The sequence below is a fragment of the Snodgrassella sp. M0351 genome, from assembly GCF_016100575.1.
Lineage (GTDB): Bacteria > Pseudomonadota > Gammaproteobacteria > Burkholderiales > Neisseriaceae > Snodgrassella > Snodgrassella alvi.
Genome location: NZ_JACFSG010000002.1, coordinates 1 through 115343, shown reverse-complemented (window position 1 = coordinate 115343; position 115343 = coordinate 1). Strand labels below are relative to the sequence as shown.

Genomic DNA, 115343 nt, shown 5'->3' with positions numbered 1-115343 from the left:
GCACCCAAACAAACTATGGACATTTTCCGTGAAGAAATACTGAATAAACCGGAAGTGTTTTTAAAAGTTATGAGGTGCGTGAAGAAACCGTTTGAGCTTGTTGGTGATAGTTATAAACGTCCTTTAGTTAAAGAGCAGGATAAAAAGATTGCAACATGGTACAACCGGAAAAATATTGCTGTAATGGCAACCAATCATCATATCGAGGATATACTTGACAGGGATTTACCAAATAAACTGACCCAAGGCTTTAAACAGTTATTACCACTTTATGATTTTTTAATGGATGTAGAGTTCATTAAGAATATTTCCAAGTTATAAATATTCTCATCAATATAAAATGATTTTTATTATTTCCCGTTATAGCTTTTAATTTCTGAGACAATGTAGCTATAGGGCTTCTTATAATTATTAGTTTTGAATTCTATATTTTCGGCAGGAATACTTTGTAGATATCTGCTCAGAACATCACGCACTAACATTCGGGTTACCCAATATTGGTGTTTATACTTGTTAAAGTATAATTTTTGCCACTGCTCCAATTCCTGATGATTCAAAAATTAGACATAGTTGGTCAAAGCAAATTCGGGATTTATTTCTTCATTATAGGTAAACCAGATGTGTATTTCATTTTCTGCTATCTTTATAAAGTTTTCTACTTAACAGAGGTCTCAATAAAAATCAAAGTGGTTTATACATATGGTAATTTATCAGTACCTGATTTTCTCTGGATATTTTGTTAGCCCGCTTTATTATAAAACCCCATTTTTTGAAAATTGGCATGGCCACTTTTGAAGCATCTACACTTAATTGTGAAAGCTTTTTCTGGTAGGCCAAGTTAAGCACATGGTCATAGAGTTTTCTGGCTACGCCACGTTTTTGAAAGTCAGGATGCACGTAAAAACAGTCTATGTAACCATCATCTTTAAGTTCTATAAACCCCGCAAGGCGTGAGCCAAAGATAGCCATCCAAGGCTGAGTGTTATCTAAACGTTTTAACCACATCTGATAATCTGGTGGTGTTGGGCACCATGCTTCTTGCTCTGCTTTGTTATAAATATCGGTATCAATAGCATGAATAGTCGAATGAAACAAATCGCATATTTCAGTGGCATAGAGTGGAGAGTATGGTTTTACTTCGATTTCAGATGCAGCATTACCCAACTTGTTTTCTATTTTCATTATGATTTGCTCCAGCAAGACTTTGCACTTCATTATCATCAACATTGATATGTTATCGCATATTTGCTGAGAAATTCATTATCACTGCAAAATACCGGGTATTGCTGCCGGTAACTGCCAGCTAAGAATCAGAAAAACTTTTTATCTTAATACGATGCCACATGATAAATAGCATAAAATTTACAAACTAAGCTTAATCAGACTAGTTTTCGCTACTTTTTTGCACATCCGGATAAACCCAAAGCTTATTATCATGCACTTCTGCCAGAAAAACATCATCCAGTTTTTCTCCTAACCGGTTCAGCTCATTTTCCAGCCATTTTTCGTCATGCCCCAGAGATTTTAAACTTGGGTAATTCACTACTCCATTTTCTACTACAACAACGGCCATGGAGGGATCACCTTTTTTTACTACGGTCATCTGACCATTATATTCAAACCAGACATCACTGAGTGCTTCCAGACTGTTATAGCCACGCTGATGGAGTAACATAATAAAATCACGGATAGACAGTTTTGCTTTACGAAAATTCTGTGAAAGCACGATTCCATTTTCCATTAAGCGTATAGAGGTACCGTCAACAAAATCTTTAGCAATATTGCGCTTAAATGTGGTGTAACGTACCAGTAACAGTAATCCTGCCCAAAAAATGGAAGCACTCATAAGTAGGGTAATACTTATGGACGGATTATATAGCGGACCGCCAATAATTGCCCCTAAAACCACGTTACCTACCTGATCAATAGCAGAAATGGGCGCCAGAGACCCTTTACCGGATAAGTTGATGTACACTAACAGAATACAAAATGCGACCAGCATTTTGAAAATGATATTGAGATAGATGGGATTCATTAACGGTTCCTTTTAAACAATAATAACCGCAGCTTCAGATAAATAAACATAAATTATTGATTTTAATAAATAAATGTATCATGAAATCAATAAAAGATATTATTCTGAATATCGCTCAATATCCTAAAGTAATTAATATTTATAATATTAGAAACACAATAATAAAATATATATTTATTATCAGTAGTTTATATTGTAATTTTAAGGTAAATTTCAATGTTTAATTTGTTTAAAATTATGTAATTAATTAATAATGCTTTTGGTTGAAATTTGGTCTTGATAAGGCAATATTGTTTTTGGCTGTGCCAGATATTTTCAGACGAAGGTTTTAAAAATTTGAATTCTGATGCGGAGAAAACCAGATTTAGTTACCCGCATCAGGTTATATAACGGCACTGATAAGATTACCAATAGCTATCATCGCATTAAAGCAGCTAAGAATTTACGGAAAAGTTTTCATTATCTGTTAATGTAACAAATGCTATCTAAATACAACTAATTTTTTATATCTCTGACTTATTGAAGTAATTAATGTTTTTATTTGCTCATCTATATCAGTAAAAAGATAGAAATTATGTAAACGCGGATAGTGTTTGATAAATATATTGCCTTTTTGGGTTCCGGCCGGGCATAAATTAAACGCTAATGTATTCGACGTTAAAATAATACTCATAAAATCATCCCAATAAAAAATACCTTCCATGTCAACAGATTTGATTAAGATTCCTTCTTCAAAAAACACATAATGATATTCAGCAGGCCAGTTAATTTCTTGGTATAATTTTTTTAATCTTCTGATTTCACGAATTATTCCGACAATTTGTGCTATAGATATCAGTAAAAATATAATCACGAGTATCTGAATAGATTCTATAACTGTTCTAGGTATTGCATTTTCCTCTAAAAAAAATTTTTGCAAATAAAAACATGCAATATCGATGATATAAATAATTACGCCGCAAAAAAAAATTTTTTTAGGAAAATATATTTTAAATATCTCCCGGGATATTTGAGGCGCCGGTGATTGATTTTCTTCTAATTTAATATTCTTGGTAAATAAATATGTTGCCGTATCAGGATCGAAAGCAACATAAGGCTCTAATATATATTTTTTCATTATGACATTTAATTAATTATGTAAATTAATTTATTTTATCAAAAACCAGATTTATTTATATGATATATGTCAATATTCACTTTTTTTGTAAATTTATTCTAAACGGATACTCGGTAGATTAATGTTGAAAATAAAACAGGCAACTATGAAGATATCTGGTTGCCTGCTTACCACTACAAAGCTTTGAAATCCATGCCGGTAAATATTCGTACCGGATTGCCACGGACTATCTGATGATGGTGTTTATGATGAACCGCCTTATTGCTTGCCTGCAATTGCTGTTCCTGCTGTAACAGCTTATGCTGGAGCAACAGTACAGCTAGTTTTTTATTAGCATGCTGGCTGCGCTCTGATTGCACTTTAACACTAATACCGCTGGCTGTATGTGTTGCTCTGACAGCTGATTCTGTTTTATTAACGTGCTGTCCGCCTGCTCCGGATGAACGCATGGTTTCAAATACAATTTCATCAGAGTACTGCTGAACAACTGGATTAAAACAACTTGCTCCGATAAACCAGTTTTTTCGTTTGTGCTGCGGACGATAAGGGCTGGTACAAATCCATTGAATAGTACCCTGCCACATATCAGCCAGTGCGCTGGCCTGAGTACCCTCTAAACTCACCAGTACCGAATGCAGTCCGTGTTTAGCCGGTTCCTGTTCCAGAACTTGTACTTCAACCTGTTTCTGTTTTGCTTCATATTGTAAACGTGCTAATGCTTTGACAACGGCAAGACAACATTCAGCCGGTCCGTAAGCAGCAGATAATTGCAAAAGTTGCATTATTTCTTCTCCGTCTGAACTTTATAAGTAATTACTGGTTTAAGGCGTGCTACCGGTCTGATTAGTTGAGCCTGAACCATGGCTGCGATTACACTTTCAATTGATTTATATGCCTGAGGGGCTTCTTCATATAACAGTTCACGATCACAGCAGATTACTCTGCTGCCATGTGCTGTACGGGTTAACTGTTCTGCTGTATAGCGTTCTACCAGCCTGCCCTTACAGGCAGAGCGCTGCCATTTACGCCCTGCACCGTGTGCCAGTGAATATAGTGAGGAAACGGTATCCAGTGGTTGTACCAGATAGCTGAAATCACCACGTGAACCAGGAATAATCACTAATCCCCTGTTGGCAGGTGCAGCTCCTTTTCGGTGCAACCAGCCATACTCCTTATTAATTGTTACCGGTTCTATAAAGTTATGGCTGATATCCAGCAGTTTTTGCCCCTGCTCACGCAGGTTAGCCAGAATACGTCTGCCAATCAGCTCGCGGTTCTGCTGTGCATAATCCAGAGCCAGATTGTGTTGCATCAGATATTCTTTACCGGCAGGACTATCGGCGATTAATCCCTGATGTCCGTACTGGCGGGTATGTTTATCCAGAATCATGCCGCCCAGCCCGCGTGAACCGCTATGTACCATCAGTTGCAGGTAATGTTTATCCAGTCCGGTCTGCCGGATAATTTCCGGTGCATAAACTGTCTCCAGCATTTGCAGTTCTGCAAAATGGTTACCGCTGCCAATGGTTCCTGAAGCATAGGTATGATTATTTAATGGCAGAATTTCCGGCCATAAAGCTGTACATTCTGTGATTGATAGCGGCTGATCAATATTACCCAGACGCTTAATCAGCTTCGCCTGATTCATTGCCCGGATTTTGACTGTGGTTTGCCATAATGCCATTCCGCAGCCAATATCCCCGCCAATCAGTGCCGGATAAAGATATTGGGTAGTAAAAAAAGCTGCACCCACCGGATAACCACGGCCGGGATGTAAATCCGGCATACCGGCAACGTATTTAATATCGGGAAGTTTTGCAGTTGTCTCTAGCTGCCGGATGGCTTCGCCCTCTAACCAGAGTTCTGGTGATGTTATCAGGGTAATATTGTCCGCCAGCTGCTGAATAGAATTGCCCATTCTGATCCATTCCAATTATTTTATTTGGTAATAAGCAAGCAATAGTCAGCCATGTTCATCATAAATGAACAGGATTTGCATGCTGAGTAATAAATTGGCAGGCCGTAGCCAAGGATCAGGATGTAATCAGCCCTGGATTGACCTGCAAGGGATAGGTAGTACAAACATAATTATTCCTTTCCGTTGCAATGTTGATAATTTGACAGAGTGGCGTACTGTAAATCAGGTTTTACAGGTAGTCAAAAATAATCAGTGATTTTTATGTCAATGAGCTGATTATAATTAGTGTTTTGTAGTTATTTCACCACTAATACATTAATCCGATACTGTTGACACTATTATTTTCAATTAAAAATAATAAAAATTAATCATTATTGATAATTTATACTCTGATATTAATCGGTAACCACGTTTCCTGCATTAATTTAAAAATCTGCGCCGAATTAAAACTTCCAGAACTGCTGCCCGTCAGTGGAACGGCAGTAGAAGTATAGTGATGGGGATTAACGATATTTATGGTCGCAGTAACTCAGGCAGGAATGGAACGGTAACGCCGCAATATATTGATGCCGTACAGAAATTATGTGCTCTGATAAGACAGTTTACCGGCACTGGTAGCGAATTTCAGGCTGAATGCTGAATTTTTCAGTAATTTTCTATTTGTGCTGATATCTGTCTGAATATATGCTGGCTGTTTACTGCTGGTAATACTTCTAAATAAATAGTTAGTCGGACATATTATTCTCTGTTGATGTGGCAGGCTTATGTTTACAATAACTGATTGGATTGATAAATACAAAATAAGGAATTTTTATGTCACAGTTTTTTGCTATCCATCCTACTGATCCTCAGGAACGACTGATTAATCAGGCAGCAGATATTGTTCGTGGTGGCGGAGTGATTGTTTATCCGACGGATTCCTGTTATGCACTGGGCTGCCTGCCGGGCAATAAACAGGCAATGGAGCGAATTTTACGTATACGCAGCATTGATCAGAAACATCATCTAACTCTGATGTGTCATGATCTCAGCCAGCTGGGCGTTTATGCGCGTGTAGATAATAGCCAGTTCCGGCTGCTCAAGGCAGCAACACCCGGAAGTTATACATTTATTTTGCAGGCCACCAAAGAAGTACCAGCACGCACTCTTCACCCTAAACGCAAAACCATCGGTTTACGTGTTCCGGACAATCGTATAGCTCTGGCTTTATTGCAGAATCTGAATGAACCGATGCTGTCATGTACACTGATGCTGCCTCATGATGATGAACCGTTAACTGACCCTTATGATATCCGGGATCAGCTCGAACATGAAGTGGATCTGGTTATAGATGGTGGCTGGTGCGGTACTGAACCTACAACCGTCATTGATATGACCGAGGATATTACGCTGATACGGCAGGGTAAAGGGGATGCTGCGCTATTTGGGTTGTAAAATTTTCACTGGTATCATAACTGTTTTGATACAGAATTTTCTATTTGTATTTTAAGGATTTTACTTTGCTGAAATTTGATCTGGCTTACTTACTTCTGGCAATCTTGCCGATTCTACTTGGGATTACGCTCCCGGCAGCAGTTTGTGGTTATATGGCACGCTTTTGCGGTGACCGTACAGCTGAAACGATGGGTCGGCTGAGTTTGAATCCGGCTAAATACATTGATATTGTCGGAACAATTATTATCCCGCTGGCAACCATGATTCTTTTGTCAGGCTTTCTTATGGTTGGCTGGGCCAAACCAGTACCAATTGACCCGCGCAATTTTAAAAACAGACGTCAGGGAGATCGTCTGGTAGCCATTGCCAGCCCCCTGGCTAACCTGCTCATGTGTCTGTGCTGGACCATTGTTGTGATTATCAGTCGGTGGGTGCCGGAATATTTTCAGGAACCAATGGCGATGATGGGAATCATAGGTGTCCGTGTTAATGCCATATTCTCTTTTTTCAGTCTTCTACCGATTCCTCCGCAACCGGGTGCACGCTTTATTGACAGTTTTCTGTCACCAAAAGCTTCGATGGAGTATCGTAAGCTGGAACCATATGGAAAATGGATTATTCTGCTTCTGATTGTAAGCGGCATATTTTCGTTTATTTTGCGACCATTTCTTAAAATGGTTACGTCACTGATGTTTTTAATAATTAATCTCTTCTGAGATCAGATGTAGTTTTCATTATTAAAAATTCTATTGAAATATTTAATTCGGCAAGAATATTTTTATATTCTTGCCGAATTATACTGATTACATCAATTTAAAATTAATTCTGGTGAATAAATGATTGGCTCATTGATTTACCAGGAAATTATTTTCTCTGTCCTAGTGTTACTCTTTCCAGACCTGCCAGATCAGGCTGTGTGTAAATCTGACTGAAATTATTCTGCGCTAACATTGTGCGAACTGCTTCTCCCTGATCAAAGCCATGTTCCAGTAATAACCAGCCATCAGGACGCAGAAAATGTGCAGCGCCGGTAATAATGGTTTGAAATGCAGTCAGACCGTTGTAATTATCGGTGAGCGCATGCTGCGGTTCAAAGCGCAAATCCCCCTGCTGCAAGTGTTGATCATGTACGGCAATATAAGGAGGATTGGATACAATTACGTCCACACTGTTAACTGCCGGCTGCGGCTGCGCCTGATACCATGAACCTTGTCCGAAAGATACGTCTGCCTGCAGGGCTACAGCATTGGTACGCGCAACTGCCAGTGCTTCTGCACTGATATCAGCTGCCCATACCTGTGCATCAGGACGTTCACAGGCTACGGTAATCGCAATGGCTCCGCTGCCTGTACCTAAATCCCACACAACTCCGTACTCAGGTAAATGTGCTAAAACCGCTTCTACGAGATGTTCCGTTTCCGGCCGCGGAATCAGTACAGCTTCTGTAACTTGAAAACGCCTGCTGTAAAATTCACGCCATCCGAGCAGATAGGCCAATGGCTCACCAGCCAGCCGCCGTTGTGCCAGTTGATTCAGTCTGGTCTGATCACTGCTGCTGATTAGCTGCTGACCATGGGCGATAATATAGCCATGACTGATATCCAGTACCTGCTGAAGCAGCATTCGTGCTTCCAGTCGCGGCAAACCGCAGTTGTGTAACCAGTTATCAAGAGTGATTGGCGTATCTGTATTCATTATCTATTCTTTAAGACAGGTTTATAACAAAAACAGGGTGGCCAGACCGAGAAAAATAAAAAAGCCGCCGGAATCTGTAACAGCAGTAATCAGCACACTGCTGCCAAGTGCCGGATCGCGGCCGGATTTTTGCATAATTACCGGTATCAGTACGCCGACCGTGGCAGCCAGTAACAGATTCAGTGTCATTGCAGCCACCATAACCAGACCAATACCTACGCTGTGATACAGGAAATAAGAAACAAGCCCCATCACAGAACCCCAGATAATACCATTTACAAGAGCAACGCCCTCTTCTTTGCGCAGTAACCGCCATGCCTGACTGTTACTGATTTGTCCGGACGTCATGGCGCGCACAATCATGGTAATGGTCTGATTACCGGAATTACCGCCAATACCGGCCACAATCGGCATCAGTGTTGCCAGCGCAACAATTTTTTCAATTGAGTTTTCAAACATACCAATTACACGGCTGGCAACAAAAGCCGTACACAAATTGACAGCCAGCCATATCCAGCGGTTTTTTACTGAATCCACTACCGGCGCAAACAGGTCTTCCTCTTCACGTAAACCGGCCATATTCAGCATATCGGTTTCTGATTCTTCACGAATCACATCCACCATTTCATCAACGGTAATACGTCCGATCAGTTTGCGGTTACTGTCTACTACTGGTGCAGTGACCAGATCATAGCGCTCAAATGCCGCTGCTGCTTCTTCAGCATCGTCTTCAGGACGGAAGGTAACCACATCATCGGCCATAACTGTCGAGACCAGTAAATCCGGATCGGCAACCAACAGACTGCGTATCGGTAAAACGCCTTGCAGAACATCGTAATTATCGACTACAAAGATTTTATCGGTATGGTCGGGCAAACGTTCAAAGCGGCGTAAATAACGCAAGACCACCTCGCAGGTTACATCTGCCCGAATACTCACCAGCTCAAAATCCATCAGTGCGCCAACCTGATTGTCTTCAAAAGACATTGCCGCAGTAATTTGTGCCCGCTCTTCTTCATCACGGCTGCTTATGGCTTCATAAACAACTTCTTTGGGCAAATCCGGAGCCAGCTCGGCCAGTTCGTCTGCATCCAGATTATCCACAGCGGCCAGCAGTTCCTGCTGCGCCATGCTTTCAATCAGGGTTTCACGTACCGGATCAGAAACCTCCAGTAATACCTCACCATCTTCAGTAGGTGTAGCCAGCTTCCACACCAGCATACGTTCCTGTAGCGGCAGTGACTCCAGCAGGGTAGCCATATCGGCAGGATGCAGCTCGTGCAGAGCAGCAATCAGTTCAGTCAGTGCCTGTTCCTGCTCCGGTGTTTGCAGGTATGACTGAGTATGCGAATGGATATGCTCGGCAACCGGCAAAAGAATAGCAACCAGCTCACATATGTGATCGGTATCCAGATGCAGGCGTTCCAGTTCGCTGAGATTGCTGTGGCTATCCATTGTATTGTTATCCTGTGTGTTGCATCATCCAAACCGGAATGTTACCGCTGCAATGCCAGCAGTATATCCTGATAAAACAGCATTTTGCCTGTTATGATAAATTAAAGCCTGCTTGAGCAGGCTGTCTTTAATAATATTGTACACGGATTTTACCTGTTCGCGCCTCTCCTTCTTTGCGTTTATCACCACAAACTATATTGCTAAGCTGCATAATCAGTGTATTTCACGGCAAGGTTTATATATTCTCTGTCACAGAAGAAGGTTGCTGATAACACCACATTGTTTTAATGTATAAATTACATTACTGCTGCAAATCATGATTAAATTCAGCAGGGGGAATAGCAACATGCTCAGAGAAAATTTCAATGAATTTCAGTATTTACTGACAATAGCCAAAGAGCGAAGTTTTACCAGAGCAGCCCGTAAACTGGGAATGACACAGTCTGCGCTCAGCCACGCGATTAAAGTTCTGGAGCAAAAACTGCAAACACGTTTACTGACCCGGACAACTCGCAGTGTGGCGCCTACTGATATAGGTGAACAAATAATTGCTTATCTGGAACCACGATTAAATGAGCTTGAATTTACATTACAGAATCTGGTTGAACAAAATGGTACGGCCAGCGGCAATATTTGGCTGTCTGTTAGTGAACATGCGGCAAATACGGTACTTTGGCCAAAACTGAAACCATTTCTGAAAGAACATCCGAAAATTAATGTTGAGTTATTTATCGATAACCATTTTGTAGATATCGTGCAGGATGGTTTTGATGCCGGAGTACGCCTTGGAGAGAGCCTCGAACAAGACATGGTAGCTATTAAACTGAGTTCTGAAATACGTCTGGCCGTTGTGGCATCAGCAGATTATTTCAAGACTCATGCTATACCGGCCACCCCATATGATTTACAGCATCATCAGTGTATCAATGTACGCTTACCCAGTGCCAACGCACTTTACCAGTGGGAGTTTGAAAAAGACGGCAAACCACTGCGCATTAAAGTAAACGGACAACTCACTTTCAATCAGTTGCCTGAGCGCATAGATGCCGTGTTATCTGGTTTTGGTATTGGCTACGTGCCCGAGGATATGGTCACAGCACTGGTGGCATCCGGTCAGCTGGTACAAGTACTGAAAGAATGGTGTCCTGCTTTTCCGGGCTATTACCTCTATTATCCCAGCCGCAAACAGCACCCCCGTGCCTTTGCTATGATGATTGATGCTTTACGACTAATTGAATAAGGGAAACCATATGAGCCTCCCTTATTCTTTCCTGATTAACGCCCTACACGTGCCTGCTGGTCAGCAGGATAACGCTCACCCACAATAGAAATATGCTCCAGAGCCTGATTAATTTCAGCAACATCACTGGCAGTTAGCTGAATGTCGGCCGCAGCCAGATTTTCCTGAAGTCTGTCTGGTTTGGTAGTGCCCGGAATCGGAACAATCCATGGTTTTTGTGCCAGCAGCCATGCCAGCGCAATCTGAGCCGGAGTAACCTGATGAGCCTGAGCCAGTTTATTGATCAGAGTGGTCAGATTTTCATTTGCTGCCCGTGCTTCAGGAGTAAAGCGCGGTACACGCCGGCGGAAATCATCGGCAGTAAATACGGTAGATGAATTAATGGTACCGGTTAAAAAGCCTTTACCCAGCGGGCTGAACGGTACCAGACCAATTCCCAGCTCCTGCAGCAAGGGCAAAATTTCTTTTTCCGGCTCGCGCCACCACATTGAGTATTCACTTTGCAACGCAGTCAGAGGCTGTACTGCATGAGCCCGGCGAATGGTAGCAGCACCGGCTTCAGACAAACCGAAATGTTTTACCTTTCCCTCAGCAATCAAATCCTTAACCGTACCGGCAACATCTTCAATCGGTACATCAGGATCGACCCGATGCTGATACAATAAATCAATCACATCTGTTTGCAGCCGTCGCAATGAACCTTCGACTGCCTGGCGAATATGCTCCGGACGGCTGTTTAAAATCTGCTGCTTATTATCATCACCAAACGTAAAACCAAACTTAGTGGCAATCACTACCTGTTGCCGGTAAGGTTTCAAAGCCTCACCGACTAATTCTTCGTTCAGATAAGGGCCATAGACTTCTGCCGTATCAAAAAAAGTCACACCTTGTGCCACAGCAGAACGAATCAGCTCAATGGCTTTTCCGGTTTCTGTTGCCGCACCATATCCGAAACTCAGCCCCATACATCCCAGCCCCAAAGCAGAAACAGCCAGACGGCTACTGCCTAAATAACGTTGTTGCATCGTACTATTCCTTTTGTGATTAATCGCAGAAACAGCATAGTCTTTGCAGGCAACAGGATTAAGAGGTCTGAATTACTAAGGTTAATTAATACTATTCATAAATAATCAACCTGCCTTTTCATCAGTCAAAAAAAAGCGCCTGACAAATCAGCAGGCGCTCAGCGGTATATTTCAGACGTAAATACTATCTTTTCCAAATACCTTTATCAGCAATGACTTTCAGAAAATACTGATTTATTTGTCAGCTTAATCAGCCCAGTATTTTTTCTTTGAAGTTTTACCAATACCCGGATTAAAGCTATTGGTAGGATCCAGCTGCCGGTAAAATTGCTTTAAAGCCGGTTTGGCATGATACAAGTGACCAACATTGTGCTCAGCCGGATACTGGGCTCCACGCTGATCAAGCAATACCAGCATCTCATCTTCAACTTTGTTGCAATCGGTACCTTTACGGGCAATATAATCCTGATGGAAAACATGACAGAAAAAGTGGCCATAATACATTTTATGGATGAAATGCTGATTAATACTGTCAGGCAGGGTTTCAAACCATTCGCTGTCATTACGCCGTAAAGCCACATCCAGTGCAACAATATTTTCTACCGTATCGCTATGCACATTACGATAGGTAGTCGCTGCGCCGGCTGCGGCAAAACGATGCAGCATTGCCGCTTCGGCCTCTTTTTCATTACAGCGGAAATAACTGCCGGTTTTCTGCTGGAAAAAAGTATTCAGAAATGCTTCTGCTTCCTCAATACCGTCATCAGCCATTTTCAGAATCAGATGGTGTTCGTAACGGTCGCGGTAATCACGAATGGACTGAGGTAAATGCTGCGGCAGAAACTTACACATAAATACCGCAAAATGGTCAGAAAAATTCTTCGGAAAAAACGGAATTTTCGCCATGATACGATCAACAAAATTCTTAAAGGCAAACAGGCGCGGCATAGCATCCGTACCGAATTTCTGAATGGCAACAAAAGTATCTTTACCATATGCCGCAGCAATATCAAAAGCCTCACGGTGCATGTACTCACCGGAAACCGGCAGATTTTTAAACTTGCTGAGAATATGGCGGCGAATATCATCCAGCTCGTGGGTATCATTACTGCCGATATAGAAAACCGCAGATTTTTTCTCCAGCGGGAAAGTATCCAGACGAACAGCAAAGACCATCAGACGTCCTGCGCTGCCGGAAGCTTCATAATGCCGTGCCGGATCGGCATTAAAACGTGCCGGCGTATCTGCATCTATTTCGCGTACATGGTTGCGGTATTCGTGGTCATGTCCCATACCGGCATCATGTTTGATATCTTGATCGCTGTATTTATGATTTTGCAGATTCTGTAAAATAGTTTCCGGTTCATCGCCCAGTTCGATACCAAGATGATTTACCAGATGCAACTGACCGTTTTCATCCAGTTGAGCAAACACTGCCATCTGAGTATAAGCCGGACCGCGCTGAATCAGCGCACCGCCTGAATTGTTACATACTCCGCCCATCACGGAGGCACCAATACAGGATGAACCGATAACCGAATGCGGACCACGCTGATATTGTTTCAGCTCTTTTTCCAGACGGAACAGTGTGCTCCCGGGCAGACAGACTACCTGTTCGCCATTTTCAATCACCTGAATACCATCCAGCCGGCGTGTGCTGACAATAACAATCGGGCGATCATAATCATTACCATCCGGTGTCGAACCACCTGTCAGACCGGTATTGGCAGACTGAGTGATAACTATCACATCAGCTTCAACACAGGCTTTTAATACCCGCCACTGCTCCACCAGTGTACCCGGTATCACAACAGCCAGCGCATCACCAACTCCGAAACGAATACCCTGACGGTAAGGCAGAGTACGTGCGGGATCAGTCAGAGTATATTCATGCCCGACAATTCCCTGTAATGTGTGAACGAGGTCGGTATGTGTATTAATACCCATACTGCTTCTCCCTTTATTATGTAGTGACTTATTCCTAATCAATACAAACCATTTTAGAACAGTTATATATTAACGGGAAGATTTTTAACATATCTGATGTATATCAGGCTTCAGGCAAAAAACCACCGCTCTGCCGTTGCCACAGCATAGCATAAACACCATTTTTTGCCAGCAGCTCACTATGTGTGCCCTGCTCAACTATCTGCCCTTTATCCATCACAATCAGCCGATCCATTGCAGCAATCGTAGACAGCCGGTGCGCAATTGCCACAACCGTTTTGCCCTGCATTAACCGGGTGAGATTTTCCTGAATGGCGGCCTCTACTTCTGAATCCAGAGCACTGGTGGCTTCATCCAGCAGCAGAATCGGCGCATCTTTCAGAATTACACGTGCTATGGCAATCCGCTGGCGCTGTCCGCCAGACAGCTTCACACCGCGCTCACCCACATGTGCATCATATCCATGTCTTGCTTTGGAATCTTCCAGTGATGGAATGAAACCATCCGCTGCTGCCTGCTGTGCTGCCTGTATCATTTCTTCATCAGAGGCATCGGGACGCCCGTAAACTATATTGTCACGTACTGAACGGTGCAGCAGAGAAGTATCCTGTGTCACCAGCCCCAGTGCTGCACGCAGACTATCCTGCGTTACATCGCGGATATCCTGCCCGTCAATCAGAATACGCCCGCCCTGTACATCATAAAAACGCAGCAGCAGATTGGTCAGTGTCGTTTTACCGGCGCCGCTGCGTCCGACCAGACCCACTTTTTCTCCCGCGCGGATATGTAGGTTAAAATCGCGCAGCAGCGGTTTATCCTCACTGTAAGAAAAATTTACATGCTCAAAGTCAATCGCACCCTGATTAACTGTTAACGGCAGTGCCTTAGGTTTATCAACAATAGCATGCGGACGGGATAGTATCTTCATACCATCTTCAACCGTACCGATATTTTCAAACAGACGCGCACTTTCCCACATTACCCAGCGTGAAAGACCATTAATCCGTGAGGCCATGGCTGTCGCTGTGGCAATAGCACCGACACCCACCTGCCCCTGCATCCACAGCCAGATACCCAGACCGGCAGAACCGACTACCAATAAAGTATTAATCATGGTGCTCAGACTATCCAGCAGAGTTGCCAGACGCATCTGCGCATTCACGGTTACCAGAAATTCCTGCATTGATGCTTTGGCATAGGCGGCTTCACGCGCACTGTGTGAAAACAGCTTCACCGTAGCAATATTGGTGTAGGCATCAGTAATACGACCGGTCATCAGACTGCGGGCATCTGCCTGCCTCTGAGCAGTTTCAGACAGCCTAGGAATCAGAAATCTGAGTACCATGACAAACAGCACTATCCACAGAATAAAAGGCAGCAATAACCAGCTGTCCATACCGGCAAGTATTACCCCGCTGGTAACAAAATAAACCAGTACATAAACCAGCATATTGGACACAGACATTACCGTATCACGTACCGCAAGCGCGGTTTGCATCACCTTGGCAGAGACCCTGCCAGCAAATTCATCCTGATAAAAACCCATACTCTGCCCGAGCATCAGGCGGTGGAAATTCCAGCGAAGGCGCATCGGAAAGGCGCCCTGAAGAGTCTGAAACTGTACGTTGGAAGAAAGAAATGACCAAATAATACTGAATATCAGCACAGCAGCCATCAGCAGCAGCTCATGTCCTTTTTCCGGCCATAACCTGTCTGGTGAATAAGCACCAAGCCAGTCGATTACCGTACCAAGGAAACGAAATACCAGTGCCTCCAAAATACCGGTACCTATTGTCATGACAACCATCAGCAGCAGCCAGAGGCGTGCTCCTTCCAGACAACTCCAGATAAACGGCAACACACCTTTTTTCGGCGGTTGCGGAAGCGTATCCGGATAAGTATCAATGCGGTTTTCAAACCAGCTGAAAAATCGGTTCAGTAACATATTGCGCGGGCTTTCTGCATAGGTGAGCCATAGCGGCTGTACCAGCAAATACGGCAGCCAGAAAAATAATAAGTCAAATCATTATACATAATCTGAAATATAAATCAGCTTTCAGCGGTTTGTGTTAGAATCCTGCAGGCACATCAGCATACCAGACAGTCGCTGTGCATAATATACATGCATGGAGGAAAGTCCGGGCTCCACAGAGCAGAATGCCGGCTAACAGCCGGGCGTCGTGAGGCGACGGAAAGTGGAACAGAAAGCATAACCGCCGATGGCTGTGGGAAACCACAGCACAGGTAAGGGTGAAATGGTGCGGTAAGAGCGCACCGTGCCGTTGGTAACAACGTGTAGCAGGCTAAACCCCATTCGGAGCAAGACCAAACAGAATGCACTGACGCTGCTCGCCGAGCATTCGGGTAGGTTGCTAGAGCGGCACAGTAATGTGCCGCCCAGATGAATGACTGTCCAACAAGACAGAACCCGGCTTATCGGTTGTCTGATGTGCCCCTCAGCATAATGGTTATTCATACAGTTGTAACCGTTTTTCCGGCTCTCTTGTACTCATTGATTATTCAGCATTCCCATGGCACCGGATATCAAAGAAAATCATAAAGTAAAAACAAGTTAGTTATCTATTGTTATCATTCATTGAACAATCTGATTAATTTATTTTTGACCATGCCCTGCATCAAGCGAAAGATGGAAAATCTGATACAGATTCTGATTATTTATGGCTGGTTTGTCTTTAAAAAAAGTAAATGCGGCATAACGCCATTTATCCGGATTATAAATAATCACTTTACCAGTTTTATTTTTATACTCAGCACTTTGAAAAGAAAAATCTCTTAACCGTACTTGTTCTGCTATAGAAAAATTTTCTTCTGATACATACCGGCTTTGTGAGAAATCATTTGTCAATTCCACTTCTGCTGTAATACCAATATTGATTTTTTGCCAGCCAAAAGAATTAATAATATTGTCAAAATAGCCTTCGAAAATAAATTTGTTCATTCCTTTGGTTTGTTTCCAAAGATAAAGAGGACAATATCCATTGCCTGTGTTGCCACTCTTTTTATCAGAAATTATATAAGCCTTAAATAATAAATCTTCAAAGCCATCTGTTTTAAAACCATTATTTTGAATACGATCTTTGATAATATTCATATCATAATCGGCTGGTAAACTAATTTTATATTGCATAGCCTGCATACTAAATTCCCGCTTTAAACAATGTAATTCAGTTTATAAATTTAATTCAATTTTGAATAATTCTAATCTGCGATTGAGTTATCAGAAAAAATGATAGGCATATACAACATATGAATTTCAAAGGATTATTGATTTTTAAAACAGTTTATGACGTTAAAAGTCTTAATAAAGCAGCAAAAATTTTAGGCTATTCACAATCTAATCTGACCGCACATCTGAAAAAGATGGAACATGAATTACGGGCAACGCTTTTTATCCGTAGTTTTGATGGAATGAAACCAACAGCACAAGGCCATCAGTTTTATGCTTTTAGCAATTCAACACTTGAAAAATTTGCACAAATAAAATTATCATTTAAATCTGTTAAACCTTTATTATTAATTTCAGAACTTCTGTTTCAGTTTATTGTTATTGAAAAGACTGAATATCAAATAGAATCAACAGATATTGTTATTAAAAAAACCTGTGAAATAGAAAATGAAATTAATCAGCACAATTATGATAAGGTTATTACTTTTAAAGAATTTAAGCATAAAGATTATGATTTGACAGAAACCGGATATTTACCTGTTGCCTTTTTAAAAAGTTCCAAAGTTACTACTCATCTGCATTTACCTGTCCTGATTAACAACGATGCAGATTGTCCCTTACGTGCCAAAACTTTAGCAATATATCCGCAGCTGACTAATATTATTACCATTGATTCTCTCAGCCAGCTGTTAAATCTTGTTGAAAAGGGGCAGGCAATAGCACTATTACCCGTATTCTTTGCGCAGGATAAACTTACACCACTTGATACTCTCCAGTATCAGATTGACTATTTTTGTTATCAGCATCAATCAGTTTAAAAAAATTTTATATCATATCAAGTTTACTATCACTACTCGGACCATCATTAACCGGTTAAGTCTGTTAATAACCCATCTGCTGTGAACTGAATATATCTGTATGGATTTTTACTGCTACAGCCTGCATGTCCGCACATCTGAATAGTGCCTTACCGATATAGTTACCACTAAATAAGCGCAGAAATTATCTAAACAGGTACAAGGTTATGGTTTAATATTTATTCCCGCTGAATTGATAATCTCACCAGTCAAAATCCTTGAATTTTGATTTATATCATTCTATTTTTTATAGAAATAACATAATATCTATAAAATAAAACAGATATTTACATTCTTATATTCTCCAGTAACGCCTAATGCCGGATAACTATTGAATTCTTACTTTTTAAACCCAGAGATAGCCAAATGCAAAAAATCTTTATAGCCATTATTTTTGTTGTCTGTCAGTTAATCTCTTACTCAGCATTAGCTCTAACTGTGTCCTCCCCACCCATCTATCAAGTTAAAGCATCTGATTTTATAGAAAAATTCAATATCTTAAATAAACAATATCGATATAATCTGAAACCTATTAAAAAAAACGAGGAGTCTCTACCTGAATATGACCTTGCACCTAATATCAACCTCACAATGTATAGAAACAGCGGGATTAAGTTGGTAGAAAAACTTAAACTTAACTGTGACCAATCCTCGAATAAAAAATCAGCCGATATGAATAAATGTCAGCAATCTATTCAACTTATGAGTAAAGCATTTGATCCTGATTTTGAGCTTAGTGACTTCGAACGGAATAAAGTATGTGAATCCCAAAAAAAAACGTCATGGACAGCTGGATCCAGTGGCATGATAAGATCATGTTCATATGAGTTCAATAAAGTTCGTTATACACAGGAGCATGATCTGGACGACCAATCTTTACGCTTTACCATTTCTACATACAGACAATCTTCTGATAGATCTGAATATTTAAGATACATCAACCCAAAATGAGCATTTAGCAATATAAGACATACTGGTATGCAAATAATTTATATAACTACCAGATTTTTGTTCCGACTGGATTGATAAATATGACCAGTTAAAATCTTCGAATTTGATTTATATCATTTTATTTTTTCAGATAAATAGCATAATATCTATATCAATTAACCTATCTTTGCTTTTTATATTATCCGGCAGCGGCAGCTCCTAGATAATTATTGAATGCTTACTTTCTCAAACCAGAGATAGCCAAATGCAAAAAATCTTTATAGCTATTATTTTCATTATCTGTCAGTTAATCTCTTACTCAGCATTAGCACTATCTGTGTACTACCCACCCATCTATAAAGTTAAAGCATCTGACTTTATAGAAAAATTCAATACTTTAAATAAACAATATCGATATAATCTGAAACCTATTAAAAAACCCAAGGAGCCTCGATCTCGATATGAAATCACTTATCTCCTTACACCTAATATTTATCTCACAATAAAGAGCGACTTTGAGTTAGTAACAGAACTTAAACTTGCCTGTGACCAATTCGCCAATAATAAATCAGCCGGCATGAATAAATGTCAGCAATCTATACAGCTTATTAGTGAAGCATTTGATCCTGATTTTGTGCTTAGTGACTTCAAGCGGAATAAAGTATGTGAATCCAAACGAAAAACATCATGGCCAGCTGGATCCATTGGCATGATAAGATCATGTTCATATGAGTTCAATAAAGTTCGTTATACACAGGAGCGTGATCTGGACGACCAATCTTTACGCTTTATCATTTCTCCGCGTCTTGGAGGTGTGTCTTAGCACTGATTATTAAATAATTTAAATATGAATAACCATAATGAATAAGATCGGATAACTGGTCTTTTAGGATTAATGCTAGTTACTATCACGTTTAATAATTAATTCCAAAGGGAATGATGGGATAAACAATACCAGATGGGGCAGATTGAATATTCTCAATCCTAAGCCTGATAAATAATCAGTTTTAATCAGTTTCAATGCCCTCATTCCAGCTTGAATTATGGCTATATTTTTGATTTATTCTCATTCATAAACCCATCCTTTTCAATTTTATTTGCACATTTGGCATTACATTTCTAACTTAAAACTTAATTTGGAAAATGGAATATGGTTTTTATCCGTATACAGTATATTTTTAAACTGAATCTGACTTTATTAACAGATTTAAAATATACAGACAGTTTTATACCTGCAATTTGTACTGCTAATTGTGTTTAATCTCTTTATCCGAATAAAATTTATTCATATGAAGTGAAAATTTTGGTTGTTTATTTTACATCGCCAGAGAAAATTTTATGCCGGATAATCACTACTAAATACTGTTAAATCTCAGGTTACATCAACTCAGAAGGAGTATTTTGCATAGCCTGAATAATCAATGTAGATATAATTTAATTATTTGTCCGCTCAGTAACAGACTTTACATTAACAGTAGTTTTATGTCAGGCTTGGCTATTGTTTAATTATCGGTATCAGCATGCACACGCGCCAGTTTTTGTCTTTATATGGTTCTATTTTCTTTCTGTTTTCCGGTTACGGGCTTTTTCTGAATTCTGCTGGAGTAAAGCTGACCCAAATGGGAGTCAGCAATATTACCATCGGTGTGCTGAATGCTGCCTTTTTTATTGGTGGTACGATTTCTGCTATTGTTTCTCACCGGATTATTTCACGCGTAGGACATATCCGCAGCTTCAGCGTATTTGGTGCATTGTTTGCTATTGCCGCTCTCGCCCATCTGATGGTAGAACAGTTGTGGATGTGGGGGATTTTGCGTGCAGTACTGGGTTTTTGTCACTACAGTTTATTAATGGTAGTGGAAAGCTGGTTTACAGCCCGCAGCGTTCCTCAGAACCGCGCCAAGATTCTGGCTCTGTACGAAGTAGTATATTACATGTCGTCAGCAACCAGCGTTCTGCTGCTAAGTCTGAATATGACCAGTAATAACATTTTTACACTGGCTGCTATTCTGGTGATTGCCGCCACGTTACCGGTAGGGCTAACCCGTATGCAGCAACCGGAAATTCCTAAACGTGAACGTATCAGCTTGCCGCATGTCTTTTCCATTGTACCACTGGCATGGATAGCCTGTTTTATGGCAGGGATTTTTATTAATGGCTTTTTCACCATGGGCTCGGTATTTATGCTGAAACTGGGCTACAGTCTGCCTAAAGTATCTTTGTTTCTGGGTTCTGCAATGATTGGAGGGTTTACCATCCAATTATTTATTGCCTGGCTATCAAATAAATTCGGGCGTCCGCGTACTATTTTCGGCTGTGCCTGTGTGGCTGCAGTAGCAGCAATCAGTGGCATGCTGTTGTTATTGGTGTTGCCGGGTAATATCTGGGCTCAGTGCGTGATTGCACTGGCTATCGGTTGTAGCGGCTTTCCGATGTATGCACTGGGGCTGGCACGCGCCAATGATGTTTTACCTGCCAATATGAATACAGTGGAAGTAAATCGCTGTCTGCTGTTTGTTTATGGTTTGGGCTCACTGGTGGCACCACTGATTCTGGGTTCAGTTATGCAGCTGTTCAATCATTTCGGCTTCTATAGTGTATATGCGATTATCGCAACCATTCTGGCAGTATATGCGTATATGCAGCCGGCTGTCCCTGTTTCAGAACGCAGTGTTTATGTACCGGTATCCGGTAATGTTGGACCGATGACTGCCGAGCTTGACCCGCGCAACAATAATGCTACTGACACTCCGTATGATGCCCAAAGTGCAGAACAGCATATTCATGAAACTTTGCAGAATACTGATACTCAGGATCAGCCGGATAAATAACTATTTGCAAAGCAAGCAATGTATCGCATAAACCATACTGCCCGGATCACTGAATTGTTCCGGGCAGAATTATGGTGGTATTAAATCCTGAATTATCTGTATCTGTACTAAGCATTAGTTTTCTGAAAGTGATACAACCATTTGTCGCACTATAGAAAAATTTGTTTGAACGTTTATTCTTTCAGCCATGAAAATTTACGCCGGCCTAAAGCAATAAATGGTTTTTCAATATACTGAAAAGTCAGGGTACAGATAGTCAGTAAAATCAACAATACTGCTATAGATACTAATGTGTATTGTGTGCGATTCAAAACAAGATTTTGTACGGCAATATATTTATTCATACCATACCAGGCTAAACCATGAAGTAGATAAATACTATAGCTGGCATCTCCCAGACGTACGAATCCTCTCAGTTTTAATAAGCCAAAAAGATCACCACCCATAGTGATGAAGATAAATAGCAAAGCCATTACCGGCAAATAAACAATATTGTAAATTCTATCTGCAACTGCAAGCATAAATACGACTGTTAATATTATTCCAATATCACAAATGTATTTGGGTATTTGAATTTTTTCAGGTAATTTTCTTGCCAAAGCTCCAATAGCAAAATATGCAATATATACTGCATAATTTTGATTATATTGAGAAATAAAATATGTACAGATAACTAATATTGTTAAACTTAATTTTAATAAACCTATTTTATTGCGTAATATACAAATAACGGGTAACGAAAAATAAAATCCCCACTCCCAGAATAATGTCCATGTGACTCCAGCATTGATCAAATTAGAATTTTCCAAACCAAATAAAGGCGGTTTATTACCGGTAATACCTGCATCAAACCAATAATAAAAAGTATTGAACAATTGATCAGTATTAATATTATCTTTCTGGATAAAAAAAGCAAAAATAATGCAGAATATAGATGAAAGATAAAAAACAGGTGCAATGCGAAAAAAACGCTTCTGATAAAACATTATCCATGAAGTAGGCTGTGTACAGGCAAACAGAAAACCGGAAATCATAAAAAATATGGCCACCCCAAGACCACCCATATTCATAACAATTGGATAGTTAGGACGATTTATTTCATCTGACCACGCCTGTCCATGAAAATAGAAATAACAAAGAAGATAGTGAAATAGTGCAACTATAAATGCTAAAAAGAATCTTAATCCGTCTAAATGCTTTACTCTGTTAACTTGACTGTTCTCATCCATAAAACTAAAAAGTCTTGAACCAAATAATAGTCCTATAAGCAATATCAGCCCAAACATCCATAAAATGAATTTATATTGAATTAGCATTTATAATTCTTCAAATTAAGATTTGTTTTTTAAATATTTTTTATAATAAATCAATTTTAACATATAAAATTTGTTCAAAATTAAACTTTTTATTTCTAATGTTCTTTATATATATGAATAATAAATGCTTTTTGACTAAATAAATTCAAAATAAAATACTACTTTATTTTAGGTATATCGCTTTTGCTGACTTAATTTCATAAAGGGTTGCTCAATAAAAAGATAGCTTAATGTACATATCAGCATTAAGGTAATAAATACCACGGTAGCAAGCAAGGTATAGCCTGTTTTCTCCAGATGAATTTCATTTATTTGAATAATTTTATTCATACAGAACCAGCCAATACCATGTAATAAATAAATACTGTAGCTGGCATCACCGAGCCGTATAAAAGCTTTTAGCCGTAACAGCCCGAATATATCGCCACCGAGCGCAATCAGACCAAACAGCATTGCAAACAGTGGTAAAAAATTAATGTCATAGTTACCATTAGTAATACAAAAAATCAGTACCAGTAACAGCACGATACCGATATCACAGAATTTTTTAGATATCTGTACAGTTTCTGACAATATTCTGGCCAGTGCGCCTATGGCAAAACAGGCAATAAAGTAAGCTTTTTGCTGATTAAATGGGGCAATCAGATAAACGGCAATAAATATTACGATTATTGCCAGAGGCAGTAAACCGGTTTTCGGGCGCAGAATACATATCAGTGGCAGGGAAAAATAAAATGCCCATTCCCAGTATAGCGTCCAATATACACCTGCATTAATCAATCGGGCGTCCTGCATACCGAATAATCCTGGTTTAATGCCTGTAATACCGGCATCAAACCAGTAATACAGATTAAGCAGCATATCACGTGTAACCAGTGTATGCCGTTGTAAATACAGTGCAAGTAATATACAGCATGCAGAAGACAAACAAAATACCGGTGCAATGCGCAGCAGACGCTTCTGATAAAACTGTATCCACGAAACGGGGCCAGAATGCGCAAACAGATAACCTGAAAGCATGAAAAACAAAGTAACAGCGAATGCACCAAGACGCAGATTGAGCAGATTATGGACAAATACGGCCGGTGTCCATGGCTGGCCGTGCAAATAATAATAGCTGTAAACATAATGATGCATAGCTACACTGAAAGCTAATATAAAGCGCAGACCATCCAGTCGCTCTATCCGCCGGCTACCGGGATTATCCATAAATGCAAACAGCCTGGTTCGAAATACTGCCCAGCACAGTATTAATAATCCCAGCATCCAGCCAAACATTTGGTATGAAAAAAGCATAAAAATATTAACAATCAGTAGTAAACACAACCTGATATTAATGTTTTTTTACGGTTTCTGTGAATCCGGTTTTAAGAATCAGGCCTGCTGTTAGTATACGTCACGCTGATAGCGTTGCTGCTGACGCAGCTCACTCAGATATTCATCAGCATCTTCAGAGCTGAGTTTACCCTGCTCAGTAACAATATCCAGCAGTGCCTGCTCAACGTCACGAGCCATTTTGCCGGCATCGCCGCAAACATAAATATGCGCTCCGCGCTGTAACCATTCCCAGATATCATGTGCACGCTCCCGCAATTTATGCTGTACATAAACCTTTTCGTTTTCCTGACGGCTCCAGGCAAAATCGTAACGTGTCAGTAAACCGCTTTTGCGGTATTGCAGCCACTCGGCCTGATAAAGAAAATCATCAGTAAATTTCTGATTACCGAAAAACAGCCAGTTTTCACCTGCGTCACCATTGACATCACGCTGTTGCATGAATGCGCGAAACGGTGCAATACCTGTACCGGCACCAATCATGATAATGGGTGTGTTACCATCTTCAGGTAAGCGGAAACGGTGATTTTCTTCAATAAATACGCGTACTGCCTCACCTTCCGGCAAACGTTCACCGAGAAAACCGGACGCACCCCCTGTATATTGCTGTTGACGCTGAATAAAACGCACCACACCCACGGTCAGATGAACTTCCTCGCCAACTTCATCCTGACTTGAAGCAATTGAATACAGGCGCGGTGTAAGCGGACGAAATAAATCATGTAATGCCTGTGCATCAATTAAATGCGGATAGGCTGCCAGCACACTAACTGGCGGAGTGGTGGCAATAAACTGTTTCAAGGCTGTACTGTCAGCCACGATTTCATCCAGTTCGGCATTTTGTATCTGCCGGGCATAGTTTTGCACCAGAGCAGGTGTATTCTGAGTGATATCCAGCTCATTCTGTAAAGCTTCTCCAATACTTATTTCACGTCCATCAGCCAGTCGAACCAGTACATCCCTGTTTACCTGAGTATGTTGCAAAATTTCTTCTACCAATGTGGCTGCATTCTGATAAAACACACCCAGTGCATCCCCAGGCTGATAACGGATACCGGAACCGGTTAAATCAATTTCGATGTGTTCGACATCTTTGTTGGCTTCAGGTGTGGTGATCCGCTGGCGCAAACTTAAGGTGGCGCTGAATGGTGCTGCTTTGGTAAATACCGCAGTTTGTGCAGCGACTACACTTTGCTGAACCTCATTACTTATGCTGGCGCTATTAGTGTTATTCAGCTCACTGATAAGAGTAATAATTTTATCCTGCCATGCTGCGGCACTACTCTGATAGTCGACATCACAGTCAGTCCGTTCAGCAAGGCGCTGCGCACCCAGATGAGCCAGTTGATTATCAAAATCCTTAGCACACTGACAAAATTGCGGATAACTACTGTCTCCCAGTCCCAGTACCGCAAAGTGAAGCTGATTAAGAGCCGGTGCTTTTTTACCAAATAGATATTTATATAGTGGTAAAGCTTCTTCCGGAGGTTCGCCTTCGCCCTGTGTTGAAGTTACCAGCAAAAGAATATCTTCACTGGAGAGCTGCTTGATTTTATAGTCGCCGCTGGCGATTAAAGCTGCATTAATACCGGCAGCTTCAAGTTTCAGTTGCAGACTTTCTGCCACACGACGTGCGTTACCGGTTTGTGAAGCAGATAAAACCAGTACCTTGCGTGCTGCAACCGGTTCTGCAACACCAGATACCGGCAACGCTGCCGGAGAAACCGTATTTTGCTGCTGACTGTTTGCCCATGCATAGCCGGACAGCCAGGCCAGTTGTGTTGGTGAAAGGCTGGCAAGCGATTGCAGCAATTCAGGGGAAATGGGTATGCTCATGGCTTGTGCTCGATAAGGTTATGATTAATGTAATTTTCAGACTGCAATAGATAGTCAGCCATACTAGCAAGCACAAAGTTTTTTGAGAAAGAAATGACGCTTATTTAGATAGAAGCAGTAAGAATATAAAAAAGGCAACCCTTCGGATTGCCTTGAATCGGATGGTCTGGCTTGCCTCCAGACTGTCCGGATTAGCGTTTAATACCGATTTCCGGAAAAGATTTACGCATTACTTCATCCAGATGGCTGGCTGAAGCACGCATTAAACCCTGCTCTTTTTCATTCAGCGGAATTTCAATTACCTGACGTATGCCGTGCCGGTCTAACACTGCCGGTGTACCAATATACATATCATTAACACCATACTGACCGTTCAAATAAGCAGAAACCGGTAAAATGGTATTTTCATCATCCAATAATGCGCGGCAGATACGTGCCAAAGCAGCACCGACACCATAGTAAGTGGCTCCTTTAAGGCGAATAATATCGTAAGCGGCATTGACCACACGATCAGCAATAATATCCAGATCTGCTTCGGTAAAGCGCGGGTCACCTTTAATCCATTCTTCCATGGTCAGCCCGCCTACACTCAGGTGAGACCAGGCCGGAAACTCGGTGTCTCCGTGTTCACCCAGAATATATCCGCTTACTGTGCGCGGATCGACATTCAGTAAATACCCTACATATTTACACAAACGGGCGGAATCCAAAGATGTACCGGAACCAATTACCCGTTCTGCCGGAAAACCGGAAATTTTCCATGTAGCATAAGTCAGAATGTCAACTGGATTCGAAGCCACCAGAAAGATACCGTTAAAGCCGGACTCTACTATATGAGTGACAATGCTTTTAATGATATGCAGATTACGATTAACCAAATCCAGACGTGATTCACCGGGTTTTTGAGCAGCACCGGCAGTAATGACTACGATATCGGCATCAGCAGCATCACTGTAATCACCGGCGTAAATGTTTTTCGGATAAGTAAACAGTAATGCATCAGCAATATCTTTAGCATCACCATGCGCCTTATCCCGGGCAACATCGACGATAACCAGTTCCTGACCGATACCTTGCAGGGTAGCAGCATAGGCAAAAGTGGAACCAACTGCACCGGCACCGACCAGAACAATTTTCTGGTGATTTTTGGCATTAGTAGGCTGTAACATAAATCAACCTCGTTTCTATGGATAAATACAAAACTATGTGAATTTATGCATAAATTGTAACAGATTACCATATGCCATTTTTTTTATTTATTTATATTCATTATTCATTACAAATTTTGGTATATCAGACCTATAAATATAATTTTATGTATATTTTTTTATTATTTATATTTATATTTTTATTTTTTCGTATATTTATGTTTAATATTAAATAAATTTTTTAGCTTGCAAATTCGATTTTATACTTTGATTTTAAGCTAGCATTATATTTACGGAATATAGTGTTTTAATTTAATATTTCAATATATAGCAAATTAACAGTACAATTTTAAAACATTCAAAATTAAACAAATTAATTATCTTAATAAATAACTGTTTTTTATATTTAAAATATAGTATATGGAAAATTCATGGGAAAAATAACTGCACTGACATACTATAGATTCGATGAAGATTATTTAGAAGATTATCGAAAAAATCTTAAAAATTTATGTGATGATTACCTTATCATTAAGGATATTGAGGGAGGATTAATGCATGCTGAAGGAGAATATAGACAGCGTTTATATCAACAGGCATATGAGCAAGGAACTAAATGGGCTGTTGTTTTAGATCCGGATGAACGATTAGAAAAAAGAGCAGGAAAAATTTTAAAGAAACTCATCAGGCAAGCAGAAAAAGAAAATGTCAAAAGGATTTTTAAATTTAACTATAGAGAAATGTATACTTCTAATGAATATCGCTGTGATGGAATTTGGAATAATAAAGAAAGAGTAGTTGTTTTTCCTCTTTTAGAAGAAAATATTTACTCTGATGCAGCCCTTCATATGCCAAAGCATCCTCTTAATTCTGATTATGAAATTATCAATACTGACCTGAATATTTATCATCTTAAGCATATTAATCCGGCTTTACGTCAACATCGGAGAGACATTTATGAAAAGTTAGATGCAGATCATAAATATCAAACTATCGGATATGACTATCTAATTGACGAAACAGGAATCGAATTAGCAAAGATATCATGGAAAAGAAGGTTTACTCCCAAGTATCGTGAGTATCATATTAATGAAGGTATTTTTTCAATGGAATAAATATTTTTATACTTTTACTTATAAAATAAAGTAATCTTATTGTCAGAGTTATTTTTAGCAAAAAAATTTATACTTTTCATTTAATTAAATAATTTTATTCTGTTTTTTAAAATATATTATTGGACAGAAGGTATTATCAATAATTTATTGTTCAGGATCAGATTTTATATTTGAAAACCTTAACTAATCAAAAAAGCCATATACTATGGTATCAATAAGTTATTTTATTAATAGTGATGTGATGAAAAATTTAATTTGCTATAAAACGTTGCCAGTTTGGAATGCACAAACCTTACCGAAACAGTTTTGTGAACAGCATAATACGCAAACAGGTACCTGGGCAAAATTAAATATTATTAAAGGTCATGTGAATTTTGATATATTAACTGAACAGGGAGACATCATTTCTGAACATGTTTTCAATACTCAGCAGCAACCACCGTTGATTTTACCTCAGCAATGGTACCGGATAGCTCGGGTATCGGATGATCTGCAATGCCAGCTGGCTTTTTATTGTCTGCCGGAAGACTACACTCAGAAAAAATATCAAATGACCAAAACGCACTCTGAAGTACTGGCAGTTAGTCAGTTCATTCCGGCAGGGAAAGTTTTGGATTTAGGTTGTGGTTCCGGTCGTAACTCACTCTATTTACAGCTACTGGGTTTTGATGTTGATTCCGTTGATAAATCAGAGGTGAGTATTAATAATTTACAAAGCATTATTGCTAATGAACATTTAGACCATATTAATGCATCTGTTTATGATATAAATCAGGCTGATTTAACAGGTAATTACGATTTAATTATTTCAACAGTGGTAATGATGTTTCTACAGGCAGACAGAATTCCCGATATCATTCGCAATATGCAAATGATAACAAAACCGGGGGGATATAATTTAATTGTCAGTGCGATGTCCACTGACGATTTCCCTTGTACAGTCGGGTTTTCGTTTACTTTTAAAGAGAATGAATTGCGTAATTATTATCAGGACTGGAATATTCTGAAATACAATGAAGATGTTGGTGAACTGCATAAAACCGATAGTGATGGTAATCGAATAAAACTGCGATTTGCCACTTTACTGGCACAAAAAAAGTAATATCTCAGGATGTAGTTGAGTACAATTGAAAACATGCAATGGTTAAATAGAAAATTCAATAATAACTATATAAGATTAAAAAGCGATAATGCCAGTTTCAGACTAAGTAATACTTATTTGAAAACAGTCAGATCTGTTTCCCTGGAACCAGCAGAGCATTAGTAAACAATTTACTGAATTAAAAGTAAAAGTATCCGGCTTAATTAAAAAATAACATGATAATGACACCAATTACAACTCTACAGCGTAATAAAATATCCGGCCAATGATAATAATGTGATTAGCTGGTATACAGACATCACTATATTCCTTTGTATTAAAGGCATGCAAACGTATTTCTTCGTAGGGCATTGAATATAGTTTCCTGATGCGATACTGGTGATTTTGTTTAATCAGATATAAATTACCATCAATAATATTGGTGCGGTTTAAATCTACTGCAAAAATAGTCCCGTAAGGAATAATAGGTTCCATACTATTATCATTTACCGAAAAGCACACCACCATTTGCGGATTGATTTTTTTACGCTCCAGAAGCTCAGTTCTTAAACTGATTCTTTTACCGTGCTGAATATGCAGTTGTTTTGACTGCACACTGCCGGCCTGTTCTATTGAAGAATAAAATGGAACGAGTGTTTGATCCTGATTTTCTGCAATAATATTTACTTCCGCAGCCAATGTTGTGGTTGTAGCCGGAAAAGGACTACCACGGCCTTCACGTAACCAGGATAAACTGACACCCAGTATATTGGCCAGTATATCCAGATTTTTCGGTTCGTAATGACCATTCTCCCATTTAAATACGGCAGTTTTAGAAACCCCCATTCTATCAGCCACCTGTTGCTGTGACAGAGCCACATGCTTGCGCGCCTGTTTAATCCGATCGCTTAACATCAGTTATCTCCTGACTCAAATACAGAATGATGTTAACGTAAATCGTGTTATGTTTTGTTTATACGAATAATCATTTTTAATATATAAAATATGGAAATTTATCCAAAAAAAGTTAATATTATTTACCCTATATAAATTATCCAATAATATTAATATGATAATTCATCATAAACTTTAATTAATATCATATTACATTAACAATTTGACTTTTTAAACTTTCAGTTTAACGTCATTTTTACATATTTTTTACACAAAAGTTTGATATAAATCTTATTCTGACATTGTATTTTTGCATCCAAAGCATCAGATATTTACCTGTTAGATATTAAATATATCTGAATTCTGCCGGATAAATAATCTGAAACGACGAATAAATTTAATAAATATTATCTGCAAGTTAATATATGACAAAACAATACCAGCCTGAATATCAGGCTGGTGCCAGACAGAACATTAATTCTGTCTGCTTATTTTCAATAGATTAACTATTATTGAGTGCGGTTTTAAGCAACAGAAACAATCATACCGGCGGCAACAGTATGGTTGGTAGCTTCATCAATCAGAATAAAGGCTCCGGCAGCGGGATTATCCTCATAAGTAGTTGCTACCACAGGTTTCTGAATACTAAGCTGCACACGGCCAATATCGTTCAGCTGCAGGCTGTCGCTGTCTTCGCGATGGTTCAGGCTTTGTACATCAAGCAGATAATCAACCTGTCTGATTTTGGCGTATACCGTCTGAGTAGTATGCTTGAGCCAGTAGCGGCGGGCTGAGTTTAAGGGTTTGCTGTCGAACCAGCACACGGAAGCACTGATGGTTTTCACTGGCTGTAATGCACTGTCTGCTGCCACCAGACTGTCGCCCCGGGATACATCAACATCATCTGCCAGTACCACAGTCAGCACAGCACCTGACTGTGCCTGCTCCACCTGACCATCAGGCGTATAAATGGCCGCTATGGCACTGGTCTGCCCTGCCGGTTCAATGCGTATACGATCGCCCGCTTTCAGGGTACCTTGTTCCAGACGCCCCTGATAACCGCGAAAATCATCTGCGCTGCTGCCATCCAGCCGGGCAACCCGCTGAACAGGGAATAATACAGGAGCAGACAGTAACTGACTGCTGCGGTTGGCAGCGGGCAGGCTTTCCAGCAAAGGCAACAGAGGCTGCCCTTGATACCATGGCATATGCGCACTGGCAGTCACTATATTGTCACCATTCAAAGCTGATATGGGTACGTAGCTGATATTGTGCAAATCCAGAGCAATAGCCAGTTCAGCATAAGCACGCTTAATGGCATTAAATTTTTCTTCACTGTAATCCAGTAAATCCAGTTTGTTTACTGCCACAATAATATGCGGCGTACCCAGCAGTTTCAGAATTGCGCTATGGCGGCGGGTTTGCGGCAGTAAGGCTGGTGTATGTTCAGTGTAATCCAGCCGGGTGGCATCTATGAGAATAATGGCTGCATCAGCAGTAGATGCACCTGTAACCATATTGCGTGTGTACTGCTCATGCCCCGGCGTGTCAGCAATAATAAATTTACGCGCCGGTGTGGCAAAATAACGATAGGCTACATCTATAGTAATACCCTGCTCACGCTCAGCGGCAAGTCCATCAGTTAGCTGAGCAAAATCAGGAATGCCGTCGGCGGTACGCTTGTGCTTGCCGTGATACAGCGAAGCAACCTGATCAGCCAGTAAGGACTGACTGTCAAACAGCAGTCGTCCTATCAGCGTGGATTTACCATCATCTACGCTGCCGGCAGTAATAAAACGCAATACAGAATCAGTACTCATCAGTGTCTCACTTTTTTAAGGTTGCCGCCTGTGCCAGCATCTGTTGCAGGCTGTCCCGGGCAGGTTCCAGTTTTCTGAAGCCGTCTTCTGCCATCAGATGGCCGCCATCAGGGATATACTGAATACTGCTATGCAAGGCATGGGCAATATCGTTACTGGCTGCTTCGGGAACATATGGGTCATTAGTTGAAATAATGCTGTGAACCGGCATACTGATTTGCTGCAATACTGCAAAATCCGGCTGACTGGCATCGATATAACCATCCAGTATTTGTAGCCTGGGCAGGTGTGCGGCAAATCCGGCAACCAGAATCAGACCGCCCAGCCGTGCAGGTTTATGCCGGCTGAGAAATTGCAGCAATGTAATAACGCCAAGACTATGACCAATCAGAAAAGTCTGTTCATCCGGCTGCCCGATAAGCTTATCCAGTGCCTGCTGCCATTGCGCTGCCTGCGGATAATCCGGCTGAGGCATAAGCGGTACGGTTACTTCTGCACCGGTTGTCCGGATCTGTGCAGCCAGCCAGTCGAACCAGTTATCCTGCGGACTGCTCTGAAAACCATGCACAATAAATATTCTGGCCGGTAATAGCGTTTGTTTTTCTGTCATCAGAAATAACCTGCTTTCTTGCGCTCTTCCATCGCTGCTTCCGATACCTGATCATCCATACGGGTAGCATTACGTTCGGAAATCGTGGTTTGTGCGGTTTCAGCAATAATTTCTGCTGCTGTACTGGCTGTGCTGGCTACCGGACAGGTGCAGGAAATATCGCCGACAGTCCGGAAACGCACACTGCGCACAATACTGACTTCACCTTCTTTCTTTGGTGTCAGCTCTGTTACCGGTACCAGCATATCGTTGCGCTCAACGACTTCTCGCTGATGTGCATAGTAAATCTCCGGCAAAGCAAGCTGTTCACGCGCGATATATTGCCAGATATCCAGTTCTGTCCAGTTGGAAATCGGAAAAACCCGCATATTTTCACCCGGATGCAGACGTGTATTGTACAAATCCCATAATTCGGGACGCTGGTTTTTCGGATCCCACTGACCAAATTCATCCCGAAAAGAAAAAATCCGTTCTTTAGCCCGGGCTTTTTCCTCATCCCGTCTGGCACCGCCCATTAATGCATCAAAGCCATTGGCTTCAATTGTTTCCAGCAGAGTGACAGCCTGTGCGGCATTCCGTGAATCTGTAGCCCGGCGCAGAGTAACACTGCCGCGGCGAATCGACTCTTCTACGCTGCCGACAACCAGACGTGCACCAAGGCGGCGTACGACTTCATCACGAAAAGCAATAACCTCGGGGTAGTTGTGTCCGGTATCTATATGCACCAGTGTCAATGGCAGTTGCAGGCTGTGTCCCGGAATCTGAAAAGCCTTTACAGCCAGAGACAGTAGCACCACTGAATCCTTGCCACCGGAAAACAGTAATGCCGGATTGCGTGCTTCGGCCACTACTTCGCGGATAATATAAATAGATTCAGCTTCCAGCCAGTCCAGATGTTTGTCTTGAATACTCATGATATCCCCGTTACGGGCACAGACCATTCTGTCTGCAACCCTGAGTTGATTTCAGCTTATTTATGTAAACCACATTCTTTACTGTCCTGACTTTCCCACCACCAGCGTCCGGCACGAATGTCTTCGCCTGCTTTTACAGGGCGGGTACAGGGCTCACAGCCGATACTGGGATAACCCTGCTGATAAAGGGCATTAACCGGTAACTGCTGCTGCCGGGCATATGCCCATATTTCAGTTTCCAGCCATTCGGCCAGAGGATTATATTTAGCCATGCCGTGCACCTGATCCTGCTCTGCCAGAGCCAGAGCCGTACGTGTTGCCGACTGCTCACGCCTTTGTCCGGTTATCCAGGCATCGGCCTGACTCAGAGCACGACCAAGCGGTTCGATTTTGCGGATATGACAGCACTCACGCCTCAGTGCAACACTGTCATAAAAAGCCAGTTTGCCGTGAGTGGCGATATATGCATTTACAGCGTGTTCATCCGGCCGGTATTCCGCAATACGAATACCCCAGTGCTGACGCACAGCCCCGAGCAAGCTCAGTGTTTCACTGTTCAATGCACCAGTATTAAGCGTAAATACTTCAATAGGCAGCTGTTCGCGGGCAATCACATCAGTAATGACCATGTCTTCAACCGCCAGACTGGAAGCAAATTTAACATGGTGATGCTGCTGTGCAATCTGCTGCAAGCGTGTTGTCAGCTCGGCCGTCAGAGCCGGCAGGCGGCCGGTGGCAGCCGCATCATGCGGAGGAGTCCACAAACGGGGACGCAACATGGTTATCACTATCCTGAATGCACAAATTATTAATGACAGTAATTGTTTAACCGGATTACTGTCTGAATAGCACAAATAGTAACAAGTGCAGCCGGCATGGAGGAAAGAATAAAAATTTCTTTCTTTATAACCAAACTTCCGGTCACTGATGCTGCTGTTACAGATATAACTGCCAACGCTTTGGTTAGAAAAAATGCTTCTTTTTCATCTGGGCATCGGCGCTTATAAGATAGCGTATAAACAACAACGACAAGTCAGCATGAATCACTACCCGATTTTTACCCAACTACACCAGCGTAAGGTATTACTGGTGGGTGGCGGCCACGTAGCCGAACGCAAAGCCGGTGCTTTATTAGAAGCTGGTGCGCATCTGCTGGTCGTCGCACAGCAGACTACAGCCAGATTTAAAGAATGGTTTGACCGGCAACAGGCTGAACATATCAGTACCGAATTCAGCCCTGATTTATTAAACGGTATTTTTCTGGTGATTGCCGCAACCAGCGATCATGCGCTTAACCAGCGTATTTTTCAGGCAGCCGAAGCAGCAGCCACTTTCTGCAACTGCGTAGACCAACCTGATTGCTGCTCATTTATTGTCCCGGCACTGATTGACCGCAATCCGATACAGGTAGCGGTAAGCAGCGGCGGTCATGCACCTGTGCTGGCTCGGCTGATTCGTCAGCAAATCGAATTATTACTGCCCTTTTCTATCGGACGGGCAGCGGCGATAGCCGGACGCTGGCGCAAACGAGTCAAAGCCACGCTGCACAACATGAGCGAACGCAGGCGTTTCTGGGAATATCTGTTTGAACACAGCTGTTTTAACCAGTATATTGCCCGTGGTGATGAATCAGCAGCAGAAACATTGCTGCAACAACAACTGACGCAGCATCAGCCTTTGCCACAGGGCGAAGTTACTCTGGTCGGAGCCGGCCCGGGCGATGCCGGTCTGCTGACCCTGCATGCTTTACAGGCGATACAGGCAGCAGATGTGGTGTTATATGATGCACTGGTTTCAGCAGAAGTACTGGATTTGGTTAGGCGTGATGCATTAAAAATCAGTGTAGGCAAACGTTGCGGACACCATCAGGTACAGCAACAGCAAACCAATGAATTACTGGTACAGTGGGCGCAGCAGGGAAAACGTGTTGTGCGTCTGAAAGGCGGTGATCCGTTTATATTTGGTCGTGGCGGAGAAGAATGTGCCATATTGCAGGCTGCTAAGATTCCGTTTCGGGTTATTCCGGGTATCAGTGCCGGTCTGGGGGCAACTGCCTATGCCGGTATTCCGCTAACCCATCGTGATTATGCCCAGAGTGTATTATTTATTACCGGTCATCAGCACCTGGCCGACCAGCCTTATGGCTGGCAGACACTCGCCCGTAACGGGCAGACACTGGTCATTTACATGGGTACGCTGAAAGCGGCTGAAATCAGCAGACAACTCATTAACCACGGACGTGCCGCCGATACACCGGTTGCGATTATCTCTCATGGTACGCTGTCCAGCCAGAGTGTCTTAACCGGCAGGCTGCATCAGCTGGCCGATCTGGCTCAACAGGCTGATACACCGGCTCTGATGGTTATCGGTGAAGTAGTACAGTTACGGGAGCAACTGGCATGGTTTAACCAGACGGATAACCAATCTGTTGTCAGTGAAGCTGCTGCTTAGAAGTTAATCATTTCTCCGGCTGAAAAAACAACACGTTCGCAAACGTGTTGTTTTTTCATTCAGGCAAGTATCAGTCTGCCTGCGCTGCGGTCTGGGCATAATTAGCCAGACCAACTTCTTCAATCAGGTCTAGCTGTGTTCCCAGCCAGTCCAGATACTCTTCATTTACCGCTTTTTGCTGTTCAAGCAAATCACGGGACACAAAATCCAGCTGGCTTTCACATACTGCAATAGCATCAGCCAGTGCCACATGTTTTGCCTGTTCTGCCTGCTGGTCACATTGCAGAATTTCGATGATATTTTCGCCAACCAGAATTTTGCCGTATTCCTGTAAATTAGGCAGTCCTTCTAGCAGCAGAATGCGTTCAATCAGTGCATCCGCACTTTTCATATCGCGAATCGAATGTTTGTATAATGCCTCACCCAGTTCGGCAAAACCCCAGTTACGTAATATCCGTGCATGTAAAAAATACTGATTGATAGATACCAGCAGCAGACCCAGATTTTTATTCAATGCCTGTAAGGCCAGACGATCACCCTGCATATCTTTCTCCTTACAGCTGGCTTTGCAGATAATTCGGCAAACCCATTATTTCAATCTGGCGTAACTGTTGCTCCAACCAGTGGGCATGGTCTTCTTCAGTATCTTTCAGCTGTGTCACCAGAAACTGCCGGGTGACATAGTCCTGTTCCTGCTCACACAGCTTAATTGCATCTTTCAGATTCTGGCGTACACAAAGCTCTGTTGCCAGATCATTTTCAAGCATACTAATCACATCAGTACCGACATTAATTGCATCCGGTACCATTTCCGGTTTGCCATTGAGCATCAGAATACGGTGAATAAACTGGTGAGCATGATCGGTTTCTTCCTGCATCTCATGGTCTATACGCTGAAAAAGCTTCATATAGCCCATATCTTCATACATGCGTGAATGCGCAAAATACTGGTCACGCGCGGCCAGCTCTCCTGCCAGTAACCGGTTTAAACAATCTATTACAACTTTTTTGCCTTCCATGTCTGTTTCCTTTTTGCTCAAAACTCTTCTGCTAATCCGTCCAGACAGGCATGCTCAATCACTAAACAGTCGTCAACAAACCGCCCTGACTCATTTGCCGTCATAGCCTGAACACCATTCATAGAATTTTGTTTATTAATTTATCGTTGCCGGTATCATCAGCAGATTAGGCGATGCACTGACATCGCGCAGTCATTTATACGGGGAAAAATATTCTAAAATAATATCTTTTTTGTCTTGGGTTGCAGACTATTACTAGCCCGCAACCCGACTCCCCTCTAAACAGCTGTATTAACAAAGCAATAAATTCTGCCTAATCATCAATACAACCATTTAGGGTTATCATAACATTAAATTAAATAACTATTTTTAATCTAAATAAGACTAATTTTCATAATAATTTGATAAAATATTCTTTATTTAACAAAATATTAAATAAAAACATTATCTTATAACAATAATGGTTATCACCATCTATTAAGCTGTTAAAAAGAACCTAAAACAGCCATTTAATTTATAAAATATTTATATAATTTAACTTATTTTCACTATTTATTTTTATTTTTACAGCAACATACCTATAATTTTATCAGTTAGTTATCCGCGTAAAACATAATTATTCGCATTTATTATCGGAGCAGAATATACCAATAAAATAAATACTGCTTAGTATCAAAAATTATGAGAATAAAATAATTTGCCTGAAAGAGAGGAAATGTCCGGAACTTCAATATTGAAACAATTATTTAATACAATGCAAATACAGTCAATTAGTAGTTATTTACAGATACAGGGTAATACCTCTGACCAAAACACAAGAATCATACCGGATGGCTTTTGAGAATGATGACTACAGCCTGTCAAATAAATACTGGCTGGCCAGAAGAAAGCAGAAAATCCGTTTGTAAGTAACAAAAAATCCGTACCGGAATTTAAGTTCTCCGGCTGATAAACAATCAGAGCGGAAAAAAATTTCAGTACGGATTAATACAGATTACGGTTTAAAGTACTGGCTTACAGCACAATACCACCAGTTACTCCGTATACCTGTGCTGTCACATAGCTGGATTCTTCAGACATTAAGAAAACATAGGTAGATGCAAGTTCGGCAGGCTGTCCGGCACGACCAAGTACTGATTCACTCTGACCGAATTTCGGAATAGCTTCAGGAGGCTGACCACCGGTAATTTCCAGTGCAGTCCAGATTGGACCCGGAGCCACAGAATTAACCCGGATACCTTTGGCTGCAACCTGTTTAGCCAACGCCTGAGTAAAAGCCACAATTCCGGCTTTAGTAGTGGCATAGTCGACCAGATTCGGGCTAGGCTGATATGCCTGTACAGAGCTAGTCGTCACAATAGTGGCACCGGCTGGCAAGTGCGGCATAGCAGCCTGAATCACCCAGAACAGGGAAAAAATATTCACTTCAAAAGTCTTTTTCAACTGTTCAGTGCTGATATCACAGAAACGCTCTACCGCAGTCTGTTTACCAGCCACTAAAGTCAAACCATCAAGGCCGCCCAGCTCAGTATGAGCTTTTTCAACCAGCTGTTTGCAAAAATGCTCGTCACTCAAATCACCGGGTATGCACACCACCTTACGGCCGGCTTCCTGTGCCAGAGCAGCAACCTGTTTGGCATCCTCTTCTTCAGCTGGCAAATAATTAATGGCCAGATCGGCACCTTCGCGTGCATAAGCGATAGCAGCAGCACGACCAATACCTGAATCGGCACCAGTTACCAGAATTTTACGGCCGTGCAAACGACCATGACCTTCATAGCTTCTTTCACCGCAATCCGGCACCGGATCCATTCTGCTCTGCAAGCCCGGTGCAGGCTGATGCTGTTTAGAAAAATCCTGATGGTAGTACTTGGTTCTTGGATCTTGTAAACCTTCTTGATGCTTCATAATACATCTCCTTGTTTAACAATGCTTTATCCAAAATGGAACAGCTGAACCATCATACGACAGATTAGTACACAACAAAGAAAAGTATCTGTAATTTATGTCAATATTCTAGTTAAAGTTTATTAATCTCAATGGCTTAAAAAAACAATAATCAAACAATGACATCAAGCAGCCATCCGGACAGATTTCAGAATCGGTAAGTATACGAAACACCGGCAATATGCGCATTCGAACGATAATCGGCTTCACCGCGCACATTGCTTGATACATGTGTTCCTTCATCCTGCTGATTCATATGTGTATGCTGAATATGCAGATAAGCATACGATACCGCTACCGTATTCTTTTTATCCACATCATACTTAAATCCGGCACCAAACAGCCAGCGGTTACCATCAGGAATAGTAGACAGACGCGAAGAAGCACTGCGTACTGGCGACTGGTCATAATTCACGCCGAAACGCCACTGCAAATGCGGATTCTGCTGATAGGAAGCACCCACGCCAACCGCATAAGTATCACGCCAGTTTGTGGCAATATGAGTGGTATTCGAAGTAGCACCATGTACCGGATCAATTGCCTTATCATTCTCAAATTTAATATCCAGAGCATGCAGACGTGAAGAACGCGTCCAGCTCACATTACTGAAAACATTCCACTGCGGATTGACCTTCCACATACCGTGTACAGATACTACTTCCGGCGTAGTAATCTGTACCTGTGCACCTTCCAGAGCCTTAAAGCCAAACTGCTCAAACAGCGGAGCATAGTTTTCTGCAAATTTGCCCATAGGTTTCCAGCGCGCAGTACCGTACAAATGCTGATTAATCTTTGAACGATAGCTGACACCAACCCGGACATCATCATTAATGTCCCATAACCAGCCGGCATTAAAACCATAGCCCCAGTCATTACCCTTGACTGTTGCGCGTGCATCAAATGCGCCCGGCGCTTTCTGATGTAATACAGATTGCGGTATTCCCGACTGTGCACTGCCTACCGGCGTAAAATCCGCATATTTCTGTACTTCTGCATGCAGGTATTGCGCAATCAGCCCCACACCCAGTGAATGTCTGTCATTAATTTTATAGGCAACAGCCGGATTAATATTCAATGCCTTTACATTGGTTTTATTTACGTTATAGCGCAATACTGAATCAGAACTGTCATTGGTTCTGGCCGCATACGGAATATATACCCCAAGTCCCATACCCCATCTGTCGTTCAAGCGATGGGAAAAATACAGCTGCGGCACCAGTTGCGCGGTATTGGCAATATTGCCATGCTCAGGCCCTTGTACAGCCGCACCGTCTGAAAATGTCCCACGGGCATTACGATATTTAATATCAGGTTTAATCACAAACAGATTAGTATCAAGCTGGGTGCCATCCAGATACGTCAATCCGGCAGGATTATTGACAATTGTTGCCGCATCAGCCACTTCAGCAGCAGCTGCATTACCGGTTCCAACAGCTGTTACCGACTGTAATCCCAAATGATATCCTGAAGCATATACAGGAGAAACAACTACCGCAGTACTGATTAACACCGCACTTATTTTCATCACAACTGGCAAATGTCTTGTCATTGTGTTTTTTCTCAAACGCATAAAATAAAAAAAGACCTTAATTAAAGGTCAGAAAATAAATAAAAATATTCAGTAAAATTTCAAATTAGCAAAATTTGAGTGTTTATTCTAACTTAAAAAGATAAATAATGCTGATAGATAATCTTTACAATTATTCAAATAGATTAAATTTTTTATAATTGGATACAATTAATTTTCATTCAAATTGCATAAAAAATGCAAATAAAAATTATTATTTTTCAAAGATATAATATTACCGATATCAGAGATATGCACTGATTAAAACCGGACAGACAAACAAAAGAACTAAACGCATAATAAATTAAATAACAACAAAATTGTATTATTCAGAATGAATTTGAAACATATTTGCCCGATATCATGTTCAGTTTGCTTATACATGACTGGCCATTATTTCTGGCTGGTAAGCAAACCACAGATAAACAGATAACTAATGATTACCTGAAAATGAATACCATCCATTCCGCTGTGCCTCACACCAGCGTTTCATTATTCTGCCGTCAACATTTGCCCGATTTTGCAATTATTAATTATTTTTTATATAGCAGTTTCAGCATTTATTAGCAAAAATATCCGGCTACCAGCCATTTACAGTGACCAGTGCCAGTGGTTACACTGTCGTATTATTGATTTCCACGGCAGCATAACAATGTTTCAACGTTTGAAACGTACCTGGCCACTATTACTGTTATGGCTGGATCTGATTTACAGTTTCATACTGAATATTGTTGCCAGTATTTCAATGGAACAGACGCCAGTACCGCGCAACAGCTTGCCGGTATCTCCGGATATTGCCTTTAGCTGGTTACAGGTAATCGCCAACGGCGGTATGGTATTCATTCTCAGTCTGGCTTTCCGTACCCTGCTACAGTTAAACCGCGCAGTACAGCAACAGCAGATATGGCCGCTGACATTGCTCAGAACAGCTGCGCTGCTGATTGTACTTGCATTTAGTTTACCTGCATGGTGGCAATGGTCATGGGCATTATGGTCACTTGCACACGGACAGCTGGTTATAGACTGGCATAATCTGCATTACCTCATCGTTTCCATACTGTTACTTTATCCTGCCCCCCTGTGTCTGCGTTTACTCTGGATCCGCAGCCGGCAGCAGCACAGCAAAGCTGACACCGGCAGCTCTGCTGAATCTGAAAACATCCAGCCACCAACCTGATTATTCACTACCGTCTTAAGCAAATACTGGCTGCAGACCAAATAGGGTAAAATATGCGCCGGAAATACAGTTGCGGACTTAATTTGCATGAACACACAATCCATTACCGCCTTACTTAACAAAATATCCATTCCGGACAGTAACCGTACACTGGGCAGTGAAAAAGCCCTGAGTAATGTTACCGTCGCCAGTGACGGCATTCATCTGGATCTTACTTTTCCCTATCCAGTTGCCCATCTGATTGACGAACTGCAACAGCGTATTGATCAGGCCATTACCACTGAATTCGGTGACACACCATTATTTGTTCAGGTACAACTGGCGATAGGCAAACATAAAGTGCAGCCCGGTGTGCAAACCATTGCCGGCGTCAAAAATATTATTGCGATTGCCTCAGGTAAAGGCGGTGTGGGCAAATCGACTACCAGTGCTAATCTGGCAATTGCCCTGAGCCGCATGGGTGCCCGTGTCGGCGTCCTTGATGCTGATATTTACGGCCCCAGCCAGCCTACCATGCTCGGTGTCGCCGGCCTTGAACCGCGTCAGCATCAAGATAAACTGATTCCGGTCATGGCTGCCGGTGAAATTCAAGTGATGTCCGTTGGTTTTCTGGTTGATACTGATCAGGCAGTTATCTGGCGCGGCCCGATGGTTAGTCAGGCTTTACAGCAGCTTCTGTTTCAGAGCCAGTGGGATGATGTCGATTATCTGATTATCGACTTACCCCCCGGCACAGGCGATATCCAGCTGACACTGGCACAGAAAATTCCGGTTACCGGTGCGGTTGTAGTGACGACACCGCAGGATATTGCACTGATTGATGCGCGCAAAGCAGTCAATATGTTCCAGAAAGTCAATATTCCCATTTTTGGCGTACTTGAAAATATGTCGGTGCATATCTGCTCTAACTGCGGCCATACCGAATCTATTTTCGGACAGAATGGCGGTAAACAGCTTGCTGATAAACTCGGTGTTCCCCTGCTGGGTCAGCTACCGTTAACACTGGCTGTACGTGAGGCCATGGATAACGGTACCGCCGGCATACTGGCAGAGCAGCAGCCGCAAATAGCCGGCTTGTATGAACAGGCTGCATGGCAACTGGTGCAGGCACTGGCAGATCAGGGCAAAGACTATAGCCGGCGTTTCCCCAAAATTGTGGTCGAATAAACCTGCACAGCCAAATACATTTACCGAACCATGCGATAATATTCACAACGGTTGTGACTGCACGGCCGTTTTAACAGCCTGTCTGCATCCGGCGCAGCCGTCAGACACAGCAAATTGAATTTAACCTGTTGTAACCAATGACACCCTTGGTGATGCCATTTTATGAACACACCGTTTTGGCCGTTACTGGCCTTGCTTGCCGATGGTCTGGCACATGAAGTCCAGACACTGGCAGGCATTCTGAATAAAAAAATACCGCAGCTCAATGCAGCATGGCAGGATATGCCTGCCCATATCCAGAATCTGCTGCGTCAGCGTAATGGTGTCTGGCAGCTAACTAAAACTCTGGCATTAATACCGGAACACATCTTCAATACCAGTGCCCGTCAGTACGGGTTTAATCCGCAGCTGCTGGAGCAGACCACATCGACCAACAGCGTCCTACTGGAGCAATTGCGCTATGCACCGGCAAATACAGCGCCGCAAATCTGTCTGGCTTATGAGCAGACTGCCGGGCGCGGACGTCAGGGCAAATCATGGCAAAACCGCATCGGCGACTGCCTTATGTTCAGCCTGAGCTGGTCATTTAAGCGGCCTCAGGCAGAGCTTGGCGGTCTAGCACTGGTAGTAGCACTGGCTGTCGCACAAACTTTACGCGAACTCGGTGTAGCGGCACAAATTAAATGGCCGAATGATCTGATGCTGGATAAAAACAAACTTGGCGGCATCCTGATTGAAACCATAGCGCAACAGAATCAGACTACTGCTGTTATCGGTATCGGCATCAATTTCAGCCTGCCCGATCAGGTAGGCACAGCCACAGCTATTCTGTCCCTTCTGCCACATGCACAGGTAACACAGATTTTTCAGGGTATTCTGGCTAAACTGATACAATATCTGCCGCGGTTTGACCAAACCGGACTAGATTCATTTCTTAATGATTACAACCAGCTGCATCGAGATCAGGGACAAATAGTCCATCTCTTGGCCAACGGCAAGACCATTGCCGAAGGTATCGTTAACGGGATTGCAGCATCGGGGGCTTTATTGCTGCAAACTGCCGACGGAGAACGCAGTTTTGTCACCGGTGAAATCAGTTTGCGCCCGGGGACTGCACAGAATCAGGTAAAAGCCAATGACAGAAAACGTTACCTGCTACTGGATGCCGGCAACAGCAAACTCAAATGGGCATGGGTAGAAAACGGCTGCATACTGGCTTATGGCAAAGCAGCCTACTACGACCTGCAACCCCTGATTCAGGACTGGAACAAACAAGGAGCCGGCGTACAGCGTATTATCGGCTGTGCTGTCTGCGGAGAAGCCCGCCAGCAGCAAATCGCTGGTATTCTGCCTCTGCCAGTACAGTGGCTGCCTTCCATGCCGGAAGCACTCGGCATCTCCAATCATTACCGCAATCCGGCCGAACATGGTGCCGACCGCTGGTTTAACCTCATTGGCAGCCGGCGCTACAGCCGTCAGGCCTGTGTCGTGGTCAGCTGTGGTACAGCCGTCACAGTAGATGCCCTTACCGACACCAACCATTATCTTGGTGGCAGTATCCTGCCGGGTTTTTATTTAATGAAAGAGGCATTATCCCGACGCACCGCCAATCTTAACCGGCCGCTGGGCAAACCATACGCTTTTGCCACCACCACCCCGAATGCCATGGCCAGCGGCATTATGGACGCAGTCTGCGGGGCTATTGTGCTGATGCATGCGCGCCTGCAACAGAAAATCGGTGCCGGCAAACCTGTCGACATTATTATTACCGGCGGTGGTGCCAATAAAGTGGCTCAGGCACTCCCTAATACATTTGTCTTAGACAACCGCATTGAAATTGTGGATAATTTAGTGATTTACGGTTTACTAAACTGGGTTGAATACGCATGAAATGGCTGTTTGCAATTTTGGTAGCACTCAATATCATTGTTTTCGGCAGCATGATAGCAGGGAAACTGGTACATAGTAATTCTGGTGCACCTGCTGCAGCCAGTGCGGCCAGCCCTGAAACAGAAGCTGTTGCACCCGCCAGTCCTGACATCAGTGTACGGCAGGCAACAGAAACTGAAACTGTTGCCGGCAGTAATATAACAGCAGCTAAAGCTGCCAGCAAAACAGAAACTACTGCTGCGCCCAAAACAACTACTGCCGCTACTACTACTGCTTCCGACAACACTGACAAACAGCCTGCTGCTCCGGCCAATACCTGTACTGCCACTGTTACCCTGCCGGAAGACGATTTTCATCGTATCAAAGGCCTGCTTACTCACTGGCCGTTTACCACCAGCCGCTTTATAGAACAGGTCAGCGCTCCGGCCAAAACCCGTCAGACAGCTGCTCCTACCCGCTACATGGTTGCCCTCTCTTCCGGTAATGACAGCAGTATACGTGCCCGTCTGCAGGAACAGGGATTTGACTACGGTGTTAATCAGGGTAAAGTCAGCCTTGGCGTATTTAACCGCCGGGAAGATGCAGAAGGCTTGATGGCGCGAGCCAAAATGCAGGGATTCAGTGACGCCTTTATCACCACATTGGGCGGTAGCAGCGACAGTGACAGCCAGTCATCCGGCAGTTCCGCTACCAGCATTGCCAAAATGCGCGTTGTATTCAGTGGTGTAGACAACTCAGCTATGCAGGACATCAACGCCATTACCGGTCGTTACGGCCGGATGCAGCGTAGTGGTAAATGTCATTAAGCCGGCACCTATCCGCTTAAATATTCATGAGTACCCGTGCAGTTATCCTGAAAAACATATCCGCTAATCTGCTGCTGCAACTGATAACTGCACTGGGCGGATTCATCCTGCCGCCGTTAATTGTTGTAACCTATGGTTCAGCAACCAACGGTATGCTGGCCTCTATCAAACAGTTTATTGCCTACCTGACTTTACTGGAGGCTGGTATCGGTGCAGCTGCCGTCGTAGCCCTTTATCAGGCGCTAACAGCACAGGATAACCAGCTGCGTAACCGCATTCTCGCAGCCGCCCATCACTTTTACCGCATCTCCGGCTGGCTGTTTGCCATCGCATTACTGATACTCGCTATCCTGTTTGCCTGGCTTACCCACACCGAAATCAGTGCCAGCCTTACCTTTTACATGGTACTGATAATGGGTGCCGTGAATATTCTGGATTTTTTCTTTTTCGGCAGCTACCGTGCCTTACTTACTGCCGACCAGAAAACCTATATCATCTCCGCCATTCAGGCTGGCAGCATCTTCGTTAACATCGTCGTATGCTACTGGCTGATCCGTAACGGCTATAGTATTCTGACTGTTCAGTTTATCTCTACCCTGATACAGGCGAGTAAATTTCTGTTGTACCGTCACTATGTAAAACACCACTATCACAATCTGAACCAGCATTACGACAAACATAACGCGTATAAGCTGCAACAAACATGGGATGCCCTAACCCATCAGCTAACCGGTCTGCTGATATTCAGCTCACCGCTGGTACTGATTACTTTTTTCCTGTCACTGAAAGACGCCAGCATCTACGCCGTTTATGCGCTGATTTTCGGCGCCATCAAAATGGCCTTGCAATCACTGTCACAAGGCATGCAGGCTATTTTTGGTCATAGCCTTACCACAGATATCCAGCGCACCCGCCAGAATTTCTGCCGCTATAATCGTCTCTTTATGTGCTTTCTGGGCTGGGTCTATACATGCACCGGCCTGTTGCTGGCGCCCTTTATTCAGCTTTATACCCGTAATATGACCGATGCCAACTACCATCAGCCCGTGCTGGCTGCCCTGTTTTTACTGGTGGGCATTATTGAAAACAGCCGTATTCCGAGTATGACCATGATTATGGCAGCCGGTCGTTACAAAGACACCAAACCACAGGCACTGATCGAAGCTGCTCTGAACATTACCTGCTCAGTATGCTTTATACAGATATGGGGCAGTGCCGGCATTTTACTTGCGACACTGATATCATTTCTTTACCGCAGCAGTGAAATGGTGCATTACACCAGCAAACACATTCTGTCCCTGCCCTGCACCCGTGCCTATCTGCTGTGGCTGACAGTTTTTGCTACCATCGCCATTATCCTCACTATTGGCTGGCATCCGGTAAACAGCATCAGTGTACATACCTTTATCGATTGGATTAAACTTGGCTTTATTGCCGGTCTGAGCACCGCCATACCCTTTGGCATCCTGTTAATTCTGATTTATCGCCGGCCTGCCCAATGATACCCAAACTGATTCACTATTGCTGGTTCGGACCTCAGCCACTGCCTGCCGCCACCCGACAATATATTGCCAGCTGGCGCCAGTTTCTGCCCGATTACCAGATTCAGCTGTGGAACGAACACAATTTTGACTATCAGGCTAACGCTTACACCCGTTTAGCCTATGCTGCCGGTAAATATGCTTTTGTAGCCGATGTCTGCCGTATTCAGGCACTTTATCAGCATGGCGGCATCTATCTGGATACCGATGTACAGATGATTGCATCATTCGACCCGTTTCTGCACCATCACTGCTTCACCGGTTTCGAACAAGGCATGAATCCCTATACTCGCGAGCTTACCTGTAACCCTCAGGCTGGCGTAATGGGTTGTGAAGCCGGAAGCATTCTTATGCAGGATATCTGGCAACAGTATCAGAATCTTGAATTCAACCCGCAGCAGCTTATTACTATCAACCAGTTATTTAAACAAATATACCAAAAGCATGGAATTATCCTTAACGATCAGCGACAGGAAATTCCCGGCTATGTCTGCGTTTATCCAAGTGATTACTTCATGGCCAAAAATGCCTATACCCATGAACTGAACCGTACTGCTAATACTGTCTGCATTCATCACTACGACGGTACATGGCTTAATGACAGTAAAGGCGTCAACCAGCTCAAACGCAGAATCCTAAACACTCTGCGTACTACACTTGGCGCCCGTAACAGCCAAAAACTGATAGCGCTGCTCAAACGGAAAAACCGATGAACACCAGTACTGACAATACCCCGATTGATTTTGTTCTGCCATGGGTAGACAACAGCGATCCGGACTGGCTGGCTGCAAAAAACCACTATCAGCCACAGCATCAGGGACACAGTGACGCGACCAGTAATAACCGTTATCAGGATTTCGGCACCCTGCGTTATGTGCTGCGCTCCATTGAAAAAAACTGCCCGTGGTATCACAAAATTTACCTGATAACCGCCGATCAGCAGCCACCATGGCTGAAAACTAACCATCCGAAAATCGAAATTGTCAGCCACCGGCAACTGTTTATCCGCCCGCAGAATCTGCCAGTATTCAACTCCTCAGCCATCGAAATGAATCTGGTTAACCTTAAAGGCCTGAGTGAACAATTTGTTTATCTTAACGACGACACCGTTATTCTGCGTCCTGTCCCGCGTGAGCGGCTGTTTCAGCACGGGCTGCCGGTAGACTTTCTCTGTCATGGCTGGCTAAAGCGCGGCAGCCTGTTTCGCCGTCTGCGCGGCCGCAACAGCTGGGTAGATGCACTGAATAACAATATTGCCCTAATTAACCGCCTGTATCAGCCGGCCTCACTGAATAAACAGCAATTATTTGCCCATAGCTACAGTTTGCGTGAAAAATTCAGCAATTTCCTGCTCAAATACCTTTACCGCCATTATTTCTGGTTTGCTCACTGGCATCTGCCCCAGCCTTACACCCGCAGTACCCTGCAACAGGTTTATCAGCACTTCGAACCGGAAATACTTGCCAGCACCGCAAACCGCTTCCGCGCCGGTAACGACCTCACCATCTACCTCAATCGCTACTGGCAACTCGCCAGCGGTGCATTCATACCCCAAAAACACAACGACGGCTTCGTGCGCAACATCAGCAACATCACCGAGCTGAATAACGCTATCCATTATCTGCATCACCACCCGGAAATCCGTTTTGTCTGTCTCAACGATACCTGCACCAGCAACAACAGCACCGAACTGGCACAACTGCACGCTGCTCAAAGTGCATTTTACGAGCACTACCTGCCCGATCCGGCCTCATTTGAGCAAAACAGCCAGCAGCCATCATCACAGTATAAATAGATATAAATGTAAAAAAATCAGCAACTATCTTTGATGTAACAGCATAAACCTGCACCCGCCGTCATCCGGGAGGCACCTGCCTGCATTGTTGCGATATAATAAACAAATCTTGACAAACCATTAGCATAGGCATCCATCACTGCCACAACCATGAAAACGCGCCCTTTTTCTGTTCTGCTTTCCTTATATGCACAGGAACAACCCGACTGGCTCAGCGCCTGTCTGGAAAGCCTGTGTACGCAGAGCATACAGGCCGACGAAATCATCATGGTACTGGATGGTGCCATAGGTACTGAACTGCATAGCGTACTGAACAGCTATCAGACCCGGCTGCCTCTGAAAATCGTCCCCTTGCCGCAGCATGTCGGTCTCGGACATGCCCTTAATGCCGGACTGGAACACTGCCGGCATGAATGGATCATGCGCATGGATACTGACGACATCTGCGCACCCGGACGGTTTGAATACCAGTGGGCATATATCCTGGAAAACCCCGATATCGCCCTGTTCAGCGGGCAGATAGCTGAATTCAGCACAACCCCGGAACTAAGCGGCACAGTCAGGCAGGTACCTCTTACAGACAGTGCCATCCGCCATTATGCTCAGTGGCGCAACCCGATTAATCACATGGCTGCGGCCTACCGCAAAAGTGCGGTACAGGCAGTAGGCGGCTATCAGCATCACCAGTGGATGGAAGATTACAACCTGTGGCTGCGCCTGCTGGCGGCCGGCTATCAGGCAGCAAACCTGCCGGAAACCCTCGTGTATGCCCGTGCCGGTCACAACATGCATGCCCGCCGGCGCGGTCTGCGCTACCTTCGCAGCGAATGGCAGCTGCTGCGTCTAAAACACCGCCTCAAAAGCCAGCCATTGCTGCCGGCACTAAGCTGTTTTGCCCTGCGCGGCAGCAGCCGTCTGCTGCCGACCAGCCTGCTGGGCAACCTCTACCAACATTTGCGTTTGAACAAATAAAAAACAATTATGCGAAGTTTACTGTCCTATAAAAGCCGTCTTTTCTTCGGAACCCTGCTGGTAATGCTACTGCCACTGGCCATCATGGAGCCTATTAAAGGCTTTGCTCAGGGACGTGCTGCTTTCATCACCAGCATAATTCTTGCCGGTATTGCCCATATTCTGACAACCAAATCTTTATCCGTATTCAGCAACTTTCCTGGCAGAAAATCCGCAGTAATTGCTTTGCCGCATGCTTTCTTCTGGTTTTTCGGTATGTGGATGACGGCCAAATTCTTTAACCTGCCCTATACCGTATGGTTTTTATTCATGGCAGGCTGTCTGTCCCTGTTTCTGTGTATTTCTTATATCTATTACCGCAACAAATTCATAACAACCTACGCATACCTGCCCTACGGACGTGCCAGCAACGCCGACCAGCTTCCCAATGTCAACTGGATAAAATTAACCAGCCCCTGCCTGCCTGAGAGCTCTGTCATTAACGGCATTGTTGCCGACCTGCACGAACCTGAGCTCGACAACCACTGGCAGAAATTTCTTGCTCGGCAAACCCTCAATGGCATGCCTGTCTACAATATTCGTCAGGTAGAAGAATTTCTTACCGGACGGGTTAAAATTCATCACCTATATGAAAATGATCTTGGTTCTTTGCTGCCTTCACCAACCTATGTATTAATTAAACGCGTATTCGACATCGTTCTTATCCTGCTATCTGCCCCTGTTACCCTGCCGGTAATGCTTATTACTGCCATTGCCATCAAACTTGAAAGCCCGGGTAACATCCTGTTCCGGCAAAACCGTGTAGGGCGCAGCGGCAAAGAATTCTGTATTTATAAATTTCGCAGCATGTGCAGCGATTCAGAGAAAAACGGTGCCCGCATGGCGCAACTTGGGGATGCCCGCGTCACCCGTATCGGACACATCATCCGCAAAACCCGCATCGACGAACTGCCGCAGTTCTGGAACATCCTGAAAGGTGACATGAGCCTGATTGGTCCCCGCCCCGAGCAAAAAGTATTTGTCGACCAGTTTATTCAGGAAATTCCCTTTTATGATTACCGCCACATTGTCAAACCCGGTATTTCCGGCTGGGCGCAAGTTACTCAGGGCTACGCTGCCGACACCGAACAAACCCAGATAAAAATCGAACATGATTTTTACTACATCAAACATTTTTCCTTCTCACTCGATATACTTATATTCTTCAAAACTCTCAAAACCATGCTCACCGGCTTCGGCGCACGCTAACCCAGCCATCCCCATACAAAACGCTACCAGTAAAACCTTACCGGTAGCGTTGCAACACACAAACAGAAACCCATAAATCCAACAAAAAGCAAACCATGAACATCAGAACAGCCAAGCAGTAATACTCATAACATCGCTTAAACTTCTGTTTTCCGCCATTTTCTATAATCTATTCAATTCCTTTAATTACATACCAATCAAAATCTGCCTGCACTGCGCATCCATATACACGTATCCAAAAATAATAATCACATCCATTGCCGAATCGAACATCAATCTATAGCAATTAGCGCATAACATGCCGCAACCAAATCTATGCATAACCAATTATCAAAACCCAATATTATTCATATATAAATATTTATTCTCCATATATAACATATCCTGACAATATAATTATTTCACAAACCTTATTTAGTCATTAACGATTATTAAATAACAGAAAATTTAAACACCAAACAACATTCAACCATTCCCTGAATGTAAATAACATGTTAATTTATCTTTATAAAATAGAGAAACAAGACTACTTATGAAGTCTGGATATAAAAAGATTGTGCTTATCGTGGTGCTGCTGTGGCAAGTGTTGCTGCTTGCCGGCTGTGACCATGATTTAAGCAAAGAGCCGGAGAAAAAAGTCGTTGAGCAAGTACCACAACCATTCCGTAATCAGGATAGCCGCGGGCGGTATGACACCATTGGCAAACTCGGTACTTACTCTATCAGCATCCCTGCTGGCGTAATTGATGGCTGGGCACGATATATGGGCGATCCGGGCGATTTTGCTGATCCGAAAATCAAAGCCAGATACCAGCGGCCACCTAAAACCTATGATTTACCAATTGAATCATTTGGCTTTCTGTATCGTATTACCGATGGCGATGTCTATACCTCTTTCCGGAAAACAGAAGAGGATTATCGCCACGATAATGAAACCTTAATCCCGTATGGCAAACCTTTCCCTTGGGCAAGTGTAAGTGTCTATGGTCAATATGATGCTACTGCGCCGTTGAATTTTAACTTCACAGTTCAGAATGAATTCAAATTGGCGAAAGAAATCACCCATTTTGACTATATCCAGCAGGAACAACCGCTGTATGGTCTAACTGTATATCGGGCAAATAATGGTATTGATCCGGAAACCGGAGAACCGTGGAAATCGGATGGCAATGCCAAGGATATTTTGCTCAAAAAAGATCAGGCCGGCAATATTAAAACCTATATCAAGTGTGAATTTACCCAACATAAAAATTTTTGTAGTCATATGTTTTATAACGATAACTGGCATATCCAAGTATGGATTAGTTATAACCGTAGTTATCTGCCGCAGTGGCAGGAAATGGAGGGCAATATTATCAAAATACTGGATAGCTGGCGCGTAGGCCGGGAAGGCAAACTGCTGGGCAAACAGATTGGTAAGGCCTAGTTTTTAATAGTGGTACAACTTGTTGATTATCTTAGGGAGAAGAGCATGTTAGAAGCACAAAAAAAGCAAAAACTGAATTCAGCTATGCCTAATCCCGATATTATTTCAGGCACAGAGAATATATTCCAATTTAAATTACTGATTTAACAATATTAATATAGATCAAGGTAATGAATTTTATTCGAGTAAATAATTATTTAACCATGAAATTCATTTACAGTATTACTTCGCTATGAAATTATTAATTTAAAAATCCTAGAATTTGTTGACAACTTATCATTTTAAAAAATATACTTCATAAAATACATGTATTTCATGAAGTAATTGAATAAATTTTTAGAAATTAATTTTTATAGGAGGCACTCATGTTAAAAAAATTATTTATTTCCTAAAGTAAGAATAAAAAACAAAATAGATTAATTAAAAGTTTAGAGTATCTTGTACATGGATACGTGTATGAAAGTGAGCGTGGACAATGTAAATTAGGATCAAGTAAACTCATAGACCACCAAGATATCCCCTTACACGTGTAAGGAAGAAAGATTGATATCAATTAAATGAAAGAAGAACACAGAAAACATTAAAAAATTTGTAGATATTCTAAAAAATTTTTGAATATATTAAAAATAAATAATTTATTTTTAATACATACATTATTTTATTTATGCAAATGTGATAAAATTTTACAAGGAGTTATCAATGCTGTTAGTAAAAAATAAACTTCAGGCTATTGAAAATATTGAAAAATTTCAGTCAGAATTAAATAAAAAAAATAAAAAAAATAAATTAGTTGCTACTTTAGGGCAATTTTCAAAATGGTTTGCCTTTAAAAGTGAATCTGGTCAATGGATATTTGGACCAAGTAAATTTATAGGCTACCAAGGAATCTCTTTAGAAGAGTATGAAAAAAAAGATGAATATCAATTAGATGGAAGAAAAACGGATGATATATTGAAACAGTGGAAAAGTACTCCGACGAAAGAGGAATTAGAAGAATTAACAGATAATATCAATAGTTTTTTAGACATTTATGGAAAACACTTGAAAAAAAATGCTGCTATATATCTTTTAAATAAGTCTCAACAAGAAGAATTAGAACAGAGCAAAGCTTTTATCACTATATTAAAAACTTGGGATAAGCGAATACAGAAAAAGGTTATTCAAGACATACAAACATATAGTGACCACTATTTAAAGTGATCGAAAAAGTATAGGCGAACACTAATACAATAGCACTTATACTTAATAATCTTGAATTAGCATTTGTGAATCTAAATAAGATAGATATAAATTAATTTAACCAATAATTTATTTAAACTACTAATGTATAATTCTTTTATAAAACTCAAATACTAATACTGATCAGAGTACACCGATAAAAAATAATTAAACGTGTTGCAAGTTTATAAATATCTTATTGAATAAATGGAGAGGACTAATGATCTGAAAAAAGATAAGCTACAATGAACTATCACAAACCGATGCAATGCTCAGGGAGCCGGCATGACCCTGTTTCTACCCTTGATTTACCTGCTCTGTGGTCTGATCGCCGGCAAATTAACCCGGGATACAAAACCTGTTTTGTCTCTGCTACTGACAAAATTTATTATCCCTGTCGTAATTATCTATAATATAGCGACCAATTTCAGCAATATGGGCGCGGTATTAATTACCACTATTGTCGTTATGAGCATAATGCTGCTTACCGGTAAATTTCTCCGGATCAATCCGGTAAGCACCCTGTGCTTCAGCTATCTGAATATTGGCTGGCTCGGTCTTCCCGTAGCAGCCTCGCTCTTTGGTAATCAGGCTGCCGCAATATTTATATCTGCTTATATCGGCAGTTCTATTGTCGGTAACTCACTTGGGGCATGGCTGCTTACCGGCATCCGGTTCAATATCAGAAAACTGATTCAGATGCCTCCGGTCATTGCCCTTATTATTGGCTGCTTACTGTTACCACTGGGTAAACAAATCCGCGAGCTGGATATAATTTATTCCCTCGCCAAATTTCTGATGAGCTTTCTTGGCATGGCTATTCTTGGTATGTGGCTGGCTAAAAGCAGAATTACACTGACCGACATCAGAAACACCATTCAGACCTTCCTGAAAAAAGCTGCGGCTTATTTCTGCATCCTCTCCGCCCTGCTTGGCCTTGCCTGTCTGTGCCGGCTGAACCTTATTCTGGAAAATAGTGCTGCACTTTACTTATTTTGCCTGCTTCCTCCGGCAGCCAATATTATTGTTCTTGAAACCCACTATCTGGGTACCGGTTACTCCGTTAAACCTATTTCCTGTGGTACTTGTATCAGCATTATAGCTATCGGTATCTATGCTATAGGTATTATGGCAATAAAATTAACTAATTAGTTTGAAATTGTTCAACCAACATACTTTCAGCCATTTCTTTTAGTAATTCGATAATATTTCTCTTGTTTATTATCTACACAGAAATCCTGTATTAAACCTTGTTCTTTTAGTGCTAACAACAGACGACTATAATCTTCACAACATTTAATCTTTGGCGTACCACGATTCCATATTTTATTAAATTCGTCTAATTGCATACTCTTTAATGCCTGCCTTCGCTCTGATACATGCATATATTTATAGGGTAAAGCCTGAATAAATAAATCAATTTTTTTATTCTCTCCTAGCTTTTCAGAAATAAACAATTTATTCAAAAGATTATCTGCAATATCTGTTTTTTGTTTTATTACAATCAATTCACAATTTTTAATTGACTGTTCTACGATAAGACTCTGAATATCTTCATCATGTTTATCATAGTCTTTGATTAAATTCACTAAATCATCTTTATTAAAGTTATACTCCAGTACATATGCCATTATCTTAGATGAAAAAGAATATTTAATAACCGAAACTGGTTCGTTAGTATAGTTCAACAAGTTAATTGCATCATCATCACTAAGTTTTAATCCAAGAAGCTGCAGTGCTTCCCCAAAATTAAACAATTCGGTTTCTTCAGATATTAAATTAAGATAGTCTGCAATATGTGTCTGTAGATATTTTAAAGCAATTTCTCCATCGCAATGAGCTCTTATAAATTTCAATGCCTGTGGGCTTCTCTCAATTGAAACAAAATCAATATTATTATTTACCTGTTTGACAATAAGATTCTGAATATCAGCTTCATAACTCTGATAATTATTAATCAGCCCAGTTAAATCATTAGTATCAAAATTATACTCCAGAACATATACCATTACTGCCGGTGAAAAATTTTGCTCACAAATAGATACCGGGTTATCAGTACATTTCAGTAACCTGATAGCACTATCGTCATCAACTGGTTTATTAATCAGGCTTAATGCTTCTTCATAATCAAATAATTCATTATCTTCTTCTATTAAATCAAGATAATCTGTGAGATTTTTTTGGATAAAATATAAAATCGCTTCATTATCATAATTCAATTTAATAAAATCCAGAGTAGATTTACTTTTTTCTTTATATTTATCATAGTTTAAAAAAGTTATTTTATTATCGACTAAAATTTTAAACTTATTTATAGCTATATTTTCAATATCAAATTCTTCATAATGAAAACCTAAAGTTGATAATATTTCTTTGTATTTATAATTAGTTATTTTTTGATTAATGATTATTACATCAAAGAATTCATCTCTTACCTCCTCATCTTCATCTTTAAAATCTAATCGTGTTTCATTACTATTAATAAATTCAATCAAATTTTCATCTACAGATTCATCCGTTTCTTTGATATGCTGGAAATAACAAAGAATATTTTCTTCGTTATAAGCAAGTTTACCCGGACACAATAATTTTTGCCAAAACTCAGTATTCTCAACCTTATCTAAGCTGGTAATAGGGGTTTGTAAATATTTTATATACTCCAGCTTATGCTCCTGAGAAATATCGTCATGATTTAACAAATACAGCACTTCAGTTTCGTTATCAGATATTTTCTGTTTACAATTGGCCAAGATCAGATGCAGGTAAACATCTATATTTTGGGCAATATAAGCTGCCAATGGAGAATCAGGTTTATTTTGAACACAGCTATAATTTCTATGAATAATATCCTGCTCATCTACAATAGAATATTGTGTAGATAACATTAATTTAATATTAGCAAAATTCAGCTTGTATAATGAGTTATTATAAACTTCATTGAACAAGTCTTTATTTGCAGTTTCATATTTGATTTGTGCAAATTTAATTTTAAGAAATAAAAATTGTTTTACTAATTGTTCTACATTAGGCTCTGCTATATTTAAATAATCACTACTTAATTCAATATAATTACAAAGACAATTATCATACTTATTAATTTTTTTAATAACTTCCTGAGGTAAGCAATATAAAGTTTTTAAAGAAAAATCTTTTAATACATGATTTAGAACTAATGTACTTTTCAATGCAATCTTAAAAAATTCTGGTAAATATTCATTTATTAATTCTACGAATTTTTGCAAATTTTCTTCACTTTTTTCTTCACTTGATATGGACCAGAATACATTAATAAATTTTATATTTTCTACCACCGAGAATTGACATAAGATAGCTTTTAATTTTTCTGCATAGTTTTCTGATTCAGTTAATAGATAATTAACTAAATCAACATTCAATATCTCTGGCTTTGAAAAATAATCTATCTGATGCTGAAGTTTCCCAATAACCAATTCAGGATTATTCAGTTTATATTCATACTCTTTCTTGATTTCATCCATAATACTACGCAAATAAGTTTTATCAGCTATAGTTAAACTATTAGGATAAAAATAAGTCATATAATCAGCATAAGTTTCATCAATATAGCCATTACGAATTAAATATTTTAATAATGCAAAATACGGACTATCTTTAATGTCTTCAAAGTTATTTTCTTTACCTATATCATTAGTATATTTAGCATATTCATTAAAAAATTTATTTATATCTAAAAAATCACCATGAATATAATCTTTCAGTTTCTCAGATTTAAATGAAAATTCTCTATTCTGATAGTTTGTAATTTCCATTTGCAATAATTTTATTTTGTCTTTATAGAATTTATTTATTTCCTTTTCTTTTTGCTTTTTTTCCTCTTCTATATTTACATCATTTTCATCATCAGTATTAATATTTTGCAAATCTGAATATAGTTTTTTAATCTCGTTTTTACATGTTTTTCTTATATCTTGAATATTTTTTTCAAGCTTACTCACTCTGGCTTGAATAACTATAAGTTTATTATTCAATAATAAATAAACATATCCCTGATTAATTTGCAAGTAAGAAAAATCTAATGGAAATAAATTTTTATATACAATCAATGCAAACATTTTATTAGCATTTAGCTCAGTATTATTTATATTTGAATAATACATATGAAACTCATTACAGATATTTTTTAGTAATCTCATATCATCAATATATAACGATATCCCTTCTAAAAATCCCTTCTCTATTTTATTTCCATCTATTTTATTTCCATCTATATAGGTTTTTAAAAATGTTATTAGTTGATCATAGGAATTTGAACCATCAACTACAGGAACTACTGGAATAATGAAATCAAAAAATTTTGTTCTGTCTTTGGTGCAAAATATATCATCACGTAACAAATAGAAAAACCTTAATATTTTTGTTTCCTTTTTTTGATACTGTTTTAATTGATTATTCGTTAGCTTATTGATTTCCCGTAATCATTCAAAAATACGCACATTATCAAACCGGTCAATATCCTCAAAAACAATTACATCTACATCAGCATTAGCAAAAAGATAAACAACCTCATTTAAATACTTATCAAAAAAAGAATCACTGGACTCTGTAACAATTTCTATTTCATTGCCCTGAAATTTCAGTTTTCTGAATATATTTTTATACTTCTGAATCTTAATAATATAGTAAAGAAATATTGCAAACAGCCCCATACTCCAGATAGCACTGCTCAGAAGAAATATCTTAGTAGTCAACCCAAGTAATAAATCTTTTAAGCCACTATACTCCAGGGACAAAACAAATTCTTTCCATGTTGCAGAAAATATAATATCCAGCATAAAGAGCAAGAAAATAATACTGCTTACTGTAATTGCCAATAAATCTCTTTTACTAGTAATTCTTTTAACAGCAAAATTGCTTTGTGGTATTTGTTCTGCCGAAATCTGATGAATCAGCTGATTCAGAATTTTAGCTTCGAGGATTGATAATTCATTATTTTCATTTTTGGAATTTGCTTCTTTGTTCAAAACTTCAGATAAATGATTATTTTCTGTACGAAAATGAGCCAGTGATATATGCAGAAATTTTCTAACTGGTTTTCTATTCGTATTTGTAGTTTGAAGATATTTTTCATATGATTCAATCAAACTACTTTTACCTGAACCATATGCACCTGAAATTGCAATATTTCTAACATCGTCATGTTGAAAAACATAATCAAAAGCTCTTTTACTTTCCTTTAAATCAACCTCGGTGTAGGGTGTTAATTTTTGATACTTATATTCTGCTTCTTCATTTTGTTCTGGCGATGACTTTGACTCATTACTTTTATTTTTATATTTAGCCTTGGACAACCATCCATATATCTTTTTACACCATAATTTATGCTTAACGTCAGACATATTGAATTATTTATACAGTTATACATTAATTTACATTTTAACAATTTAATACTGAAAATCAATATACTAAAAGATTATTTTTTACATATAATCTATTTTGACAAAGAATCAATTCCGATATATCTCCAGATAAACTACGAAATTTTAAATTTAATATATATATCAGCTATCGATTCTAATTCGAAAATTACTAAAAAGTAATTATGTCAAACTGCATAAATATATTCACTTTCATAGACACAAGTTTCTTGCACGGAATACTTCAACAGTATTTCCGTTTATATTATCCCTAAGACAGCTGATGGTTATACCGGTTAATAATAACCGTATCTATTCTAATTCAATACTATAAACTGACTACCATCAACCCAGTATTCTCAATGTTTTAATTATCTGTATTCTAATTATCATTATTCAGGGGATGATCGAACAACCATGAATTAATCAGAGCTAATGGTTCTCTAATAAGAGAAATATAGTTCCTGTAATTTCTGAAACTTAAAGGTGCAGATAATCCGGATACATCTTTTACTCCTGATCTTTTAGCTAACATAATAGAACGCAATAAATGAAAATCATTGGTAACTACCACGGTTTTACCTAACCGCAACACTTTATTCGCATAAACAAACTGCTGAGCAGTACGTGTTGATTTATCTTCAAGATAAACCCTTGAGGCATCAATCCCGTTATCAATTAAATAACCAGCCATAACGCTTGCTTCTGTTGCCGGCTCGCCTTCTCCTTGTCCTCCGCAAACAACTACTTTGGTATTAGGGTTATTTTTCAAATAAACCAGAGCTTTATCTAAACGCCCTTTTAAAACAGGATGAGGTACTGCAGGATTACCCATTACCTGAGCACCTAAGATAACCATAGTATCAGCATTGTCTGCTGCTTTTTGCCGGGCGTAGAGATGAATAATGACATTACAGATAATAAAATAAGCTAAAACAATTATTACAAACCAATGAACCAATTTATAAATATTCATAATGCTTTTATTCATAACTATCCGTAAAATAATTGTTAATCAGTTCTATAAATTGAAAACAAATAACGCTATAACGTAAAATATGCCAGGAACTATAGCAACTAATCAGCATTTTATCCACAATAACAGCTACGATTTTATTAGTCATAGTTTTGCAATGAATATCCAAACATAATTCCTGTCTCCTGCTATTAATTGATAACCGCTGATAAAACTACCATGATTATTCAAGAGACAGCTTTTGCTTCAATTGCGCTGCGCAATCTCTGGCCATCTGTTTAAACTCATCAGCTTCAGCTTTTAAAAATAGTTTATCTGTAAATTGTTCAAATTCTTCCAAATTACCTATCAGACTCCCATTGTAAACAAGTTTTATTTCTCCCTGTAAATAAACTGTAAAAATAAAGGCTTTTATTGAATGGCATTTTTTATAAACTATATTTTTTATTTTTTTTATATCCAGTTCAATTGAGCCAAACATTAAATCTTCCGGCAATACACTGATTTTAGTATTCCTGATAGATAACTGCCTTTTTACAAATAAATTTTTTGGTAATTGCTTAATATTAGTGTCTTGCAAGTATAAATCGCCATTTAATTTTAAATTGTCTGGCAATTTTTTAATTGAGGAAGAACTCAGCCAGAGATCTCCTTCTACTTTTAAATCAGAAGGTAATGTTTTAACTCTGGTATTACTCAAAAACAACTCATTTTTTACAAATAAATTTTTTGGAAGCTTCTTAATCTTCGTTCTGAATAAATCTAAAGTTCCATTCACATTTAAATTATCCGGAATTTTTTTAATCTTTGTATTATGTAAGTCTAAATCACCGCCAATATGTAAATTTTTCGGTAATTTTTTTAGTTTTGAAGAACTTAAATTAAGATTACCGGCAACTTTTAAATTCTCAGGCAATGTTTCGATTCTGGTACAGCTCAGATCAAGATATCCGCCAACAGTCAAATTATCCGGCAACTTTTTTATAGGGACATAACGTAAAGTCAGATCACCTTTTAATTCAAGATTATCCGGTAGCTGTTTTATTTCGGTATAACTCAGATATAAACTGTTTTTTACTTCTATATTGGCAGGCAGTTGTTTTATCTTGGCACCATCTAAACCCAGACTTGTGCATTGTACATTTGAATGCTTTAATAATTTTTTGACTTTAATAGCGCGCAATCCCAGATATCCGTTTACAATCAGATTATCCGGCAACTTTTTGATTTTTGTAAAACCCAAATCCAAATAATCGTTAACAGTTAAATTATCTGGTAACTTTCTAATTTTAGAGCCTCCTAAAGCAATGCCACCAGTTACTGTTAAATCTTTTGGTATTTTTTGTATTCTGGTACCGTATAAATCCAACTTACCCCCAACCTTTAAATTTCCAGGTAACTTTTTAATTCGGGTATCACTTAAATCTAAATCACCCATAATGTCAAAATTATCTGGCAATTTTTTTACTTTGGTTCCGCATAAATTTAAATTGCCGCTTACAGATAAATTTTCAGGTAGTTTTTTAATTCTGGTACGGGCAATGTTCAGATCACCCTGTATATTAAGATTATCCGGCAATCTGTCAATTTTCGTATCTGACAAATTTAAAGAGCCAGCTACATCGAATCTTTCCGGTATATAGCAAAAATGCGAATCACTCAAATCCAAATTTCCTTTTACTTTCAGATTATCAGGTAAGGATTTAACAGGTGTTTGTTCTAAATTCAAATCTCCATTTACTGTTAAATTATCTGGTAATGATGCAATTCTGGTACGTAATAAATCTATAGAGCCTTTTACATTTAAATTTTTTGGCCACGCTTTAATCTTAGTTGCGCGCGCACATAAATCACCATTTACAGTTAAATTATCCGGCAATTTTTTTATTGTTGTTAATCGCAAATTGAGATCACCGTTAATAATAAGATTATCCGGTAAATGTTTGATTCTTACTTCAGCCAGATTAAGAGATTCCAATATTGTGATTGAATTATCCCCAATACTGTATTTAATCTGTTGTGTATTTAAATATGTGATAAATTGTTCCATAACTTATTTCTCTGTGTCTTCAGCTTAAGCCACTTAAAACAAATCAATCGGATGAAATTGAATTAAAAACAGTACAAAATATGTTTATGCTATTTTTAATAAATTACTGCCGGCCAAATATATCTGAGTCACGTACTGGCAAATTCAGCATTTTTTGCAGCTGCCAGCCAGTACTTTGTACATTAAGTTAATTAATTCTGATTTTTTTCTGCAATTCCTCTACGCAATCTCTGGCTGCCTGTTTAAGCTTACCTGCCTGCGGGTCAAGAAATCTCTGGTTAACAAATCGCTCATATTCTTTCAGATTACCAATCAGGGATTTATTCTGAAAAATTTTATATTCACCATTCAAATAAGCTGCAAAGATAGTTTTTCTTTCAGATGTACAATTTTTCCGGTAAGCAATATTTTTAATCTTTTTAAGATCAAGACTTAACCATTTAAGCTCAAGATTTTCCGGCAGATATCTGATTTGAGTTTTTCTCAGGTCGATGCCTTCTTCAAGTTTCAGATTTTCGGGTAATTTTTTAATTTTGGTATCATTTAACAGCAGTTTTTTACCGACCTGCAAATTTTTGGGTAACTTTTTAATTTTGCTGCTACACAATACGAGATTCTCCCAAACATGGAGATTATCAGGCAAGCGAGAAATTTTTGTTATGTTAATATATAAATTTTTTATCTCAGTAAAATTCGAGGGTAGCTTTTTTACTGGTGTACAGGCTAAATTTATTCCATTCGCTATATTAAAATGACTGGAAATTTTTTTAATTTTGGTACCCGATAAGTTTAGCTCACCTCCCACTGAAAGATTTTTAGGTAATTGTTTAATTGACGTCCCTTCAATAGATAATTGTCCGCCAACAGTCAGCTTTGCAGGCAATTTTTTGATTTTTGCGTCCTCCAGATTCAGATTTTCATTTACAGTCAGCTTTGCAGGCAGTTTTTTGATTTTTGCTTCCAATAAATCCAGATTCCCTTTTACAGTCAGCTCTGCAGGAAATTTTTTGATTTTACAGCTATTCAGGTCCAGACTGGATTGTATTTTTAAATTCTCTGGTACTTTCTTAATTTTATTACAACTTAGATCCAGACTAATGCAAGTAGCTTTAAAATTTTTAAGTAACTGATTGATTGTACTGCACTCTCTCAATGCTAAACATCCATTGACTCTTAGATTAGCAGGTAATTTTTTGATTTTTGTTCCAGACAAATCCAGATTACCGTTCACCGTTAGATTATCCGGTAATTTTCTGATTTTCGTATAGCGTAAATCCAGATCAGCTTTTACCTGTACATCCTTTGGAAATTTCTTAATTTTGGAGGAAGCCAGAATCAGACTACCATCTACTTTCAGATTTTCAGGTAACTTTGTGATATCAGTACGACCCAAATTAAGACTACCCTTGATAGTAAACTTTTCCGGTAGTCGGGTAATTCTGGTTGAAGAAATATCTAAATCTCCGGCAACTGCCAAAGTTTCCGGTAATTCCAGTATATAGGTATTTTGTAAAGATAAATTGCCGTTTATTGTCAGACTTTCTGGTAGCGACTGCACATAGCTGAAGGATAAATCTAATGCACCGCCTATTATAAGCTTTTCCGGCAACGTAATTATTTTGGTATAAGAGGCGTTTAGTTCTCCATGAACCACCAGATTGTCCGGTAATATACTGATTTCTGTACCGGATAGATTCAGATTCCCATAGACAATCAGATTATCCGGTAAATTTCTGATTTTTGTTTCAGAAATATCCAGATTGCCTTTAATAATTAAATTATCAGGCAGTGATTTTAGACAGGGTTGATAAAAGCACAGATTATCCAGTACCCGGATAACATCATTCTCAACCTTATATTTAATGTTTTTTTGATTTAATATTTCGATAAATTTTTTCATTGATTTAGTATGTTAGCATACTGGTAAAAATTAAGGGAAGGTAACTTAGTTGCATACATTTCCAGAAAGCTGGTATTAATATCATGCAGTTTCAGTATATATTTTCAGTATAAATATCTATTTCTAATTAAAAAGTTACAAAGCTGAATAAGTACTTTGACTTTATCCGGTCTGGTTTTATTGTCAGCCAGTATTCAATATATTAAGTTTTATGAGTACTGAGTTTTTTCTGCAATTGCTCTACGCAATCCCTGGCTGCCTGTTTAAGCTTACTTGCCTGCGGATCAATAAATCTCTGGTTAACAAATTGCTCATACTCTTGCAGGGTACCAACCAAGTATTCATTCTGAAAAATTTTATATTCACCATTCAAATAAGCTGCAAAAATGGTTTTTCTTTTAGCTTTACAATTTTTCCGGTAAGCAATATTTTTAATCTTTTTAAGATCAAGGCTTAACCATTTGAGCTCCAGATTTTCGGGCAAATATCTGATTGAAGTTTTTTTCAGGTTTATACCATGATCAAGTTTCAGGTTATTCGGTAGCTTTTTAATCCGGGTATTATTTAACAGCAATGTATTACCAACCTGTAATTTTTTAGGTAATTTTTTAATCCGGCTATTTCTCAGATCCAGATAATCCTCAACATTGAGCTTATCTGGCAAACGGTTAATTTTAGTTTCCTCTATTGCCAGTTTTTTTATCTTGGTAAGATTCTGAGGTAATTTTTTTACTTTAGTCAAAGTTAAGTCCAGCCCATTGACTACATTAACATGACTGGAAATTTTTTTAACCGGGCAACCCCATAAATACAGCTCACCTCCTACTGAAAGTTTTTTAGGTAGTTTTTTAATCGGTACCAGCAAAAGAGATAAATCGCCACCAACATGCAAACTTTCAGGCAATTTTTTTATTTTTGCGTCATCCAGGTTCAAATTTCCGTTTATATTCATTTTTTTGGGAAATTTTTTGATTTTGCAATCATTCAAATACAGATTGGATTGTATTTTTAAATTCTCTGGTATTTTTTTGATTTTATTAAAGCACAAATCCAGACTAGTGCATATAGCCCTAAAATTTTTAAGTAATTGATTGATTTTTCGACAGCTTTCCAGACATAAACATCCGTTGACTCTTAGATTAGCAGGTAATTTTTTAATTTTTGTTCCTGATAAATCCAGATCACCGTTCACCGTCAGATTATCCGGTAATTTTCTGATTTCTGTAAAACGTAAGTTTAAATTATTTTTTACCTGAATATTCTTTGGTAATTTCTTAATTTTGGAGGCAGCCAGAATCAGGCTACCATCTACTTTCAGATTTTCAGGTAACTTTGTGATACGGGTATTACTCAAATCAAGATCATCGGTTATATGCAGATTAGCAGGCAGAGTATTGATACCGCTTTTTTCCAAACAAAGACTGCCTTTTATCGTAAATTTTTCCGGTAATCGGGTTATTCTGGTTGAAGAGGCATCCAGGTTTCCGGCAACAACCAAATTCTCCGGTAATTCCAGTATATAACTATTCTGTAAATACAAATTACCATTTATTGTCAGATTTTCTGGTAGCGACTGAATATAGCTATAGGATAAATCCAGCGCACCACCAACAATTAGCGTTTCTGGTAAAACTTGTATTTTAGTACGAGAGGCGATAAGTTTGCCCTGAACCACCAAATTTTCCGGTAATACTCTGATTTGTGTACCGGATATATTCAGATCCCCGCGAAAAATCATATTTTCCGGCAGTTTACTGATTTTAGTATGGGAGATATCCAAATTACCGCAGACAATCAGGTTATCCGGTAACTGGCTGATTTTTGTTTGGGAGATATCCAGATCACCTTCAATAATTAAATTATCCGGCAGTGATTTAAGTGGATTTTGATAAAAGCACAGATTATCCGGTACGCGGATAATGTCATTTTCAACTGTATAATTAATATTTTTTTGGTTTAATATTTCGATAAAATTTTTCATTAATTTAGTATGTTAATCATACTGGTAAGGTTTATTGACCATAACTGTAAATATTCAGATTCAATTTATTTAGATCAGCATTAACTGATAAATAATTGAAATTAACATTATATACAGTTTCAGTATACATTGTTTTAATGATTTTTTCAGCACATATGTTTTTTAATAAAAATTAATAAAACGAATACAAATATTCTGACCGGAACCAGAGCTGTTTTTGTGGTTAAAATAAAAGTAATAAAAAATTAAATAAGACTATATTATAAAATTAATCATCTCCAGTAGGGTAAGTAATTTACTAATATATTAATTTATCAGCCCAATCAAACTGTAACCTGAATCGTAATATTCATTAAATTTTGATGAAATACCCATATATTTACTTTATTTGTATTAATATGCAGCTATATTAGCGTTGTTTCGAGTTTTCTTTATTGATGATTTTTTTGTATTGCTCAAATTCTTGCATTAAATGTTCTTTTGGCATTGTCATCAATCTTTTCATATGATCTATTTCCTTCATACATGCTTGTGCTAAGTCTTGATTTTCAAGTATGAGTTGATCACGAAATTCTTTATCCGAATTTTTATAAAATACAGGAATTTGTCTCAAGCTATAGTCAAAGGATTCTTTTTTTCGCTGCTTTGTTTTTTCAAAGAAGTTCAAATTTTCTTGTGATATATAAGTTTTATTAGAAAATATTGTAAACTCTTTATTATTTGATTCAGACCTTTTATATGAGTGTAAAATATATCTTCTAGGTTGATTATCTTTTTCAAAAACTATTCGATAATCAAATTCACAACCTTTTTTATCCACATGAGAACCATATTTTTGGTCAATATATACCATATCCCCTTTTTGCTTAACCCATTTTCCACGTCGCCCGTCGTAATAACCCTTTTTTGAATACTTTGAAAGTTGTCCCTTAAGTTGTAAAACTTCAAATGTTTTGCCTTTAACATAAGAACCATATATATCTTCAGCATCAGACCAACTTAATTTTGAGTCAGGAATAACTATATGTTCATATTTTTGCCCATCCATGGAGATAGTCATTTCATCAAATAAATCACCTTTTTCTTCATTATTTAATACTTTCTTTTTAATTGGTTTATCATTTGAAAACCAAACACTGGTATTTAAGGCAATATTTCTGGCTAAATAGTCTTTTTTAGTTAACTCTGTTCTACCATAATTAGAAGTAAGGTCAAAAAACTTATCGGTTTTTATTTCAAGATTTAATGGTTCCACGTTCATAAATCTATTTACAGAACCTTTCAATTTATTGATATCGATTTGATTTTTAAAAATCGGTAAATAAGAATCTGATCCGTCCCAAAAAGAACCAAATTTATGACTTTCTGATAATTGAAAATCTGGATAATGAAGATAAATACCTTTAAGAACATATTTTTGCTTGTTATTCTTAGTAGGTTTAGGAATATCAAAGTTTATAATTTGATTATCTTTATCAACTTTTAAATTTGTCGCAAATGCATATTGATTTATTTTGTTATACACAATCTCTATATCATCAATTCCCAAAATATCCCTTAATGATAAAAATGGTGGTGCGCTAATTTGTTCCTTTTTTTTGATGATGGAGCCTGTTTTATCAATTATAGGCTCATAATTTGCTATTATTTTAATATTCTTTTTCGGAAAATTTTGTTTAATATCTTCATTTTCTGCATGAGTTAAATAAGGATTATAAAAATCATCAATTTGTAAACTGACATGTAAAGATTCCTTGGCGTCAGAACTATTTATTAACTGGACCTTATCTATACTTACCCTTTTGTAGTGTTTAGCACAAGAACTTAGAGAAAAAGCCAGCAGCAACGAGGTTATTAAAAATATTATTTTTTTTATATACATCTGCATAATTAAATACCCCATATTATTAAGTAGATAACTAAATACAAAATGCTAATCTAATAATCACATGCTGAAATATTTGGTATTCACAATATTTGCATACTATACTGTTAAACTAGTTTAAATACAACATTGATATAAAAATCGGTCAAATAATATAGACCGATCCTGCTATTTACAAATTGCTTAATTTACCCGAAGTGTATAAATGGTGCCGAATCCGGTTTAAAGCTATCTTTAAATTCATTTAATACAACAGATGCAGGCGGGCTATGATCGCCTTGTACCACAATTTCTGTATATCTTTAAAAGCACTAGTGTTTCGCTGGCTATAATCTAAAAAACTGATTCTGCAGATTTAAATTGAGACAGACATTTTGCCGGTCTTTAATTAAAGGCTGTTTACAATCATAGTTATTTTCACTTTGTGTATCTTTTTCAGAATAATGATGAGTATTAAGAGTTAACCGATAGAAAAATGACTTATCCTTAACTTGCTTATTAATAGCTGCAATATCATGCACAAATATTAAAGTCTCAATCTTCCGATTATGAAGAACATTGCTAAAATCAAAAAAGTTATTTTAGTTTTTAAAATGTATATCATTAAATAATAAATATAAACTTTCAATTTATTAATTAGTTATATATTTATCAGTAGCTGGTTTTCAGCAAATATTCAATCTGATTTTTTATCTGCTATATCTGCATAATGGTTTATCTGGTTTTATTTGCCGCTGTATTTCAAGTCATATCTCTATCAGATTTCCGTTTTATCACTCCAGTTCAGTCACTGCCGTTTGAACAGAAATAACTTTTGTCTGAAGAAATACCGGATATTTTTTGTTGTGTCACCTCATCTGTGCAGCTCAGTACTTTACTGTTGTAAAGATACAGCAGATACCGGTTCTTTTAGTGTATCTTCTACCCCGCGTCAACTTAACTATGATTATAAACGAGATATACTTATGGATTTCCGGTTATTTACATACCGGTTATTTGTTGTATTTCGATGAAAAATCATTACGGATAATTTATGGCTATTCTGGTAACAGGTGGTGCCGGCTTTATTGGCTCTCACACAACTGTACAATTACTTAATGCCGGCTACAATGTGATTATTATTGATAATCTGTGTAATGCATCGCCAGTGGTACTCAAGCGTTTAAAACAGATTACCGGTAAAGAGGTAACTTTTTATCAGGGCGATATTCGCGACCGTACGTTGCTGCAACAGGTATTTAAACAGCACAGTATTGAGCATGTGCTGCATTTTGCCGGCTTAAAAGCAGTCGGTGAAAGTGTACGGGAGCCGCTGAAATATTATGATAATAATGTCAGTGGCAGCCTGATTCTGGTTGAAGAAATGGCCAAAGCAGGTATTTTCAATCTGGTTTTCAGTTCCTCAGCTACAGTTTACGGTACACCGGCTTCGGTTCCGATTGATGAAAATGCGGCTACCGGCGGAACCACCAATCCGTACGGAACATCCAAATATATGGTAGAGCGGATGTTAACGGATATACAGGCAGCAGATGCTCGCTGGAGTATGACATTACTGCGTTATTTCAATCCGGTAGGCGCGCATGAATCCGGATTGATTGGTGAAGATCCGAATGGCATTCCGAATAATTTATTACCGTATATCTGTCAGGTAGCTGTTGGTAAACTGGCACAGCTATCGGTATTTGGTAACGATTATCCTACTACTGATGGTACCGGTGTCCGTGATTATATCCATGTAATGGATCTGGCGGACGGCCACTTAAGTGCCATGCGCGTTACAAATAATCAGCCCGGTGTACATATTTATAATCTGGGTACAGGGCAGGGTTATTCGGTACTGGAAATCATACATGCGTTTGAACAGGCCAGCGGCAAAAAAATTCCTTATCAGATTGTCCCGCGCCGGGCAGGAGATATTGCTGTGTGCTATGCCAATCCTGAACGCGCAGCCGAACAACTGGGCTGGACAGCTCAGCGCAGTCTGGCCAGTATGATGGCTGATGCATGGCACTGGCAACAGCTCAATCCGCAGGGCTACAACAGCCACAATGAATCTAATATCAGCTTATTATAAACACTTAACCCACTGATATTTCAGTGGGTTAAGTGTTTTCGGTTTTTGAGTTTTGATGCAAAAATTTAACGCTAATCGTTACGCCGCTCCTGAAAGTAGATTTAGATAAAAGATGTTTGAGGTCATTACCGGTTAACTATCTCTAACTAACTGGTGAGTCACATTATAATATAATGAGAATTATTATCAATAACAATTTGGTAATTTTTACAATTTGTTTTTCCGGTCTCTATTCCAACACCTGATCTGCGTATAATAAGTATTCCTGCATTCGCGCGGACAAAGCTTGTTTTCGGTATAATTGCCCACAATTTGCTTTTCTGATTAAATCTTTCTCTGTCTGTGCTTTTGTCACAACTTAATTTTTGACAGCTCATGCCTATCTCTACTCAAACCGCGCAACTTGTTCACCAACAGCTACTGGCCGACAACGAACTGGCTGTAGCTGATTTTACCCGTGCACTCTCCCTGATGGGAGCACACCATATTGATTATGCTGATATTTACTGCCAGCGCAGTACCTATGAAAGCTGGCATCTGGAAGAAGGCATGGTCAAATCAGGCAGTTTTCAGATTGAGCAGGGCGTCGGTGTCCGAGCGGTAAGTGGTGAAAAAACAGCATTTGCTTACGCCGACAATCTGAATGTGCAGGCATTAACAGATGCAGCACAGGCTGTACGGGCAATTGGTCAGGCCGGTCAGCAGCGCTCAGTGGGACTGACTTCTCTGCCGTCAGTCAAACCGCTGTATGCAATGGCTAATCCGATGCTCAGTCTGGATGCCGGAGAGAAAGTGGCTTTATTACAGCGTGTGGAGACACTGGCAAAAGCTGCTGATCCGCGCATTGTGCAGGTAATGGCCGGGCTGGTATGCGAGCATGAACTGATTTATCTGGCGCGACTGGACGGCCGGATACACACTGATGTCCGCCCGCTTGTCCGTTTATCTGTTACTGTGATTGCCAAACAGGGAGAAAGGCGTGAGCAGGGCAGCAGTGGCGGTGGCGGCCGCTTTGATCTGGGTTATTTTGATGAAGCCATGCTTAAATCATATGTAGATACAGCCGTTGCTCAGGCACTAACCAATCTGGAAGCCCGTCCGGCACCTGCCGGTCAGATGACGGTAGTACTGGGCAATGGCTGGCCTGGTGTATTGTTACATGAAGCTGTAGGTCATGGTCTGGAGGGTGATTTTAACCGCAAAGGAACCAGTGCGTTTGCCGGCCGTTTAGGTGAACGCGTAGCGGCTAAAGGTGTGACTGTTGTTGATCAGGGTAATATTGCCGAACGCCGTGGTTCGCTGAATATTGATGATGAAGGCAATGCTACACAGCGTACGGTACTGATTGAAGATGGTATTTTATGCGGCTATTTGCAGGATGAAACCAATGCACGTTTAATGGGCGTCTCCGTCACCGGTAATGGCCGGCGTGAAAATTACGCCTCAGCACCGATGCCGCGCATGACCAATACTTATATGGAAAACGGCCAGCTTAATCCGGAAGAGATTATTGCCTCTGTCGATAAGGGCTTGTATGCGGTTAATTTTGGTGGCGGACAGGTAGATATTACCAGTGGTAAATTTGTATTCAGTGCTTCGGAAGCCTGGTGGGTTGAAAACGGTAAGCTACAATATCCGGTAAAAGGAGCCACCATTATTGGCAGTGGTCCGGAAGTATTAAAACACGTTAGTATGATAGGCAATAACAGTAGTCTGGACAGTGGTGTAGGTATCTGCGGTAAAGACGGGCAAAGCGTGCCGGTAGGTGTGGGACAGCCCACGCTGCGTATTGATGCCGGTCTGACTGTGGGTGGCAGCCAGACATAATTCACCTGAACAGCAAACACCATAACGGAGACAAATTACTGTGTCCGTTATGGTGTTTATTTATGCGGATATATATTTATTTATCGTAAATTACATCTGAATTTCCCGATATTAATATGCATATTCTCTTTGCACTTATTGAAATCAAATCTGCTTTTTTCAGGCATCAGTTATTGATTACAATGATCCGCCAGTGCTGCGCAGCAAATAACCGGAAAACAGCAATCCGGTTGGTATCAGATTTATATTATCATGATATTGGCATTAACACCAATCTGCATTATAATTTATTACACATTTCATAACACTAATCTGAATCACTCTATCAGGCTGAACCGTTTCAGCTATAAAAAAATTATGCAGATAAATAATATTTATTTATGTGAATATAGAGTAATATCAGTTAATTATTCTGATATATCACTTTATTATTAACTTTTCTACCCTCAATTATTCAGAAAGTACTCATATGTTTTTTATCAAAAAAAACAAATCCAGACTCAGCCTGAAAAAATTCCTGATAATCAGTTTTTTCTTAAGTTTCAATGTTAATTTGGTCATGGCACAGGATGCTTCAGATGATAGTTCGCAACAGGCACGGATACGCATCTTCGGGCAGAATGGCAAACCGACTAATATGAAATACAGTTTTCAGGGACATGAGGTAAAAGAATCAACCGGTGGTACTTTAGGCGGGGCATTCGCTTCATCATTAGGCCTGGCTCGTAATAGCACCATTGGTATACCGGCAACGGCTACTTTGGATACAATGAAACGACATAATCATAATTTGTCTAAGCTGTACTACCGTGAATTCACCATTCCAGCTAATGTACCGATTACCATATCCAATGCCATTATTGGTCTGACCAATGTTAATAATACTCATAACGATGGCAAAATCATTTCCTATCAGCCCTCCTGCCAGAGTAACAAACTTACTTTTGTAGCCGAACCGGGTAAAGATTACGAGGCCATCGCGGCATCTGCATCAGCCCAATGCGGGGTTATTCTGCAAGAAGTGCATCCGGACGGCACAACTACATCACTCATTAAGGGTGATTAAGCGATCTGCTAAAATCGCCAATCAGTATAAAAGGCAGTCTGACTGCCTTTTATCAGTTCCGGAATACAAGAGGCTAATCATGCTCTGCTACAGCCTTACAAGTATCTTGCTTAAGGCTGGAAAAATTTTTATTTGCTGATATTAAGTCCAACATTATTCAAGTAATTTAATTATCTGTATCAGTACAACCAATATAGTGTTGGGATATTTTTCTGTTTACTATCAGATTATTGATGAGACCAATATCAAAAATTCTGTTGATTAAACTGCGTATGTTTATCAGCCTATGTTTTGAAAGTTAAAAGTAATAGTCTGAATTGATATACGCTGTAGATCTTCCGCCAATATGAATAATATATTTATTGCATTCAGGCTATTTCTGAACAGCTTATATTTAGCTAAATCAGGCCGGCAAAAATCATTAACTTTAAAATAAAAAATTATTTCTGAACAGATTTTGAGTGTCGCAGACACTCAAACATGCAAATCTATAACATGCCTCATTTAGAGCTAACCGGCACTACTCTGAGTGCCGATGTCTCTTTATTCAATCCTATTTCGTTTCTGATGATATCTGTCAATTTTTTTATACCGGCATTTGTCCGCTTACTTTATACAAAAAAGTGGCTGGATTTGCTGGAATTATTTATCCAGCGAATCCAACCACTTATTTAATCACTACTGCTTAGTTAGATTCTACAGCAGCCTGTACATCACTGTACGGAGCAGCTTTAGTATCAGAATTTGTAGTAGCGCAGGCAGTTAGTAACAGAGCAGCCAGTACGGCACCAATTCCCAATAGCTTTTTCATCATTGTGTCCTTTAACGGTTGGTTTGAAAAACTATTTTCACAATCTAGCTTAACTTCATTAATATAACAATTGTTCCGTGCAAATTTTGCATTTTCCAACTGCATATAATACCCATTTTACGACACTCATCTATTTTAGTATTACTCTGCTACTCATTTACATCGAATTAACTTGACTAAATAAATTAATGACTGGTATGTGATGTTTCCACACCGGTTTTGATATCCCCGTACACCTGGGTTTGCCCTTTATCTGAGCCATCGCTGGCACAGCCTGCCAACGCCAGCAGGCTGCATAATAAACCTAAAGACAAGAATTTTTTCATTTTTTATAGTCCTTTAATTAGAGGGTTAACTTAATAACTCTTCATGAGTCTAACATAATGCGATGCTGAATATAATAAAAATTTTCGCTCCTTTTCCGTTAACGGGCGGATTTGCTGTACCGGAGTACCCAGATACAGATAACCGCTCGCCAGACGTTTGCGCGGGGGTACCAGACTACCGGCACCAATCATCACATCATCCTCAATAATCGCATCATCCAGAACAATCGAATTAATCCCCACCAGCACCCGGTTACCAATCGTACAGCCATGCAGATTAACATGATGACCTACAGTAACATCCTCACCAATCACCAATGGTGAGCCATCCGGTTTGGCTGCTGTTTTGTGGCTGACATGCAGCATACAGTGATCCTGAATATTGCTTCTGGCACCAATACGCATACTGTTCACATCTGCGCGAATCACCGCAAACGGCCACACAGATACTTCTTCCTGCAAAATTACATCCCCGATAACCACAGCCATATCATCTATATAACAACTATCGGCAATTTGTGGTTGCGTATCTAAATAAGAACGAATATTGTTTTTCATGTTTTTGACCTTATCCTGTTACATTATGCAATATTATTTATAGCAGAAGATAAATATAAGCTCCTGCTCTTTCCACCCGATTTACCTGAAAAACCGCAAATTTACAGGTATTTTTCTGTTGAGAATACTATGTCTGAAAATGTTTTGTTGAATCTGGATAGTGAACCCCGTTTCGATGCCATTAAGGCTGCAGATATTGAGCCGGCAATGACCGAAGCCATGCAGCAGGCTGCTGCCGCTATCACCGCCTTGAAAGCTGAGCCTGATGCCAGCTGGAATAACACCGTAGAAGCTTTAACCAGTATTACTGAACGTGTTGGTCGTATCTGGAGTGTTATTGCCCATCTAAACAGCGTGGCAGATACACCTGAGTTACGTGCGGCCTATAATGCACTGATGCCTAAAGTAAGCGAATTTTTTACTGCGATCAGTCAGGATATTGCCTTATATGAGCGCTTTAAAAGCATCAAAGCCAGTGCAGAATATGCACAGCTGAGCCCGGCACAGCAAACCAAACTGAACCATGATTTAAGAGATTTTGTTCTCAGCGGTGCAGAGCTGCCGGAACAGGAACAGGCGGAGTTTGCAGCCTTACAGGCAGAAGGTACCCAGCTTTCCGCAGCCTTTAGTCAGAATGTTCTGGACGCCACTGATGCATTTGCATTGTATTTTGCTAATGGCGCAGAACTGGCTGGTCAGGAAAACACATCCGGTCAGACCAGCACAGATGCCGACTTTGCACAGGATAGCGAAGTCAGCGGATTAACAGAAGAGGCACTGGCCATGTTTGCCGCTGCGGCACAGGCAGAAGGTAAAGCCGGCTATAAAATCGGGCTGCAAATGCCGCATTATCTGGCGGTAATGCAATATGCCCACAATCGCGAATTGCGCCGGCAGCTGTATCATGCCTATTCAACCCGGGCCAGTGAGCTTGGCGAGGCTAAATGGGATAATACCGCCAATATCAACCGGATTCTGCAGATTGCCGCACGCGAAGCTCAGTTACTGGGTTTCCAAAACTATGCAGAATTATCGCTGGCAACCAAAATGGCTGATACACCGCAACAGGTGATGACCTTTCTTCAGGATCTGGCGAGCAGAGCCAAACCTTTTGCTGAAAAAGATCTGGCTGAAGTTAAAACATACGCACGAGAACATCTCGGTCTGGATGATTTACAGCCATGGGATATGACCTATGCCAGTGAAAAACTGCGTCAGGCTAAATATGCATTCAGCCAGACTGAAGTAAAAAAATATTTTCCGGCTGATCGCGTTCTCTCGGGTCTGTTTGCCCAGATTGATAAATTGTATGGCGTTCATTTCATCGAAAAACAGGTACCGGTATGGCATCCTGATGTTCGCTATTACGAACTTGAACAGGGCGGGGCCATCATCGGTGGCGTCTACATGGATCTGTATGCACGAGCCGGTAAGCGTGGCGGTGCATGGATGAATGATTACCGCGGCCGCCGTCGTTTTATAACAGGCAATCATGCCGGCCAGCTGCAAACACCTATTGCGTATCTGGTGTGCAATTTCACGCCGCCTGTAGCCGGCAATACCGCACGCCTGAGCCACGAAGAAATCCTGACTCTGTTCCATGAAACTGGTCATGGCCTGCATCATCTGCTGACTCAGGTAGATGAACTGGGAGTTTCCGGTATCAATGGCGTGGAATGGGATGCAGTGGAAATGCCCAGCCAGTTTATGGAAAACTTTGTCTGGGAATATGATGTGCTTGCCGGCATGAGCTGCCATCAGGATACCGGCGCGGTACTGCCTGAAGAGCTTTATAAGAAAATGCTGGCCGCAAAAAACTTCCAGAGTGGGCTTTGGATGCTGCGCCAGATGGAGTTTGCTCAGTTTGATATGGAAATCTACAGCCATCCGGGTTGTGACTGGCAGCAAACCTTGCAGGAAGTACGCCGTCGGGTAGCCGTGATGCCTCAGCCAGATTTTAACCGCTTTGCTCATTCTTTCAGCCATATCTTTGCCGGTGGTTATTCTGCCGGTTATTACAGCTATAGCTGGGCAGAAGTGCTTTCTGCGGATATTTATGCTGCTTTTGAAGAAGAAGCGAATGCAGCGGCAACAGGCAAACGCTTCTGGCACGAAGTACTTGCTGTCGGCGGCTCCCGTCCGGCGATGGAATCCTTTAAAGCATTCCGCGGCCGTGAACCGCAAATCGATGCACTGTTACGCCACTGCGGCTTTAGCTTAAAATAATATCTATTATTTATTAATTATAGACTGTTATAGAAATTTAAATAGCAGTCTATTCAAGTATATTTTATAATTATTTTAATAAATTTAGTTAAATATTAAAAAAGTCGACCTATATCTTTTATTATTTTTATTGTACGAGTAATTATATTTTCAAAACAACAAATACAGTCGGATATAACTAAATTTGATTTATATATTGATAATATATATGAATTATTATTAAATATAGTCAACTTTATTTATCAAATGTTTTTCATCTACACGGAAGATGCAAATGAGTACTAAAAAGGCAGACTCAGTTACGCAAGATGCTAGTTCCAAAATTTTAGGGTTCATGTATCAGATGGAACGTGCATTATATCGTATTTTTTCTTGTGAAACGGACAAGACAATTATTGGAATTGAAACAGCTGATGATGTAGTAGAAGAAATTTATTTAGAAAATGGAGAAGTAGAAGTTTTGTTTGAACAGGATAAGCATTCGATCCAAAATAGTAACCAACCATATCAAAACAGTAGTTATAACCTCTGGCATACTCTTCATATATGGTTAACATTCATGGATGAAAATCGCAAAAAATATAAAGAAATTACATACTGTTTAATATCAAACAAAAAAATTGATGAAAATACATTGGCTTATGAATTATCTAAGGCTAATAGCGATAAAGAAATTAGCAATGCTTTAATAAATCTTAAAGAACAAGGGAAGAACATCATTAATCGTCATGGAGATAATAAATTAAAAAAAACAATAACAGAAGTTTTAAAACATTCAGATGAAGAGCTTAAATTTTTAGTTAAAAACATAACTTTACTTACTGAAATAGAAACTAAGTCTGCTCGAGATCCTAAATCAGCAACAATTAATTTATTACACATTCCGACAGATATAATTCAAGAATCTGAAGATATTTATAAATCCATATTAGGATATATGATAGATGAATGTATACAAACATGGAAAAGCAAACAACCGGTTCAACTAATAACTCAAACTTACGAAAATCTTCTTAATCAAGAAATAATTAAAAGGAAGCGAAACCGCTTCTGTGAACAACCTTTTTTTAAAACTGCATATAAAGAATATCTAACAAACAATAATAATAACAATTTTTTATTCATAAAACAGCTATGTAGTATTAATAAAACCACATCTTATAATAATCGAGCTTTAGAAAATTATTGGGCTTTTTATTCTGAAAAAGTAAGACTAGAAGGTATTGGAGATATACCATTAAAAGCCTGGGAAGAACGTGAAGATTTATTATATCAACGCTGGCAAAATGAATTAGTAAAGTATGATTTTTTAAATATTAATGATAGTGAGAAAATCAGTCAATATGAACAAATATATGATAATACTAATAGTACTGAGTATTTAGCACCATTAGATAAAAATAGTACCTATCAGCCTTATTTTACACAAGGACATTATCATTTTCTAGCCAATAATAGAGAAAATAAATATTTTATTTATTGGCATGATAGATTTATTAAAGATGAGGAATTTTAAATATGACTTATCTGGATAAAAATAATCTTAACAATAGTATGTTATCTTGTTATTTACAAATTTATTTTTTTGATGAATTAATAGAAAAAAATTCTAAGCGCAATCCTGATTTAATGTTATTCCTATTAGTTTTACCTTTTGTTTGGCATAAGTCAAGTAGAGAAGCTATACAAAATAGAAAATTTACCACGAATTTAAATACCGTTATAGAAGAAAATCCCTTAATCCGAATAAAGTTAAAACAGCGAATTACCAATTTTTCTGGCCCTACAATACAAGGTTTAAACTTAGCTTTAGCAACAGGATTAGTATCCATTATAAATGTTGATATTAATCATCAAGTAACATTAGTAAGAACTTCTAAAAAACTACCTTCAAGTATCAAGAATAACATGCCAAAAGATATGATTAAAGCTATTAAACGTTTAGCAAATTGGTATGCAAATATGGACACAGTTTCAATTTATCATTTACTTTTGGGAAATTCAATATGCAATTAATGATAGATTCATTATTATTATGGCCATTAAATTCAAAAAATACAATTCAAAAAATAGATTTTAAAAAGGATAAATTAAATTTTATTCATGGAATTAGTGGAACAGGCAAATCTGCTATTATCCCGATTATTGATTATTGTCTTGGTTCAAGTAAATGTGCCATCCCTGTTGGGATAATTAGAGATAGTGTTCAATGGTTTGGCATTATAATTGACATCAAGGGTGAAAAATATATTATTGCCCGAGAAACACCTAATAATAAATCAGCTAATAATCGTTTTTATTTTGAACATTACACCAATGTATTACCAATTAAACTAAAGGCTAATTACAATCTAGAGACTATCAAAAGTAAATTTAATAATTTTTCAAATTTAAGTGATTTAACTTTTGCTGAAAAAGATACGCCTATTGGATTTGATGGGAAAGCATCATACAGAGATATTGCTGCATTCAATTTTTTACCACAACATATTGTAGCAAATCCGTATGCTTTATTTTTCAAGGCTGATACTTACAATAATAGAGAAAAGCTAAAAAAAGTTTTACCAGTAGCTTTAGGTATTCATGACCGAGAATATATGAAAAATAAAAAAGAATGTGAAATTTTGACAGCGGAGTTAGAAAAATTACAAAGGAAGAAACAAGCTAAACAAATCCATTTGGAAAGCAGAAGATTTGATATTGAGCGTTTATGGAATAAATGTATTGAAAATGGGTGGCTATCAACACCATCTGGAGATTCATCTGAAATTCCTTTGTCTGCAAAAATCGAAAATCTAAAAAGTATTTATGATTTATATAAACAAGATAATTTGGATTTTCTTAAGCATAAATCAAATTATTTTTATACAAATGATGAATATAATCGATTAATAAAGCAAGAATCAGAGATTCAAAAAGAATTATTCGATCTCAGAATTACTTTAGAAAACTACGAACAACTTTTTTTTAAAGGCCAAGATTTTGCCTTAGCAGTACAAACAGAAAAAAATCATTTAACTGATTTTGAATGGTTGAAAAATAATTTATTACCTAATGGAAAATGCATTGCTTGTGGTGAAGAAACTGGCTTTTTATCAACTGTAGTAAACAATCTGGAAACTAAGGTTTCTGAAATTAATACGCTATCGAATGCATTATTTAATAATCCAATTACTGATAATAGTAGTATAGAATTAAAGAAAAAAATAACCGATAAAACAACGATATTATCGGAAGTACGAAGAAAAAAAAATGATATCATTGATTCTAACAAAATTGATGGAGATTCTTTTAAACAAATATTTATATTATTAGGAAGAATTGAAGAAGCATTAACATATTTAAATAAAATTAATGTTAACGATGATATTGATAATAGAATAAGAGAATTGCAACAAAAAATTCATATTTTAGAAAATTATTTATCTAATCCAACTATTAAAAACCATCAGTTTAAGACATATTCACGTATTAATTCATTTATTCAATTTTACGCATCTCAATTTCAACTTGAAAAGCATGAAAAAGTTAAATTAGATCCAAAAGAATTGACATTAAGTTTCGATTTAACAAATGATAGTAGAAAAAAAGAATACTTATGGGAAGTGGGTAGTGGTGCCAATTGGATGGGGTACCATATCTCAGCATTTTTAGCAATACATCAGTTCTTGTCAACATCAGAAAAAATGAATTTACCTCCATTTAGTTTCATAGTAATAGATCAACCTAGCCAAGTATATTTTCCAAGCACATCTTCAGGTGAAAACCTATTAGATCAACTTAATATTGATAATTTATCAACTCAATTAGTAACGCAAAATGATATTTCGGCCACAAAAAAAATCTTTGAGGTTTTGTCTTCAGCATTACAAAGGAGTAATTTTAACTTTCAAATAATTGTACTTGAACATGCAGATAAATCTATTTGGGGAGATATAGAAGATACTTATGAAGCAGCTTGTTGGAAAGAACAAGGAAATGGTCTCATCCCTAAGGAATGGCTATGATTATAATTCAATTTAAAATAAATGTTACTTGCTGCTGAGCATAGCTTTCAGTCTAATTAACTAAGAAAAAGCTAGTTATAAATTTAACTAGCTTTTTAAATTTGTCAAAAATTTATTCATCCTCAATTAATGCATCCACAAATGCTCGGGCATTAAACGGGCGTAAATCATCAATACCTTCGCCCACACCGATAAAGCGTACCGGAACCGGTCGCTTGGCTGCCAGCGCCGCGAGAATACCGCCTTTGGCCGTACCATCCAGTTTGGAAACAATCAGACCGGTTAATCCGAGTGCATCATCAAAGGCTACAACCTGATTGATAGCATTCTGACCCACATTGGCATCCAGTACCAGCATGACTTCATGCGGAGCGTCAGGCAAGGATTTTTGCAGGACGCGTTTTACTTTTTTGATTTCTTCCATCAGATGCAACTGAGTAGGCAGGCGACCGGCAGTGTCTGCCAGTACCACATCAATACCGCGTGCTTTGGCCGCCTCCAGAGCATCATAACAGACTGCTGCTGAGTCGCCGGAAGCCTGAGCAATCACGGTGACATTATTGCGTTCACCCCATTGCTGCAATTGTTCGCGGGCTGCTGCACGAAAGGTATCGCCGGCAGCCAGCAGCACGCTTTTACCCTGACTTTGAAAATATTTCGCCAATTTACCGATACTGGTAGTTTTACCGGCACCGTTCACACCGGCCATCATAATCACAAAGGGCTTTTTATCATCCGGTAAAATCAGTGGCTGATCCAGCGGCAACAGTAATTCATACAGAGCATCTTTCAGAGCACTGCGCAGCTCATCTCCGTTTTTCAGCCCTTTCAGGGTAACCCGCTGGCGCACCTGTGCCAGCAGTTTTTCTGTGGCTTCAATTCCCATATCACTGGTCAGCAATACGGTTTCCAGTTCTTCATACAAATCTTCGTCGATTTTACCGCCGCCAAATACAGAAGCCAGAGATTTGGCCATTTGATTGCGGGATTTGCTCAGCCCCTGTTTTAGTCGTGCAGCCCAGCTCAGTTTAGCCGGTTTTTCTGTCTGCTCACTCACTGTATCTGGCTCAGCAGCTATCACAACTGTGTTTTCAGTAGCGACAGGTGTCTGAACGGGTGAGGCAGTATCGTCTGTTACAGCAATGGCTGCCGGTTCATCTACTGCTGTGGGTACAATAATATCTTGTTCTGTTTCGGTCTGTGGTTGAACGGGAGCGGTGTCTGCCTGCTCAGGTTTTTCTGCAACAGGATCACTGATATCCGGTACAGGCTGCGGTATTACTTCAGTCTGAGCAGAATCATCAGCTATATTCTGTAATTGTTCTGAGTTTTCCTGCTGGTGAGGAACCGATACGGGCTGCTCAGCAACTGGCTCAGTATTTTTTTTTCGTTTAAAAAATCCAAACATGGGCTTTCCTGAATACGATATAAGGCCAAAGCTGAATCACAACCAATCTTTGGCATTGGAATAATTGTGCTATTGTAGCTTACAGAGGTTTATTTGATAATGTGCTGCGATACTATTATTTATTTTATTCAGATAGTTTTGCCTTAAAGTACTTCTGTACAGGCTAAAAATCAGACAGAACAAACTGGATTGGCTGCGTATTTACAACTCTGAATTTACACCACCACATAATTATGATTAATAACAACAATAGCCTGAGAGTTATTAAAAGTTACTAAATTCAAATATTTACTATATTCTGCATAGGTTTGTCGGGCTGACTGGACAAAAGGTTCATCAATATAATGCGGCAGAGGATAAAAATCGATGCAATTTAAACCTGTATAATTGTTCAGTTCCGGAGCCAGGCTGCTGTCATCCATTATTTTATTATATTCTATGTCTGCTGCCAGAATAATTGCACCGGCAGATTCGCCAATATAAACGCAGCCTTCAGCAATTCTTTGAGCAAGCAGCCGGTCAAGATTTTTTCTTTTCAGTTCCTGCAATAAATAAAATGTATTACCGCCGGTTATGCAAATGATTTCTGCTGCCGAAAAAGCAGTATGGCACTGGCGGATATCCGCTGTAGCAATATCCAGTAAATCAAGTTTCAATCCAAGCTGTGTTAATACTGATTTACCTTCATCTATATATTTTGTGTAGCCTTCAACATTACCGGCTGTAGGGATAAACAGAACACGCTTGCTGTTAATTTTATTGTTCTGCATAAAATCGGCAAGCTTCTGACCGGTTCCGGCAATGTAAGATGTTAAAAAAATTGTTTGCATTGTAGTTTCCAGCCTCTCTGTTTTATATAGTCAGGTCACCGAACTTAATTATTTAGTAATTCAGACCATGTTTCCGGTTGTTCCCAGTTTATCCGATACAATTCAGTCTGATGCCGATTATAGGGCTGATCATAAATCCAGTGTTGCCATTGCGGCACCAGACTGCCGCTTATCTGAGGTTTATCATCAATCAGAATATCGCCGCGCACCCAGGTTTTATCTTTGGCCAGAATTATGCGCTGCATCCAGTCTTCACCCAGATGCTGGCATACCCAGTCAAATTTTTCGGATACACAATAGTGATAATCCTGTATAGGCGAGGTACAAATACGCACATCATGGCCGGCCTCCAGCAGGCGCTTAGCTGCTGAAATACCATGCTGCATAGGCGGTAATGAAGCAAAAAAACCTTTACTGCTATAAATTTGCGCCAGTTGTCGGTGAAATTCGGGAGCCATATCATCACGCAGGTAAAAATGTCTGCGTTCTGTCAGAGGCAGCGGTTGCTGATAGGTTTGCTGCCATAGTTGTCTTACTCCCTGCTCAAAGTCGGCCAGAACACCATCCTGATCCAGCAAAATCAATTTAGATGCCATACAAATTCCCGTGGTGGCGTATATGATTATAAAGCAAATTAATTTATAGCATGTTTTTTAAAGCCAGCCGTACACCTTCACTGACATCCGTACCTGCCGGTATATTTTTACAGGCAGTACGGGCTTCTTTATCGGTATAGCCTAAAGCAAGCAATGTATTAATAATATCTTCGTTATTGCCGGCTGTATTCTGTGTAAACAAACCGGTAGCATCATCACTGGCAGCGGCAAGTTTGCCACGCAATTCCAGTACCATGCGTTCTGCGGTTTTTTTACCGATGCCTGGTGCAGCTGTCAGGCGTTTGATATCTTCAGTAGCAATAGCGGCAGCCAGCTCCTCACTGGTCAGTGCGGATAAAATACCCAGAGCACTTTTGGCTCCGATACCGCTTACTTTTACTAACGCACGGAATGTTTCCCGTTCTTCGCGGGAGCCGAAACCAAATAGCAGATGAGCATCTTCACGCACGACCAGCTGCGTATACAGTGCAGTTTCTTCACCTGCGGCCGGTAAAGTATAAAAGGTTTGCATGGAAACCTGAGCTTCATAGCCTACGCCATGAACATCCAGTACCACTACCGGCGGATTTTTTTCCAATATGATTCCGCGTAAACGGCTAATCATGATATTCCCTTCCCAACAGCCAGATATATAAAAGCCCGTGCATCATATCACGGGCTTTTTTCTGAGCTTGAGCAATTTTACAATACAGTCAGCATTGATTTTTTGGCCTCATCGGCACGCTGCTGTTGTTTAAACGGACCCATGCGGACAACATAGCTGTTTTGAACTTTCACAAGCTTAGCCTGCTGTTCGCTTCCTGCACTCTGTAAATGACGTGAAGTGGTTTTCAGATATTTCTGAGCCTGCTCCTTACTGTCAAATTTCTGCAGATCCACGTAAATATTACCACTGGTACCTGCCGGTTGCAGACGCTCTCCGGGCAGAATCTGCTCTACCCGTACCTGAGCAGTACCGGCACGTACAAAACCTAACTGCTGTGCGGCAGCATAGGATACATCCATTACCCGGTTAGCATGAAAGGGACCACGATCATTAATACGCACAACCACTGTCTTTCCATTGGACAGGTTTGTTACCCGTGCATAACTGGGGATAGGTAAAGTCGGATGGGCGGCGGTCAGCATCTGGCTGTCAAAGCGCTCACCTGATGAAGTTTTACGGCCATGAAAATTTTTACCATAGTAGGAAGCTTTACCTACCTGACTGAAACTGGCCACTTTTTGTAGCGGATAATAACGTTTGCCCGCTACCTGATAGCTAAGATTAGCTGTTTTATGCAGATGCTCTGCGGGTACTACTGTAAGATTAGATACTGATTTTTTGGGATGATAAACTGGTGCAGACAAATTACCTGATGGTCCGGCATATGCCGCACTCAATCCAAGTACCATGGCAACACTAATAAATAACAATTTAATTCTGATCAAACCGTATTTCCGTTTCTTTGAGTAAAAGACGCAAAAACCAGACACGCAATTACCATTTGCGGGTAAACAATACATAGTCCGGTAAAGACTGAATTTCTACTAAGACAGCAAAAAACAGTGGCAGCCACTTTAAAATGTGGCAGAAGAGGCTGGTGCCTCAATTGGCAAGAACAAACACCGGCTGTGATTAAAACAGCACACTGGCGGGTTCTGAAAATCGCTTACTAACCGGCAAAATCGCCTTGGTTGTAATGCAGTTAACAATTGAATCAGGTATTTAACTGGGCGACACTATGCCAAACAGACTTCAGTCTGTCAAAGATTTTTTCATTCCGGATGTGCGAGTGTCCAGACATAAACCTGCGCAACACCTGATTTCTTAAGGGTCTGAGCCAATTCAAAAATTGTTGCGCCGGTGGTCACAACATCATCTATTAACAACAAGTTACGTTTTTTAACTGCGCTATTAAGGCGAAATACACCGCGTACATTATGCAAACGTGCTGATTTTTTTAAAGTTGATTGCGGTGGCCGGTGACAACGCTCTATCCAGTCTGGTGTCACTACCGGCAAGGTATAGTGTCTGGCAATGATTGCAGCCAGTAACTGGCTCTGATTGAAACCACGCTCAAACAGGCGCCTGCGGCTCAGCGGCATAGCCAGTACAGCATCTATTTTTACCTTCTCCAGCCACTGCGGCGGCTGTGCCAGCATCAGTGCTGCCAGCGTATCCAGTAAAGCAAGCTGCCGCTGATGCTTAAATGCACGCAGCATTTGCTGTAATGGTGCGGCATAACGGTAACTGGCATATAAAGTTGTAAAAGGCCACTTCTGGCCGCACTGTTCACACACTCCGGCTGTCAGCCTGCCGGCACGGCAACGCAGACAGATATCAGTATCAGAACGCCGCAAAGCAGCCATATCCTGCCGGCATGCCCGGCACAAACCTGAGACATCCGCACAATCGTGGCATAATAAACAGTGCGGTGCGCCGATGCAGGCGTGCCAGAATGAAGTAAGCAATGAAGTTATACTCATGATCACACCTTCGCGAACGTTATTAATACATGGCTGGGGCGCTAACCACCATATATTCGACCCTTTACAGGCATATCTGCCCGCCCCATGGCAACAAAACTGGTATACCCCGGACCTGCCCGGGCATGGCTGTGCACCGTTTAACGGCAATTTCAGTATAGACAGTATTGCAGACCAGCTGGCCGCACAGCTTATGGCTCCTGCACATCTGCTTGGCTGGTCACTGGGTGGGATGGTGGCACTGACTCTGGCTGCCCGCTATCCGGAGAAAGTAGCCACACTGTGTCTGACTGCCAGTCTGGTCAGACTGCTGGCCGGCAGCGATTACCCGCAAGGTCTGAAACGCACCAGCCTCAATATTATGGCCGATAAATTTCGTGAAGATTATCCCAAATACATGCAGCAGTTTCTACAATTACAGATGCTGTATGCAGACACTTCAGTACAAACCAGTGTTAACAGCCTGATACCGGCTATTTGTCAGTATGGACCGCCTGCTGCTCTTAACGCGGCTTTGCATGCGTTAGAACAGGCTGATTTACGCCCTTTACTCACTAGCATAAACTGTCCAATATTACTGGTTTATGGTGATCGCGATGCCATTACCCCGCCACGTATGGGTGAATACATTCATCAGCGGCTGCCGCAAAGCGAATGGTGCCTCCTGCCACAGGCTGCACATACACCGTTTTTAAGCCATCCTGATCAATTTGCCCGTGCACTGTGCCAATTTTGGGAGCGACACACATGACAACTCTGCCACACAAGCCAGACTGGTTTCTCCATGCACATCTGGCCGCTACGCTGGATGAACGTCTGTGTATTCTGAAACAACCGCCGGAACAGATTATCCTGGCAGCAGCAGACGGTGATGAAAGTTACCGTTTGCTCAGCATGCGTTATCCGCATGCGCATTTTCAGGAGTATGACAGTCGCGAGGCTTATTTACAGGCAGCACAGATTATTCGCAAAGCCAAACAAAACTGGTGGCAAAAACTCCACAGCAATCTGCCTGCACAAATCGTTTCCGACCAGCTTCCCGGCAACCAGTCTGCTGATATGGTCTGGAGTAACCTTGGTCTGATTCACCAGAATGATCCCGTGGCTGTTATCAGAAACTGGGCCGGCGCTTTAAAACCGGATGGTTTGCTTTTTTTCAGCCATTTTGGTCCGGATACCCTGAAAGAAGTCATGACACTTTGGCGTACAGAGGGTATAGTAGTGAAAACACCGAATCTGATCGATATGCACGATCTTGGGGACATGTTGTTTCAGCACGGTTTTTATGATCCGGTAACAGACATGGATATGCTGACTCTGCAATACACCAATGCAGAGCGCTTTATTGATGACATGCGCACAGCCGGACTGTGGCAAAGTCTGCAATTTAACAGTGAAATCGATGCAGTTCGTATTCTGGCTGATGCATGGCAGAGCAATGATATTCAAAATGTTACACTTGAGCTGGTGTACGGACACGGTGTTAAAAAACAGGTACTGCCCGACAATACGGCACCAGTACAATTTTATCCCTCATCTACAACTTAGAATCCGAACATTAATATAATATGAAATTCTCGGCATTATTGCGTAATAACATTCTTATTATTACTACATTCATTACCATCACTGCCTGTAAAAACACCACACCGGTTACTCCTCCTGCTCCGGCAAAACCACGCGCTGTTATCGGGCTGGCGCTTGGAGGCGGAGTTTCTAAAGGCTTTGCACATATAGGGGTAATTAAAGTCTTACAGGAAAACCATATTCCGGTACGGGTTGTTACCGGTACCAGTGCCGGTGCGCTGGTTGGCAGCATGTATGCTTCCGGTATGAGTCCCGACAGGCTGGAGCTTGAGGCTGAAATACTGAATAAAACCGATTTAGTTGATCCAGTACTGTCTACATCCGGCTTTATCAAAGGACAAAAACTGCAGGATTACATCAACAATAAAGTTCGCAATAAACCGATTCAGCAGTTTCCTATCCGTTTCGGCGCAGTGGCTACTGAATTCGGTACCGGCCGCATGGCTGTTTTCAACAGTGGTAATGCCGGACAGGCAGTACGCGCATCAGCCAGTATACCCAATGTTTTTCAGCCCACCGTAATCGGCAATAAAAGTTTTGTCGATGGTGGTCTGGTTGCTCCGGTACCGGTCACAGCAGCCAAACAGCTGGGCGCCAATGTAGTTATCGCGGTAGATATATCTGCTAAGCCGGCACGTCTGACCAGTCAGGGATTCTTTTCGTATCTTGACCAGAGCCTGAATATCATGAGCGCATCAGCCCTGAACAGCGAACTGAGCAAAGCTCAGGTCGTAATCCGTCCTCAGGTACAGAAACTGGGTACAGTAGGCGGTTTTGACCAGAAAACTCAGGCTATCCGGCTGGGTGAACAGGCTGCCAGAGCAGCCTTACCACAAATTCGTGCGGCACTGGCGAAATATCAGGTTAACTAAACCATATAAAACAGCGAACAACCTGTGCAGACTGCCTGTGTGGCAGTCTGCGTTTTTATTCTGGTTAATACTAATTAAAATATTGCAAACCGAATAACTGCTGATTTAATGAATTTTAACCATAGAACAGATTACTGGCTGATGGCAAAAAAAGCTAACCGAATACTATTTCTGAATTTATATAACTCATAAAAAGCCCGATTATTACGGGCTTTTTAATTTGTTTAATTACCAAATTCAATCAGGATAGAAAAATAATGAAGCCTGTTTATATCTTAGTAACATTCACTTTTTTATTTCCATGAATTTTCAGGTAAATCAATATTTCTTTGAGCTTGCTCCAGTGCTTCTTGTAATTGCCGGATATTTAACGGAACACAATAAGCAGGTTTAGCCCGCTCAAATCGCCAGCTATCAGACAGCAGGCCGGCATCAACAAAATCATAACCGACCTGATCCAATATTTTAAATATAGTTTGTTTAGCAGTTAAATCATTGCCTGCCACTGGAATGGCTCTTCTGTTTAATTTATCGTTTGGTCTGGCATCTTTAATAACATCTCTTGCCAGAATCGCATTAAAAACTTTAACCACTTTGGATTTCGAAAAATGCTGAGCAACCAATTCACTGGTTGTAATTTCACGCTTATCCAATTGCGGCCAGTGCCCGTCGCGATTGGGATAATAGTTCATGGTATCTAATATTATTTTATTACTCATTGATTCAGCAGGTAGTTGCAGATAATTATTAAATGGAATAGCAATCAGAATAATTTCTGCAAACTCAATAGCTTCTTCCTGGCTTCCAATTTCACAGCCTATGCTGCTGGCCACACTGAACAATGTATTTTTCCCTCTGGAATTACTCACCATCACTTGATAGCCTGCCTGCATAAATAGCTTTGCCCAGGCCTGACCGATAAATCCTGCTCCGATAATGCCAATCTTTTTCATCGTAATATTTCCTTTTCTAAATAGTGCGCTGTATTATCAGTACAAATTAAAAGGCAATAAATACAATTAAAATTGATTGATTAACAACTGAAAGTTGGCAATATGAATTTATTCCGATGTATGCAAGCATTCATTCTGACCGTAAAAACCGGTTCTTTTGCCGCAGCATCCGTTTCATTAAATACATCACCGCAAATGATTGCTAAATACATAGCATTTTTAGAAAATTATTTAGGATTAAAACTGCTTAACCGAACCACACGATCACAAAATCTGACAGAATTCGGCAAACAATATTACCCGAAATGCTTATCTATTTTAGCTGAAATCCAGGCAACTAAAGTACTTGCACAACAATTCAGTGAAGAGCCAAAAGGCAATTTAAGAATTAGTGCTCCCGTAAGCTATGGTTATTACAATTTAATACCGGTAATCAGCGATTTTATGAAACGCTATCCCAAAGTAGAAGTTGATATTCAATTAAGTGATCGCTATGTAGATTTGGTTCAGGACAATTTTGATGTTGTGTTCCGTATTGGCCAATTAGCTGATTCAGGTTTAATTGCGCGAAAATTAAAACCCTATCAACTCACTTTTGCCGCTTCTCCCAGTTATCTGGCTCAGCATGGTGTTCCGTCTGTACCAAAGGATTTAGAGAAGCACAATTGTCTTATTTATCAGTACATGAATCCAAATAAACATGATTACCTTTGGCCATTTATGATAAATGGAAAAAAAGTTAACGTTTCTATATCAGGTTCATTACAAAGCAATGAGACTCTGATATTAGCAAAAGCCGCAATTGAAGGACTGGGTATTACTATGTTGCCCGAATCCATGCTTAGCGATGCCATCAGACAAAATAAGTTACTCCCCATATTACAAGATTTTTTACCACCGGCAAAAGAAGTACATCTGCTTTATACAGCCGACAGGCAACGGCCATCAAAACACAATATTTTTATTGAATTTGTGGTTAATGCTATGTCTTAGTTGCTGCTATCTGTGTTATATCAGCGATATCAAAATGAATATATCTAACTTCACAATTTACAAATTGGTTTCATCGGTATTTTAATGATTGATTCATCTGGTATTGCTTTATTGATACCTGTATATCTTCTATATCAGTTAAACCAGATTTTTATATTTACTGCCCTGCATTTAAGAAACTTCTTAAGCTAAGATGATTTTTTTATAAATGAAACAAAAATAAATAATCATCCAAGAATTTTGCTAACCCGATTTAAATTATTTAATTGACACGACTTTATGATTACGTATGGTTGTAGAAAAATCGTGTCCTTCTAAACCATGATTTGTCGCACAAATAAAATCATTATTTGTTTTATCAGGAAAAGACATCATTTCATACATTACTTCTTCACCAATATATTCAAAATAAGATACTCTCCATAACTCTTCTCCCTTTTTATTATATAGGACAGTAAAATATTTATTACCGCCTAATATTTGCATAATTGAAATTGGTGAAGTGGGCAGATGTTTGTATATATTGGCATAGTACTCACCATCTTCACTTTTTATGGTTGTATAAAGATTAAAATTTCCGTAAAAACTGGATGACGAAAACAGACACAGCCAATAGAAAAATGCAAAATAACCTATTATTTTTATTATTTTTATACTTTTTTTCATAATCCGTCACCCCATACTTTTATTATAGATTGGTTATTTCCGTTTTTAACGCTGATTGTGCACTATACTACCGTATACTTAATTTATTTTATTTGTTATATCAACTACTTTTCTGCCTTCATCAAAATATTTTAATAAATTACTTTTTTTAGTCGGTAGCATAAAAGAATGTATACCACCATCGCTTAGATAAGCATAATGAGGTGAACGCCATATTTTCTTACCTTGTTTGTTATATAAAACATAAAAATACCGATCCCCCTTTATCAATTCATAGACTGCCAGCGGGGTTGTTGGCAGATGCTGATACATATTTATGTAATACTCATCATCCACTCCTTCTACTGTACCGGACAGATTAAAATCACCATAAAAACTGGAGGACGAGAAAAACCACCACCACATCACCATAATTAGCACTAATATAATTTTTATAAATACAGCATTTTTGCGTAGTATATTTTTAAAAAATATATGGATATTATGTTTCATTTTATTTCCTATGGTTTTGTTTAATTTTATATTGATATTAATACCATCATAACCATCACTTTTTCTAAAAAGCTAAATATTTTTCATTACTCCCGGAAGATTTAAACCCGGCATCAATATCTATTCAGGAAACAGCCAAACTGAATAAGCTCCAACTTCCTACCAATATTTATCGTATAAAATAAATTCTTGTCATTTGTTATGATATGAAATATGCAAGCAAAAAAGGAGGCTTTTATTATTTAATATTTTATCTCGTTTGATTTTTGAGTTAAATTAACTTAATCCTATCCTGCATCCAAGAATTTTACTAACCCGATTTAAATTACTTGATTAGTACTACTTTATGATTACGTATGGTTGTAGAAAAATCGTGTCCTTCTAAACCATGATCTGTAAAAAATAGAAAATCATTTCTTGTTTTATTAGGAAAAAAAATTTCTTGATATAATATCGCCTCTTTACTAAGATATTCAAAATAAGAGCATCTCCATAGTTCTTCTCCCTTTTTATTGTATAAAACGACGAAGTATTTATTACCGCCTAATATTTGCATAATTGAAATTGGTGAAGTGGGCAGATGTTTGTATATATTGGCATAGTACTCACCATCTTCACTTTTTACTGTTGAATTAAGATTAAAATTTCCGTAAAAACTGGATGACGAAAACAGACACAGCCAATAGAAAAAAGCAAATAAACCTATTATTTTTATCCATTTTATACTTTTTTTCATAATCCGTCGCTCCATACTTTTATTATAGACTGGTTTCACCGTTAATGCTGATTATGCTCTTACTGCATTCTTAATTTATTTGATTTGTTATATCAACTGTTTTCCATTCTTCATCATAATATTTAAATGAATTACTATTTTTAGTAGGTAGCACAAAATCAGTTATTAAATGATCGGATTCATAAGCATAATAAGGTGAATGCCAAATTTTCTTACCTTGTTTGTTATATAAAACATAAAAATATCGCTTCCCCTGTATCAATTTATAGACTGCCAGCGGGGTTGTTGGCAGATGCTGATACATATTTATGTAATACTCACGATCCTCACCGTTTATTGTATCGCACAGATTAAAATCACCATAAAAACTGGAGGACGAGAAAAACCACCACCACAGCACCATAATTAGCACTAATATATTTTTTTTAAATACAGCATTTTTGCGTAGTATATTTTTAAAAAATATATGGATATTATGTTTCATTTTATTTCCTATGGTTTTGTTTAATTTGATATTGATATTAATATCATCATAACCATCACTTTTTCTAAAAAAGCTAAATATTTTTCATCACGCCCGGAAAATTTTAATCCGGCATCAATATCTATTCAGGAAACAGCCAAACTGAATAAGCTCCAACTTACTACAAATATTTATCGTATAAAATAAATTCTTGTCATTTGTTATGATATAAAATATGCAATCAAAAAAAGAGCTTTTATTATTTAATATTTTATCTCGTTTGATTTTTGAGTTAAATCGACTTAATCCTATCCTGCATCCAAATATTTTGCTAACCCGGTTTAAATTATTTGATTGACACTACTTTATGATTACGTATGGTTGTAGAAAAATCTTGTCCATCTATACCATGATTTGTAAAAAATAGAAAACTATTTCCCGTTTTATCAGGGAAAAAAATTTCTTGATATATTATCGTGTCTTCACTAAGATATTCAAAATAAGAGCATCTCCATAGTTCTTCTCCCTTTTTATTGTATAAAACGACGAAGTATTTATTACCACCTAATATTTCTACAATTGAAATTGGTGAAGTGGGCAGATGTTTGTATATATTGGCATAGTACTCACCATCTTCACTTTCTACTGTTGAGTCAAGATTAAAATTTCCGTAAAAACTGGATGACGAAAACAGACACAGCCAATAGAAAAATGCAAAATAACCTATCATTTTTATCCATTTTATACTTTTTTTCATAATCCATCGCCCCATACTTTTATTATAGACTGGTTTCCATCTTTAATGCTGATTATGCTCTATATCACCGTATACTTCCTTGATTTTATTTTTTATATCAGCGTCACTCCAGTCCTCTTCTGAATATCTTAATAATTTACTGTCTTTAGTAGGAATAAACAAAGGACTTACATTATCGTATAGATAAGCATAATGGGGGGAATGCCATATTTTCTTACCTTGTTTGTTATATAAAACATAAAAATATCGCTTCCCCTGTATCAATTCATAAACCGCCAGCGGGGTTGTTGGCAGATGCTCATATACATTTATGTAATATTCACCATCCAAACCGTTTATTGTATCGCACAGATTAAAATCACCATAAAAACTGGAGGACGAGAAAAACCACCACCACAGCACCATAATTAGCACTAATATATTTTTTTTAAATACAGCATTTTTGCGTAGTATATTTTCAAAAAATATATGGATATTATGTTTCATAATATTTCCTATGGTTTTGTTTAATTTGATATTGATATTAATATCATCATAACCATCACTTTTTTTTAACAGCTAAATATTTTTCATCACTCCCGGAAGATTTAAACCCGGCATCAATATCTATTCAGGAAACAGCCAAACTAAAAAGCTCCAACTTTGCAGAAATGGTTATAAATAATTAATTTACATTCTCTTTCAGTATTCAGCATAGGATTAAAAAATTCTAATTAAATTTCCTGTAAAAAATACAGAAAATCAAAACCACCCATAAAGTTGAAAAAATCTTTCTAGATTATTTTTTAATATTTAAATAAATACGCCTATCCTTTCCTAGAGGAGGAAGCCAGAGAACATCTGAAAAAACCATAAAATCAACACCGGTATTTCTCACTTGCTGCCATCTCCTGAAATCACTATTATAAACTTGCGCAGCCCACTGCATATTCATATTAGCAATGCTTACCCAATCTTGACTTCCTTGATAGCCTACATATAGTAGCATCTGTTTTTTGTTAAGTACTCCATCTTTATGCCAGACACCCAAAAATTCATTACCGAGAAAATCATAGGTATCTTTTATATAAAAACCGATAGCTTCAGTAATAAAGACATTTTCCCCGTGAAATTTATCCTGATAACCATGAGGTACAGCTTTTAAAGTTGCCTTGCCTATCGCACCAAAATAATCATTAATGGTCTCTCCAAAGCCGAGGTAATAGTCTCCAATTGGAGTAGAATTTACATATGTAAATGTATCAAGCTTTTTAACATCTGTATGTCTTTCGAGAATACCATTATTCTGAATAAGCCTTTTTTTTAGTTCTACTAATCCTTTTTTATTTGCCCAATTTTTCATTAAATGATCAAGCCCCTTCTGCACGGGTTTAAATTGCCTTGCCCATTGCATTTTTACAATAGAATCATTTACATGTTCTGGCGGTATATTTATTGCCGGTCCTCTTACATAAAGATTTTTTGTCTTGTCAGTGAAAGGTTTAGCCGGTTTTCCGCTAAACCAGTGCCGCATCAGTTGTGGTGCAACTTTCCAGCCCATTTTATCCATAGCAGCAGGAATCTGGTCTAAGGTAAAAATATCTGCATTCAGATTAGTCTTGGGTGCTGATTTCATAGTATGGGTTTTTAATTCTGCCATAATTACATCCCTATCTCAGTTTGAACTAAATAGCTTACTTCTATCTGCTCAGGCTGCGAAGTTTGTACGGTATGCATATGTCCATCGCGGTTTGATTCTCCCGTTATGATACCTGAAGCCGTTTTGATAGCATAAGCCACACCATAAGTATTAACGTTTTCAGGGGTTTTAATATGAAAGCTGCGGGAATACGGCATACTGCTAACAGATTTAGATAGTCTGTCTTCAATATAGCTGTCAGTTATGGAAGGAATTAAGCGTGCTTTACATGGACAAGTACTGATACTGCTGATTGAACCAGCTAATTTTTTTGCTGGATTAAACATATTGACGACTCCTCCGGTAATACGGTAGGTTCCGCTATGTCTTCCACAGGTAACCCAATCGCCCTCCCATGCGGCAGCACTACCATGCCATAAGATCATACTGTCACCACTGATAATTTTACCGCCACAAGTCGTACGATCCCCAACTCTTAAAAAATATCCTTTAGCCAACTTTATCTCCCAAGTATTTAAAAAATTTTCATTAGATAAATGACAATTAAAATTCTATTAATAAATAAAATTTACAACAATAGTAAACTATTAGTAGTTTATATTAATTGAGTTAGATTAAATTTTTTTACTCATTGTAAATAATAATGAATAGGGTTTGTCTGATATTGGATAAATATTTTATCGGATATCAGTAATATTTAATGATATATGCATAAATTATGTATTTATATGATGAACTGAGTATTTACTCAGATATATTCCAATTTATAAGCACATACAGATGCCTGATTATCTTGTTTGATTAAAAGTAAAATTAACTAAAATATTATTGGTATATTCTACCAATCGAGCATACAAAACCGCCCCGGCAAACCGGGGCGGTATGATAAGCTAAATCTGAATTATGCAGTTAATTCTGCACGCAGTTTTTTGGTTACATTAACCATAACTTCCAGTGCTGCTTTGGTTTCCGGCCATCCGCGTGTTTTCAGTCCGCAATCCGGATTTACCCACAACCGACGCTGATCAATGACTTTCAGTGCTTTACGCAACAGATGTTCGACTTCGGCTTCAGTAGGCACACGCGGGCTGTGGATATCATATACACCGGGACCGATATCATTCGGATAGCTGAATTTAACAAAAGCATCCAGTAATTCCATATCAGAACGGGAAGTTTCAATGGTAATTACATCAGCATCCATGCTGGCAATAGCCGGCAGAATATCATTAAATTCAGAATAGCACATATGTGTATGAATCTGAGTGCTGTCATCCGCATCAGTGGAAGTGAGGCGGAATGATTCACATGCCCAGGCCAGATATTCATCCCATTGCGCACGTTTCAGCGGCAAGGCTTCACGAATGGCCGGCTCATCAATCTGAATAACACGAATACCGGCTTTTTCCAGATCCAGTACTTCGTCGTTCAGTGCCAGCGCAATCTGTTTGCACACCAGACTTAATGGTACATCGTTGCGTACAAAACTCCACTTCATCATGGTTACCGGTCCGGTAAGCATACCTTTCATCGGACGTTTGGTCAGAGATTGTGCATAAGAAGACCAGGCAACAGTCATGGCTTTCGGGCGTGCCACATCACCAAAAATAATCGGTGGTTTAACACAGCGGGAACCATAGCTCTGTACCCAGCCATACTGAGTAAAGCAGTAACCATCCAGCTGTTCACCAAAGTATTCAACCATATCATTGCGCTCAGCTTCACCATGTACCAGTACATCGATATCCAGCTGCTCCTGCTGCTCAACACAGTAGGCAATGTCTTTTTTCATGGCCGCTTCGTAATCGGCAGCACTCAGTTCACCCTTTTTAAAGGCGGCGCGTGCCTGACGAATTTCCTGTGTTTGCGGAAATGAACCGATAGTGGTGGTTGGCAGCAAAGGCAGATTCATCCATTGCTGTTGTTTTTCAATCCGTTGTGCAAAAGGGCTATGACGCTGGTCGGCATGTTCGCGCAGGCTGGCTACGCGCTGTGCAACTTTATCATTATGAATCAGTTTACTGGTTTTGCGTCCGGCAGCCGCAGCATCAGAAGCGGCAAGAGCTTCCTGTACGGAATCTTTACCGTGTGCCAGTGCCTGTTTGATGATACCCAGTTCCTGTAGTTTCTGGGCAGCAAAGGCAAGCCAGTTTTTGATTTCAGGGTTAAGTTTCTCCTCTACACTTAAATCCTGCGGACTGTGCAACAGTGAGCAACTCGGCGCAATCCATAAATTATTACCCAGCTGAGTAGCTACCGGCGCCAGCAGTTCTATCACTTCACGCAGATTGGCGCGCCATACGTTACGTCCGTCGATCAGACCAACCGACAATACTTTATTTTCCGGCCATGCATTGGCAAATTCAGCCAGTTGCTCAGGTGCCCGCACACAATCAATATGTACGCCGTTAACCGGCAGGTTTTTGAGCAGATTAATATGTTCGGCAACGCTGCCAAAATAGGTGCCGATAATAATACGGGTACCGGTAATCGCCAGCTCCTGATAAGTGGGAGCAAAGGTATCCAGCCACTCACGGGCAATATCTACGGCAAGAATCGGTTCGTCAATCTGTATCCAGTCAACACCGGCATTGGCCAGTTCACGTAACAGTTTCTGATATTCAGGCAGCAGACGCGGCAATAATTCCAGACGATTATGACCGGCATCTTTTTCTTTACCCAGCCACAACAGAGTAAGCGGACCCACCAGTGTAGGTTTAATATCATGTCCGGTGGCTTTGGCTTCTTCTATCTGGGCAATCAGACTGGCTGCATTGGCCTTGAAACTGGTGTTCTGATGCCATTCAGGTACGATATAGTGGTAGTTGGTATCAAACCATTTGGTCATTTCCATTGCTACCTGACTGGCATTACCGCGTGCCAGTTCAAAATACTGAGACAGGGTCAGTTTATCTGCGTCAAAACCAAAACGTGCCGGAATAGCGCCCAGTGCACACAGCGTATCCAGTACGTGGTCGTAATATGAAAAATCACCTACCGGCAGCAGATCGGCACCAGCGGCAATCTGGGTTGCCCAGTTTTTCTGGCGGATATCTGCCGCTGTCTGGCGCAGCTCGGCTTCGCTTTTTGCGCCTTTCCAGAATGCTTCAACGGCAAATTTTAATTCACGCTTGGCACCAACACGCGGATAACCAGACAGATGGAATGTATTCATATTTGTTTCTCCCTATTACGAATGATGGATTTCAATAATGACCAGTGTGCGTGAGTTATGACATTACGACAAGCGATAAATTTTGCAGTTCTGTATGAATTTTTTTAATACTATATTTCAGACTAATGTAATCCAAGAGTATGATATGGTATACAGGTGTCCGGTTTGTAAATAGATAACTGGCTATCAGTAAGGTAATTATTGTTCTATTCATATAAATGATATTTATAAGCAGTCTGGCTGTTTATGAATTTTTTAACTTGAATTTGTAGTTAAAAATACTCATCAAAGGCGGAAAACATGGAGTCGATTATTGAACTGCGCCATCTGCGCACTTTGCTGGCTCTGGAAGAAACCGGCAGCGTATCGATGGCGGCAAAAAGGGTTTTTCTGACCCAGTCTGCACTTTCACACCAGATTCGTGTTCTGGAACAGTTTTATGGTACCCCCCTGTTTGAACGTAAATCCAACCCGATTCACTTTACTCCGGTAGGTGTGCGGCTGCTACAGCTGGCACGAGAAATCACGCCGCTGGTTACAGTAGCGGAGCTGGATATGGCGCAGATAATTGAAGGTGAGGCAGGGGAGCTGAGGGTAGCGGTAGAGTGCCATACTTGCTTTGACTGGCTGATGCCGGCCATGGATGCTTTCCGGGCGCTGTGGCCTAAAGTAGAGCTGGATATTGTTTCCGGCTTTCAGGCCGATCCGGTTGGGTTATTGCTGACTCACCGTGCAGATCTGGCAATCGTATCCGAATATGCTCCGCAGCCGGGGATTATTTTTCAGCCATTGTTTGCCTATGAAATGGTCGGCATTTGCGCGAAGGATCATCCGCTGGCGGCTAAAAGTGTATGGCAGGCTCAGGATTTTGAGAATGAAACACTGATCACCTATCCGGTACCGGATGATATGCTGGATTTACTGCGTAAGGTTTTAAAACCGGCCGGGGTACAGCCGGCACGGCGTAACAGTGAACTGACGATAGCCATTATTCAGCTGGTTTCCAGCCGGCGCGGCATTGCTGCCTTGCCTTACTGGACGGTTATGCCGTATCTGGAAAAAGGCTATGTAGTAGCACGGCAGATTGGCGATATACCGCTGCAAAGTGAATTGTATGCCGCCATGCGCGAAACAGACAGTAATAAAAGCTATCTGGATAATTTCTGCCAGATTGTGCGCGAACGCAGCTTTGCCGACTTACCCGGACTCAGCCCGCTCAGCACGCCGGACTAATCTGCAACCGGCAATCTGATTTATTAAAGGAGCAGGGCAGATATTCGGCAAAGCGCTGATTTTTTGCTCTGCTCTTTTTTGGTATTGTCAGCCAGAATTTTACGCAACATCCATTGTCCTGCTTAAGCTCAGTTTGTGCAGATGTCAGATAAATCTTCTTGTGCTGCATAAATACCATAAAATAATCCATAAGCATATTTTTCAAAGCGATTTTTCAGGCTTAATCAGCTACAATAAGCACTATGGAAATTTTATCTTCTGCCGGTCTGCTGACCGGTCTTAATAGTGAACAATTAGCCGCAGTTACCTGGCCTGCGCAACCGGCACTGGTACTGGCAGGTGCAGGAAGTGGTAAAACCAGAGTACTAACCACACGTATTGCCTGGTTATTGCAGACTGGTCAGGCCAGTGTACACAGTATTCTGGCCGTTACCTTTACCAATAAGGCGGCTAAAGAAATGCAATTGCGCCTGAGCACGCTGTTACCGGTTTCGGTACGGGCGATGTGGCTGGGGACATTTCACGGGCTGTGCCATCGGTTTTTACGACTGCACCATCAGGAAACAGCACTGCCCAAAACATTTCAGATTCTGGATATGGGTGATCAGCTTTCTGTAGTCAAGCGCTTGCTCAAACAACTGAATATTGCTGAAGAAATTATCTCACCGCGCAGTCTGCAGGGATTCATTAATGCACAAAAAGAAAACGGGTTGCGTGCTTCGCGTTTATCAGCTCGCGACCCGCATGAACGGCAAATGATTGAATGTTATGCCGCCTATGACAGTTTGTGCCAGAATGAAGGTGTAGTGGATTTCGCGGAATTAATGTTACGCAGTTATGAAATTCTGCAGAGTAATGAAATATTGCGCAATCATTACCAGAACCGTTTTAATCATGTGCTGATTGATGAATTTCAGGATACAAATAAATTACAGTATGCATGGCTAAAATTACTGGCCGGAGAGCATGCAGCGGTTTTCGCTGTGGGAGACGACGACCAGAGTATTTATCGCTTTCGCGGTGCCGAAGTAGCCAATATGACCCGCTTTCTGAATGAATTTCATGTTGGCGAACCTATCCGGCTGGAACAAAATTACCGTTCGGTAGGCAATATTCTGACAGCAGCCAACGCGGTGATTGCACACAATGCCAGCCGTCTGGGTAAAAATCTGCGCACTCAGGCCGGCGATGGCGAAAAAATCCGTGTGCTTCAGGCAATTAATGATCTTGAAGAAGCGCAGTTTGTGGTTGATGAAGTGAAGGCTTTACACCGCGAAGGGCTGAATTATATGCAGATGGCTGTACTGTATCGCAGTAATGCCCAGTCGCGGGTTCTGGAACAGGCTCTGTTCCGCGCCGGTATACCTTACAAAATTTATGGCGGCCTGCGCTTTTATGAGCGTCAGGAAATCAAACATGCACTGGCTTACCTGCGTCTGGCGGTTAACCCCAATGATGATAATGCATTATTACGCGTAATCAATGTGCCGGCACGCGGCATCGGCGCGCGGAGTGTTGAAAACATTCAGGCGGCAGCCAATGAAGCCCATACTTCGTTATGGCAGGCGGCCATCAGCCTGTCAGCGAAAAACAGTAAAATTGCTGCTTTTATCCGCCTGATTGAAAATTTACAGCAACAGGCTGCGCAAGTTTCTCTGCAGGAACTGATGGCTGCTGCCATCTATGATAGTGGTCTGATGGAACACTACCGTACCCAGAAAGGTGAACAGCAGGAACGCATCAACAACCTGGAAGAATTACTGAATGCGGCAGTGGCATTTAAACCGCAGGAATCCGGTTTTGATATGGAACCTGAGTATGATGAAAACGATCCTTTATTTCCGGTACTGTCTTTTTTAAGTACAGCCTCACTGGAAGCAGGAGAGCATCAGGCCGGTCAGGGTGAAGATGCCTTGCAGTTAATGACTGTGCATGCAGCCAAGGGGCTGGAATTTGACGGTGTATTTCTGACTGGGCTGGAAGAAGGTTTATTCCCCAGTGAATACAGCATGGCCGAACGCGACGGGCTGGAAGAAGAGCGGCGCCTGATGTATGTAGCCATCACCAGAGCACGTAAGCGCCTGTATTTAACAATGGCAGAACAACGCCTGTTACACGGACAAACGCATTTTGCCCTGCCATCACGCTTTGTGGATGAAATACCGGAAGAGGTATTGCAATATCTGTCTGCACACAGAAACTCTCTGATAGCCCGGCAACAGTCCACGCAGCGAACCAATCCGTTTCACAGCCGCAGCAAACTGGCAGAAGCACAGGAGAGCACGGATTTTGACGGCTTTCAGCTAGGACAGAATGTTTATCATGAACGTTTCGGCACAGGTGTCATAATAGATGCTACCCGGAAAGCTGAAGGGGCACGCCTGACCATCAATTTCGGTAAACAGGGGATTAAAGAGCTGGATACCGTATTTGCCAAAAGCAAGCTAAGTATTATTTCTTAAACAATTGCTCAGGTAATGGCTGGTAAGCAAAAGCCTGAGAGGAGACAGTCATGCAACAATACGACAGTAACAATATTTTTGCCCGAATTATCCGTGGTGAAATTCCTTGCCATAAAGTTTATGAGGATGAGCAGACACTGGCCTTTATGGATGTGATGCCACAGGCACGCGGCCATGTACTGGTGATTCCTAAATGTGAAGCAATAGAGTTAACTGACATGCCGCAAGATTACCTTGCTGCCGTATTCAGTGCAGCTAAAAAGATTATTAATGCGCAACGTAAAGTGTTACATCGTAATGGCGTTGTGCAATTACAGTTGTCCGGCGAACAGGCTGGTCAGTCTGTATTTCATTATCACATTCATCTGATTCCCGGACATATCCATGAACTGGGTAAACATGAAAGTGTGGCTGCTGATCAGGCAGAACTGGCGCAACTGGCTGCACAATTACGTGCAGAACTGGCCTGACCATTTTTTGATTCAATAATTATCCACAGAATTATCCACAGATAATCAGTAAAATAAATAGTATTTATTATGCTATAACCCTTGTTTTATAAGGAATTAAGCATAAAGACTGATTTTTATCCAGTTAAATACTACAAATTTGTCCACAATCATTCAGTTGTTGTACCAAATCTCCCTGTCGCTCCTGCACCTTTCGGTAAACGGAGCGATAATTTATTTCCTGGTCAATACAGATTAAATTGTTCAGTCAGTTTCAGCTTAAACGCCTTTGTGATTACAGACTAGCCATATCCTGCATATTTAGCGGAACTTAATTCACTAAAACGCCTGCTTACGCTTTTCATCAACAGGAAATGCGACAAATCATTTTTTTTCTGCCGGTTTCAGCAGAAGCAGGCCTTATCCGGCCTGTATCTTTTCCTCTGATAACAAAAGCCCGCAGAAAAATTATGCTCTGCGGGCTTTTACACAGTATAACCAGTATTAATTATTCATACATCCGGAATAAACACTTCTGAACTGTGGTACTTTCGTATTTTATTCAAATAAATCGCGCAGTTTGTCCATGAATGATTTTTGCCGCGGCGTCTGAGCCCGATCCATACCGGTAGAGATTTTTTCAAACTCTTCCAGTAATTCACGCTGACGATCGGTCAGATTTACCGGTGTCTCTACCACGATATGACAATATAAATCACCCACAGCAGCCGAACGTACTGATTTAATTCCTTTACCACGTACCCGCATGCGACGGCCGGTTTGTGTTTCTTTCGGAATATTCAGTTTGACTTTACCATCCAGCGTAGGCACCTCAACCTCTCCGCCAAGCGCTGCTATCGTAAAACTGATAGGCAATTCACAGTGCAGATCCATGCCGTCACGCTCAAAGACCGGATGCGGACGCACGTTCACCATTACATATAAATCACCGGCAGGCGCACCATGCTTACCGGGTTCACCTTCGCCGCTCAGGCGGATACGCTGTCCGTCATCAATACCGGCCGGAATAGAAACCTCAACAGTCTTGCGGGTTTTTACCAGTCCGTCGCCATGACATTTAACACACGGATCCTTAATCTGTTTACCACTGCCGTGACAAGTCGGGCAGGTCTGCTGTAACTGAAAAATGGCCTGCCGTACCTGAACGACACCACTGCCACCACACATGCTGCAGGTAGTGGCTGAAGTCCCGACTTTAGCACCACTGCCGTGACAGACATCACATTCTTCATGAGTAGGAATAGTGATTTTTTTCTTAATACCGCGCGCAGCCTCCTCCAGACTGATTTCAATATTATATTGTAAATCAGCGCCCTGATTATTCTGCTGCGACCGTCCGCCGGCTCCGCCGCCAAACATCTGGCTGAAAATATCACCAAAATCAAAACCACCGGAAAAGCCGCCGGCTCCGGCACCCATATTGCCGTCTACACCGGCATGTCCAAACTGGTCATAAGCAGCACGTTTTTGAGAATCAGACAATACTTCATAAGCACGCTGTACTTCTTTAAATTTTTCTTCGGCGTTTTTATCGCCCTGATTACGGTCAGGATGGTATTTCATGGCCAGCTTACGATAAGCTTTTTTGATTTCCTCATCCCCTGCAGTACGGCTTATACCCAGTACTTCATAAAAATCTACTTCAGTCATAATTTTATTCCAAAGGTTTGCAGGCAACCTGCTCTTAAACAGCAGGATGCCTGAACAGCAAAACCGGATAGATAATAGAAATGCAACCCATATATGGGCTGCATGTATAAAAACAAGGTTTTAAGTAAAAGTTATTTCTGACCGAAGCACAATATACGGCCTGAAAACAATCAGACAGACAAAGAATCAACGGTCACACCCGTATATTTATACTGTCAGCAAAGTAGCCAATCTAATCGTGCACCATCCATCAGGTAATCTTCAAAGCATTTTAAATAATTCAGCCCGATATTTGGCTGGCATTATCTGCCGGCAGCAAAACATTAATATAGTTTAGTCCGACACTTACCTGTATCGGATCGATTCCGGTTATCGATACCTTCATCCGGCATTTTGGCATGGCATCAACCGGTACACCGTTGACACGGCTTACCAGTGGCAGGCCTTCAATACGCACTAAATCATCACGTATTAACTGAGCGGTCAGCTCCTGCAACTGTTCCTGCTGAATATATATCAGACTCCAGTATGCTTCCATATGGCGCTGAAAATCATTGTAGGCTGCATAAGCCGACTCAAAATCACGCAATACCGCAAACAGCATGGCATCCTGCGGTTCAAAACGTGGCTCTGCGTCCGGATCCAGTAAACTAATTAGCTGCTTCTGGTTAATATAATCAGTAGCACGGCGCAGTGGCGAAGTAAACCAGGCATAATGTTTCAGCCCCAGACCAATATGCGGTTCAGACTGAGTACTCATCCGTACTCTGCCGGTAGGCTGTACACGGAATAATCCAGCCATTTCAGCCTCGTCCAGCATCTGCGCCCAGGTGCTGTTGGCAAAAATCATCAGCTCACTGACCAGCGTATCAATTGGTGCTCCGCGTTCACGCACACTGATATGTACAGTATTATCTGTCCCAAGCTTAATTCCATAATCGTACTGCGGTAAACGTTCCGGATCATATTTACCCCGCGCCTGCATTCTGGCCACAGCAAAATCATATAACCAGTTCATTTCATGCTGATGTGCAAAAGCTTCAGTATCACTGCGCGGCTGCAAAGGCTGAAATGCCTGCTCAATATTTTCAATACGTAAATTACAGTCTATATACACCGATTCAATTCGTGATTCATAACGTATCACCTCAAACTGCGGATTGATTTCTGCATACAGACTGACTGCCGGTCGTGCTGCTCCTTCATCCAGACTGAAAGCAGCTATCCAGTTATCCGGCAGCATGGTAATTTTACTGCCGGGATAATACACAGTACTTAAACGTTCAAATATCAGCTTTTCCAGCAAAGACTCAGCATCTATTGCCAGAGCCGGGGCAGCTATATGAATTCCGACCAGTTTGTTGCCATTGGGCAGGTCACGCACACTGAATGCATCATCTACCTCACTGGTTTCAATGTCATCAATGGAAAATGCGCGTACTGCGGTATCGGCATCTGGCAGATTGTGCATAACCGGTACAGGATAATGACCACAATCCGCACCTTTGGGAAACTGAGTAAGTAAAAAACCATCCAGAAAATATTCAGGCAGAGGCGGTACTGCACCAACACTCTGGAGCAGGGCAAACAGTGAGGTTTTTTTCTGATCAGCAGCTTTGACCACTGCTTTGTATTTCAGACTTTGTTTATCAGGTGCATGCAGAATCATTTTGGCTTCAGCAGCAATCTCATCCGGCAGGCGACCGGCCAGCAATTCCTGTATCCAGCCATTGACTTGTTCTTCCTGCTGTTTGCGCCGTTCAATGGCTGCCAGCGCCTGCTGTAATGTTTCTGCCGGCGCAGCTTTGAATACACCTTTATTTTTTTTGTAAAAATACATAGGCGCTGCATACAGAGCCATCAGTGTGGCTGCCAGCTCAATATTCCCGCTGCTATCGCCAAAATATTCACTGGCTGCACTGGCTGCGGTAAATTCATTTTCATTGCCTACCGCTTCCCAGAGCAGACTGATATCAATACCGGCAGCTGCTTCAGCAGCCTGTTGTAAAAATTGCGCAGCATCACCATCAAACACCAGAAAAACGTGGCTGGCCTTGATTTTTGCCCGCTTACCATGTTGTGTATTAACCAGAAAAGTAGCATCATTTTCCTGAACTATTTCCGCTACTTTAAACTGACCTGACTCCTCATAAAAAATTTGTTTACCCATAACGCCTACTTAAAACAAAGAAACTACTCAAGTAATCTGTAAAACAGATTCAGAAACCACTATTTATTCGATTATAAACGACAGTACTCAATCTTCGCTTCTATGCCTGCTCTGCCACTCTGTTCCAGACAACCGTATCTGTATAAATAGTTCACCATTATTCCTCCTCAGGCTTCCCTGTTTTGCATATATCCGATTGTCAAATCATACAAATTAAATAATTCTATGTTTTAATTTTCCATTAAAACAATTACTTAAAGTTAGCACAATATAATTATGCTTTAAACAACATTATGCTTTAAAACCAGATAAATAAACAGCAAAAAAATACCTGCTGACAAATAAAATCCATAATAATGAACTAATTTTAAAAAACTCCAAAAGCATAATATGCTGGAAATATTTCGATATATATAAAGTTATACACCGTACAACCGGCAACAATAGTAAGTATTACCGAAAATTAAAACATATGCTAAAAAAATAATACAAAAAATCAAAATTTATTTGATTTTTTTACATAAAACTGTTTTCCGCCTGCTATTTCAAACATCAGCATCAGATAACAATTTATATAATTAATATATAAATATATTAATTTTTACAAATAACTTTTTATTCTTACGGTTAAAAAACAATTTTTATATTTAGAGAGGCAGATATTGATTTAAATTTGCCCTTATCTGAATAAAATATCTGTATTATTATTCATTACATGAATAAATTCTGTTGCATATAAAAATATTATTACTGATTATATAAGCACATTACTTTTAATAACACAAACTGAAATATACTTCATCCGGTTATCAGCTAATTCTGACTAATTGTATGATACAGATATCCGCAGCAATAGCCATAGTGCGAGTGTTACAATAGCCATAAATTCATGTAAAGACCTATAATATGAAGAAAATAACCCCCAAAAGCTATGAAGAAGCTATCCAGCAACTGGAAAAAATAACTGAATCCATGCAAAACAATGATCTTCCGCTGGAAGAATCACTGGCTGCATATGAATATGGTCAGGAACTGGTGCAATACTGCCAGCAGAAGCTGGCTGAGGTAGAACAAAAATTACAGGTACTGGATAATGGTGAATTAAAGGAGCTGAAGCTTGAAACAGGGGAGTAATTTTGCCGACTGGCAAAAACACGTACAGACACATACAGAAGAGACATTAACCCGATTATTTCCCACGACCGGACAACTTCCCGCACCACTGATTGAAGCCATGCGCTATGCGGCGCTGGATGGCGGTAAACGGTTGCGGCCAATGCTGGTTCTGGCGGCGGCGGAGCTGGGTAATGCGGTTACAGAAGCCGCAGATTATGCTCTGGCTGCAATCGAATGCATACATATCTATTCGCTTGTGCACGACGATATGCCGGAGATGGATAACGACAGTCTGCGACACGGAAAGCCTGCCTGTCACATACAATATACACCGGCAACAGCCTTACTGGTTGGTGATGCCCTGCAAAGTATGGCATTCAGCCTGCTGAGCCGGCCAACCGGTCTGGACACTGCGCGTCAGCTGCAAATGATACAGACTCTGGCACAGGCTGCCGGCTGTCATGGCATGGCCGGCGGACAGGCTATCGATTTAGCCTGCGTAGGGGTAGGTCTGAATCAGGCCGAACTGGAACACATGCACCAGTTGAAAACCGGTGCGCTGATCAGAGCAGCAGTTACACTGGGCGGACTTTGCTGTCAGGATATCAGCCAGCAGGCATTAACCGCACTCGACCATTATGCCGCTCATCTGGGTCTGGCTTTTCAGGTTATTGATGATGTACTGGATTACGAGCAGGATAGCAGCACACTGGGTAAAACCGCCGGAAAAGATGCCCGGACTAATAAACCTACTTACGTTAGTCTGATGGGGCTGACTACAGCACGCCAGTATGCAGAAAATCTGGTACAACAGGCTATTGATGCTTTAAGCAGTTTTGACCAGCGTGCATCTCATCTTCGCGCACTGGCGCAATTTGTCGTTGCCCGCAATCATTAAAAATGCGCTAAGTAACAGCAAACTACAAATATATAAACATTGTCTGCGCAGTAATTCTGTAAATTACAGATATAACTTATGTACAGATCAGCTTATTCATAAAATAACTAACGCAGCCGCTTACCGGAAGCCCAGTCAATAATCTGGCTGGGCTGTTTTCTTCCGCCGGTGCGCCCCCCCAGAATTATCACCTGTTTTCCAAACTGGCGTCTGACTTCACGTTCGGTACGACAGGTTTTTTTTCCCGCCCGGTTACAAGAAGTAGATACCAGTGCTGTACCTGTTGCTCTGCATAAAAACCGGGCAGTTGCCAAGTCCGGAACCCGTACGGCCAGAGTTTGCCGGCCCCGTCCGCGTAACACAGGTGAAACCTGTTTGCGTACCGGTAACAGTAAAGTTCTGGGTGCCGGCCACTGCCGGCTGACAGCCGCTATATCGGTTGCGGACAAAGGTGCGAGCAAAGGCTGTAATTGAGTGAAATCAGCAGCAATAACAATCAGCCCTTTATGTTGCGGTCGCTTTTTCAATGCAATGACTTTACGCACCGCCGGCACACAATCAGGCAGACAACCCAGCCCATAACTGCCTTCTGCAGGATAAGCAATCAAACCGCCACGATGCAGATGGCTGCGCAGACGATATAAAAACCGGCCGGACGGACGGGCAGGATGGCGCATAAATATTCTGAGAAACTGGACTAAACTATTATAATAGCAGGGCAGAATAAACCAGACTACACCCGTACCGGTCACAGCCACCCAACCACCAGAGACAATCATGATTACTGATGAACAACTATTGCGTTACAGCCGTCATATATTACTGGATAAGCTGGATATTGCCGGACAGGAAGCAATTCTTGCTGCCCGTGCTCTGGTAATCGGTGCCGGCGGCCTGGCACATCCGGCTCTGACTTATCTGGCTTCCAGCGGAATAGGGCATATTACCGTTGTGGATAACGACACTATCGAAATCAGTAATCTGCAACGCCAGTTCTGGTTTAATGATAAAGATATCGGTCAGGCAAAAGCCGCGATATTGTGTCGGCAGCTACAGACACAATATCCGCAGACTAAATTACAACCCATTGTAGCCAGAGCAGATGCCAGCCTGTTAGAGCAACTGGTTCAGCATACCGATATCATTCTGGATTGTACCGACAATTTTGCCAGCCGCCGGCTGATTAATCAGGCCTGTTTTAATGCACGCAAACCACTGGTTTCAGCCTCTGCACTGGTGTTTGCTGGGCAGCTGGCAGTATATGATTTTCGTGATGGTCGCGGCCCCTGCTATCAGTGCCTGTTTGAAGGAGAAATGAATGATGAAGGAGCCAGTTGTGCCAAAAACGGAGTTTTTGCGCCTTTACTCGGTATTATGGGAGCGGCACAGGCCAGTGAAGCATTGCAGATAATTGCCGGTATTCACCCTGACGGCTGCTGGCTACACTGTTTTGACGCTTGTTCTTTTCAATGGCAGCGCCTGCAGCTGGCAGCCAATCCGGATTGTCCGGTATGCGGGCAGGCAGTTTTATCCACAGAAATTTGTGGATAAAACTGTGGATATTTTTATTAATCAAAATCAGATAACTTGCGATCTTTACCGGCATTCCAGCCAGACACTGTAATAACGACCGCGGCAATAAACATCAGACACAATGCCGGAAACCAGGAATGCATCATGTCATGCAGAGCGCCCATCAGGACTGGACCCACAGCTGCAAACAGATAGCCACAGGTTTGTGCCATTCCGGATAACAGCACTCCTTCAGTAACACTGCTGCTGCGTAAACTGAAAAACATCATGCTCAGACAGAAAGCCCCACTGATACCCAGCCCCAGCAACAGCACTGCCGGAAAATAACAGCTGCGCCATGGCGACATCAGCAATAATACCGACAAGATTAAAGCCACGCCGCACATCGACCCTATCCAGTGCTGCTGCTTTAATCTGGCTGCATAAATCGGTATCAGCAAATTGGTTGGTATCATCACCAGCTGCATCAGCCCAAGCCAGCCACCGGCTTCCGTTGCTGATACACCGGCTTTGGCCACAATCTGCGGCAGCCAGCTAACTGTAGAATAAAACAGAAACGACTGAAATCCCATAAACAGCGTTACCTGCCAGGCCAGCGGATTACGCCACAGATGTATCTTTACCTGACGTGCACGTACAGCCGCCTTGGGCACAGCATTGGCCGCTTTAAAAGGCAGCCACCAGATAACCATGGCCACCAGCGCCGGTAGTACCCAGATTACCAGAGCACCGCGCCAGCCCCATAGATTACTGTGAGCAAGCGGGGCACTTAAAGCAGAACCGGCCGCACCGCCCATATTCATCACCAGTGCATATAATGCGGTAACCAGTCCCATTTTAAACGGAAAATACTGCTTTACCATACTGGGAATCAGTACATTGCCAACAGCAATGGCACAGCTGAGCAAAGCCGTGCCTGTCAGCAGCAGAAACAGCCCGGAACCACAGCGCAGCACCAACCCCAGCGTTAATATCCACAAAGCAAAAAAGACCATCTGCTCCGAGCCCAGACGTGCTGCAAGCCTGGGGATAAAAATCGAAAACAGACCAAATGTCAGCAATGGTACCGTAGTCAGCATGCCGGCCAGCGTACTGCTTATCTGCAGCTGCGTCTGAATATTCTGTAACAGGGGACCCACACCAGTCAGCGGGCCGCGCAAAACAAAAGCCAGAGCCAGAATAGCGACAAAAAGACTAAGCCGGTGCTGTGTTTTCGATACAGTCGAATCCGTTTTCATTACTTCACCAAATTACCCGTTTACCCTTAGGGTAGAAAAAACCATTCAATTTACCGGCCATTGCTGCAATAGCGCACGACCGCACTCCAGACCGGCTGCATAGCTGTAACGCAAACGACCGGCATCCCGGCACAGACGTCCGGCCATTTTGCCATCATCCGGAGGGTGGATTTCAATAATATACCGGCAGTTCTCAGGCTGCTGCATCCATGCCAGGGTAGCATTATAATGCTTTACCCGCTGCCGTAATGCTTGAGAAAACCCGCCGGCAGGTAGAAGCCTTGCCAGCAGACTATCACTCAGGGCACCTTTTTTTACATAATTTTGTGCCCGGGTACGGATTACCACGACTCGATTAATATTTGGCCGGGACAGAGCCCACTGTACCGGCAGAGCATCAGCTACTCCGCCGTCAAAATAAAATTCATTACCGATTGCTACCGGCTTACGGATCATAAACGGAATTGAGCTGGAAGCGCGCAGCACATCCAGAAAAGAATCGGGCTGAGCCACAGCATATTCCGGCTCACCGCTAAGCGCATTACTTAACACAATCCTGAAATCACGCTGCTGTGCAAACATACGTTCACAGTCCAGCGGATTTTCCTGTTGTACAACCTGCCATAACCAGTCGATATCCATCAGGTCGCCGCCACGGATAAAGCGTGACCAGCGGATAAATTCCGGCCGGCAGGACTGATCAAGCAGTATATCCAGATTACGCCCTTCCTGTCCGGCCAGATAACTGGCAATAGTACTGGCTCCGGAAGATACTCCGACTAGTAAACTAAACGGGTTAAAATCTGCCTGTAAGAAGGCATCAGTAACACCACTGCTGAATGCAGCACGCATTCCACCGCCTTCTACAACCAGTGCAGTTTGCTTTCCGGCTGTCTGCTGATCAGCATGCATGCTAGCATTCCTATGTTTATGTAATAATATTTTAATGTTATTAAATATATAATACTGACTATAGTAAATCAATAAAATTACTGGCAGGTAATACCTATTATTAATATCTTCTGCACTTGCAAACCAGTTTGCCAGTAAGCAGTACGACAACAGCTCACGAATATTCAATGGCCAGAGATATACCTGCAGAATTTATTAATTTTTAAATTACTGGATTAATCGGCAAATTTTTTGTACCAAATTAGTTTCAGGCAGTTACTTCGTATACCGCGAATGCGCACACAGACATAATTCATCACAAAAAAGCATTTACAGCCGCATCTGTGCCGCATCAAAGACCGGCATACTATGTAAAATCCAGTATTCTCAACCCGGAATACAATTTTTTTCAACCTGAACAGTACAGTAAAACATTCTGATTACTTTTATAACCGGAACTGCTTTGCCAGAACTTATATAGAGCAAAACGTATTCCATTATTAACCGGAGCAATAGCTTATTCCGCAGTAGTATACCTGAGTAAGTGAACTGCTTATCAATTTATATTCTTGCAATCATCTGCAAAGATTAAATTTTATAATTGCCGGTCTGTAGCTCAATATCCGTACTCATCAGCCCAAATATTTCACAACAGTAATACTTCATACCTGTACATTTTTCAAACCATAAAAAAACTTCCGGATTCAGATAAATCCGGAAGTTAGTCTGACTATTCAGCAAAGATAGTTTAGTTGTTGCTCCATTTGAAGCCGACACCAGCATTAAAGCCAACTTCCTTGCCTGTAGTAGAAACACCAGCACCCCAGCCGATATTACCGCTGTTACTGATGGCTTTATAGTTAGCACCGACTGCGGTATAGCCACGATAAGTACCTACACCCACACCGACAGCCTGTTCACCGGCATTCAGAGAAGGCAGATAAGCACCGGATAAGGCCATGGCCAGTGCAGTACCTGAATATGCACGGCGTTCTGTACGCTGAACACGTTCATTTACTTTGTTTACATACTTATTGACGTTAGTAATCTGATTATTAACACCTTTAAGCTGAGCCACGTTTACTGCATCAGTATCAGCCGTACCTGCTGCAACTCCGGTTATCTGACGATATACACCTTTCGATGCATCACCTACAGATACCGCACCTTCCGTACTCTTCGTTGCCCGGATCGCTGCTGCCTGCTGTGACGTTGCCGTTACCGGAATATAACCTTCTTTTCCGGCTGCCGTATTCGCTACTGAACCCGCACCAAGTGCTACGCCTCCGGCCTGTGTTGCCTTAGCCTGACTACCCAGTGCCACAGCATTGGCTGATGGAGCACTTGCAGAATCACCGATTGCAACTGCCGATGTACCGCTGGCCATAGCTGCTCCACCTACTGCGATAGAATCAGTACCCTGTGCAACTGAGGCAGCTTTTGCAGAATTGATCTTCGCAAACTTAGTACCATAATTCTGAACATTTTGCAGGGCATCAGCCACATTATCAGCAGATGCAATACCTCCTGTCGGAGTAGTGCTATCATATTTGGGTTTACTGAGACCTGTATTCGGGTCATATGAACTACCCAGACCGGCTGCTATGGAAGCAAGCTGGCTGGCTGTTCTGGCACTGATTGCTGTTGACAGGCTAGTCAGTGCGTCACTAGAAATATTTCCGGTCGGCAGAGTATCTACTTTAGTTGACAGAGTACTCAGGCTGCTTTGTACCGTCCACAACTGACCGGCATTAACCGCATCAAGAGAACCTTGAGCTATATTACCGGCTGCAATATTGGTAATCCGCTGTGCAGTACCATTATGACTGGCATCATAAGCGGTCAGTGTGCTGTTCCACTGCAATGCATTTTTGGTCAGATTAGTGATATTAGTAATAATATTACTTGTCGAGATACCATTCACTTTTTCGTCTAATGAACTCAGTGATGATGATGTAGATGTTGCCAGAGCAGACAGATTGGATTTTACTTTGTAAAGCTGTCCGCCGGTTACTGCTTCATGCGAACCCGCTTCTTCCAAACCATCTTCCACGTTATAGATTTTACCTAAACCTAGATCACGGGTCAGATTGTTTGGTCTTCCTGCATCAAATCCGCCTTTATCATCATTCCATTTCAGTGCTTTCTCTTTCAGATCTGTCACATCTTTCTGAGTTGTACTTGTAACAGTTGATAAGCTGCTCAGACTGCTGCTGGTACTGTTTGTCAGCTGTTGCAGATTGTCTGTTGCCGTACTCAGGCTGTGTGACAGACTTTCATAGCCGGTAGACAGGGAGCTGCTTATAGTGCTGATTCCACTAATAACAGTTGATGAAACTACTGTCGACAGACTGTTCAGCCCTGTTGATGTTGAGCTGGACAGGTTAAAGAACTGGCTGCCGTTTACTGCATCTGTAGAATCAGCTGCTATTCTGCCTGCTGCTACATTGGTAATCAGCTGCGCTGTACCATTACGGCCGGCATCATAAGCGTTCAGTGTGCTGTTCCACTGCAATGCATTCTGCTGCAAGGTAGTCAGATTCTGATTTGTGCTGTTCAGGCTGGCTGACAGACTGTTCAGGCCGGTAGTCGCAGACTCTGACAAACTGCTCAGACCGGTGCTGACACTGTTCAGTCCTGTATGAGTTACTGTGGACAGTGACTCCAGACTTCTATTTACATTATTCAGAGCAGATGAGGTAACACTGCTCAGGCTGCTCAGACCAGTACTGCTGCTGCTCAGACCTGTCTGAGTCAGCGTTGACAGACTGTACATCTGCGCACCGTTAACCGCATCACTTGATGTAGCGCTGATGTCCCCGCCTGCAATTCCGGTCAGTGTCTGCGCACGACCGCCACGGGTTGCATCATAGGCACCAATTGTACTGTTCCATTGCAATGCATCTTTCTGCAGATTGCCTACATTAGTATTAGTATCATTCAGACTGGTTGACAGACTGGACACGTCTTTATTCACA

At 40.6% G+C, this 115343-nt stretch carries 96 protein-coding genes, 1 other RNA gene and 1 pseudogene (1 of these 98 running past the window's edge); 43 read left to right on the top strand and 55 right to left on the bottom strand.

Features of this window, described 5'->3' with window-relative positions:
- Positions 1-321: the final stretch of a DUF2461 domain-containing protein gene (locus tag H3V01_RS08215; RefSeq protein WP_198186517.1), read on the top strand. The gene continues 372 nt to the left of window position 1, outside the view; 321 of the gene's 693 nt are visible here — the last part of the coding sequence; its start codon lies beyond the left edge, outside the window; its stop codon occupies positions 319-321.
- A 360-nt stretch (positions 322-681) separates the two neighbouring features.
- On the opposite strand, the gene H3V01_RS08210 is transcribed toward H3V01_RS08215, so the two are convergent.
- The 5 genes from H3V01_RS08210 to H3V01_RS08190 form a co-directional block, all read right to left on the bottom strand.
- Positions 682-1182 carry a GNAT family N-acetyltransferase gene (locus H3V01_RS08210; RefSeq protein WP_198186516.1) on the bottom strand — a complete coding sequence of 167 codons (501 nt, stop codon included), beginning with the start codon at positions 1180-1182 and terminating at the stop codon, positions 682-684.
- Between the two features lie 202 nt (positions 1183-1384).
- Positions 1385-2035, bottom strand: coding sequence for a DUF421 domain-containing protein (locus H3V01_RS08205; protein WP_078475428.1), 651 nt, complete (start codon positions 2033-2035; stop codon positions 1385-1387).
- 481 nt (positions 2036-2516) lie between these two features.
- On the bottom strand, positions 2517-3152 hold the full coding sequence (locus H3V01_RS08200; protein ID WP_198186515.1) for a hypothetical protein: 636 nt from the start codon (positions 3150-3152) through the stop codon (positions 2517-2519).
- A gap of 173 nt (positions 3153-3325) precedes the next feature.
- Positions 3326-3934 (bottom strand): peptide chain release factor H, encoded by a 609-nt coding sequence (gene prfH / locus H3V01_RS08195; protein ID WP_198186514.1) that lies wholly within the window; start codon positions 3932-3934, stop codon positions 3326-3328.
- A complete protein-coding gene (locus tag H3V01_RS08190; protein ID WP_198186513.1) occupies positions 3934-5070 on the bottom strand; it encodes an RNA ligase RtcB family protein in 1137 nt (378 codons plus the stop codon). Before H3V01_RS08190 ends, prfH begins: the two co-directional genes overlap by 1 nt.
- A 496-nt stretch (positions 5071-5566) precedes the next feature.
- Here H3V01_RS08190 and H3V01_RS08185 point away from each other — a divergent pair, with 496 nt between their 5' ends.
- From H3V01_RS08185 to H3V01_RS08175, 3 genes are all read left to right on the top strand, one after another.
- On the top strand, positions 5567-5710 hold the full coding sequence (locus H3V01_RS08185) for a hypothetical protein (RefSeq protein ID WP_172397107.1): 144 nt from the start codon (positions 5567-5569) through the stop codon (positions 5708-5710).
- A 173-nt stretch (positions 5711-5883) separates the two neighbouring features.
- A complete protein-coding gene (locus tag H3V01_RS08180) occupies positions 5884-6504 on the top strand; it encodes an L-threonylcarbamoyladenylate synthase (RefSeq protein WP_198186512.1) in 621 nt (206 codons plus the stop codon).
- A 65-nt stretch (positions 6505-6569) separates the two neighbouring features.
- A complete protein-coding gene (locus tag H3V01_RS08175) occupies positions 6570-7220 on the top strand; it encodes a site-2 protease family protein (RefSeq protein ID WP_198186511.1) in 651 nt (216 codons plus the stop codon).
- A gap of 148 nt (positions 7221-7368) precedes the next feature.
- Here the strand turns inward: H3V01_RS08175 and prmC are convergent, their stop codons facing one another.
- Positions 7369-8181 carry a peptide chain release factor N(5)-glutamine methyltransferase gene (gene prmC, locus H3V01_RS08170; protein WP_370570129.1) on the bottom strand — a complete coding sequence of 271 codons (813 nt, stop codon included), beginning with the start codon at positions 8179-8181 and terminating at the stop codon, positions 7369-7371.
- A 39-nt stretch (positions 8182-8220) separates the two neighbouring features.
- Entirely contained in the window at positions 8221-9654 is a 1434-nt protein-coding gene (gene mgtE, locus H3V01_RS08165) for a magnesium transporter (protein WP_025331738.1), read from the bottom strand.
- Positions 9655-10000: 346 nt separating this feature from the next.
- On the opposite strand from mgtE, the gene H3V01_RS08160 reads away from it, so the two are divergent.
- The gene (locus H3V01_RS08160) at positions 10001-10894 is read left to right on the top strand and encodes a LysR family transcriptional regulator (RefSeq protein ID WP_198186509.1); all 894 of its coding nucleotides are present in this window, start codon (positions 10001-10003) and stop codon (positions 10892-10894) included.
- A gap of 35 nt (positions 10895-10929) precedes the next feature.
- On the opposite strand, the gene H3V01_RS08155 is transcribed toward H3V01_RS08160, so the two are convergent.
- The 3 genes from H3V01_RS08155 to H3V01_RS08145 form a co-directional block, all read right to left on the bottom strand.
- Positions 10930-11919, bottom strand: a complete 990-nt coding sequence (locus tag H3V01_RS08155) for an aldo/keto reductase (RefSeq protein WP_198186508.1) — start codon at positions 11917-11919, stop codon at positions 10930-10932.
- 246 nt (positions 11920-12165) lie between these two features.
- Positions 12166-13866: a D-lactate dehydrogenase gene (gene dld, locus H3V01_RS08150; protein ID WP_100115734.1), complete on the bottom strand. Its 1701-nt coding sequence runs from the start codon at positions 13864-13866 to the stop codon at positions 12166-12168.
- Positions 13867-13969: 103 nt separating this feature from the next.
- Positions 13970-15811, bottom strand: coding sequence for an ABC transporter ATP-binding protein (locus H3V01_RS08145; protein WP_174834296.1), 1842 nt, complete (start codon positions 15809-15811; stop codon positions 13970-13972).
- Positions 15812-15954: 143 nt separating this feature from the next.
- Between H3V01_RS08145 and rnpB the strand changes: the two genes are divergently transcribed.
- Positions 15955-16318: RNase P RNA component class A (rnpB, locus tag H3V01_RS08140), an RNA gene on the top strand.
- A gap of 162 nt (positions 16319-16480) precedes the next feature.
- On the opposite strand, the gene H3V01_RS08135 is transcribed toward rnpB, so the two are convergent.
- Positions 16481-17023, bottom strand: a complete 543-nt coding sequence (locus tag H3V01_RS08135; RefSeq protein WP_084554593.1) for a DUF4865 family protein — start codon at positions 17021-17023, stop codon at positions 16481-16483.
- Between the two features lie 110 nt (positions 17024-17133).
- On the opposite strand from H3V01_RS08135, the gene H3V01_RS08130 reads away from it, so the two are divergent.
- From H3V01_RS08130 to H3V01_RS08115, 4 genes are all read left to right on the top strand, one after another.
- On the top strand, positions 17134-17871 hold the full coding sequence (locus H3V01_RS08130) for a LysR family transcriptional regulator (protein ID WP_084554591.1): 738 nt from the start codon (positions 17134-17136) through the stop codon (positions 17869-17871).
- A gap of 405 nt (positions 17872-18276) precedes the next feature.
- A complete protein-coding gene (locus H3V01_RS08125; protein WP_198186507.1) occupies positions 18277-18861 on the top strand; it encodes a hypothetical protein in 585 nt (194 codons plus the stop codon).
- A gap of 244 nt (positions 18862-19105) precedes the next feature.
- Positions 19106-19663 (top strand): hypothetical protein, encoded by a 558-nt coding sequence (locus H3V01_RS08120; protein WP_198186506.1) that lies wholly within the window; start codon positions 19106-19108, stop codon positions 19661-19663.
- 697 nt (positions 19664-20360) lie between these two features.
- Positions 20361-21671, top strand: a complete 1311-nt coding sequence (locus H3V01_RS08115) for an MFS transporter (protein ID WP_084548612.1) — start codon at positions 20361-20363, stop codon at positions 21669-21671.
- A 173-nt stretch (positions 21672-21844) separates the two neighbouring features.
- Here H3V01_RS08115 and H3V01_RS08110 read toward each other — a convergent pair whose 3' ends face one another.
- The 4 genes from H3V01_RS08110 to H3V01_RS08095 all read right to left on the bottom strand — a co-directional run bounded on the left by H3V01_RS08110 (position 21845) and on the right by H3V01_RS08095 (position 27327).
- Complete coding sequence (locus H3V01_RS08110) at positions 21845-22987, bottom strand: acyltransferase family protein (RefSeq protein WP_084554587.1); 1143 nt, start codon at positions 22985-22987, stop codon at positions 21845-21847.
- Between the two features lie 168 nt (positions 22988-23155).
- Complete coding sequence (locus H3V01_RS08105; protein WP_198186505.1) at positions 23156-24283, bottom strand: acyltransferase family protein; 1128 nt, start codon at positions 24281-24283, stop codon at positions 23156-23158.
- A gap of 90 nt (positions 24284-24373) precedes the next feature.
- Positions 24374-26158 (bottom strand): assimilatory sulfite reductase (NADPH) flavoprotein subunit, encoded by a 1785-nt coding sequence (locus H3V01_RS08100; RefSeq protein WP_198186504.1) that lies wholly within the window; start codon positions 26156-26158, stop codon positions 24374-24376.
- Positions 26159-26349: 191 nt separating this feature from the next.
- Positions 26350-27327 (bottom strand): L-lactate dehydrogenase, encoded by a 978-nt coding sequence (locus H3V01_RS08095; RefSeq protein WP_037393735.1) that lies wholly within the window; start codon positions 27325-27327, stop codon positions 26350-26352.
- Positions 27328-27737: 410 nt separating this feature from the next.
- Here H3V01_RS08095 and H3V01_RS08090 point away from each other — a divergent pair, with 410 nt between their 5' ends.
- Together H3V01_RS08090 and tehB are read left to right on the top strand one after the other, a co-directional pair.
- Positions 27738-28421 carry a hypothetical protein gene (locus tag H3V01_RS08090; protein WP_037393737.1) on the top strand — a complete coding sequence of 228 codons (684 nt, stop codon included), beginning with the start codon at positions 27738-27740 and terminating at the stop codon, positions 28419-28421.
- A 241-nt stretch (positions 28422-28662) separates the two neighbouring features.
- A complete protein-coding gene (gene tehB, locus H3V01_RS08085) occupies positions 28663-29523 on the top strand; it encodes an SAM-dependent methyltransferase TehB (RefSeq protein WP_232332655.1) in 861 nt (286 codons plus the stop codon).
- 231 nt (positions 29524-29754) lie between these two features.
- On the opposite strand, the gene H3V01_RS08080 is transcribed toward tehB, so the two are convergent.
- From H3V01_RS08080 to H3V01_RS08060, 5 genes are all read right to left on the bottom strand, one after another.
- Positions 29755-30417: an XRE family transcriptional regulator gene (locus H3V01_RS08080; RefSeq protein ID WP_025331751.1), complete on the bottom strand. Its 663-nt coding sequence runs from the start codon at positions 30415-30417 to the stop codon at positions 29755-29757.
- 503 nt (positions 30418-30920) lie between these two features.
- On the bottom strand, positions 30921-32216 hold the full coding sequence (locus tag H3V01_RS08075; protein WP_037393739.1) for a sulfate adenylyltransferase subunit 1: 1296 nt from the start codon (positions 32214-32216) through the stop codon (positions 30921-30923).
- 7 nt (positions 32217-32223) lie between these two features.
- The gene (locus H3V01_RS08070) at positions 32224-32826 is read right to left on the bottom strand and encodes an RBBP9/YdeN family alpha/beta hydrolase (protein ID WP_198186503.1); all 603 of its coding nucleotides are present in this window, start codon (positions 32824-32826) and stop codon (positions 32224-32226) included.
- The gene (cysD, locus tag H3V01_RS08065) at positions 32826-33740 is read right to left on the bottom strand and encodes a sulfate adenylyltransferase subunit CysD (RefSeq protein WP_078475255.1); all 915 of its coding nucleotides are present in this window, start codon (positions 33738-33740) and stop codon (positions 32826-32828) included. The genes H3V01_RS08070 and cysD overlap by 1 nt, the downstream gene beginning before the upstream one ends.
- A gap of 56 nt (positions 33741-33796) precedes the next feature.
- On the bottom strand, positions 33797-34525 hold the full coding sequence (locus H3V01_RS08060) for a phosphoadenylyl-sulfate reductase (protein WP_198186629.1): 729 nt from the start codon (positions 34523-34525) through the stop codon (positions 33797-33799).
- A 253-nt stretch (positions 34526-34778) separates the two neighbouring features.
- Here H3V01_RS08060 and cysG point away from each other — a divergent pair, with 253 nt between their 5' ends.
- Positions 34779-36191: a siroheme synthase CysG gene (gene cysG, locus H3V01_RS08055; protein ID WP_198186628.1), complete on the top strand. Its 1413-nt coding sequence runs from the start codon at positions 34779-34781 to the stop codon at positions 36189-36191.
- Between the two features lie 70 nt (positions 36192-36261).
- On the opposite strand, the gene bfr (H3V01_RS08050) is transcribed toward cysG, so the two are convergent.
- The 4 genes from bfr (H3V01_RS08050) to H3V01_RS08035 form a co-directional block, all read right to left on the bottom strand.
- On the bottom strand, positions 36262-36735 hold the full coding sequence (gene bfr, locus H3V01_RS08050; protein ID WP_025331757.1) for a bacterioferritin: 474 nt from the start codon (positions 36733-36735) through the stop codon (positions 36262-36264).
- A 10-nt stretch (positions 36736-36745) separates the two neighbouring features.
- Positions 36746-37210, bottom strand: a complete 465-nt coding sequence (bfr, locus tag H3V01_RS08045; protein WP_084554575.1) for a bacterioferritin — start codon at positions 37208-37210, stop codon at positions 36746-36748.
- Positions 37211-38224: 1014 nt separating this feature from the next.
- Complete coding sequence (locus tag H3V01_RS08040) at positions 38225-39118, bottom strand: SDR family oxidoreductase (protein ID WP_084551662.1); 894 nt, start codon at positions 39116-39118, stop codon at positions 38225-38227.
- A gap of 187 nt (positions 39119-39305) precedes the next feature.
- On the bottom strand, positions 39306-40706 hold the full coding sequence (locus H3V01_RS08035) for an OmpP1/FadL family transporter (RefSeq protein ID WP_198186502.1): 1401 nt from the start codon (positions 40704-40706) through the stop codon (positions 39306-39308).
- Between the two features lie 670 nt (positions 40707-41376).
- Between H3V01_RS08035 and H3V01_RS08030 the strand changes: the two genes are divergently transcribed.
- The 12 genes from H3V01_RS08030 (at position 41377) to H3V01_RS07975 (ending at position 55116) form a co-directional block, all read left to right on the top strand.
- The gene (locus H3V01_RS08030) at positions 41377-41901 is read left to right on the top strand and encodes a hypothetical protein (protein WP_198186501.1); all 525 of its coding nucleotides are present in this window, start codon (positions 41377-41379) and stop codon (positions 41899-41901) included.
- An 87-nt stretch (positions 41902-41988) separates the two neighbouring features.
- Positions 41989-43068, top strand: coding sequence for an iron-sulfur cluster carrier protein ApbC (gene apbC / locus H3V01_RS08025; RefSeq protein WP_198186500.1), 1080 nt, complete (start codon positions 41989-41991; stop codon positions 43066-43068).
- 162 nt (positions 43069-43230) lie between these two features.
- Positions 43231-44958, top strand: coding sequence for a biotin--[acetyl-CoA-carboxylase] ligase (locus H3V01_RS08020; protein ID WP_198186499.1), 1728 nt, complete (start codon positions 43231-43233; stop codon positions 44956-44958).
- The gene (locus H3V01_RS08015) at positions 44955-45764 is read left to right on the top strand and encodes a hypothetical protein (protein WP_198186498.1); all 810 of its coding nucleotides are present in this window, start codon (positions 44955-44957) and stop codon (positions 45762-45764) included. Before H3V01_RS08020 ends, H3V01_RS08015 begins: the two co-directional genes overlap by 4 nt.
- 26 nt (positions 45765-45790) lie before the next feature.
- Positions 45791-47266: a lipopolysaccharide biosynthesis protein gene (locus tag H3V01_RS08010; protein WP_198186497.1), complete on the top strand. Its 1476-nt coding sequence runs from the start codon at positions 45791-45793 to the stop codon at positions 47264-47266.
- Entirely contained in the window at positions 47263-48018 is a 756-nt protein-coding gene (locus H3V01_RS08005; protein WP_198186496.1) for a glycosyltransferase family 32 protein, read from the top strand. The genes H3V01_RS08010 and H3V01_RS08005 overlap by 4 nt, the downstream gene beginning before the upstream one ends.
- Positions 48015-49100: a stealth family protein gene (locus tag H3V01_RS08000; protein ID WP_078475216.1), complete on the top strand. Its 1086-nt coding sequence runs from the start codon at positions 48015-48017 to the stop codon at positions 49098-49100. Before H3V01_RS08005 ends, H3V01_RS08000 begins: the two co-directional genes overlap by 4 nt.
- Positions 49101-49250: 150 nt before the next feature.
- Positions 49251-50072: a glycosyltransferase gene (locus H3V01_RS07995; protein WP_078475217.1), complete on the top strand. Its 822-nt coding sequence runs from the start codon at positions 49251-49253 to the stop codon at positions 50070-50072.
- Between the two features lie 9 nt (positions 50073-50081).
- Positions 50082-51320, top strand: coding sequence for a sugar transferase (locus H3V01_RS07990; protein ID WP_078475218.1), 1239 nt, complete (start codon positions 50082-50084; stop codon positions 51318-51320).
- 532 nt (positions 51321-51852) lie between these two features.
- Positions 51853-52746, top strand: coding sequence for a hypothetical protein (locus H3V01_RS07985; RefSeq protein WP_084561248.1), 894 nt, complete (start codon positions 51853-51855; stop codon positions 52744-52746).
- A gap of 699 nt (positions 52747-53445) precedes the next feature.
- Complete coding sequence (locus H3V01_RS07980; RefSeq protein ID WP_078475220.1) at positions 53446-53946, top strand: hypothetical protein; 501 nt, start codon at positions 53446-53448, stop codon at positions 53944-53946.
- Between the two features lie 303 nt (positions 53947-54249).
- Positions 54250-55116, top strand: a complete 867-nt coding sequence (locus H3V01_RS07975; protein WP_198186495.1) for a permease — start codon at positions 54250-54252, stop codon at positions 55114-55116.
- Positions 55117-55142: 26 nt separating this feature from the next.
- Here H3V01_RS07975 and H3V01_RS07970 read toward each other — a convergent pair.
- The 6 genes and pseudogenes from H3V01_RS07970 to H3V01_RS07940 all read right to left on the bottom strand — a co-directional run bounded on the left by H3V01_RS07970 (position 55143) and on the right by H3V01_RS07940 (position 68152).
- Positions 55143-59339, bottom strand: a pseudogene (locus H3V01_RS07970) (YobI family P-loop NTPase).
- 400 nt (positions 59340-59739) lie between these two features.
- A complete protein-coding gene (locus H3V01_RS07960; protein WP_144235857.1) occupies positions 59740-60348 on the bottom strand; it encodes a YdcF family protein in 609 nt (202 codons plus the stop codon).
- A 208-nt stretch (positions 60349-60556) separates the two neighbouring features.
- On the bottom strand, positions 60557-62383 hold the full coding sequence (locus H3V01_RS07955; protein WP_198186492.1) for a hypothetical protein: 1827 nt from the start codon (positions 62381-62383) through the stop codon (positions 60557-60559).
- Between the two features lie 187 nt (positions 62384-62570).
- Positions 62571-64283 (bottom strand): hypothetical protein, encoded by a 1713-nt coding sequence (locus H3V01_RS07950; protein WP_198186491.1) that lies wholly within the window; start codon positions 64281-64283, stop codon positions 62571-62573.
- 202 nt (positions 64284-64485) lie between these two features.
- The gene (locus H3V01_RS07945) at positions 64486-66264 is read right to left on the bottom strand and encodes a hypothetical protein (protein ID WP_198186490.1); all 1779 of its coding nucleotides are present in this window, start codon (positions 66262-66264) and stop codon (positions 64486-64488) included.
- 409 nt (positions 66265-66673) lie between these two features.
- A complete protein-coding gene (locus H3V01_RS07940) occupies positions 66674-68152 on the bottom strand; it encodes a hypothetical protein (protein WP_198186489.1) in 1479 nt (492 codons plus the stop codon).
- 1030 nt (positions 68153-69182) lie between these two features.
- Here H3V01_RS07940 and galE point away from each other — a divergent pair.
- From galE to H3V01_RS07920, 4 genes are all read left to right on the top strand, one after another.
- Positions 69183-70226, top strand: a complete 1044-nt coding sequence (galE, locus tag H3V01_RS07935) for a UDP-glucose 4-epimerase GalE (RefSeq protein WP_198186488.1) — start codon at positions 69183-69185, stop codon at positions 70224-70226.
- Between the two features lie 375 nt (positions 70227-70601).
- Positions 70602-72053, top strand: a complete 1452-nt coding sequence (tldD, locus tag H3V01_RS07930; RefSeq protein WP_198186487.1) for a metalloprotease TldD — start codon at positions 70602-70604, stop codon at positions 72051-72053.
- A gap of 469 nt (positions 72054-72522) precedes the next feature.
- On the top strand, positions 72523-73119 hold the full coding sequence (locus H3V01_RS07925; RefSeq protein WP_198186486.1) for a hypothetical protein: 597 nt from the start codon (positions 72523-72525) through the stop codon (positions 73117-73119).
- Between the two features lie 480 nt (positions 73120-73599).
- Entirely contained in the window at positions 73600-73794 is a 195-nt protein-coding gene (locus tag H3V01_RS07920; RefSeq protein ID WP_198186485.1) for a hypothetical protein, read from the top strand.
- A 10-nt stretch (positions 73795-73804) separates the two neighbouring features.
- Here H3V01_RS07920 and H3V01_RS11170 read toward each other — a convergent pair whose 3' ends face one another.
- The 3 genes from H3V01_RS11170 to H3V01_RS07910 form a co-directional block, all read right to left on the bottom strand.
- A complete protein-coding gene (locus H3V01_RS11170) occupies positions 73805-73930 on the bottom strand; it encodes a hypothetical protein (RefSeq protein ID WP_255454304.1) in 126 nt (41 codons plus the stop codon).
- Positions 73931-74115: 185 nt separating this feature from the next.
- A complete protein-coding gene (locus H3V01_RS07915; RefSeq protein WP_198186484.1) occupies positions 74116-74256 on the bottom strand; it encodes a hypothetical protein in 141 nt (46 codons plus the stop codon).
- Between the two features lie 30 nt (positions 74257-74286).
- On the bottom strand, positions 74287-74814 hold the full coding sequence (locus tag H3V01_RS07910) for a gamma carbonic anhydrase family protein (protein WP_198186483.1): 528 nt from the start codon (positions 74812-74814) through the stop codon (positions 74287-74289).
- Positions 74815-74943: 129 nt separating this feature from the next.
- On the opposite strand from H3V01_RS07910, the gene H3V01_RS07905 reads away from it, so the two are divergent.
- The 4 genes from H3V01_RS07905 (at position 74944) to H3V01_RS07890 (ending at position 81047) form a co-directional block, all read left to right on the top strand.
- Complete coding sequence (locus H3V01_RS07905) at positions 74944-77040, top strand: M3 family metallopeptidase (RefSeq protein ID WP_198186482.1); 2097 nt, start codon at positions 74944-74946, stop codon at positions 77038-77040.
- 274 nt (positions 77041-77314) lie between these two features.
- Positions 77315-78556, top strand: coding sequence for an ABC-three component system protein (locus H3V01_RS07900; RefSeq protein ID WP_198186481.1), 1242 nt, complete (start codon positions 77315-77317; stop codon positions 78554-78556).
- A 2-nt stretch (positions 78557-78558) separates the two neighbouring features.
- Positions 78559-79056 carry a three component ABC system middle component gene (locus tag H3V01_RS07895; protein WP_198186480.1) on the top strand — a complete coding sequence of 166 codons (498 nt, stop codon included), beginning with the start codon at positions 78559-78561 and terminating at the stop codon, positions 79054-79056.
- A complete protein-coding gene (locus tag H3V01_RS07890; protein ID WP_084562202.1) occupies positions 79047-81047 on the top strand; it encodes a DUF3732 domain-containing protein in 2001 nt (666 codons plus the stop codon). Before H3V01_RS07895 ends, H3V01_RS07890 begins: the two co-directional genes overlap by 10 nt.
- A 112-nt stretch (positions 81048-81159) precedes the next feature.
- Here H3V01_RS07890 and ftsY read toward each other — a convergent pair whose 3' ends face one another.
- The 6 genes from ftsY to H3V01_RS11080 form a co-directional block, all read right to left on the bottom strand.
- Positions 81160-82455, bottom strand: a complete 1296-nt coding sequence (gene ftsY, locus H3V01_RS07885; RefSeq protein ID WP_198186479.1) for a signal recognition particle-docking protein FtsY — start codon at positions 82453-82455, stop codon at positions 81160-81162.
- A gap of 215 nt (positions 82456-82670) precedes the next feature.
- Positions 82671-83285 carry a Type 1 glutamine amidotransferase-like domain-containing protein gene (locus H3V01_RS07880; RefSeq protein ID WP_198186478.1) on the bottom strand — a complete coding sequence of 205 codons (615 nt, stop codon included), beginning with the start codon at positions 83283-83285 and terminating at the stop codon, positions 82671-82673.
- Between the two features lie 44 nt (positions 83286-83329).
- Positions 83330-83881: a 5' nucleotidase, NT5C type gene (locus H3V01_RS07875; protein ID WP_100126044.1), complete on the bottom strand. Its 552-nt coding sequence runs from the start codon at positions 83879-83881 to the stop codon at positions 83330-83332.
- A gap of 43 nt (positions 83882-83924) precedes the next feature.
- Positions 83925-84506: a Holliday junction branch migration protein RuvA gene (gene ruvA, locus H3V01_RS07870; protein WP_025331789.1), complete on the bottom strand. Its 582-nt coding sequence runs from the start codon at positions 84504-84506 to the stop codon at positions 83925-83927.
- Positions 84507-84583: 77 nt separating this feature from the next.
- A complete protein-coding gene (locus H3V01_RS07865; RefSeq protein WP_269146745.1) occupies positions 84584-85333 on the bottom strand; it encodes a septal ring lytic transglycosylase RlpA family protein in 750 nt (249 codons plus the stop codon).
- Between the two features lie 327 nt (positions 85334-85660).
- Positions 85661-86371: a ComF family protein gene (locus tag H3V01_RS11080; RefSeq protein WP_232332654.1), complete on the bottom strand. Its 711-nt coding sequence runs from the start codon at positions 86369-86371 to the stop codon at positions 85661-85663.
- Here H3V01_RS11080 and bioH point away from each other — a divergent pair.
- Genes bioH through H3V01_RS07845 form a run of 3 tightly spaced genes read left to right on the top strand, consistent with a single transcriptional unit; the run spans position 86370 to position 88830 of the window.
- A complete protein-coding gene (bioH, locus tag H3V01_RS07855) occupies positions 86370-87122 on the top strand; it encodes a pimeloyl-ACP methyl ester esterase BioH (RefSeq protein ID WP_198186477.1) in 753 nt (250 codons plus the stop codon). The two genes, H3V01_RS11080 and bioH, sit on opposite strands and share 2 nt — an antisense overlap.
- Positions 87119-87919 carry a methyltransferase domain-containing protein gene (locus H3V01_RS07850; protein ID WP_198186476.1) on the top strand — a complete coding sequence of 267 codons (801 nt, stop codon included), beginning with the start codon at positions 87119-87121 and terminating at the stop codon, positions 87917-87919. Before bioH ends, H3V01_RS07850 begins: the two co-directional genes overlap by 4 nt.
- Positions 87920-87939: 20 nt before the next feature.
- Positions 87940-88830 carry a patatin-like phospholipase family protein gene (locus tag H3V01_RS07845; RefSeq protein ID WP_174834359.1) on the top strand — a complete coding sequence of 297 codons (891 nt, stop codon included), beginning with the start codon at positions 87940-87942 and terminating at the stop codon, positions 88828-88830.
- A gap of 293 nt (positions 88831-89123) precedes the next feature.
- On the opposite strand, the gene H3V01_RS07840 is transcribed toward H3V01_RS07845, so the two are convergent.
- Positions 89124-89783 (bottom strand): NADPH-dependent F420 reductase, encoded by a 660-nt coding sequence (locus H3V01_RS07840; RefSeq protein WP_198186475.1) that lies wholly within the window; start codon positions 89781-89783, stop codon positions 89124-89126.
- 120 nt (positions 89784-89903) lie between these two features.
- Between H3V01_RS07840 and H3V01_RS07835 the strand changes: the two genes are divergently transcribed.
- Positions 89904-90776: a LysR family transcriptional regulator gene (locus H3V01_RS07835; RefSeq protein ID WP_198186474.1), complete on the top strand. Its 873-nt coding sequence runs from the start codon at positions 89904-89906 to the stop codon at positions 90774-90776.
- Positions 90777-91034: 258 nt separating this feature from the next.
- Here H3V01_RS07835 and H3V01_RS07830 read toward each other — a convergent pair whose 3' ends face one another.
- The 9 genes from H3V01_RS07830 to metE all read right to left on the bottom strand — a co-directional run bounded on the left by H3V01_RS07830 (position 91035) and on the right by metE (position 98704).
- A complete protein-coding gene (locus H3V01_RS07830; protein ID WP_198186473.1) occupies positions 91035-91442 on the bottom strand; it encodes a DUF6201 family protein in 408 nt (135 codons plus the stop codon).
- A gap of 78 nt (positions 91443-91520) precedes the next feature.
- Positions 91521-91934: a DUF6201 family protein gene (locus H3V01_RS07825; protein ID WP_198186472.1), complete on the bottom strand. Its 414-nt coding sequence runs from the start codon at positions 91932-91934 to the stop codon at positions 91521-91523.
- A 325-nt stretch (positions 91935-92259) separates the two neighbouring features.
- Complete coding sequence (locus H3V01_RS07820) at positions 92260-92670, bottom strand: DUF6201 family protein (RefSeq protein ID WP_198186471.1); 411 nt, start codon at positions 92668-92670, stop codon at positions 92260-92262.
- 70 nt (positions 92671-92740) lie between these two features.
- A complete protein-coding gene (locus H3V01_RS07815) occupies positions 92741-93154 on the bottom strand; it encodes a DUF6201 family protein (RefSeq protein ID WP_198186470.1) in 414 nt (137 codons plus the stop codon).
- 325 nt (positions 93155-93479) lie between these two features.
- Positions 93480-93890, bottom strand: a complete 411-nt coding sequence (locus tag H3V01_RS07810) for a DUF6201 family protein (protein ID WP_144353301.1) — start codon at positions 93888-93890, stop codon at positions 93480-93482.
- Between the two features lie 42 nt (positions 93891-93932).
- Positions 93933-94376: a DUF6201 family protein gene (locus tag H3V01_RS07805; protein WP_025331801.1), complete on the bottom strand. Its 444-nt coding sequence runs from the start codon at positions 94374-94376 to the stop codon at positions 93933-93935.
- A 292-nt stretch (positions 94377-94668) separates the two neighbouring features.
- Entirely contained in the window at positions 94669-95529 is an 861-nt protein-coding gene (locus H3V01_RS07800) for a DUF6402 family protein (RefSeq protein ID WP_025331802.1), read from the bottom strand.
- Between the two features lie 2 nt (positions 95530-95531).
- Complete coding sequence (locus tag H3V01_RS07795; protein WP_198186469.1) at positions 95532-96026, bottom strand: PAAR domain-containing protein; 495 nt, start codon at positions 96024-96026, stop codon at positions 95532-95534.
- Between the two features lie 404 nt (positions 96027-96430).
- Positions 96431-98704, bottom strand: a complete 2274-nt coding sequence (metE, locus tag H3V01_RS07790; protein ID WP_198186468.1) for a 5-methyltetrahydropteroyltriglutamate--homocysteine S-methyltransferase — start codon at positions 98702-98704, stop codon at positions 96431-96433.
- A 300-nt stretch (positions 98705-99004) separates the two neighbouring features.
- Between metE and H3V01_RS07785 the strand changes: the two genes are divergently transcribed.
- From H3V01_RS07785 to H3V01_RS07775, 3 genes are all read left to right on the top strand, one after another.
- A complete protein-coding gene (locus H3V01_RS07785) occupies positions 99005-99937 on the top strand; it encodes a LysR family transcriptional regulator (RefSeq protein WP_084548552.1) in 933 nt (310 codons plus the stop codon).
- Positions 99938-100179: 242 nt separating this feature from the next.
- Positions 100180-102399 (top strand): UvrD-helicase domain-containing protein, encoded by a 2220-nt coding sequence (locus H3V01_RS07780; protein ID WP_198186467.1) that lies wholly within the window; start codon positions 100180-100182, stop codon positions 102397-102399.
- A 50-nt stretch (positions 102400-102449) separates the two neighbouring features.
- Positions 102450-102869 (top strand): HIT family protein, encoded by a 420-nt coding sequence (locus tag H3V01_RS07775; RefSeq protein ID WP_025331807.1) that lies wholly within the window; start codon positions 102450-102452, stop codon positions 102867-102869.
- Positions 102870-103406: 537 nt separating this feature from the next.
- Here the strand turns inward: H3V01_RS07775 and dnaJ are convergent.
- Positions 103407-104519: a molecular chaperone DnaJ gene (gene dnaJ / locus H3V01_RS07770; RefSeq protein ID WP_037392221.1), complete on the bottom strand. Its 1113-nt coding sequence runs from the start codon at positions 104517-104519 to the stop codon at positions 103407-103409.
- Positions 104520-104799: 280 nt separating this feature from the next.
- Positions 104800-106689 (bottom strand): ribonuclease catalytic domain-containing protein, encoded by a 1890-nt coding sequence (locus H3V01_RS07765; RefSeq protein WP_198186466.1) that lies wholly within the window; start codon positions 106687-106689, stop codon positions 104800-104802.
- A 906-nt stretch (positions 106690-107595) separates the two neighbouring features.
- On the opposite strand from H3V01_RS07765, the gene H3V01_RS07760 reads away from it, so the two are divergent.
- On the top strand, positions 107596-107823 hold the full coding sequence (locus tag H3V01_RS07760; RefSeq protein WP_025331809.1) for an exodeoxyribonuclease VII small subunit: 228 nt from the start codon (positions 107596-107598) through the stop codon (positions 107821-107823).
- Positions 107807-108703 (top strand): polyprenyl synthetase family protein, encoded by an 897-nt coding sequence (locus H3V01_RS07755; protein WP_232332653.1) that lies wholly within the window; start codon positions 107807-107809, stop codon positions 108701-108703. The genes H3V01_RS07760 and H3V01_RS07755 overlap by 17 nt, the downstream gene beginning before the upstream one ends.
- 107 nt (positions 108704-108810) lie before the next feature.
- Here the strand turns inward: H3V01_RS07755 and H3V01_RS07750 are convergent, their stop codons facing one another.
- Complete coding sequence (locus H3V01_RS07750; protein ID WP_198186626.1) at positions 108811-109380, bottom strand: L-threonylcarbamoyladenylate synthase; 570 nt, start codon at positions 109378-109380, stop codon at positions 108811-108813.
- Between the two features lie 100 nt (positions 109381-109480).
- On the opposite strand from H3V01_RS07750, the gene H3V01_RS07745 reads away from it, so the two are divergent.
- A complete protein-coding gene (locus tag H3V01_RS07745) occupies positions 109481-110254 on the top strand; it encodes a HesA/MoeB/ThiF family protein (RefSeq protein ID WP_232332652.1) in 774 nt (257 codons plus the stop codon).
- Positions 110255-110271: 17 nt separating this feature from the next.
- Here the strand turns inward: H3V01_RS07745 and H3V01_RS07740 are convergent, their stop codons facing one another.
- The 3 genes from H3V01_RS07740 to H3V01_RS07730 form a co-directional block, all read right to left on the bottom strand.
- Complete coding sequence (locus H3V01_RS07740; protein WP_198186465.1) at positions 110272-111474, bottom strand: CynX/NimT family MFS transporter; 1203 nt, start codon at positions 111472-111474, stop codon at positions 110272-110274.
- A 45-nt stretch (positions 111475-111519) separates the two neighbouring features.
- A complete protein-coding gene (locus H3V01_RS07735) occupies positions 111520-112386 on the bottom strand; it encodes a patatin-like phospholipase family protein (protein ID WP_198186464.1) in 867 nt (288 codons plus the stop codon).
- Positions 112387-113113: 727 nt separating this feature from the next.
- Positions 113114-115343: YadA family autotransporter adhesin (locus tag H3V01_RS07730; RefSeq protein WP_198186463.1), on the bottom strand; the 2230-nt coding region annotated here is incomplete at its 5' end.

What these genes read in the sequence shown, in the direction of transcription:
- H3V01_RS08210 (WP_198186516.1), bottom strand. Translation starts at nt 1,182, where the DNA reads ATGAAAATAGAAAACAAGTTGGGTAATGCTGCATCTGAAATCGAAGTA.
- H3V01_RS08205 (WP_078475428.1), bottom strand. Translation starts at nt 2,035, where the DNA reads ATGAATCCCATCTATCTCAATATCATTTTCAAAATGCTGGTCGCATTT.
- H3V01_RS08200 (WP_198186515.1), bottom strand. Translation starts at nt 3,152, where the DNA reads ATGAAAAAATATATATTAGAGCCTTATGTTGCTTTCGATCCTGATACG.
- prfH (WP_198186514.1), bottom strand. Translation starts at nt 3,934, where the DNA reads ATGCAACTTTTGCAATTATCTGCTGCTTACGGACCGGCTGAATGTTGT.
- H3V01_RS08190 (WP_198186513.1), bottom strand. Translation starts at nt 5,070, where the DNA reads ATGGGCAATTCTATTCAGCAGCTGGCGGACAATATTACCCTGATAACA.
- H3V01_RS08185 (WP_172397107.1), top strand. Translation starts at nt 5,567, where the DNA reads ATGGGGATTAACGATATTTATGGTCGCAGTAACTCAGGCAGGAATGGA.
- H3V01_RS08180 (WP_198186512.1), top strand. Translation starts at nt 5,884, where the DNA reads ATGTCACAGTTTTTTGCTATCCATCCTACTGATCCTCAGGAACGACTG.
- mgtE (WP_025331738.1), bottom strand. Translation starts at nt 9,654, where the DNA reads ATGGATAGCCACAGCAATCTCAGCGAACTGGAACGCCTGCATCTGGAT.
- H3V01_RS08160 (WP_198186509.1), top strand. Translation starts at nt 10,001, where the DNA reads ATGCTCAGAGAAAATTTCAATGAATTTCAGTATTTACTGACAATAGCC.
- H3V01_RS08155 (WP_198186508.1), bottom strand. Translation starts at nt 11,919, where the DNA reads ATGCAACAACGTTATTTAGGCAGTAGCCGTCTGGCTGTTTCTGCTTTG.
- dld (WP_100115734.1), bottom strand. Translation starts at nt 13,866, where the DNA reads ATGGGTATTAATACACATACCGACCTCGTTCACACATTACAGGGAATT.
- H3V01_RS08145 (WP_174834296.1), bottom strand. Translation starts at nt 15,811, where the DNA reads ATGTTACTGAACCGATTTTTCAGCTGGTTTGAAAACCGCATTGATACT.
- H3V01_RS08135 (WP_084554593.1), bottom strand. Translation starts at nt 17,023, where the DNA reads ATGCAGGCTATGCAATATAAAATTAGTTTACCAGCCGATTATGATATG.
- H3V01_RS08130 (WP_084554591.1), top strand. Translation starts at nt 17,134, where the DNA reads ATGAATTTCAAAGGATTATTGATTTTTAAAACAGTTTATGACGTTAAA.
- H3V01_RS08125 (WP_198186507.1), top strand. Translation starts at nt 18,277, where the DNA reads ATGCAAAAAATCTTTATAGCCATTATTTTTGTTGTCTGTCAGTTAATC.
- H3V01_RS08120 (WP_198186506.1), top strand. Translation starts at nt 19,106, where the DNA reads ATGCAAAAAATCTTTATAGCTATTATTTTCATTATCTGTCAGTTAATC.
- H3V01_RS08115 (WP_084548612.1), top strand. Translation starts at nt 20,361, where the DNA reads ATGCACACGCGCCAGTTTTTGTCTTTATATGGTTCTATTTTCTTTCTG.
- H3V01_RS08110 (WP_084554587.1), bottom strand. Translation starts at nt 22,987, where the DNA reads ATGCTAATTCAATATAAATTCATTTTATGGATGTTTGGGCTGATATTG.
- H3V01_RS08105 (WP_198186505.1), bottom strand. Translation starts at nt 24,283, where the DNA reads ATGCTTTTTTCATACCAAATGTTTGGCTGGATGCTGGGATTATTAATA.
- H3V01_RS08100 (WP_198186504.1), bottom strand. Translation starts at nt 26,158, where the DNA reads ATGAGCATACCCATTTCCCCTGAATTGCTGCAATCGCTTGCCAGCCTT.
- H3V01_RS08095 (WP_037393735.1), bottom strand. Translation starts at nt 27,327, where the DNA reads ATGTTACAGCCTACTAATGCCAAAAATCACCAGAAAATTGTTCTGGTC.
- H3V01_RS08090 (WP_037393737.1), top strand. Translation starts at nt 27,738, where the DNA reads ATGGGAAAAATAACTGCACTGACATACTATAGATTCGATGAAGATTAT.
- tehB (WP_232332655.1), top strand. Translation starts at nt 28,663, where the DNA reads ATGAAAAATTTAATTTGCTATAAAACGTTGCCAGTTTGGAATGCACAA.
- H3V01_RS08080 (WP_025331751.1), bottom strand. Translation starts at nt 30,417, where the DNA reads ATGTTAAGCGATCGGATTAAACAGGCGCGCAAGCATGTGGCTCTGTCA.
- H3V01_RS08075 (WP_037393739.1), bottom strand. Translation starts at nt 32,216, where the DNA reads ATGAGTACTGATTCTGTATTGCGTTTTATTACTGCCGGCAGCGTAGAT.
- H3V01_RS08070 (WP_198186503.1), bottom strand. Translation starts at nt 32,826, where the DNA reads ATGACAGAAAAACAAACGCTATTACCGGCCAGAATATTTATTGTGCAT.
- cysD (WP_078475255.1), bottom strand. Translation starts at nt 33,740, where the DNA reads ATGAGTATTCAAGACAAACATCTGGACTGGCTGGAAGCTGAATCTATT.
- cysG (WP_198186628.1), top strand. Translation starts at nt 34,779, where the DNA reads ATGAATCACTACCCGATTTTTACCCAACTACACCAGCGTAAGGTATTA.
- bfr (WP_025331757.1), bottom strand. Translation starts at nt 36,735, where the DNA reads ATGCAGGGTGATCGTCTGGCCTTACAGGCATTGAATAAAAATCTGGGT.
- bfr (WP_084554575.1), bottom strand. Translation starts at nt 37,210, where the DNA reads ATGGAAGGCAAAAAAGTTGTAATAGATTGTTTAAACCGGTTACTGGCA.
- H3V01_RS08040 (WP_084551662.1), bottom strand. Translation starts at nt 39,118, where the DNA reads ATGAAGCATCAAGAAGGTTTACAAGATCCAAGAACCAAGTACTACCAT.
- H3V01_RS08035 (WP_198186502.1), bottom strand. Translation starts at nt 40,706, where the DNA reads ATGACAAGACATTTGCCAGTTGTGATGAAAATAAGTGCGGTGTTAATC.
- H3V01_RS08030 (WP_198186501.1), top strand. Translation starts at nt 41,377, where the DNA reads ATGTTTCAACGTTTGAAACGTACCTGGCCACTATTACTGTTATGGCTG.
- apbC (WP_198186500.1), top strand. Translation starts at nt 41,989, where the DNA reads ATGAACACACAATCCATTACCGCCTTACTTAACAAAATATCCATTCCG.
- H3V01_RS08020 (WP_198186499.1), top strand. Translation starts at nt 43,231, where the DNA reads ATGAACACACCGTTTTGGCCGTTACTGGCCTTGCTTGCCGATGGTCTG.
- H3V01_RS08015 (WP_198186498.1), top strand. Translation starts at nt 44,955, where the DNA reads ATGAAATGGCTGTTTGCAATTTTGGTAGCACTCAATATCATTGTTTTC.
- H3V01_RS08010 (WP_198186497.1), top strand. Translation starts at nt 45,791, where the DNA reads ATGAGTACCCGTGCAGTTATCCTGAAAAACATATCCGCTAATCTGCTG.
- H3V01_RS08005 (WP_198186496.1), top strand. Translation starts at nt 47,263, where the DNA reads ATGATACCCAAACTGATTCACTATTGCTGGTTCGGACCTCAGCCACTG.
- H3V01_RS08000 (WP_078475216.1), top strand. Translation starts at nt 48,015, where the DNA reads ATGAACACCAGTACTGACAATACCCCGATTGATTTTGTTCTGCCATGG.
- H3V01_RS07995 (WP_078475217.1), top strand. Translation starts at nt 49,251, where the DNA reads ATGAAAACGCGCCCTTTTTCTGTTCTGCTTTCCTTATATGCACAGGAA.
- H3V01_RS07990 (WP_078475218.1), top strand. Translation starts at nt 50,082, where the DNA reads ATGCGAAGTTTACTGTCCTATAAAAGCCGTCTTTTCTTCGGAACCCTG.
- H3V01_RS07985 (WP_084561248.1), top strand. Translation starts at nt 51,853, where the DNA reads ATGAAGTCTGGATATAAAAAGATTGTGCTTATCGTGGTGCTGCTGTGG.
- H3V01_RS07980 (WP_078475220.1), top strand. Translation starts at nt 53,446, where the DNA reads ATGCTGTTAGTAAAAAATAAACTTCAGGCTATTGAAAATATTGAAAAA.
- H3V01_RS07975 (WP_198186495.1), top strand. Translation starts at nt 54,250, where the DNA reads ATGACCCTGTTTCTACCCTTGATTTACCTGCTCTGTGGTCTGATCGCC.
- H3V01_RS07960 (WP_144235857.1), bottom strand. Translation starts at nt 60,348, where the DNA reads ATGAATAAAAGCATTATGAATATTTATAAATTGGTTCATTGGTTTGTA.
- H3V01_RS07955 (WP_198186492.1), bottom strand. Translation starts at nt 62,383, where the DNA reads ATGGAACAATTTATCACATATTTAAATACACAACAGATTAAATACAGT.
- H3V01_RS07950 (WP_198186491.1), bottom strand. Translation starts at nt 64,283, where the DNA reads ATGAAAAAATTTATCGAAATATTAAATCAAAAAAACATTAAATATAAG.
- H3V01_RS07945 (WP_198186490.1), bottom strand. Translation starts at nt 66,264, where the DNA reads ATGAAAAATTTTATCGAAATATTAAACCAAAAAAATATTAATTATACA.
- H3V01_RS07940 (WP_198186489.1), bottom strand. Translation starts at nt 68,152, where the DNA reads ATGCAGATGTATATAAAAAAAATAATATTTTTAATAACCTCGTTGCTG.
- galE (WP_198186488.1), top strand. Translation starts at nt 69,183, where the DNA reads ATGGCTATTCTGGTAACAGGTGGTGCCGGCTTTATTGGCTCTCACACA.
- tldD (WP_198186487.1), top strand. Translation starts at nt 70,602, where the DNA reads ATGCCTATCTCTACTCAAACCGCGCAACTTGTTCACCAACAGCTACTG.
- H3V01_RS07925 (WP_198186486.1), top strand. Translation starts at nt 72,523, where the DNA reads ATGTTTTTTATCAAAAAAAACAAATCCAGACTCAGCCTGAAAAAATTC.
- H3V01_RS07920 (WP_198186485.1), top strand. Translation starts at nt 73,600, where the DNA reads ATGCAAATCTATAACATGCCTCATTTAGAGCTAACCGGCACTACTCTG.
- H3V01_RS11170 (WP_255454304.1), bottom strand. Translation starts at nt 73,930, where the DNA reads ATGAAAAAGCTATTGGGAATTGGTGCCGTACTGGCTGCTCTGTTACTA.
- H3V01_RS07915 (WP_198186484.1), bottom strand. Translation starts at nt 74,256, where the DNA reads ATGAAAAAATTCTTGTCTTTAGGTTTATTATGCAGCCTGCTGGCGTTG.
- H3V01_RS07910 (WP_198186483.1), bottom strand. Translation starts at nt 74,814, where the DNA reads ATGAAAAACAATATTCGTTCTTATTTAGATACGCAACCACAAATTGCC.
- H3V01_RS07905 (WP_198186482.1), top strand. Translation starts at nt 74,944, where the DNA reads ATGTCTGAAAATGTTTTGTTGAATCTGGATAGTGAACCCCGTTTCGAT.
- H3V01_RS07900 (WP_198186481.1), top strand. Translation starts at nt 77,315, where the DNA reads ATGAGTACTAAAAAGGCAGACTCAGTTACGCAAGATGCTAGTTCCAAA.
- H3V01_RS07895 (WP_198186480.1), top strand. Translation starts at nt 78,559, where the DNA reads ATGACTTATCTGGATAAAAATAATCTTAACAATAGTATGTTATCTTGT.
- H3V01_RS07890 (WP_084562202.1), top strand. Translation starts at nt 79,047, where the DNA reads ATGCAATTAATGATAGATTCATTATTATTATGGCCATTAAATTCAAAA.
- ftsY (WP_198186479.1), bottom strand. Translation starts at nt 82,455, where the DNA reads ATGTTTGGATTTTTTAAACGAAAAAAAAATACTGAGCCAGTTGCTGAG.
- H3V01_RS07880 (WP_198186478.1), bottom strand. Translation starts at nt 83,285, where the DNA reads ATGCAAACAATTTTTTTAACATCTTACATTGCCGGAACCGGTCAGAAG.
- H3V01_RS07875 (WP_100126044.1), bottom strand. Translation starts at nt 83,881, where the DNA reads ATGGCATCTAAATTGATTTTGCTGGATCAGGATGGTGTTCTGGCCGAC.
- ruvA (WP_025331789.1), bottom strand. Translation starts at nt 84,506, where the DNA reads ATGATTAGCCGTTTACGCGGAATCATATTGGAAAAAAATCCGCCGGTA.
- bioH (WP_198186477.1), top strand. Translation starts at nt 86,370, where the DNA reads ATGATCACACCTTCGCGAACGTTATTAATACATGGCTGGGGCGCTAAC.
- H3V01_RS11080 (WP_232332654.1), bottom strand. Translation starts at nt 86,371, where the DNA reads ATGAGTATAACTTCATTGCTTACTTCATTCTGGCACGCCTGCATCGGC.
- H3V01_RS07850 (WP_198186476.1), top strand. Translation starts at nt 87,119, where the DNA reads ATGACAACTCTGCCACACAAGCCAGACTGGTTTCTCCATGCACATCTG.
- H3V01_RS07845 (WP_174834359.1), top strand. Translation starts at nt 87,940, where the DNA reads ATGAAATTCTCGGCATTATTGCGTAATAACATTCTTATTATTACTACA.
- H3V01_RS07840 (WP_198186475.1), bottom strand. Translation starts at nt 89,783, where the DNA reads ATGAAAAAGATTGGCATTATCGGAGCAGGATTTATCGGTCAGGCCTGG.
- H3V01_RS07835 (WP_198186474.1), top strand. Translation starts at nt 89,904, where the DNA reads ATGCAAGCATTCATTCTGACCGTAAAAACCGGTTCTTTTGCCGCAGCA.
- H3V01_RS07830 (WP_198186473.1), bottom strand. Translation starts at nt 91,442, where the DNA reads ATGAAAAAAAGTATAAAAATAATAAAAATAATAGGTTATTTTGCATTT.
- H3V01_RS07825 (WP_198186472.1), bottom strand. Translation starts at nt 91,934, where the DNA reads ATGAAACATAATATCCATATATTTTTTAAAAATATACTACGCAAAAAT.
- H3V01_RS07820 (WP_198186471.1), bottom strand. Translation starts at nt 92,670, where the DNA reads ATGAAAAAAAGTATAAAATGGATAAAAATAATAGGTTTATTTGCTTTT.
- H3V01_RS07815 (WP_198186470.1), bottom strand. Translation starts at nt 93,154, where the DNA reads ATGAAACATAATATCCATATATTTTTTAAAAATATACTACGCAAAAAT.
- H3V01_RS07810 (WP_144353301.1), bottom strand. Translation starts at nt 93,890, where the DNA reads ATGAAAAAAAGTATAAAATGGATAAAAATGATAGGTTATTTTGCATTT.
- H3V01_RS07805 (WP_025331801.1), bottom strand. Translation starts at nt 94,376, where the DNA reads ATGAAACATAATATCCATATATTTTTTGAAAATATACTACGCAAAAAT.
- H3V01_RS07800 (WP_025331802.1), bottom strand. Translation starts at nt 95,529, where the DNA reads ATGGCAGAATTAAAAACCCATACTATGAAATCAGCACCCAAGACTAAT.
- metE (WP_198186468.1), bottom strand. Translation starts at nt 98,704, where the DNA reads ATGAATACATTCCATCTGTCTGGTTATCCGCGTGTTGGTGCCAAGCGT.
- H3V01_RS07785 (WP_084548552.1), top strand. Translation starts at nt 99,005, where the DNA reads ATGGAGTCGATTATTGAACTGCGCCATCTGCGCACTTTGCTGGCTCTG.
- H3V01_RS07780 (WP_198186467.1), top strand. Translation starts at nt 100,180, where the DNA reads ATGGAAATTTTATCTTCTGCCGGTCTGCTGACCGGTCTTAATAGTGAA.
- H3V01_RS07775 (WP_025331807.1), top strand. Translation starts at nt 102,450, where the DNA reads ATGCAACAATACGACAGTAACAATATTTTTGCCCGAATTATCCGTGGT.
- dnaJ (WP_037392221.1), bottom strand. Translation starts at nt 104,519, where the DNA reads ATGACTGAAGTAGATTTTTATGAAGTACTGGGTATAAGCCGTACTGCA.
- H3V01_RS07765 (WP_198186466.1), bottom strand. Translation starts at nt 106,689, where the DNA reads ATGGGTAAACAAATTTTTTATGAGGAGTCAGGTCAGTTTAAAGTAGCG.
- H3V01_RS07760 (WP_025331809.1), top strand. Translation starts at nt 107,596, where the DNA reads ATGAAGAAAATAACCCCCAAAAGCTATGAAGAAGCTATCCAGCAACTG.
- H3V01_RS07750 (WP_198186626.1), bottom strand. Translation starts at nt 109,380, where the DNA reads ATGCGCCATCCTGCCCGTCCGTCCGGCCGGTTTTTATATCGTCTGCGC.
- H3V01_RS07745 (WP_232332652.1), top strand. Translation starts at nt 109,481, where the DNA reads ATGATTACTGATGAACAACTATTGCGTTACAGCCGTCATATATTACTG.
- H3V01_RS07740 (WP_198186465.1), bottom strand. Translation starts at nt 111,474, where the DNA reads ATGAAAACGGATTCGACTGTATCGAAAACACAGCACCGGCTTAGTCTT.
- H3V01_RS07735 (WP_198186464.1), bottom strand. Translation starts at nt 112,386, where the DNA reads ATGCATGCTGATCAGCAGACAGCCGGAAAGCAAACTGCACTGGTTGTA.